At 65.1% G+C, this 111,501-nt stretch carries 110 protein-coding genes (2 of these 110 running past the window's edge); 63 read left to right on the top strand and 47 right to left on the bottom strand.

Annotated features, from left to right (window positions below):
* The 6 genes from ACQY8M_RS14205 to ACQY8M_RS14180 form a co-directional block, all read left to right on the top strand.
* Positions 1–987, top strand: partial view of an LLM class flavin-dependent oxidoreductase gene (locus tag ACQY8M_RS14205; RefSeq protein WP_428673085.1) — the 3' portion only. 123 nt of this gene lie to the left of the window's left edge; 987 of the gene's 1,110 nt are visible here — the last part of the coding sequence; the start codon falls outside the window, past its left edge; the stop codon is at positions 985–987.
* Positions 988–990: 3 nt separating this feature from the next.
* Entirely contained in the window at positions 991–1,761 is a 771-nt protein-coding gene (locus tag ACQY8M_RS14200; RefSeq protein WP_428673083.1) for an acetoacetate decarboxylase family protein, read from the top strand.
* Positions 1,762–1,866: 105 nt separating this feature from the next.
* Positions 1,867–2,736: an LLM class F420-dependent oxidoreductase gene (locus ACQY8M_RS14195; RefSeq protein WP_428673080.1), complete on the top strand. Its 870-nt coding sequence runs from the start codon at positions 1,867–1,869 to the stop codon at positions 2,734–2,736.
* A 68-nt stretch (positions 2,737–2,804) separates the two neighbouring features.
* Entirely contained in the window at positions 2,805–3,905 is a 1,101-nt protein-coding gene (locus tag ACQY8M_RS14190) for a TIGR03617 family F420-dependent LLM class oxidoreductase (RefSeq protein WP_428673077.1), read from the top strand.
* A gap of 3 nt (positions 3,906–3,908) precedes the next feature.
* Positions 3,909–5,237, top strand: coding sequence for an NAD(P)/FAD-dependent oxidoreductase (locus tag ACQY8M_RS14185; RefSeq protein ID WP_428673075.1), 1,329 nt, complete (start codon positions 3,909–3,911; stop codon positions 5,235–5,237).
* Positions 5,238–5,305: 68 nt separating this feature from the next.
* On the top strand, positions 5,306–6,151 hold the full coding sequence (locus ACQY8M_RS14180; RefSeq protein ID WP_428673072.1) for an adenylate/guanylate cyclase domain-containing protein: 846 nt from the start codon (positions 5,306–5,308) through the stop codon (positions 6,149–6,151).
* A gap of 10 nt (positions 6,152–6,161) precedes the next feature.
* Here the strand turns inward: ACQY8M_RS14180 and ACQY8M_RS14175 are convergent, their stop codons facing one another.
* The gene (locus ACQY8M_RS14175; RefSeq protein ID WP_428673069.1) at positions 6,162–7,250 is read right to left on the bottom strand and encodes an LLM class flavin-dependent oxidoreductase; all 1,089 of its coding nucleotides are present in this window, start codon (positions 7,248–7,250) and stop codon (positions 6,162–6,164) included.
* Positions 7,251–7,393: 143 nt separating this feature from the next.
* Between ACQY8M_RS14175 and ACQY8M_RS14170 the strand changes: the two genes are divergently transcribed.
* Genes ACQY8M_RS14170 through ACQY8M_RS14160 form a run of 3 tightly spaced genes read left to right on the top strand, consistent with a single transcriptional unit; the run spans position 7,394 to position 11,210 of the window.
* Positions 7,394–8,278, top strand: coding sequence for a transglutaminase family protein (locus ACQY8M_RS14170; RefSeq protein WP_428673067.1), 885 nt, complete (start codon positions 7,394–7,396; stop codon positions 8,276–8,278).
* Positions 8,279–8,294: 16 nt separating this feature from the next.
* Positions 8,295–9,101 carry a transglutaminase-like domain-containing protein gene (locus ACQY8M_RS14165; protein ID WP_428675361.1) on the top strand — a complete coding sequence of 269 codons (807 nt, stop codon included), beginning with the start codon at positions 8,295–8,297 and terminating at the stop codon, positions 9,099–9,101.
* Between the two features lie 21 nt (positions 9,102–9,122).
* Entirely contained in the window at positions 9,123–11,210 is a 2,088-nt protein-coding gene (locus ACQY8M_RS14160; protein ID WP_428673064.1) for a hypothetical protein, read from the top strand.
* 406 nt (positions 11,211–11,616) lie between these two features.
* Here the strand turns inward: ACQY8M_RS14160 and ACQY8M_RS14155 are convergent, their stop codons facing one another.
* Together ACQY8M_RS14155 and ACQY8M_RS14150 are read right to left on the bottom strand one after the other, a co-directional pair.
* Positions 11,617–12,900: a hypothetical protein gene (locus tag ACQY8M_RS14155; protein WP_428673062.1), complete on the bottom strand. Its 1,284-nt coding sequence runs from the start codon at positions 12,898–12,900 to the stop codon at positions 11,617–11,619.
* A 974-nt stretch (positions 12,901–13,874) separates the two neighbouring features.
* On the bottom strand, positions 13,875–14,813 hold the full coding sequence (locus ACQY8M_RS14150; RefSeq protein ID WP_428673059.1) for a hypothetical protein: 939 nt from the start codon (positions 14,811–14,813) through the stop codon (positions 13,875–13,877).
* Between the two features lie 71 nt (positions 14,814–14,884).
* Between ACQY8M_RS14150 and ACQY8M_RS14145 the strand changes: the two genes are divergently transcribed.
* The 4 genes from ACQY8M_RS14145 (at position 14,885) to ACQY8M_RS14130 (ending at position 18,680) form a co-directional block, all read left to right on the top strand.
* Positions 14,885–16,063 (top strand): LLM class flavin-dependent oxidoreductase, encoded by a 1,179-nt coding sequence (locus ACQY8M_RS14145; protein ID WP_428673057.1) that lies wholly within the window; start codon positions 14,885–14,887, stop codon positions 16,061–16,063.
* 133 nt (positions 16,064–16,196) lie between these two features.
* Positions 16,197–16,817 (top strand): NIPSNAP family protein, encoded by a 621-nt coding sequence (locus ACQY8M_RS14140; protein ID WP_428673054.1) that lies wholly within the window; start codon positions 16,197–16,199, stop codon positions 16,815–16,817.
* Positions 16,818–16,840: 23 nt separating this feature from the next.
* Positions 16,841–17,725, top strand: coding sequence for a TauD/TfdA dioxygenase family protein (locus ACQY8M_RS14135; protein WP_428673051.1), 885 nt, complete (start codon positions 16,841–16,843; stop codon positions 17,723–17,725).
* 4 nt (positions 17,726–17,729) lie between these two features.
* Complete coding sequence (locus ACQY8M_RS14130) at positions 17,730–18,680, top strand: LLM class F420-dependent oxidoreductase (RefSeq protein WP_428673048.1); 951 nt, start codon at positions 17,730–17,732, stop codon at positions 18,678–18,680.
* Between the two features lie 39 nt (positions 18,681–18,719).
* Here ACQY8M_RS14130 and ACQY8M_RS14125 read toward each other — a convergent pair whose 3' ends face one another.
* From ACQY8M_RS14125 to ACQY8M_RS14100, 6 genes are all read right to left on the bottom strand, one after another.
* Positions 18,720–19,178, bottom strand: coding sequence for a nitroreductase family deazaflavin-dependent oxidoreductase (locus ACQY8M_RS14125; protein WP_428673045.1), 459 nt, complete (start codon positions 19,176–19,178; stop codon positions 18,720–18,722).
* A 22-nt stretch (positions 19,179–19,200) separates the two neighbouring features.
* Entirely contained in the window at positions 19,201–19,572 is a 372-nt protein-coding gene (locus tag ACQY8M_RS14120; protein WP_428673043.1) for a nuclear transport factor 2 family protein, read from the bottom strand.
* A gap of 11 nt (positions 19,573–19,583) precedes the next feature.
* On the bottom strand, positions 19,584–21,446 hold the full coding sequence (locus ACQY8M_RS14115; protein ID WP_428673040.1) for an AMP-binding protein: 1,863 nt from the start codon (positions 21,444–21,446) through the stop codon (positions 19,584–19,586).
* Between the two features lie 102 nt (positions 21,447–21,548).
* Positions 21,549–21,932, bottom strand: a complete 384-nt coding sequence (locus ACQY8M_RS14110) for a HEPN domain-containing protein (protein ID WP_428673037.1) — start codon at positions 21,930–21,932, stop codon at positions 21,549–21,551.
* Positions 21,929–22,240 (bottom strand): nucleotidyltransferase domain-containing protein, encoded by a 312-nt coding sequence (locus ACQY8M_RS14105; protein WP_428673035.1) that lies wholly within the window; start codon positions 22,238–22,240, stop codon positions 21,929–21,931. Before ACQY8M_RS14105 ends, ACQY8M_RS14110 begins: the two co-directional genes overlap by 4 nt.
* Before the next feature lie 38 nt (positions 22,241–22,278).
* On the bottom strand, positions 22,279–23,373 hold the full coding sequence (locus ACQY8M_RS14100) for a mandelate racemase/muconate lactonizing enzyme family protein (protein WP_428673032.1): 1,095 nt from the start codon (positions 23,371–23,373) through the stop codon (positions 22,279–22,281).
* A 116-nt stretch (positions 23,374–23,489) separates the two neighbouring features.
* Between ACQY8M_RS14100 and ACQY8M_RS14095 the strand changes: the two genes are divergently transcribed.
* Positions 23,490–24,713: an acyl-CoA dehydrogenase family protein gene (locus ACQY8M_RS14095; RefSeq protein WP_428673029.1), complete on the top strand. Its 1,224-nt coding sequence runs from the start codon at positions 23,490–23,492 to the stop codon at positions 24,711–24,713.
* A gap of 46 nt (positions 24,714–24,759) precedes the next feature.
* A complete protein-coding gene (locus ACQY8M_RS14090; protein WP_428673027.1) occupies positions 24,760–25,671 on the top strand; it encodes a DMT family transporter in 912 nt (303 codons plus the stop codon).
* A 43-nt stretch (positions 25,672–25,714) separates the two neighbouring features.
* Here the strand turns inward: ACQY8M_RS14090 and ACQY8M_RS14085 are convergent, their stop codons facing one another.
* Positions 25,715–26,680 carry a Bug family tripartite tricarboxylate transporter substrate binding protein gene (locus tag ACQY8M_RS14085; RefSeq protein ID WP_428673025.1) on the bottom strand — a complete coding sequence of 322 codons (966 nt, stop codon included), beginning with the start codon at positions 26,678–26,680 and terminating at the stop codon, positions 25,715–25,717.
* Between the two features lie 128 nt (positions 26,681–26,808).
* On the opposite strand from ACQY8M_RS14085, the gene ACQY8M_RS14080 reads away from it, so the two are divergent.
* The 8 genes from ACQY8M_RS14080 to ACQY8M_RS14045 all read left to right on the top strand — a co-directional run bounded on the left by ACQY8M_RS14080 (position 26,809) and on the right by ACQY8M_RS14045 (position 34,405).
* Complete coding sequence (locus tag ACQY8M_RS14080; RefSeq protein WP_428673023.1) at positions 26,809–27,429, top strand: TetR family transcriptional regulator; 621 nt, start codon at positions 26,809–26,811, stop codon at positions 27,427–27,429.
* Positions 27,426–28,412 (top strand): HlyD family secretion protein, encoded by a 987-nt coding sequence (locus tag ACQY8M_RS14075; RefSeq protein WP_428673020.1) that lies wholly within the window; start codon positions 27,426–27,428, stop codon positions 28,410–28,412. The genes ACQY8M_RS14080 and ACQY8M_RS14075 overlap by 4 nt, the downstream gene beginning before the upstream one ends.
* A gap of 13 nt (positions 28,413–28,425) precedes the next feature.
* A complete protein-coding gene (locus ACQY8M_RS14070) occupies positions 28,426–29,349 on the top strand; it encodes an ABC transporter ATP-binding protein (RefSeq protein WP_428673018.1) in 924 nt (307 codons plus the stop codon).
* Entirely contained in the window at positions 29,346–30,485 is a 1,140-nt protein-coding gene (locus tag ACQY8M_RS14065) for an ABC transporter permease (RefSeq protein ID WP_428673016.1), read from the top strand. Before ACQY8M_RS14070 ends, ACQY8M_RS14065 begins: the two co-directional genes overlap by 4 nt.
* 139 nt (positions 30,486–30,624) lie before the next feature.
* Positions 30,625–31,539 carry a DMT family transporter gene (locus ACQY8M_RS14060; RefSeq protein WP_428673013.1) on the top strand — a complete coding sequence of 305 codons (915 nt, stop codon included), beginning with the start codon at positions 30,625–30,627 and terminating at the stop codon, positions 31,537–31,539.
* Complete coding sequence (locus tag ACQY8M_RS14055) at positions 31,536–32,306, top strand: glucose 1-dehydrogenase (RefSeq protein WP_428673011.1); 771 nt, start codon at positions 31,536–31,538, stop codon at positions 32,304–32,306. The genes ACQY8M_RS14060 and ACQY8M_RS14055 overlap by 4 nt, the downstream gene beginning before the upstream one ends.
* A gap of 121 nt (positions 32,307–32,427) precedes the next feature.
* Positions 32,428–33,222 carry an alpha/beta fold hydrolase gene (locus ACQY8M_RS14050; protein ID WP_428673008.1) on the top strand — a complete coding sequence of 265 codons (795 nt, stop codon included), beginning with the start codon at positions 32,428–32,430 and terminating at the stop codon, positions 33,220–33,222.
* A gap of 16 nt (positions 33,223–33,238) precedes the next feature.
* Positions 33,239–34,405 carry an acyl-CoA dehydrogenase family protein gene (locus ACQY8M_RS14045; protein ID WP_428673005.1) on the top strand — a complete coding sequence of 389 codons (1,167 nt, stop codon included), beginning with the start codon at positions 33,239–33,241 and terminating at the stop codon, positions 34,403–34,405.
* Here ACQY8M_RS14045 and ACQY8M_RS14040 read toward each other — a convergent pair.
* The gene (locus ACQY8M_RS14040; RefSeq protein ID WP_428673002.1) at positions 34,399–34,809 is read right to left on the bottom strand and encodes a hypothetical protein; all 411 of its coding nucleotides are present in this window, start codon (positions 34,807–34,809) and stop codon (positions 34,399–34,401) included. The genes ACQY8M_RS14045 and ACQY8M_RS14040 overlap by 7 nt on opposite strands.
* Positions 34,810–35,928 carry an FUSC family protein gene (locus ACQY8M_RS14035; protein WP_428672999.1) on the bottom strand — a complete coding sequence of 373 codons (1,119 nt, stop codon included), beginning with the start codon at positions 35,926–35,928 and terminating at the stop codon, positions 34,810–34,812.
* A gap of 120 nt (positions 35,929–36,048) precedes the next feature.
* On the opposite strand from ACQY8M_RS14035, the gene ACQY8M_RS14030 reads away from it, so the two are divergent.
* On the top strand, positions 36,049–36,429 hold the full coding sequence (locus ACQY8M_RS14030; protein ID WP_428672996.1) for a hypothetical protein: 381 nt from the start codon (positions 36,049–36,051) through the stop codon (positions 36,427–36,429).
* A gap of 10 nt (positions 36,430–36,439) precedes the next feature.
* Here ACQY8M_RS14030 and ACQY8M_RS14025 read toward each other — a convergent pair whose 3' ends face one another.
* On the bottom strand, positions 36,440–36,967 hold the full coding sequence (locus ACQY8M_RS14025; protein WP_428672994.1) for an SRPBCC family protein: 528 nt from the start codon (positions 36,965–36,967) through the stop codon (positions 36,440–36,442).
* A complete protein-coding gene (locus tag ACQY8M_RS14020) occupies positions 36,964–37,311 on the bottom strand; it encodes an ArsR/SmtB family transcription factor (RefSeq protein ID WP_428675360.1) in 348 nt (115 codons plus the stop codon). The genes ACQY8M_RS14025 and ACQY8M_RS14020 overlap by 4 nt, the downstream gene beginning before the upstream one ends.
* 154 nt (positions 37,312–37,465) lie before the next feature.
* Here ACQY8M_RS14020 and ACQY8M_RS14015 point away from each other — a divergent pair, with 154 nt between their 5' ends.
* Positions 37,466–37,813, top strand: coding sequence for a hypothetical protein (locus ACQY8M_RS14015; RefSeq protein WP_428672991.1), 348 nt, complete (start codon positions 37,466–37,468; stop codon positions 37,811–37,813).
* Between the two features lie 85 nt (positions 37,814–37,898).
* Positions 37,899–39,023, top strand: a complete 1,125-nt coding sequence (locus tag ACQY8M_RS14010) for an alpha/beta fold hydrolase (protein ID WP_428672988.1) — start codon at positions 37,899–37,901, stop codon at positions 39,021–39,023.
* On the opposite strand, the gene ACQY8M_RS14005 is transcribed toward ACQY8M_RS14010, so the two are convergent.
* Genes ACQY8M_RS14005 through ACQY8M_RS13995 form a run of 3 tightly spaced genes read right to left on the bottom strand, consistent with a single transcriptional unit; the run spans position 39,018 to position 41,842 of the window.
* The gene (locus ACQY8M_RS14005) at positions 39,018–39,653 is read right to left on the bottom strand and encodes a DUF7002 family protein (protein ID WP_428672986.1); all 636 of its coding nucleotides are present in this window, start codon (positions 39,651–39,653) and stop codon (positions 39,018–39,020) included. The genes ACQY8M_RS14010 and ACQY8M_RS14005 overlap by 6 nt on opposite strands.
* Before the next feature lie 18 nt (positions 39,654–39,671).
* Positions 39,672–40,958, bottom strand: coding sequence for a M28 family peptidase (locus ACQY8M_RS14000; protein ID WP_428672984.1), 1,287 nt, complete (start codon positions 40,956–40,958; stop codon positions 39,672–39,674).
* Entirely contained in the window at positions 40,955–41,842 is an 888-nt protein-coding gene (locus ACQY8M_RS13995) for a LysR family transcriptional regulator (RefSeq protein ID WP_428672982.1), read from the bottom strand. The genes ACQY8M_RS14000 and ACQY8M_RS13995 overlap by 4 nt, the downstream gene beginning before the upstream one ends.
* 116 nt (positions 41,843–41,958) lie before the next feature.
* On the opposite strand from ACQY8M_RS13995, the gene ACQY8M_RS13990 reads away from it, so the two are divergent.
* From ACQY8M_RS13990 to ACQY8M_RS13965, 6 genes are all read left to right on the top strand, one after another.
* On the top strand, positions 41,959–42,717 hold the full coding sequence (locus tag ACQY8M_RS13990) for an amino acid ABC transporter ATP-binding protein (protein ID WP_428672980.1): 759 nt from the start codon (positions 41,959–41,961) through the stop codon (positions 42,715–42,717).
* Positions 42,718–42,869: 152 nt separating this feature from the next.
* On the top strand, positions 42,870–43,670 hold the full coding sequence (locus tag ACQY8M_RS13985) for an ABC transporter substrate-binding protein (protein ID WP_428672977.1): 801 nt from the start codon (positions 42,870–42,872) through the stop codon (positions 43,668–43,670).
* 69 nt (positions 43,671–43,739) lie between these two features.
* Positions 43,740–44,405, top strand: a complete 666-nt coding sequence (locus tag ACQY8M_RS13980; RefSeq protein ID WP_428672974.1) for an amino acid ABC transporter permease — start codon at positions 43,740–43,742, stop codon at positions 44,403–44,405.
* A gap of 2 nt (positions 44,406–44,407) precedes the next feature.
* Positions 44,408–45,658, top strand: coding sequence for a M20/M25/M40 family metallo-hydrolase (locus ACQY8M_RS13975; protein WP_428672971.1), 1,251 nt, complete (start codon positions 44,408–44,410; stop codon positions 45,656–45,658).
* Between the two features lie 3 nt (positions 45,659–45,661).
* Positions 45,662–46,600, top strand: a complete 939-nt coding sequence (locus ACQY8M_RS13970; RefSeq protein ID WP_428672969.1) for an arginase family protein — start codon at positions 45,662–45,664, stop codon at positions 46,598–46,600.
* Positions 46,601–46,640: 40 nt separating this feature from the next.
* Complete coding sequence (locus ACQY8M_RS13965) at positions 46,641–47,597, top strand: tripartite tricarboxylate transporter substrate binding protein (RefSeq protein ID WP_428672966.1); 957 nt, start codon at positions 46,641–46,643, stop codon at positions 47,595–47,597.
* Positions 47,598–47,685: 88 nt separating this feature from the next.
* Here the strand turns inward: ACQY8M_RS13965 and ACQY8M_RS13960 are convergent, their stop codons facing one another.
* Both ACQY8M_RS13960 and ACQY8M_RS13955 read right to left on the bottom strand, forming a co-directional pair.
* Positions 47,686–48,621 (bottom strand): NAD(P)-dependent oxidoreductase, encoded by a 936-nt coding sequence (locus tag ACQY8M_RS13960; RefSeq protein ID WP_428672963.1) that lies wholly within the window; start codon positions 48,619–48,621, stop codon positions 47,686–47,688.
* Positions 48,622–48,632: 11 nt separating this feature from the next.
* Positions 48,633–49,418: a dienelactone hydrolase family protein gene (locus ACQY8M_RS13955; RefSeq protein ID WP_428672960.1), complete on the bottom strand. Its 786-nt coding sequence runs from the start codon at positions 49,416–49,418 to the stop codon at positions 48,633–48,635.
* A 36-nt stretch (positions 49,419–49,454) separates the two neighbouring features.
* On the opposite strand from ACQY8M_RS13955, the gene ACQY8M_RS13950 reads away from it, so the two are divergent.
* Entirely contained in the window at positions 49,455–51,140 is a 1,686-nt protein-coding gene (locus ACQY8M_RS13950; RefSeq protein WP_428672957.1) for an N-acyl-D-amino-acid deacylase family protein, read from the top strand.
* 85 nt (positions 51,141–51,225) lie between these two features.
* Here ACQY8M_RS13950 and ACQY8M_RS13945 read toward each other — a convergent pair whose 3' ends face one another.
* The 5 genes from ACQY8M_RS13945 to ACQY8M_RS13925 form a co-directional block, all read right to left on the bottom strand.
* Positions 51,226–51,744 carry a cytochrome b gene (locus tag ACQY8M_RS13945; protein ID WP_428672954.1) on the bottom strand — a complete coding sequence of 173 codons (519 nt, stop codon included), beginning with the start codon at positions 51,742–51,744 and terminating at the stop codon, positions 51,226–51,228.
* Between the two features lie 3 nt (positions 51,745–51,747).
* On the bottom strand, positions 51,748–52,854 hold the full coding sequence (locus tag ACQY8M_RS13940) for a catalase family peroxidase (RefSeq protein ID WP_428672951.1): 1,107 nt from the start codon (positions 52,852–52,854) through the stop codon (positions 51,748–51,750).
* A 232-nt stretch (positions 52,855–53,086) separates the two neighbouring features.
* Positions 53,087–54,139, bottom strand: coding sequence for an amino acid ABC transporter permease (locus tag ACQY8M_RS13935; RefSeq protein ID WP_428672949.1), 1,053 nt, complete (start codon positions 54,137–54,139; stop codon positions 53,087–53,089).
* The gene (locus ACQY8M_RS13930) at positions 54,136–55,290 is read right to left on the bottom strand and encodes an amino acid ABC transporter permease (RefSeq protein ID WP_428672946.1); all 1,155 of its coding nucleotides are present in this window, start codon (positions 55,288–55,290) and stop codon (positions 54,136–54,138) included. The genes ACQY8M_RS13935 and ACQY8M_RS13930 overlap by 4 nt, the downstream gene beginning before the upstream one ends.
* Before the next feature lie 85 nt (positions 55,291–55,375).
* Positions 55,376–56,404: an amino acid ABC transporter substrate-binding protein gene (locus tag ACQY8M_RS13925; protein ID WP_428672943.1), complete on the bottom strand. Its 1,029-nt coding sequence runs from the start codon at positions 56,402–56,404 to the stop codon at positions 55,376–55,378.
* 49 nt (positions 56,405–56,453) lie between these two features.
* Between ACQY8M_RS13925 and ACQY8M_RS13920 the strand changes: the two genes are divergently transcribed.
* On the top strand, positions 56,454–57,647 hold the full coding sequence (locus tag ACQY8M_RS13920) for a formimidoylglutamate deiminase (protein ID WP_428672940.1): 1,194 nt from the start codon (positions 56,454–56,456) through the stop codon (positions 57,645–57,647).
* Positions 57,648–57,877: 230 nt separating this feature from the next.
* Here the strand turns inward: ACQY8M_RS13920 and ACQY8M_RS13915 are convergent, their stop codons facing one another.
* From ACQY8M_RS13915 to ACQY8M_RS13900, 4 genes are all read right to left on the bottom strand, one after another.
* Positions 57,878–58,723: an alpha/beta hydrolase gene (locus ACQY8M_RS13915; protein WP_428672938.1), complete on the bottom strand. Its 846-nt coding sequence runs from the start codon at positions 58,721–58,723 to the stop codon at positions 57,878–57,880.
* Positions 58,724–58,740: 17 nt separating this feature from the next.
* Positions 58,741–59,112, bottom strand: coding sequence for a hypothetical protein (locus ACQY8M_RS13910; protein WP_428672935.1), 372 nt, complete (start codon positions 59,110–59,112; stop codon positions 58,741–58,743).
* Between the two features lie 65 nt (positions 59,113–59,177).
* Positions 59,178–59,555: a c-type cytochrome gene (locus ACQY8M_RS13905; protein ID WP_428672932.1), complete on the bottom strand. Its 378-nt coding sequence runs from the start codon at positions 59,553–59,555 to the stop codon at positions 59,178–59,180.
* Positions 59,556–59,852: 297 nt separating this feature from the next.
* Positions 59,853–61,076, bottom strand: a complete 1,224-nt coding sequence (locus ACQY8M_RS13900; RefSeq protein WP_428672930.1) for a serine hydrolase domain-containing protein — start codon at positions 61,074–61,076, stop codon at positions 59,853–59,855.
* Positions 61,077–61,162: 86 nt separating this feature from the next.
* Here ACQY8M_RS13900 and ACQY8M_RS13895 point away from each other — a divergent pair, with 86 nt between their 5' ends.
* Entirely contained in the window at positions 61,163–62,452 is a 1,290-nt protein-coding gene (locus ACQY8M_RS13895) for a hydantoinase/carbamoylase family amidase (RefSeq protein ID WP_428672927.1), read from the top strand.
* Here ACQY8M_RS13895 and ACQY8M_RS13890 read toward each other — a convergent pair.
* Positions 62,431–63,372, bottom strand: a complete 942-nt coding sequence (locus ACQY8M_RS13890) for an amidohydrolase family protein (protein WP_428672924.1) — start codon at positions 63,370–63,372, stop codon at positions 62,431–62,433. The two genes, ACQY8M_RS13895 and ACQY8M_RS13890, sit on opposite strands and share 22 nt — an antisense overlap.
* A 60-nt stretch (positions 63,373–63,432) precedes the next feature.
* Between ACQY8M_RS13890 and ACQY8M_RS13885 the strand changes: the two genes are divergently transcribed.
* Genes ACQY8M_RS13885 through ACQY8M_RS13875 form a run of 3 tightly spaced genes read left to right on the top strand, consistent with a single transcriptional unit; the run spans position 63,433 to position 65,937 of the window.
* Positions 63,433–64,179 carry an SDR family NAD(P)-dependent oxidoreductase gene (locus ACQY8M_RS13885; RefSeq protein ID WP_428672922.1) on the top strand — a complete coding sequence of 249 codons (747 nt, stop codon included), beginning with the start codon at positions 63,433–63,435 and terminating at the stop codon, positions 64,177–64,179.
* A 28-nt stretch (positions 64,180–64,207) separates the two neighbouring features.
* Entirely contained in the window at positions 64,208–64,573 is a 366-nt protein-coding gene (locus ACQY8M_RS13880) for a thioesterase family protein (RefSeq protein WP_428672920.1), read from the top strand.
* Positions 64,570–65,937, top strand: a complete 1,368-nt coding sequence (locus tag ACQY8M_RS13875) for a tetratricopeptide repeat protein (protein ID WP_428672917.1) — start codon at positions 64,570–64,572, stop codon at positions 65,935–65,937. Before ACQY8M_RS13880 ends, ACQY8M_RS13875 begins: the two co-directional genes overlap by 4 nt.
* A 347-nt stretch (positions 65,938–66,284) precedes the next feature.
* Here ACQY8M_RS13875 and ACQY8M_RS13870 read toward each other — a convergent pair whose 3' ends face one another.
* Positions 66,285–67,712: a DUF2252 domain-containing protein gene (locus ACQY8M_RS13870; RefSeq protein WP_428672914.1), complete on the bottom strand. Its 1,428-nt coding sequence runs from the start codon at positions 67,710–67,712 to the stop codon at positions 66,285–66,287.
* A 219-nt stretch (positions 67,713–67,931) separates the two neighbouring features.
* Between ACQY8M_RS13870 and ACQY8M_RS13865 the strand changes: the two genes are divergently transcribed.
* From ACQY8M_RS13865 to ACQY8M_RS13840, 6 genes are all read left to right on the top strand, one after another.
* Positions 67,932–68,711, top strand: a complete 780-nt coding sequence (locus ACQY8M_RS13865; protein WP_428672911.1) for a hypothetical protein — start codon at positions 67,932–67,934, stop codon at positions 68,709–68,711.
* A gap of 30 nt (positions 68,712–68,741) precedes the next feature.
* Positions 68,742–69,419: a hypothetical protein gene (locus ACQY8M_RS13860; RefSeq protein ID WP_428672908.1), complete on the top strand. Its 678-nt coding sequence runs from the start codon at positions 68,742–68,744 to the stop codon at positions 69,417–69,419.
* Positions 69,420–69,623: 204 nt separating this feature from the next.
* Positions 69,624–70,718, top strand: coding sequence for a patatin-like phospholipase family protein (locus ACQY8M_RS13855; RefSeq protein ID WP_428672906.1), 1,095 nt, complete (start codon positions 69,624–69,626; stop codon positions 70,716–70,718).
* Between the two features lie 12 nt (positions 70,719–70,730).
* Entirely contained in the window at positions 70,731–71,093 is a 363-nt protein-coding gene (locus ACQY8M_RS13850) for a rhodanese-like domain-containing protein (RefSeq protein ID WP_428672904.1), read from the top strand.
* Positions 71,094–71,240: 147 nt separating this feature from the next.
* On the top strand, positions 71,241–72,734 hold the full coding sequence (locus ACQY8M_RS13845; RefSeq protein WP_428672900.1) for a CoA-acylating methylmalonate-semialdehyde dehydrogenase: 1,494 nt from the start codon (positions 71,241–71,243) through the stop codon (positions 72,732–72,734).
* Positions 72,735–72,738: 4 nt separating this feature from the next.
* Positions 72,739–74,037 carry an NAD(P)/FAD-dependent oxidoreductase gene (locus ACQY8M_RS13840; RefSeq protein ID WP_428672898.1) on the top strand — a complete coding sequence of 433 codons (1,299 nt, stop codon included), beginning with the start codon at positions 72,739–72,741 and terminating at the stop codon, positions 74,035–74,037.
* Positions 74,038–74,213: 176 nt separating this feature from the next.
* On the opposite strand, the gene ACQY8M_RS13835 is transcribed toward ACQY8M_RS13840, so the two are convergent.
* The 4 genes from ACQY8M_RS13835 to ACQY8M_RS13820 all read right to left on the bottom strand — a co-directional run bounded on the left by ACQY8M_RS13835 (position 74,214) and on the right by ACQY8M_RS13820 (position 79,513).
* Complete coding sequence (locus ACQY8M_RS13835) at positions 74,214–75,782, bottom strand: ABC transporter substrate-binding protein (RefSeq protein WP_428672896.1); 1,569 nt, start codon at positions 75,780–75,782, stop codon at positions 74,214–74,216.
* Positions 75,783–75,837: 55 nt separating this feature from the next.
* Complete coding sequence (locus ACQY8M_RS13830; protein ID WP_428672894.1) at positions 75,838–77,403, bottom strand: ABC transporter substrate-binding protein; 1,566 nt, start codon at positions 77,401–77,403, stop codon at positions 75,838–75,840.
* Entirely contained in the window at positions 77,400–79,058 is a 1,659-nt protein-coding gene (locus ACQY8M_RS13825; protein ID WP_428672892.1) for a GMC family oxidoreductase, read from the bottom strand. Before ACQY8M_RS13825 ends, ACQY8M_RS13830 begins: the two co-directional genes overlap by 4 nt.
* Before the next feature lie 152 nt (positions 79,059–79,210).
* Positions 79,211–79,513: a nucleotidyltransferase family protein gene (locus ACQY8M_RS13820; RefSeq protein WP_428672890.1), complete on the bottom strand. Its 303-nt coding sequence runs from the start codon at positions 79,511–79,513 to the stop codon at positions 79,211–79,213.
* A gap of 180 nt (positions 79,514–79,693) precedes the next feature.
* On the opposite strand from ACQY8M_RS13820, the gene ACQY8M_RS13815 reads away from it, so the two are divergent.
* The 3 genes from ACQY8M_RS13815 (at position 79,694) to ACQY8M_RS13805 (ending at position 82,589) form a co-directional block, all read left to right on the top strand.
* Complete coding sequence (locus ACQY8M_RS13815) at positions 79,694–80,827, top strand: glycosyltransferase family 61 protein (protein WP_428672888.1); 1,134 nt, start codon at positions 79,694–79,696, stop codon at positions 80,825–80,827.
* Positions 80,828–80,945: 118 nt separating this feature from the next.
* Positions 80,946–82,088: an amidohydrolase family protein gene (locus ACQY8M_RS13810; RefSeq protein WP_428672886.1), complete on the top strand. Its 1,143-nt coding sequence runs from the start codon at positions 80,946–80,948 to the stop codon at positions 82,086–82,088.
* Positions 82,089–82,100: 12 nt separating this feature from the next.
* The gene (locus ACQY8M_RS13805) at positions 82,101–82,589 is read left to right on the top strand and encodes a cupin domain-containing protein (protein WP_428672884.1); all 489 of its coding nucleotides are present in this window, start codon (positions 82,101–82,103) and stop codon (positions 82,587–82,589) included.
* Here ACQY8M_RS13805 and ACQY8M_RS13800 read toward each other — a convergent pair.
* The 6 genes from ACQY8M_RS13800 to ACQY8M_RS13775 all read right to left on the bottom strand — a co-directional run bounded on the left by ACQY8M_RS13800 (position 82,583) and on the right by ACQY8M_RS13775 (position 86,008).
* Entirely contained in the window at positions 82,583–83,200 is a 618-nt protein-coding gene (locus ACQY8M_RS13800; protein WP_428672882.1) for a hypothetical protein, read from the bottom strand. The two genes, ACQY8M_RS13805 and ACQY8M_RS13800, sit on opposite strands and share 7 nt — an antisense overlap.
* 2 nt (positions 83,201–83,202) lie before the next feature.
* Positions 83,203–83,427, bottom strand: coding sequence for a type II toxin-antitoxin system HicA family toxin (locus ACQY8M_RS13795; protein WP_428672880.1), 225 nt, complete (start codon positions 83,425–83,427; stop codon positions 83,203–83,205).
* Positions 83,428–83,434: 7 nt separating this feature from the next.
* Positions 83,435–83,668 carry a type II toxin-antitoxin system HicB family antitoxin gene (locus tag ACQY8M_RS13790; protein WP_428672878.1) on the bottom strand — a complete coding sequence of 78 codons (234 nt, stop codon included), beginning with the start codon at positions 83,666–83,668 and terminating at the stop codon, positions 83,435–83,437.
* A gap of 37 nt (positions 83,669–83,705) precedes the next feature.
* Complete coding sequence (locus tag ACQY8M_RS13785) at positions 83,706–83,945, bottom strand: Lrp/AsnC family transcriptional regulator (RefSeq protein ID WP_428672876.1); 240 nt, start codon at positions 83,943–83,945, stop codon at positions 83,706–83,708.
* A gap of 20 nt (positions 83,946–83,965) precedes the next feature.
* Entirely contained in the window at positions 83,966–85,534 is a 1,569-nt protein-coding gene (locus ACQY8M_RS13780) for a DEAD/DEAH box helicase (RefSeq protein ID WP_428672874.1), read from the bottom strand.
* A gap of 171 nt (positions 85,535–85,705) precedes the next feature.
* Entirely contained in the window at positions 85,706–86,008 is a 303-nt protein-coding gene (locus ACQY8M_RS13775) for a cupin domain-containing protein (protein ID WP_428672872.1), read from the bottom strand.
* Between the two features lie 96 nt (positions 86,009–86,104).
* On the opposite strand from ACQY8M_RS13775, the gene ACQY8M_RS13770 reads away from it, so the two are divergent.
* Both ACQY8M_RS13770 and ACQY8M_RS13765 read left to right on the top strand, forming a co-directional pair.
* Positions 86,105–87,544: an MATE family efflux transporter gene (locus ACQY8M_RS13770; RefSeq protein WP_428672870.1), complete on the top strand. Its 1,440-nt coding sequence runs from the start codon at positions 86,105–86,107 to the stop codon at positions 87,542–87,544.
* Complete coding sequence (locus ACQY8M_RS13765; protein ID WP_428672868.1) at positions 87,486–88,181, top strand: class I SAM-dependent methyltransferase; 696 nt, start codon at positions 87,486–87,488, stop codon at positions 88,179–88,181. Before ACQY8M_RS13770 ends, ACQY8M_RS13765 begins: the two co-directional genes overlap by 59 nt.
* 8 nt (positions 88,182–88,189) lie before the next feature.
* Here ACQY8M_RS13765 and ACQY8M_RS13760 read toward each other — a convergent pair whose 3' ends face one another.
* A complete protein-coding gene (locus ACQY8M_RS13760) occupies positions 88,190–88,618 on the bottom strand; it encodes a cupin domain-containing protein (protein WP_428672866.1) in 429 nt (142 codons plus the stop codon).
* Positions 88,619–88,855: 237 nt separating this feature from the next.
* On the opposite strand from ACQY8M_RS13760, the gene ACQY8M_RS13755 reads away from it, so the two are divergent.
* The 7 genes from ACQY8M_RS13755 to ACQY8M_RS13725 all read left to right on the top strand — a co-directional run bounded on the left by ACQY8M_RS13755 (position 88,856) and on the right by ACQY8M_RS13725 (position 96,351).
* Positions 88,856–89,158 carry a hypothetical protein gene (locus ACQY8M_RS13755; protein ID WP_428672864.1) on the top strand — a complete coding sequence of 101 codons (303 nt, stop codon included), beginning with the start codon at positions 88,856–88,858 and terminating at the stop codon, positions 89,156–89,158.
* Between the two features lie 5 nt (positions 89,159–89,163).
* Positions 89,164–89,631, top strand: coding sequence for a hypothetical protein (locus ACQY8M_RS13750; protein WP_428672862.1), 468 nt, complete (start codon positions 89,164–89,166; stop codon positions 89,629–89,631).
* Between the two features lie 8 nt (positions 89,632–89,639).
* Positions 89,640–90,326 carry a hypothetical protein gene (locus ACQY8M_RS13745; RefSeq protein WP_428672860.1) on the top strand — a complete coding sequence of 229 codons (687 nt, stop codon included), beginning with the start codon at positions 89,640–89,642 and terminating at the stop codon, positions 90,324–90,326.
* A gap of 144 nt (positions 90,327–90,470) precedes the next feature.
* Positions 90,471–91,892, top strand: a complete 1,422-nt coding sequence (locus ACQY8M_RS13740) for a DUF2252 domain-containing protein (RefSeq protein ID WP_428672858.1) — start codon at positions 90,471–90,473, stop codon at positions 91,890–91,892.
* Positions 91,893–91,899: 7 nt separating this feature from the next.
* Positions 91,900–93,009: a hypothetical protein gene (locus ACQY8M_RS13735; protein WP_428672856.1), complete on the top strand. Its 1,110-nt coding sequence runs from the start codon at positions 91,900–91,902 to the stop codon at positions 93,007–93,009.
* A gap of 350 nt (positions 93,010–93,359) precedes the next feature.
* Positions 93,360–95,684 (top strand): Tex family protein, encoded by a 2,325-nt coding sequence (locus tag ACQY8M_RS13730; RefSeq protein WP_428675359.1) that lies wholly within the window; start codon positions 93,360–93,362, stop codon positions 95,682–95,684.
* A gap of 43 nt (positions 95,685–95,727) precedes the next feature.
* Entirely contained in the window at positions 95,728–96,351 is a 624-nt protein-coding gene (locus ACQY8M_RS13725) for a glutathione S-transferase family protein (protein WP_428672854.1), read from the top strand.
* Here ACQY8M_RS13725 and ACQY8M_RS13720 read toward each other — a convergent pair.
* From ACQY8M_RS13720 to ACQY8M_RS13710, 3 genes are all read right to left on the bottom strand, one after another.
* On the bottom strand, positions 96,348–97,379 hold the full coding sequence (locus ACQY8M_RS13720) for a CobW family GTP-binding protein (protein ID WP_428672852.1): 1,032 nt from the start codon (positions 97,377–97,379) through the stop codon (positions 96,348–96,350). The genes ACQY8M_RS13725 and ACQY8M_RS13720 overlap by 4 nt on opposite strands.
* On the bottom strand, positions 97,376–98,998 hold the full coding sequence (locus tag ACQY8M_RS13715; protein WP_428672850.1) for an amidohydrolase family protein: 1,623 nt from the start codon (positions 98,996–98,998) through the stop codon (positions 97,376–97,378). The genes ACQY8M_RS13720 and ACQY8M_RS13715 overlap by 4 nt, the downstream gene beginning before the upstream one ends.
* 259 nt (positions 98,999–99,257) lie before the next feature.
* Positions 99,258–99,668 (bottom strand): carboxymuconolactone decarboxylase family protein, encoded by a 411-nt coding sequence (locus tag ACQY8M_RS13710; protein ID WP_428672848.1) that lies wholly within the window; start codon positions 99,666–99,668, stop codon positions 99,258–99,260.
* Positions 99,669–100,075: 407 nt separating this feature from the next.
* Here ACQY8M_RS13710 and ACQY8M_RS13705 point away from each other — a divergent pair, with 407 nt between their 5' ends.
* The 5 genes from ACQY8M_RS13705 (at position 100,076) to ACQY8M_RS13685 (ending at position 104,626) form a co-directional block, all read left to right on the top strand.
* Entirely contained in the window at positions 100,076–101,011 is a 936-nt protein-coding gene (locus tag ACQY8M_RS13705) for an LLM class F420-dependent oxidoreductase (protein WP_428672846.1), read from the top strand.
* A gap of 488 nt (positions 101,012–101,499) precedes the next feature.
* Positions 101,500–102,255 carry an MlaE family ABC transporter permease gene (locus tag ACQY8M_RS13700; protein ID WP_428672844.1) on the top strand — a complete coding sequence of 252 codons (756 nt, stop codon included), beginning with the start codon at positions 101,500–101,502 and terminating at the stop codon, positions 102,253–102,255.
* 2 nt (positions 102,256–102,257) lie between these two features.
* Positions 102,258–103,061 (top strand): ABC transporter ATP-binding protein, encoded by an 804-nt coding sequence (locus ACQY8M_RS13695; protein ID WP_428672842.1) that lies wholly within the window; start codon positions 102,258–102,260, stop codon positions 103,059–103,061.
* A 6-nt stretch (positions 103,062–103,067) separates the two neighbouring features.
* The gene (locus ACQY8M_RS13690; protein WP_428672840.1) at positions 103,068–104,036 is read left to right on the top strand and encodes an MlaD family protein; all 969 of its coding nucleotides are present in this window, start codon (positions 103,068–103,070) and stop codon (positions 104,034–104,036) included.
* Complete coding sequence (locus ACQY8M_RS13685) at positions 104,033–104,626, top strand: PqiC family protein (protein WP_428672838.1); 594 nt, start codon at positions 104,033–104,035, stop codon at positions 104,624–104,626. The genes ACQY8M_RS13690 and ACQY8M_RS13685 overlap by 4 nt, the downstream gene beginning before the upstream one ends.
* A 39-nt stretch (positions 104,627–104,665) precedes the next feature.
* Here ACQY8M_RS13685 and ACQY8M_RS13680 read toward each other — a convergent pair whose 3' ends face one another.
* Together ACQY8M_RS13680 and ACQY8M_RS13675 are read right to left on the bottom strand one after the other, a co-directional pair.
* A complete protein-coding gene (locus ACQY8M_RS13680; protein WP_428672836.1) occupies positions 104,666–105,061 on the bottom strand; it encodes a hypothetical protein in 396 nt (131 codons plus the stop codon).
* Positions 105,062–105,170: 109 nt separating this feature from the next.
* Positions 105,171–106,682 (bottom strand): PLP-dependent aminotransferase family protein, encoded by a 1,512-nt coding sequence (locus ACQY8M_RS13675; RefSeq protein WP_428672834.1) that lies wholly within the window; start codon positions 106,680–106,682, stop codon positions 105,171–105,173.
* 102 nt (positions 106,683–106,784) lie between these two features.
* On the opposite strand from ACQY8M_RS13675, the gene ACQY8M_RS13670 reads away from it, so the two are divergent.
* A complete protein-coding gene (locus ACQY8M_RS13670; RefSeq protein ID WP_428672832.1) occupies positions 106,785–107,702 on the top strand; it encodes a DMT family transporter in 918 nt (305 codons plus the stop codon).
* A gap of 10 nt (positions 107,703–107,712) precedes the next feature.
* On the opposite strand, the gene ACQY8M_RS13665 is transcribed toward ACQY8M_RS13670, so the two are convergent.
* A complete protein-coding gene (locus tag ACQY8M_RS13665) occupies positions 107,713–111,201 on the bottom strand; it encodes an FAD-dependent oxidoreductase (RefSeq protein WP_428672830.1) in 3,489 nt (1,162 codons plus the stop codon).
* Between the two features lie 144 nt (positions 111,202–111,345).
* Between ACQY8M_RS13665 and ACQY8M_RS13660 the strand changes: the two genes are divergently transcribed.
* Positions 111,346–111,501: the start of a COX15/CtaA family protein gene (locus ACQY8M_RS13660; RefSeq protein WP_428672828.1), read on the top strand. It continues 864 nt past the right edge of the window; only the first 156 of its 1,020 coding nucleotides appear in the window; it begins with the start codon at positions 111,346–111,348; its stop codon lies off the right edge, out of view.

Here is a 111,501-nt window from a genome sequence, read left to right as displayed (position 1 = left end):
GTCTGGGCGGTCGAGCATCACTTCCTGGAGGAATATTCCCACTGCTCCGCGCCGGAGCTGTTCCTCACCGCCTGCGCCGTGCTGACGAAGAACATCAAGGTCGGGCACGGCATCGTCGTCTGCGTTCCCGAGTTCAACCATCCGATCAAGATCGCCGAGAAGACCGCGACGCTCGATATTCTGTCGGGCGGGCGCCTGCATGTCGGCACCGGCCGCTCGGCGACCTGGACCGAGCTCGGCGGCTTCCGCGCCAATCCCGACACCACCAAGAAAAGCTGGGACGAATTCGTGCGCTGCCTGCCGAAGATGTGGATGCAGGAGACCTTCGCGTACCAGGGCGAATTCTGGTCGATGCCGGAACGCACCATCCTGCCCAAGCCCTACCAGAAGCCGCACCCGCCGATGTGGGTGGCGGTCACCAGCCCGGGCACCGAGATCGACGCCGCCGATCGCGGGCTGGGCAGCCTTGGCCTCTCGTTTGCGGGCTTCGACGAGCAGGAGAAGAAGATCAAGGAGTACCGCCGGCGCATCCAGCATTGCGAGCCGGTCGGCGCCTTCGTGAACGAGCAGGTCGCCACCACCAACTTCCTGTTCTGCCACGAGGACGAGAAGACCGGCGTCGAGATGGGCAAGAAACTCGGCAACACCTTCAACTACCTGGCGACGCAGCTGATCTCGACGCGCGAGGTCTTCTCCTCGCCGTCCTACCAATCGCTCGGGCTGTTGCCCGCGCTCCGTCGAGCGGCGACCGGGCCGGACGCCAATGAGCAGCAGACCGAGGGCATGGCCTACGGCGATCCGGCGCGCATCATCCGCGCGATCAAGAAATGGGAGTCGCTCGGCGTCGATTGCGTCAACTTCATCCTCAACGCCAACGAGGTCGTGCCGCAGGATCAGGTGATGGCGAGCCTGCGCCTGTTCGCCAAGGAAGTGATGCCGCATTTCGCCCAGAGGCCCCAGACCGCAGCTGCAGCGGCGGCGGAGTAAGCCATGCCTCTCTACGGAACGCTCGACATCACGCAGTCGCCCGCGCGCCTGCCGACCCTGCCCAACCTGGACACCGAGGCCTGGGCGCTGCCCAAGGCCGAGATGATGCAGCTTCTGATGGAAGTACCGCGCAGCTCGACCGAAGGGCTGCTGCCCAAGGCGATGCATCCGGCGCTGCCGTCCTACGTGATCCTGGCCGTGACACGATACAGCGACAGCCCGGTTGGTCCGTTCAATCTGGCGGTGCTGCGGCTCGGCAGCCGCGCCGGCGCTCATCCGCGCGGCTTCCTGCTGGGAGCGGTGGCCAGCACCGACGCCGCGGCACTGGAGCTGCGCGCCCGCTGGGGCATTCCGGTCGAGGCCGGCGAGGTGAGGTACGTCCGCCGGCATGACCGCGTGATGGGCACGGTGAAGAAGGACGGCAGGACCATCCTCGACTGCGCCCTGGTCGATCCGCAGCCGGTCGCTGGCAGCGACGTGCAGTACATCAACTGGGTGACGGCGGCGAATGCGCCGCTCGACGGCACGACCCAGCCGCTTCTGATCCAGGTCGATCCGAAATACACCTTCTACAAGGCCGAGCGCGGCAAGCCCGTGGTCAACACGTTCGATCCGGCCGCGTGGAACGCGCCGACGCTCGAACTGTCCAATGCCATCGTCGGCACCTGCTGCACCGTCGACACCGACCTGCCGCGCATCCGCTTCGTGATGGATCCACTCAAACCCGTCTTCCAGGGCACCCGCCGCATCCGCGAGTCGCGGGCCGATGAATAGTGATCCGCTGGGAGCGCGGCTCTCCAGAGCCGCTCTTCTTCGCCTTGCCATTTCCCATGAGCGGCTCTGGAGAGCCGCGCTCCCAGCAGAAGAAAGAGTCTTGAGATGAAAATCGGAGTCTTTTCCACCTTCATGTCGCCCAACGCGACGCCGTCGATGATCAAGGACTTCGGCAAGCGTGCCGAGGGGCTGGGTCTGGAATCGATCTGGATGGGCGAGCACGTCGCCCTGTTCGACAAGAACACCTTCGGCTATCCGGGCTCGAAGGACGGCCGCATCCCGGTGCCGCCGGGCGGTGGCATGCTCGACGTGACGGCGACCTTCGGCTTCCTCGCCGCAGCGACGAGCAAGGTGCGCTTCGGCACCGGCGTCGCGCTCGTGCCGCAGCGCAACCCGATCTACACCGCCAAGGAAGTCTGCACGCTCGACTGGCTCAGCGAAGGGCGTTTCGATTTCGGCATCGGCGTCGGCTGGAACAAGGAAGAAGTCGAAGGCTGCGGCTATAAATGGGAGGACCGCGGCGCCCGCTGCGACGAGTTCCTCGAGGTGATGCGCCGGCTGTGGACCGAGCCGGTCGTCGACTTCAAGGGCAAGTGGGTATCGTTCGAGACGATGAAGATGGATCCCAAGCCGATCCAGAAGCCGCATGTGCCCATCATCGTCGGCGGCTATGCCGACCAGGCCTTCCGGCGCGCGGTGAAATTCGGCGCCGGCTGGTACGGCTTCAACCTCGATCCCGAACGAACCAAGGGCATGCTGGCCAAGCTCGACGCCGCCTTCGCCAAGGCGGGCAAGAGCCGCGGGCCGGACTACCGCATCGTCATCACGCCGCCGATGTCGATGGCCCCCGACGCGATGCAGGCCTACGCCGAGCTCGGCGTGCACGAGCTCGTGGTCAACCTCGGCGGCCAGAAGCCCGAGCAGGTCGACAAGCGCCTGCCTCAGATCGGCAGCCTGGTGAAGATGGCGGCGTGATATCGGCCCTCCTCCCCTTCGCGGAGTCCGCGAAGGGGAGGAGGGCTCCTGAATGGAGTGCCTGACTCATGCTCCTCGAAACGCTGCTGCCGCTCGGCAAGGTCGATCCCGGCCTTCGAGCGCCGGAAGTGCCACTCGATCTCGCTTCGATCGGCCGTGAAGCACGGCTCCTGGAGGAAATCGGCTACGAAGGGCTCGTCGTCGAGGAGACCAAGGACGATCCGTTCATCCTGATGGCCCTCGCCGCGCAGGCAACTCAACGGCTCAGGATCGGCACTTCGGTCGCCATCGCTTTCCCGCGCAGCCCGACCGTGACGGCGATGAGCGCCTGGACCTTGGCCAAGCTCAGCCACGGCCGCTTCACGCTCGGCCTCGGCAGCCAAGTGCGGGCGCATATCGAACGGCGTTACGGCCTGCCCTGGTCGCCGGCCGGCCCGTGGATGCGCGACTACGTCAATGCCGTGCGCGCGGTGTGGAACCACTGGCAGACCGGCGCCCCGCTCGACGTGAAGAGCGACCATTACACGATCAATCTCATGGTGCCGCTGTTCAACCCCGGCCCGATCGAGCATCCGGACATCCCGATCCATGTCGCGGCGGTGAACTCGGTGATGTGCCGGATGGCGGGCGAAGTGGCCGACGGCATCCGCGTCCATCCGGTCTGCACGCCGTCCTACATCGCCGAGGTGATGCTGCCGGCAGTGCGCGCCGGCGCGGCCAGGGCGGGCCGCTCGCTGGAGCAATTCCAGGTCTGCATGAAGCCGCTGGTCGCCTCGGCCGCGACCGAGGAAGAGCTGGTGCGCAAGGTGCGCGACGTGCGGGCACGTATCTCATTCTACGCCTCGACACCGCAATATCGCGCCGCCTTTGCCCATCACGGCCTCGGTGACCTTGCCGACAAGCTCAAGCTGCTCTCGCGCGCACAACGTTGGGAGGAGATGCCGCAACACATCGATGACGACGTGCTGCATAGCTTCGTGACGATCGGCACCTACGACCAGATCGCGCAGAAGCTCATCGAGCGGTTTGGCGAGGTGGTCACCCACTGCGAGTTCTCGATCGCGGTGAAGACCGACGCCGACAAGGAGCTGCTGCGCGATCTCGCCCGGACCATCCAGTCGCGGAGCCTCGACCCGGTGCGAAAGACCATCCTGGGTGCTACAGCCTAGGGGATGTCCCCGCCCGTCCAACCCGTCGCCAGCGACGAGAAGCTTCCCTCATCCGTCGACGTCGTCGTGATCGGCGCCGGTATCGCCGGCACCACCGCGGCCTACGAGCTCGCCAAGCGCGACTTCTCCGTCGCCCTGCTCGACAAGGGCCGGGTTGGCGGCGAGCAGAGTAGCCGCAACTGGGGCTGGGTGCGCCAACAACACCGCGACCTGCGCGAGCTGCCTCTGGCCATGAGGAGCCTCGAGATCTGGCGCGGACTCAACCAGGAGATCGGCGCGGAGACCGGATTCCGGCCGACCGGCCTGCTCTATGTCACGACACGGCCGGCCGACTTCGCGCAATGGGAGGCCTGGACACTCAAGGCGCGCGAGTACCAGATGCACAGCCGCATCCTGAGCGCCGCCGAGGCCAAGGGGATGACGCCCGGCAGTGTCCCGGCATGGATCGGCGGCGTGCACTCGCCGACCGACGGACGGGGTGAGCCCTCGCTCGCCAGCCCGGCCATTGCGGAGGCGGCACGCCGGGCTGGTGCGACGATCCATCAGGATTGCGCCGCGCGCGGGCTCGAAACCTCTGCCGGCAAGGTCTCCGGCGTCATCACCGAGAAGGGCGTGATCCGCACGCAGGCGGTGCTGCTGGCCGGTGGCGCGTGGAGCGGGCTGTTCTGCCGCCGGCATGGGCTGCGGCTCGCGCAGGCCAGCGTGAAATCGACGTCCTTCTCGACGACGGAAGCGCCCGAAGTGACCAAAGGCGGCCTGTCGATGCCCGACGTCACCATCCGGCGCCGGCTCGACGGCGGCTACACGGTCGGACTAGGCGGCCGCGGCCTGCTCGAGATCTCGCCGCAGGGCCTGATGCACGCCCGCCAGTTCTGGCCGACCTTCAAGCAACGGCGCTGGGGGCTTTCCTTCACCATCGGCCGGTCCTTCTTCGACGGGCCGGAGGCGCTGGCGCGCTGGTCGTTCGACGGCATCTCGCCGTTCGAGCGCCATCGCACGCTCGATCCCGGCGCGGACCCGAAACTGGTGCAGCTCGGCCTGACGCGGCTCGGCGAGCACTATCCCGCATTGGCCAAACTCAAGGTCGCGCATTCGTGGGGCGGTTTCATCGATTCGACGCCCGACGGCATCCCGGTGATCTCGGCGGTCGACAGCATGCCCGGGCTCTTCCTCTCGACCGGCTACAGCGGCCACGGCTTCGGCATCGGCCCGGGCGCCGGCCGGCTGGCCGCCGACCTCGTCGCCGGCGACCCGCCGATCGTCGATCCGCACCCCTTCCGCTACAGCCGCATGATCGACGGCACCGACCTCGGCGAGCCGGGAATGATGTAAGGAAACACCGTGGCCAAACCGGGCTCCGGCGCTACAGTCGACGCCATGCCTCCGGCGAGCAGCGAGCGATGACCGACAAGGTGAAGCGCCGATTGACCACAGTCCTGTGCGCCGATGTGCACGGATATTCCCGTCTCATGGAAGCGGACGAAGCGGGAACGTTGGCGGAGCTGCAGCGCCATCGCACCGCGATGACGCGGTTGGTGGAGCGCCATGACGGGCGGATCGTCAATACCTGGGGCGATGCCGTGATCGCCGAGTTCGCCAGCGTGGTCGAGGCGGTGCAGTGTGCGATCGAGACCCAGCAGGAGGTTTCCAGCGAGGAGCGGGCCCCCTCCCCGGCCCGCCGGATGCGGTTTCGCATCGGCATCAATCTGGGAGACGTGATGGTCGACGGCGCCGACATCTATGGCGACGGGGTCAACATCGCGGCGCGGCTGCAGGAACTCGCCGAGCCCGGCGGCATCGTGATTTCCAGTACGGTGTATGACCAGGTGCGCAACAAGCTGTCCGTCGGCTTCGACTGCCTCGGCCAGCAGCCGATGAAGAACGTCGCTCCCGTGACCAGCTATCGCGTGGCCATGATTGACGGGGACAACGCTCGCGTCGGCGCGCCGGTTGGCGAAAGCCCGACTCCCCGCCGCGCCGCGTCTCCGGCCGAGCCGGCGGCGCCTGGGCTTCGCGGCGAACACCAGCCGTCCGGGTGGATCCATGTCCTCCGGCAGGGCGTCGCGAACCTGCCTCGCCCCGTTGCCGCAGCCCTCACCGTTGCGGGCTTTCTGGTTCTGATCAACCTATTCACCAGTCCGCACAGGATCTGGTTCCATTGGCCCGTCGCAGCGCTGCTGTTCTTCGCCATCATGCGGACCGTGCTCCGGCGTGGACGCGGGTCGGACAGAAACGAAGATCGCTGAGCCGGCATCGTCAGGCAGCCCTCGCCCGATCGAGCTCCGCCGCTCCCGCTCGCAACCGGGGGATCAGCTCGCGGCCGAAGTCAATCGTGTCCTCGAACGGGTCGAAGCCCCGGATCAGGAACGAGCGCACGCCGATCTTGTAGTATTCGAGCAGCGCGCGAGCGACCTGCTCGGGCGTGCCGACCAGGCATGACGTATTGCCCATCGCGCCGGTCGCCTCGGCGATCGGCATCCACAGCCGCTCGTCATGGGTTTCGCCTTGCGCGGCAAAGTCGAGCAGGCGGCGCGCGGAGTGGTCGAGCGGCTTCTTGGCGTTGCCGAAGCCGGTCGGATCGCCGGGCTTCTGAATCGTCGCGAGGATCCTGCGGGCGCGATCCCATGCCGCGCCTTCGGTATCGGCGAGGATCGGGCGAAAAGACATGTTGAAGGTCGGTGTCCTGCCATACGCTGCAGCACGCGCCTTGAACTCGGCGACCCGCTGCGCGGTGGCGGCGAGCGGTTCGCCGAACATCGCGAAGACGTCGCAATGCTTCGCCCCCATGGCCAACGCGCCTTCCGACGAGCCGCCGAAGAACAATGGCGGATGCGGCTTCTGTAAAGGATGGATGTCGGATTTTGCGCCGCGTACCTTGTAGAACTCGCCTTCGAAGTCGAAGCGCCGCTCGCTCGACCAGGCGAGCTTCATCACCTCGAGATATTCGGCGGCGCGGCGGTAGCGTTCTTCCTTGGGAGCAAAGTCACCGTCGCCGTGCTGCTCGGCATCGCTTGCCCCAGCGATCACGTGCAGGGCGATGCGCCCTTCGGTGAGATGATCGAAGGTCGCGATCTTGCGCGCCGCCAAGGTCGGCGCGACGAAACCCGGCCGGTGCGCGATCAGGAAGCCCAGATGTTCGGTGTGGTGGGCCGCGTACTGCGCAACGAGAAAGCCCTCGGCCGAGGACGCGGTGTAGCCGACCAGCGCGAGGTCGAAGCCCGCCTTGTCATGCGCCTGGGCGTAGGCCCTCAGGTACGGCGGCGAGATCCCGCCCTTGATGATATGGACCGTGGCCTCGCCGCTCGGCGGCGCCACGCCGATCATGCCGATCACGCGTACAGGCATGGTGTCCTCCAGTCTACCGGCTGTTCAGGGTGCCGGCTTCTCCCAACTATACCCTTTCCCCGCCTGCGCGCAGCAGCGCGCTCTTTGGCTATCCCTATGGCGCGAAACGTGCTTGGTGCCCTCTTGGGAGTGGGAAAGATGTCATGCCAGCGTTGACCATTCGGCACGTCACGACTTATCGATACCGTCGGCCGGTCGCCTTTGGCGAACATCGGATGATGCTGCGTCCGCGCGATTCGCACGACCAGAAGGTCATCGGTGCGACACTCGGGATCACGCCAGAGCCCTGCAGCCTGCGCTTTGACCGCGATGCCTTCGGGAACCATGTCGCGATCGCGGAATTCGCCGCCAGTGCGACCGAGCTCAGCTTCGACAGCGTGGTCTGCCTCGAGCACTCGCCGGCCAATCCCGGGGTCCTCACTCTCGACGCGGGCGGCCCGGCCTTTCCGGTCGACTATGGGAGCGACATCGAGCCCGAGGTCGACGACTGCCTGCGGCGGCGTCATGCTGACCCGAACGACGAAATCGGCAGCTGGGCACGGCAATTCATCGACGAAACAACGCCCGACGGCGCACTCGCCCTGCTCACCCGCCTGTCTCGGGGTATCCAGCAGCAGTTTACCTATCGCCGCCGTGAAGCCAAAGGCATCCAATCGCCGGCAGAAACGTTGAGGCTGGGTCACGGAAGTTGTCGAGACTTCGCCTGGCTGATGATCGAAGCGGCCCGAGCCCTGGGCCTCGCTGCGCGGTTCGCCTCGGGTTACCTGGCAGTTGCCTTTGCTGAGGCGCCGGGTGCCGAGGACGGCCCGCATGGCGCCACACATGCGTGGGCGCAGGTCTATCTGCCGGGCATCGGATGGATGGATTTCGATCCGACCAGCGGTAGCGTCGGCAGGAGTGCGCTCGTAACGGTCGCCGTCGTCGGCGATCCGGAATGCGCGCTCCCGCTTCACGGGACATTCATCGGGTCCGCGTCGGACCCATTGGGCATGGAGGTGCGCGTCAGCGTCACCTCGGAGTGCACCTGAATCGAGGAACAGCTTGATCAAAATCCGCGTCGGCTACGAACTGATCTACGACCTTCCGCAGCCAACGCCCATGATCATGGTCCTTGGCACCCATTTCTCCCGGGCTTCCGACGTCGTCGTTCCCGACCATCTCACCACGACCCCCTCCCTCCCGATCGAGGCCTATCGCGACCTGTTCGGCAACTGGTGCAGCCGGATCCTCGCTCCCGCGGGCCGCCTGCAGCTGACCGGCGACGGCATCGTCCGCGATTCGGGATTGCGCGATGCCATTGTTCCGGACGCGCCACAGCATCCGGTCGAAGACCTTCCCGCCGACACGCTGGGGTTTCTTCTCGGCAGCCGGTACTGCGAAACCGATCGCCTTTCGGATCAGGCTTGGCAGCTTTTCGGTGGCACGCCCCCGGGATGGGCGCGGGTCCAGGCAATCTGCGATTTCGTCCACCACCACATCACGTTCGGCTACCAGCACGCCCGGCCGACGAAGACGGCATGGGAGGCCTTCAACGAACGAACGGGCGTGTGTCGCGACTTCGCTCATCTGGGCGTTGCGTTCTGCCGCGCGATGAACATTCCCGCGCGCTATTGCACCGGCTATCTGGGCGACATCGGCATCCCGCCGGTACCGGACCCGATGGACTTCGCCGGCTGGTTCGAGGCTTACCTTGGCGGCCGCTGGTACACCTTCGACCCGCGCAACAATGTGCCGCGCATCGGCCGGATCCTGATTGCCCGAGGGCGTGATGCGGCCGACGTGCCGATCACCTACACCTTCGGCCCCAACACGCTGGTGAGCTTCAAGGTCTGGACGGACCTGGTCGATTAGCGTCTGTATTAGAGCTAATGATTGATTTTGACTGGCATCGCCGACCTACATTTAGGCAAATTATGGGTGGCCTTCGCGATGTGTTGGTCTCGCCCGGTCAAGCCGGTCCGCAGCACGCAACTAGCGGCTTGCGGAAGAGATACAGCCCACGGTAGTCTCGTCTGGACAGCCGCTACCACCTTCGCTGTTAACAATATTGCTATTCTGAGAGCTGCAATGATTGGCGCATCACCTGACCACATATTCGAGGTCTTGCACGCCGCAGGACCAGTCGCGCTAAGATTTCAATCAGTACTTGCGGGACTAGGAACCGCTTTTCAGGAAGTGCACTTCTATACTCGCAGCAGGATAAAGGCTTACGGCAGCATCACAAAGAAAATTGAGGACCACCAGCGCACGGATCCCGAATATTCTTTTTCATCTGTAGATGATGTAATTGGCGTGCGAGTCGTGACGCTTGATGATGAGGATCTCTGGCCTGCGTTGCATCAAATATTGCGTGCAATCGAGGTGGGACGGTCACTAGATCAACCTTTGTTTTCAGGTGCTACTGTTTGGGACGCGGTGCAGCGGGCAAAATTTTACAAGCGAGTGGCTGAAGAGGGCAGGCCTTATGGACAACAAAACTGCTTCGAACCTTCGCAGGATGCTGACGTCTACGCTCGGTGTGCCGACCAAGTTAAAACTCGCATTGCCGCGGATGTGTCGGACCCAACAGCCGCCAGGGCCCTACAAGACAAATTTCGAGTCATTGAACCGACGCCACAATTATATTCTTCCGCACACATTTACCTTAATACTTTTAGCTATACGCTCAGACCGTCAAAAGTCGTACAAATACCGATGGAAATACAGATACGGACCGCGGTCGAAGATATTTGGTCCGAAGTAAACCATAAGCTTGTCTACAAAGGGGCCAATGGCGCCTGGAGTTTGGACATACAGACCGCTCGCAATAACCTTGAGCGAAATTCCGCGACACTAAAGCGAACCTTCAACAGTTTGCCGTACTACGTGCGCGATTTTCGTGCTCTGCATCGACAATTTTCCAAGCTCGTCACCGAGTTTCAACGGCCCCCATCGACCTATCGGTCTCTAGTGATGAGCCTAGTTTCTACTGCTGCGGGCCGACTTATAGGCTTCATTGGCGGGAAACTCGCGGAGTACGATAATCATCTATTGAAGCTTTCGCAATTTGACAATGAGAATGATCATGAGGCAGCAGGCCGAGAGCTGGAGCGGTGCTTTAAGACACTTAGAACTATCGCAGACGGGTTAGCGAGCGAAAAACGTCTGCACGATAGTCATAGCCCTGAGTACATTGCTTGCGACGAATGTCAGAAGCTACTTTCTTTTGAGAGTGTCAGGTTAAAGGTTGTGGGTGTGACGCAATTTGAATGCCGATATTCGAATAGGACTTTGAAGCGCGTTGGTAATGATCGACAGAAGTTCTTGGATCGGCTATTTGATGACTTAAGCGCATATGAAAATCACATCGTAAATCTTCGTCCAGAGGCTGTACTCGCATTCTGGAAGTATGAGATAACTCAATCCTACAATCGTTCAGATGCGTTGCGATTTCTTGATAGATCGTATCGGCAGCTTGCTTCAGATACCAGCTTGCCCGTATGGAGCATCTACAGGATAGTTGTGCCGAGGCGAAAGAGCATGGAGTTGCATGAGAACATAAACACCGCACTTGCTCGCCCGCATCTTATTCCAGATAATTCGTCAAACGGATTTCAGGCTCGATACAAATATATAATTGAAGACTTCAGAGAGGCAATGGAACTTGCCAAGGAGGCCTATCAGCTGAGCTTTAACGAGGACACGAGACGAGGCGATATTTTGTTTGGATTTCAACAGGATGAAAGAATTGTTGATGGAAATAACATGATTGCCTTATATTTGAGAGGCTATCGAATATTCAGATATAATATTTTTGCCGGCGGCATCGTTGACGACAACGAGATTGCTGAAGTCTGTGCGGTAATTAGATTGCGAATGTTTTCGGTTCGCCTAAGCGAGCGTGAGCGGCAACAGCTGCACATGAACATCACAGAAGTTGAGAGTATTCTGGAGAGTAAGGCAAACAATCAAGAGAGGTGACTCCGCGATCCTAGAGTTAGATTGAGGGGTGGCTCAAAATATGATTGAATGGATCCACGCGGTCGGAAAGACTGGTACTCTTACATAATTTTCTATAATGGGGGGCCTGCTCTCCCGCCTGTTTAGCTCTGGAGCAAGGCCGGGAACCAAAATACACTCGAGATTTGGCACTTAGGGCGCCTGGACCGCTTTAGACGCCAGACACACTTAAAATCCCAGAACGGCGAAGGTTTCGCTCCGGATCAAACAAAGGGGCTTCACTGCAACATTGAGCCAACCTACCGATGCCAAACCCGAAAAACACCGCACCGCGCTCTGAATTCCAAAATTTCCGGAACCGCGTTACAGCGATATGCGACAATAGTGGCATAGATAAAAACAGACTTATCGGCCGATGAATCCCATTCTAGTCAATATTAAGAGTTTGTAGTATTTGCTGCACTCTAGCATCATTCGACAAATTGTAAGGCTCTAAGAGCCGATCCTCAACAATAAGTGGCGCGATGTCGGCAATTGCATGAGCGGCAACTTTTAACTGGGTGGCGTCGTAGCGCAACCGATCCCGGAACTCGTCAATACGCGTCACGCTGGAATATGGTCCGTCTATTGCCTTGTCTGCTGTTTCCCTATCTGCCAGTTCTGGATTGGAAGACGCGTTAAAGTCATGTCCGACAAGTGGTCGCACAAACGTATCTTGAACCCATCCGATCTGTCTCTGAAAGTACTGCGAAAACGCTTGAGGATCGTGGTCGTTTTTTCTCTCAATGTGATTTGTTATGTCCAAAAATCGCGCACGCGCGTCACGAAGAAAATCCTGAATTTCGGTAACCTTCTCCGAATTTTCTGGTGTTTGGAATGCCGCAAACAACTGGTACAAAGGCACCAGAGGGTTCCGCGAATGAACACTTTGATCATCGAAAGAACCAAAATAGCTACGAATTTGAGGGCGGCAAACGTATAGAAATTCCTGCTCTCTTGAAAAGGAATTTATTAATCTGAAGGCAATATTCCAAGAGTCAACCTTATAGTGGAACATCTTGTCCGCATCGGGGCGTGTGTCCGTTCGGCCGCGCTTGCGCTTCATCCGATCATATATGTCGAGGTATTCTTTGCTTATTTCGTGATTAATCGGACTGAAAGGATCGCGAGTCTGCGGACGTATGTTCGTATGCTCATGCGCAAGCGACAACACGCCGTTATTGAACAGGGAGACCACCTTTCGGAGGTTTGTATTGTGGCTTCCGAGTTGCAGGTTGCCAATATATCTTTTTAAGCGTTCACCCTCGCTGGACTCTTGAGCTAGATCGCGAGGTTGAGCACGCGAAGCTTGAAATGCCGAGATAATCTCTGCGGCATAGTCACGCGAGTCGCTAATTCTTATGAAGTGCGCGAAGCGATGCTCAACCGTATCGAGAAACTCAAGAATACTTGGAACAGTAAAGCAAATCTTGAAATTAACCGACTTATGACAATGCATGAGAAGAGAAAATATATTTCGGCCTGCGCGATCGTATTGAGGCGACGTTGAATGAGCACCGGGCCACAACCAAGGATAAATTAGGTCGTAGTCAGAATTGTAGAAAAGTTTTGTAGAATTTGAACTCTCCACGTCCGCAAGAGACTGCACAACAATGGCGTAGAGACCTTTAATTTCCTGATAGGCTTCAAACAGCTTTGAGTTTATCTGCATTGAACTTCTCGTGCTGGTTCTCACGGCTCGATCCTTTGGTCCAAAGGCGGGCTCACTCCATTCGCTGACCGAAGCGAGGGAAGTTGAGTTGAGCTTGCACCAAGCACTACACTGCCGCAAGTCTTTTGCAACTGAAAGGTGGGGTCTGTGGCTGGGCGAACTGTTAGTAGAATGGATTGGGAGCTCCAGTCTTTGACGCATCCTTCAACTTGTTTCCCCGTGATGGCGACCTTTGGGTCCGATGAAGTCGAACTTTGCCTTCCCGAAAGTAACCTGTTGCGGAGTCTCACGAAGCTTTCGGAAGATGTGAACCGATACTTTTCCAGCTCAAGCTCGTTTGCCTTTGTGTCAGTTCGCTCGTTGGTTCTTGCTCATCTGCGGTTCGAGAGCGTGCAGAGTGCGAACCAACTGATGCGTGCAGCCTACGAAGGGCGAATTGCAAAACGGAAGCCCATTGCTGTGAGGGCAATGGGGAACCTCTTCTGGGTTGAGGATGGCAATTCAACAGCGGCCAATGCGATCCTCTCACGATGGCAAGCGATCCCAATCACGGTAGTTCGGTGATAAAGCGGTCCCTGGGGACGGCGGTGGCTTTTGCAAGGTCGAGAGTTAAGTGTATTCAGCTCAAGGCTTCTTGATCTCGGTCGCCGACAGTTCAGAGAGAGACATTTATCCCAGGTCTCGAGACGGATCCGGGGTCAATGAGCGCTGACCGGCAGGCGCGCGCACCACTGCCACATGGCCGGCGCCTGATCCCTCACTTCATCAAAGCTGCAGCGAAGCCCGTCGGCGACAAAACCTATGGCAGCACGCCACTGAGACAATGGGTGAAGGATCGCAGCGACACGGCCTGTTGATCTGAAAGATTGCTTGCACTCGGACTTGCTGGGAACGACGGGAGGTAGAAAGTTCCAGCGGAACTGCCGGCAAATTTCAAATCATGATATGAGCTTGGGACGGAAGACTTTTCTCATTCAGTCGGCGGCCAGCGGCCGTCCCGTCGCTTCCTCGTAGCGCTTCTGGCGCATCTCGCGGCGGATGTCGCCTAGGTCGGCATCCTCGAGTTCCGGCACCCAGCCGTCGCGGCCCTGGACGTAGTTGCGGTTGGTCTGGCGCGGATTGCGGTTCACCAGCGGTCGCGCATAGAGCGGATGGGTGATGCTGCGGATCTCGTGCTCGATCTCGAACAGCTTCTTGCCGCTCGCCGGATCGACGATGTCGTTGAAGCGGTACTGGTACTGGTTGCTCTCCTCGGTGAGGATCTTGCGCTCGACCAGCTCGCGGTGCGGCTTCGAAAAGTTCGCGACATAGACCTGGATGTGATGGCCGTCATAGGCGGCCTGCGGCGTGTCGGTCTCGCGGAACACCAGCTCCTGGCCATACCCTACCAGGACGTGCGCCGCGCCATCCTTCACCGACGTCATGGTACCCAGCACCTCGCTATAGAAGCCCGCGATACCCTTGGCCGTGCCGGCCGGCACGTCGAACTCGACATAGGGCATGCCAAGCTTCATGCCGGCGAAGCGCTCGGACGGGTCGTAGACGATGTACTGGTTTCCCCACGGGCATGTCGCCTCGACCCGGTCGGCGTGCTCGGTGAACGCGAACTTCGTGCCGCCCAATGCCTTCGTTACGTTCTCCAGCCGCTTCACCAGCAGCTCATGATCGGGGATCACCAGCGCGGTGCGGCCGCGCAGCTTCTGGGCCTTGCCGGTCGGCAAGTGAAACTGGCTGCGACCGACATTGATCCACATATTGTCGACGCTGGTCATCAGATAGGGATCGCGCGTCAGCCCGAGCCCGCTGACATAAAACAAGGTCGCCAACCCCTGATCCGGGACGAGCAGGTTGACATGCTCGAGCCCGACGATATTGCCGAGGTCCTCCGCACTGCGGTCGAATTGCTTGGGCATCGCTTGCCTCCGTTCGGTCAGGCGGACATTGTAGCGCGTTTTCGGCCGCCAAAGTCGAAGGGATCGCAACCATGATCACAAAGTTCGACAGTTCGTACGTCGGCACGGTCGACATGGAGAAACTCGGGTATCTCGGGACGCCGATCAACGACCGACTCTATTCCAACGACGAGCTCGCGAGTGCACTGCACAAAGCCGTTGCATACGCGAAGAGAATGGACGGGCTGGGCTACGACACCTTCTGGATGGCCGAGCACCATTTCCAGCCCGAGGGCACCGAGTGCATCCCCAACCTGCTGATGATGGCGATGCACCTGGTCAACCAGACCAGGAACCTCAAGATCGGCTGCGGCTTCAATGTCGTGCCGATGTGGCATCCGCTGCGGCTCGCCGAAGACTACGCCATGGCCGACATCCTGAGCGGCGGGCGGGTGATCTTCGGCGTGGCGCGCGGCTATCACACCCGCGAGGTCGAGAGCTTCGGCGCACCGCTGACCGACCAGGCGGCCAACCGCGAGATGTTCGAGGAAGGCGTCGACATCATCTTCAAGGCCTTCAACGAGGAGCGTTTCAGCCACAAGGGCCGCTTCTACACGATCCCGCCCGAGGTGCCGTATCGTGGCTACACGCTGAAGGAAATTTCGCTGGTGCCGCGGCCGCAACGGCTGCCGGTCGAATGCTGGCAGCCGATCCAGAGCGGCTCGGCGCGCGCCTTCGACTTCATGGCCAAGCACGGCATCTCGGGCGTGATCGGCGGCGGCTCGGCCGAAGGCGGCGCGGTCGATCGGCACATGGACGAGTTCCGCGCGGCCTACGCCCGGCGCGGCATCGAGCTGGAACTGGGCGAGAAGCTCTCGCTCGGCTACCAATTCCATATCGCCGAGAGCCGAGAGGCGGCGATGCGTGCCGCCGCCACGGCCTACGAAGAGAACATGAAGATGTTCGGCGAGCTGCGCCTGGTGCGCGCGCTGACCGACGAGCAGATCGCCGCGATGCGCGATCCGCGACTGGTGCCCAACGTCAAGCTCCCGCGCATCGAGGATGCGGTGAAGGCGGGCGGCTTCCTCGCCGGCACGCCGGCCGACATCATCGAGCAGCTCAAGGCGGTCGAGAAGCGCTATCCGGGCCTCGAGCGCATCAGCTGCTCCATGCCGCTCGGCACGCCCCTCGCGGTGACGCTCGAACAGCTCGACCGCTTTGCCAACGAGGTCATGCCGGCCTTCAAGCCCATGAAGGCGGCCGCTGATTGACCGCCATGTCATCCACAGCGCCCAGTGTCATCCCGAGCGCAGCGAGGGATCCATGCTGGGGCCCAATAGATCCCTCGCTGCGCTCGGGATGACACGGAGCTTTGCAGTTGGGACATCAGGAGAGAGCAGAGACATGATCTTCGAAATTCGCACCTATCAATTGAAGCCCGGCACCGTGCCGAACGCTGTGCAAGCCTTCGCCGACAAGATCGAGAACAGGGTGAAGCTCTCGCCGCTGGCGGGCTTCTGGCATACCGAGGTCGGCGAGCTCAACAAGATCATCCATATCTGGCCGTACAAGGACATCAACGAGCGCAACGAGATCCGGGCCAAGGCTGTCGAGACCAAGGTCTGGCCGCCGGCGATCTCCGATTTCGTCACCGACATGGAAAGCAAGATCGTCTATCCGGCGGCTTTCTCGCCGAACTTCCAGCCGGGCGAGCACGGCACCTGCTACGAGTTCCGCACGTACACCTATGGCGCCGGCGCAATCCCGAAGATCATGGAGAGCTGGAGCAAGCATATCGGCGAGAGGGTGAAGGTCTCGCCGCTGATCTTCGCCGGCTACACCGAGATCGGCCCGCTCAACCAGTGGATCCATGTCTGGGCCTACAAGAACATGGGCGAGCGCGAGCGGCTGCGCGGGCTGGCGATGAAGCCCGGCAGCTGGCCACCGCCGCGCCCCGAGGGCGTCGTCATGCATCGCATGGTCAACACCTTCGCGGTGCCGGCGGCGTTCTCGCCCCTCAAATAGGAGACAACCAACAGGAGGAAACGATGACAGTCACCATTCGACAGGTCGGGCCCTGCCTCGCAGGCGAAGTGGAGGGCATCGACATGCGCAAGCCAATGACGGCCGACGAGGTGGCCGCCATCCATGCCGGCATGGACAAGTATGCCGTGCTGGTCTTCCGCAACCAGAACATCACCGACGCCCAGCAGCTCGCCTTCACGCAAAGCCTGGGCGACATCGAGCACGCGATCGGCACCAGCCTGCGCGCCGCCAACGAGACACGCCTGCCGACGACATTCGCCGACGTCTCCAACCTCGACAAGAACGACAAGCCCTACGCGCGCGACGATCGCCGGCGGCTTTTCGCCATCGGCAACCGGCTGTGGCATTCGGACAGCTCGTTCAAGGTGACGCCGGCCAAGTACTCGCTGCTGCACGCGGTCAGCCTCCCGTCCAAGGGCGGCGATACGCAGTTCGCCGACATGCGCGCAGCCTACGATGCGCTCGACGAGGAGACAAAGGCCGAGGTGCAGGACATGGTGTGCGAGCACAGCCAGATGTTCTCGCGCCAGATCATCGGCTTCTACGACTTCACCGACGAGGAGCGCGAGCGCTTCAAGCCGGTGCGGCAGTGCATGGTGCGCACCCATCCGGTGACCGGCCGCAAGTCGCTCTATCTTTCGAGCCATGCCGGCGGCATCGTCGGCTGGCCAATGCCCGAGGCGCGCGGCTACCTGCGCGACCTGATCGAGCATGCCACGCAGCGCGAGTTCGTTTACACGCACAAGTGGCGGCTGGGCGACCTGGTGATGTGGGACAACCGCCAGACGATGCATCGCGCGCGTCCCTTCCCGGCGCACGAGCCGCGCGACATGCGCCGCACGACGCTGGCCGGCGACGGGCCGACGGCGCTGCAGATCGCGGCCTGAACGGATGCAGATCGGCTTCAACCTGCCGAACTCCGGACCGCTGTCGAAGGTCCCCGACATGACGCGGCTCGCCGTCGAGGGCGAGGCCCTGGGCTTCGACTACCTGACGGTGACCGATCACGTCGTGCTGCCCGACACGAAGGTGCCGGGTTATCCCTACTCCGAGGACGGCGCCTTCTACGAGGAAGCGCCGCTCGAGCGGCACGAGCAGCTCGTCGGCATGGCCTACATCGCCGCCAAGACCTCGCGCATCCGGCTGGTCGCCGCGGTGCTGGTCGTGCCGCACCGGCCGGCGGTCCTCGCCGCCAAGATGCTGGCGACGATCGACGTGCTGAGCGGCGGGCGCCTGGTCGTAGGCATCGGCGCGGGCTGGCTAAAAGCCGAGTTCGATGCCGTCGTCACCACGCCATTTCCGGAACGCGGGAGGGTGACCGACGAATATATCGACGCATTTCGCGTGCTTTGGACCGAATCGAGCCCGCAATTTGCGGGAAAATACGTGAATTTCCGGGGTATCGTGCTGGAGCCCAAGCCGATCCAGCGCCCGCTGCCGATCTGGGTCGGCGGCGAGGGCATGCTCGCGATCCGTCGCGCCGCTCGGGTCGGCGATGCCTGGTATCCGATCGGCAGCAATAACCAGCACCTGCTCGATACGCTGCCGCGCCTCGAGGCCGGCATCGCCCGCCTGCGTCAGGCAACCGCCGAGGCTGGCCGGGATCCGGCGTCCATGGGCGTCAGCTTCAGGGTGAAACGCTACGGCGCCGTCGTGCCGGCCAGGGCGTCGGACGGAGAACGACGCCTGTTCTCCGGCAGCGAGGCCGACCTGATCGAGGATTTCCGCGCGTTGAAGAAGCTCGGCGTCGGCGCGATCGATATCGATTTCGGCCGACCGACGGTCGACGCCGTGCTGGCGGAGATGAAACGCTTTCGTGCCGCCGTGATCGACAAGATCTGATCGCAGGAGCGCGCAACTGGAGTTGCGCGCTCCGTTGAATCAGACGGGATCGAGGACGACGACCGGAATCTCGCGCGGTGTCTTCTTCTGGTAGTCAGCGTAGGGCGGCCAGAAGTTCAGCGAGTCGTCCCACAGCTTCTGGCGCTCTGCGCCCGATGCGGTGCGGGCCTTGGCCTTCATCGTCTTGGTACCGACCTGCAGCTCGACCTCGGGATTGGCGAGGATGTTCTTGTACCAGCCGGGATGATCCGGCGCGCCGCCCTTCGAGGCCACGATGTAATAGCTGTTGCCGGTTTCGCCGTAGAACAGCGGGAAGAGATACTTCTCGCCGCTCTTGCGCCCCTTGGTGACCAACAGCAACGACGGCACGGTGATCGGCTTCATGTTCGGGAAGTTGGCCTCGTACATGTGGCCATCGGTGCCGCCGCTTTTGAGGTAGCGGTCGACGTGCTCCGACATCCACTTCGGCAGGCCCTCGGGCACCTTCGCTTGAATCATGGTCAATTCCTTTCGATTTCGTTCAGGGCAGCTTCGTCGACTGCCAGGTCACCATCTGCCACCGCCCGTCACGCTTGGCATAAACGTCCGTGAAGCGCACGCCGAAGGCAAGCGGATTGCCATTCGCCGTGACCTTGATCTGGGCGACTCCGGTCAGCACGACGGTGTCTCCGAGATCCTGCGCCTTCACGTCGGAAGGCTCCACCGCCGAGTAGACGGTCGAACCCGACGTCATGTTGTCGATCAGGCTGCGCTTGGTGTCGAGCCGCGCCGAGGAATGGGTGTAGATAAGGTCATCGGCGATCAGCGATTCAAGGGTCGCCACGTCCTTCGATGCCATCGCCTGCATGCGCTTCCGGTCGAGGTCGATGACCGTCTGTCCGTTGCCCGCCATCAATTCCTCCATCAGTCGATTTCGATCACGCCGGGGCCGCCGGCATAGAGCCTGTCGACCAGCGCCTTGCGCCGGTCGAGTGTAGCACGCTGGTTGATGTAGCCCTTGTCGGTGATCTCGTGGCCATCGACCGAGGGCGGCTCCTCCATCAGCAGAACGCGCTTGACCCGCATCGACGAACCCTTGCCCTCGGCATTCATCTTCGCAAGACCTTCCCTCACCGTCTGGATCACTGCGGGATGCGACAGCACCTCCGCGGTCGAGAGCTGAACGTTCTCGTCGCCGGCGACCCGGCGGCAGGCGGCGACATTGGGAAAGCCCAGCAGTCCGACATGGTCGCGGTCCTGACCGCACACCACCGCGTCCTGCAGCACGGGCGAGACTGCCGCCACGGCCGTCGTCCGCAACGTGCCGACCAGCACGAAGGTCCCGCTGGTGAGCTTGAAGTCCTCGACGACGCGACCATCGAACACGAGACCCTCGTTCGGATCGCCGGGATCGACGAAGCGGCCGGCGTCGCCGATCTGGTAAAAGCCCTCCTCATCGAACATCTGCGCCGTGAGATCGGGCCGCTTGTGATAGCCCGGCGTCACGATCACGCTCTTGAGCCGCAGCTCGTAGCGTCCCTCCTGGCCGGTCGGCACCATCTTGAGCTGCACGCCCGGATACGGCAGCCCGACGAGACCGACCCGCTCCGACGCCCAATGAACCGACGTGGCCGTGGGCGCGGTCTCGGTCGAGCCCCAGCCGCTGATAAAGGGCACGCGATAGCCGGTGTGCTTCACCGCCAGCCGCTCCATGCGCTCGTAGAGATCGCTCGACAGCGTCGCGCCGCCGTAGGCGAGCGAATTGAGGTTCCTGAAGAACTTCTTCGCCAGCGCCTCGTCCTTCTCGAGCGCCGTGGCGAGCATCGCGTAACCCGCCGGCACGTTGGCGAAGGCCGTCGGCGAGACCTCGCGCAGGTTCCGCAGCGTCTCCTCGAACAGGCCGGGCAGCGGCTTGCCGTCGTCGATCCAGGTCGTGCCGCCTTCGGCGAGATTGCCCTGGAAGGTCGCGTTGCCGCCCATCGTGTGATTCCACGGCAGCCAGTCGAGCTGTACCGGCGCCGGATCGGTCGGCCTCCGCACCTTCGCCATCTGGCCCATCGCCACGTTGGCGCACATCATCTCCTGCGTGTTGATCACCGCCTTGGGCATGCCGGTGCTGCCCGAGGTGAAGAGAAACTTGCCGATCGTTTTCGGCTCGATCTGCTCGATCGACCTCCGGACGTCGCCGGTCGCCTTGGTGGCGATCAGCTCGCTCCACGGCAGCGACTGCCTCTGGCGCGGCGGCTTGTCGACATGGACCAGCAGCACGCCGTCCAGGTCCAGGTCGTCGAGCGCATCGCCGTAGACCTCGCCGTTCTGCACGAACACGAGACCGGGCCGGATCAGGTCGAAGACGTGCTTCAGCTTGGCGTGATCCCGGCTCATCACCGAATAGGCCGGCGACACCGGCGCGAGCGGCGCTCGCGCCTGCATCGCCGCCATGGACAGCAGCGCGAACTCGATCGAGTTCGACGAAAGGATCATCACCGCCTTGTCCGGCCCGAAGCCGCGGTCGAGCAGCGCCTGCGTCACCAAATCGACCTGCCGCTTGGCCTCCCCGTAAGTCACCTTCAGCCACTCCCGCGACGGACCGCGCCGCTGCGCCAGCCAGACGCGATCCGGCGCCTCGGCCCCCCATTTCGCAAGGAAGGCAGGAACGTGCTTCTCGTACGGCTTCAGCCGGTGGTTCGATTGCAGCACGATCGTGCCGTCGGCACGGCGCTCGACACTCACGTCACGGCTCAGGAAGTCGACCGGCTTGAACGGCACCTGCAACAAATTATCCACAGATTAGTTCCTTATTTGTTCTATCTCGCCCATCTACGCCCGACGGAGGCCGGTCGGCAAGGAGCGCGATGTGGAACGACCATGTCATCGAGGCTCTCGGCGCTACTCCGAACCCATGAGCTTCTCGCAAAACGCCACGAACAGCATGGCTTCGTCGCGAGCAATTCGGGCGTCGTCAGTGCCGAGGGTATCGACCGCGTCGTAGTCTGCGATCAGACGGCGCTCAAGCGCACGTCCCAGGCGCCGCACCTGGTCGCGCCCGTCGGGCGCAGTATCTCGAAAATGCTCGCTGAAGCGTGCGCTCAGACCCGAATGCGTCTTGGGCTTTGGCAAATCCCGCTTCGCAAACAGAGCGATAGCGGCATGGTACATCGCGTAGTACGCCGTGTGCACGACGATCTCCGGCAACTCCTGCTCCCAGCGCTTCTCCACCATTTCGAGAAGACGCCGCGCGCGAACCCGATGCTGCCTCGCTTCCTCGATCACAAAGTGATTCCATCGGTGCGTATGGCACGCATCAGGTAGCTCTCTTCGGCCTGCCGTCGCAGCGGCAAGGTCACGGGCTGGATCACCTGCCCCGTCTCGAAGAGCACATCGGTACCCAGGTCGACGAGCCGATGACGGTCTTCCATAGACGGCTCGTCCGTGAGGAAGACAGCGATGTCCCAGTCGGACTCCTCGTGCATGTCGCCGCGCGCACGCGATCCGAACAGGACCATCTTCGCGAGGCGCGTGCCGAAGGCTCCTTCGACACGGCGCTTGTATTCCCGCGGCAGGGACAGATCCGAGGACATGCAGACAGGATAACACATCGGCCCGCGAAACGCCGCGGCTACGCCCGGAAGCTCTTGATCGCCTTCTCGTCGAAGGTCAGGCCCAGCCCCGGCTTGGTCGGCAGCACGAGCTGGCCGTTCTCGATCGTCGGCGTCTCCTGGTAGAGCGCGACCATCCACGGCATGTACTCGACGGTCAGGCCGTTGGGGCACGCCGCCACCATGTGCAGCAGCATCTCCGGCATGACGTGGCTCACGACCGGGAGGTTGAAGGCCTCGGCCATGCCGGCGACCTTCATCCACTGCGTGACGCCGCCGACCCGCGCGAGATCGATCATCACGATGTCGACCGAATGCGCCTGGATCATCTGCCGGAAGGGCGCGATGCCCCAGACGTATTCGCCGCCGGCGATCGGCGTCTTGAGCGCCGCGGTGACCCGCGCGAGGCCCTGGTAGTCGTCGGCCGTCGTCACGTCCTCGAGCCAGAACAGGCCGACGCCCGCCTCCTCGACATGATGGCCGATGTCGATCGCCTGCTCGGGCCGCCAGCGCTGGTTGATGTCGCACATGAGCTTGATGTCCGGACCGATCACGTCGCGGATCACCTTGACCCGGCGCACCTCCTCGGCCGGCGTCGGTTCGCCGGGCAGCGCCATCTGGGTCTTCATCTCGCGGAAGCCCTTCTTCAGCAGCGTCTCGGCCGCCTGCTGCGCCTGCTTGTCGGTGAGGCCGCGGCGCAACGAGCCCGAGGCATAGGTCGGCACCTTGTCGCGATGGCCGCCCAGCAGCTTCCACAGCGGCTGGTCGAGCGCCTTGCCCTTGATGTCCCAAAGCGCGGTGTCGATCGCCGACAAAGCGAGGGTGAAGATGCCGCCCGGGCCGGCATCGCCGCTATTGGCGCGCAGCTTGGCGACGATCGCCTCGATGCGCATCGGGTCCTCGCCGACTGTCAACGCCGCCAGCTCCTCGACGGCGGCATGCAGCGTGCGCGTCATCTTGCCGTAAAGCGTGACGCCGATGCCCTCGATACCGCTGTCGGTGCGCAGGCGGAGCGCCACCGCGGGACGCGTGCGGCCGGCTTCCTCCGGCATGTTGGCCAGCGGGTCGTCTTCCGGCACCTTGAGGGCGATCGCCTCGAAGCTCGCGATTTTCATGGATTCTTCTTCCTCCCTGCCATCCGCAATTCGAAACCAGCGGCGCGGCTGAATGGCCGTTCACATTGCCATGGTTTTCGGCCAGAGTCCGCCGCAGCACACAGGGAGAGAGAGCGATGGATTTCGAATACTCGGATCGCACGAAGGAACTGCAGGAAAAGCTGCTCAAGTTCATGGACGACGTCATCTATCCGGCCGAGTCCGTCTACGAGGAGCAGATGGAGAAGGCCAAGGATCGCTGGCAGCTCCCGCCTGTCCTCGAGGAATGCAAGGCCGAAGCGAAGAAGCGCGGGCTGTGGAACATGTTCCTGCCGGCCGATCGTGAAACCGGCGACACGCACGGCACGATGGGCCTTTCCAATCTCGAATACGCCCCGCTCTGCGAGATCCTGGGCCGTTCCTCGATCGCGTCGGAAGCGGTCAACTGCTCGGCGCCCGATACCGGCAACATGGAAGTGTTCGCCCGCTATGCCAGCAAGGAACTCAAGGACAAGTGGCTGACGCCGCTGCTCAACGGCGAGATCCGTTCCTGCTTCGCGATGACCGAGCCCGCGGTCGCCTCGTCCGACGCGCGCAACGTCGAGTGCCGCATCGAGAGCGACGGCAACGACTACGTCATCAACGGCCGCAAGTGGTGGTCGTCGGGCATGGGCGATCCGCGCTGCAAGGTCATCATCCTGATGGGCAAGAGCGATCCCAATGCGCCGGCCTACCGCCAGCAGTCGATGATCGTCGTGCCGCGCGACACGCCCGGCATCAAGATCGTCAAGATGCTGCACGTGTTCGGCTATGACGACGCGCCGCACGGCCATGCCGAGGTGGTCTACGACAACGTCCGCGTGCCAAAGGCCAACATCCTCCTCGGCGAGGGTCGCGGCTTCGAGATCGCTCAGGGCCGCCTCGGACCGGGCCGCATCCATCACTGCATGCGCGCGATCGGCGTCGCGGAGCGGGCGCTCGAGATGGCGATCAAGCGCGCCAAGAGCCGCGTCGCCTTCGGCCAGCGCATCTCGGAGATGGGGGTCACCAAGGCCCATGTCGCCGATATGCGCATGGAAATCGACATGGCCCGCCTGCTGGTCCTCAAGGCCGCCTGGGCGATGGACAAGTACGGCAACAAGGAAGCCCGCCAGCAGATCGCGATGATCAAGGTGGCGGTGCCGAACATCACCTCGAAGGTGGTCGACCGCTGCCTGCAGTTGCATGGCGCGGGCGGCGTCAGCCAGGTGTTCAAGCTGGCCAGCATGTACGCCCACCAGCGCACCTTGCGCCTGGCCGACGGTCCGGACGAGGTCCATCGCGACCAGGTCGGCCGGCTCGAGATCGCGAAGTACAATTGATCGTGACCGGGAGCGCGCGACTCCGAGGAGCGGCGCGCTCCCATCCATGAGCTTTTCCCAACAGGCCGCGCGCCGCACCGAGGCGCTCGGCCCGGCGATCCGCGGCATGCTATGGATGACGCTGTGCGGACTCTGCTTCGCCGGCCTCAACGCGACCACGCGCGTCATCACCGCCGAACTGCATTCCTGGCAGACGGTTTGCCTGCGCTACGCCTTCGGCGCCCTGGTCATGCTGCCGCTCGTGCTGCGCTCCGGCATGGGCGTGCTGCGCACCAACAACCTCAGGCTCCAGGTCGCGCGCTGCGCCGTGCATAGCATCGGCACCGGCATGTGGTTTCTCGCCCTGCCGCTGGTGCCGCTGGCCGAGATCACCGCCATCAGCTTCACCAGCCCGGTCTTCCTCGCCATAGGCGCCATCCTGTTCTTCGGCGAGAAGGCGCGGAGGGAGCGCTGGATCGCGATCGGCATCGGCTTCCTGGGGGTGATGATCGTGCTTTATCCCAAGCTCGGGCACGGCATCGCCGCCAACTGGGCAAGCCTGCTGCTGGTCGCGGCCGCGCCGGTATCGGCCGGTTCCTACCTGCTGGCCAAACGGCTGATGCGCTACGACAAGACCGAGACCATCGTGCTGTGGCAGGCCATGCTCGTGTCGCTCTTCACACTGCCCATCGCGCTGGTCTTCTGGAGGCCGATGACGGTGACGCTGCTCGCGATGTTCATCGTCGTCGGCATCCTGGGCTCTGCCGGCCACTACGCGCTCAACCGCTCGCTCAAGGCGACCGACATCGGCGCGACCCAGCCGGCGCGTTTCCTCGAGTTGGTCTGGGCCTCCGTGCTCGGCTTCCTGATCTGGAGCGACGTACCGCCGGTCTGGACCTTCGCCGGCGCCATGGTGATCTTCAGCGCCACGACCTGGATCGCCCGCCGCGAAGCCCTCTCGGCGCGTGCCGCTACCTGAACGACACGGGCGGCCGATCGATCCTGGCGCCATGACCACGGATCTATTCCACTTTCACACCGGTGTACTCGATCATCTGCTTCCAGTAGGCGAGGTCGTCCTTCTGGCGCCTGGCAAACTCGGCCGGCGTCGAACCGATCGGGTCGAAGCCCAGCGTCTTCCACTTCTCGAGCGAGTCGGGATCCTTCAGCGCCTTGTTGATGTCGGCCGACAGCTTGTCGACGATCGGCTTCGGCGTGCGGGCCGGCGCGAACATGCCGTACCAGCCATCGACCACGAAGTCGGCGAAGCCCGCCTCGACCATCGTCGGCAGGTCGGGCGCCGAGGGCGAACGTGTCGCGCAGGTCTGTGCCAGCGCCTTGACCCGGCCGGCGCGCGCCTGCGGCAGGGCCGACGGCAGATTGTCGAACATGAAGGTAATGCGGCCGGCCACCAGGTCGGGCTGCGCCTGCGCGCTGCCGCGATAGGGCACGAGCGTCGCCTTGAGGCCGGCCCGCTTGGCCAGCAGCTCCGCCGCGATGTGCTGGCTCGAGCCGGTGGCCGCCGCATAGGAGGCTCCGTCCTGCTTCCCGATCCAGTCGACCAGTTCCTGTGCCGTGCCGGCCGGAATGCTGGTCGGGATCACCAGCGCCATGCAGGCGGTCCCCAGAAGCGTCAGCGCCTCGAAGTCGGTGATCGGGTCGTACGGCAGATTGGGATAGAAAATCTTGTTGGAGCCGTTGGTGCTCTGCGTGCCGAGCTGGATGGTGTATCCGTCGGGCGCCGCCTTCGCGGCGAGATCGGTGCCGATGGCGCCGGCCGCACCACCCTTGTTCTCGATCACGATGCCCGCCTTCCAGACATCGCCCAGCTTGGCGGCCAGGATGCGCGATAGCGTGTCGGTCGGTCCGCCGGGCGGGAATGGCACGATCCAGCGGATCGGGCGCGTGGGATAGGCTTCCTGAGCCGCGACGGGCGCAAAGGGCGCGAAGAGAAGCCCCAGAACCGCCAGTCCTCTGATCAATCGCACCTCACGCCCTCCCGTCCAACGCTGGGACCATCAAGCAACTTGCTGCCCATATCCTGATTATTGCCGGGATGGACAAAAATTCCCGGACACGATCTTGCATAATAATAACTGACCAGTAAGTTATTTATATGAAGCCAAAGAAGCAGAGGCGGGCGCCAGCCAAGCGGCCCGGCGAGATCATCGAGGCGGCGCTGGCGCTCTTCGTCGAAAAGGGCTTCGCCGGAACCCGTCTGGACGACGTCGCGGCGCGGGCCGGGCTCAGCAAGGCAGCGATCTATCTTTACTTCGAGGACAAGACCGCCCTCTTCCAGGGCGTGGTGAGACAGGCCATCGGCAGCAACCTCCTCACCGTCGAAGGACTCGCCAAGGCGCACCAAGGGCCGGTCGCCATGCTGATCCCGGCGATCCTCGATTTCATGGCGAGCCGTGTCGAGGACACGCCGATGGCCTCGATCGCCAAGGTCGTCATCGCCGAGTCGCGGGCCTTTCCCGAGATCGGCCGCTTCTACCTGAAGGAAGTCATCGGCCGGGGCATCCCGATCTTCGAGGGCCTGATCGCGCGCGGCGTCGAAAGCGGCGAGTTCCGCAAGGTCGATCCCATGCTGACCGTGCGCTCCCTGATCGGGCCGATGCTGCTCAGCATCATCTGGAAAACCGTGTTCGAACCGATCGGCGCGGAGAAGCTCGATGCCCGCGCCCTCGCCCGTCATCACGCCGATCTGATGCTTCATGCGCTGAGACCATCATGAAACGCATTGTCCCGATCCTCGTCATTGCCGCGCTTGCCGCCGCCGGTTTCTACTGGCGCGCGCCCCTCCTGTCCGCGCTCGGCTTCGGCGACGAGGATGGCCGTTATCTCGGCTATGTCGAAGGCGAGACCAGCCTCATCGCACCGCCGATCGCCGGCCGGCTGGTCGAGCGGCCGGTCGATCGCGGCGGCCAGGTAAAGAAGGGCGACAGGCTATTCGTTATCGATCCGGTGATGGCCCGAGCCGAGGTCGCCCGCGCCGAAGCCGCGCTGGCCGAGGCCGAGGCGCGCTACGAGAACCTGCTCAAGGGCAAGCGCCAGGAGGAGCAGGATGTCGTGCGCGCCCAGCGGCGGGAAAACGACGCGGCGCTTGCCCAGGCGGAGATCGAATTCAAGCGGCAGACCGAGCTCCTGGCCAAGGGCGTCGGCACGCGCAAGGACTACGAGCAAGCCGAATCGATGACGCGTCAGCTTCGGTCGCGCGCCGCCTCCCTCGCAGCGCAGGAAAAAGTCGGCGAGCTGGCGGCGCGGCCCGACGAGATCGCTGCCGCAAAGGCACAGGTCGATCAGGACCGGGCCAACCTCGCCCAGGCGAAGAAGCGGCTAGACGACCTGATGCCCGTCGCGCCCGAGGACGGGTTGATCGAGAACACCTTCTTCAACGTCGGCGAATGGGTGCCGGCGGGCACACCGGTGGTCTCGCTGTTGCCGCCGTTCCGGGTGAAGCTGCGCTTCTACGTGCCGCAAGAGGAGGTGGCGCAGTCGAAGATCGGAGCACCGGTCAGCTTCACCTGCGACGGCTGCCCGGCCGATCTCAAGGCCAGCATCATCTACGTCTCGCCGCGCGCGGAGTTCACGCCGCCGGTGATCTACTCGCAGACCGCCCGGTCGAAACTCGTCTTCTTGATCGAGGCACGGCCCGACGCGGCGCAGGCGATATTGTCTCCGGGCCTGCCGGTCACCGTCGCGCCTTTCGCGAAGTGAGAAGGAGCCGGTCATGCCGCTCGCCATCGACGTCCACGACCTGGTCAAGCGCTACGGCAAGCGCACGGTCGTCGACCGTGTGAGCCTCGCGATCGAGCAGGGCCGCATCTGCGGCTTCCTCGGTCCCAACGGCTCGGGGAAGACGACGACGCTGCGGATGATCTGCGGCCTGCTGACGCCCGATGGCGGCGGCGGTACCTGCCTCGGCCACGACCTCGTTCGCGAGCGCGACGCGATCAAGCGCCAGGCCGGCTACATGACGCAGCGCTTCGGCCTCTACGAGGATCTCACCATCCGGGAGAATCTAGAGTTCGTCGGGCGCGTCTATGGTCTCGACCGGCTGAAAGACCGGGTCGATGGCTCGCTCGAACGCCTCGGGCTCACGACCCGTCAGAAGCAGCTCGCGGGCACCCTGTCGGGCGGCTGGAAGCAACGGCTGGCGCTTGCCGCCTGCGTGCTGCACGAGCCCAGGCTCCTGCTGCTCGACGAACCGACCGCGGGCGTCGACCCCAAGGCGCGCCGCGCCTTCTGGGACGAGATCCATACCTATGCCGCCGAAGGAATCACGGTGCTGGTGTCGACCCACTACATGGACGAGGCCGAGCGCTGTCACGAGATCGCCTACATCGCCTACGGCGAGCTGATGGCTCGCGGCACGGCCGACGAGGTGATCAAGGAGTCCGGCCTGGTTTCCTTCATCGCCACCGGCGCCGGCGCCGACCGGTTGGCGCCAAGACTGCGCGATGCGCCGGGCATCACGGCCGCCGCCGCTTTCGGCGCGACCTTGCATGTTTCGGGCCCGGACCGCGAACCTTTGCTCGCCGCGATCGAGCCCTTGCGCACCGAGGGCATCGACTGGAAGGAGGCGGCGCCCACGCTCGAGGACGTATTCATCCATCTCATGGGGAAGGCGCACGACAACGCGCCGGGCGCATGATGTGGGTCGGCGGGTTCTGGCGCCGGCTGCGCGCCATCGTCGTCAAGGAGGTCCAGCAGCTTCGCCGCGACCGGCTGACCTTCGCCATGATGTTCGGCGTGCCGATCATGCAGCTCCTGCTGTTCGGCTACGCCATCGACACCGACCCGCACCATCTGCCGGCCGCGGTGATCTCGGCCGACGACACGACAGTCACCCGTACGATCGTCTCCGCCCTTGCCAGCACCGGCTATATGAACTTTACACATCGGCCGGCTTCGGAAGCCGAGGCCAACGCCCTCCTGCAGCGCGGCGAGGTCCAGTTCGTCGTGACCATACCCTCGGACTTCACGCGCCGGCTGGTGCGCGGCGAGCGCGCCCAGATCCTGATCGACGCCGACGCCACCGATCCGATGGCAGCCGCCAATCCTCTGGCGTCGGCGCAGCCCGCCATCGAGCAGGCGCTGCGCCGCGACCTCGTCGGCCCGCTCGCCGGGCTCAATCCCACACGGGGCGGCGTCGAGATCGTGCTGCAGCGCCGCTACAACCCGGAGGGCAAGGCGCGGCTCAACATCGTGCCCGGCCTGCTGGCGGTGATCCTCACCATGACCATGGTGATGATGACCGCGCTCGCCGTGACGCGCGAGCGCGAGCGCGGCACGATGGAGAACCTGCTCGCCATGCCGGTCCGGCCGATCGAAGTGATGATCGGCAAGATCGTGCCCTATATCGCCATCGGCTCGGTTCAGGTCGCGGTGATCCTGCTGGTGTCGCGGATCCTGTTCGACGTCGCGACCGAGGGCAGCATCGCCCTGCTCTGCCTCGGCACGGCGCTGTTCATCACGGTCAATCTCGCGATCGGTTTCACCATCTCGACCGTGACGCAGAACCAGCTCCAGGCGATGCAGGCCTCGGTCTTCATCCTCCTGCCGTCGATCCTGCTGTCCGGCTTCATGTTCCCGTTCCGCGGCATGCCGATCTGGGCGCAGTGGCTGGGTGAGGCGCTGCCAGCCACCCACTTCATGCGCCTGGTGCGCGGGCTGATGCTGAAGGGCGCGGAGCTGAGCGACGTCACGGGTAACCTGCTGGCGCTGACCGCCATTCTGCTGGCCGTCTCGGCGCTCGCCATCAGCCGCTACAAGGTCACGCTCGACTGAGACTAGGTGGGGCCCGCTGGGAGCGCGGCTCTGGAGAGCCGCGCTCCCAGCTACTCGATTCGCCGAGTGCTTTTATAGCTCTGACCTGCGAAAGGCGCGGCTTGACCGCCACCGTCCGTGCAGGCAAGCCCGTCGCCTGATGTCCGCCCCTGCGATCGACGCGCCGGACGCGCTTTCCCGCCTGATCCCCTCGCGGGTCGTGCGCGGCTTTGCGATCGCCGTCGTCTCGGGCCTGTTCTTCACGGGGCTCAACGCCTCGGTTAAGGAACTCGCGGGCGAGATGCCGCCGCTCTTCGTCTCCTGGGGCCGTTGGATCGCGGGCCTCGTCGTGATCGTGCCGATCCTGCTGTGGCGATCGGGCATCCGCGGCCTCGCGACCCGCGATCTCAAGCTCCATTGCTTCCGCGGGCTCTTCCATACCGGCGGCTATGGGCTGTGGTACGAGGCCGTCGTCTGGCTGCCGCTCGCCACCATGGCGGCACTCGGTTTCACCGGGCCGATTTTCGTGACCTTGGGCGCCGCCCTGTTCCTGGGCGAGCGCGTGCAGGCGCGTCGCTGGCTCGCGGTCGCGGTCGGATTCGCCGGCATGCTGGTGATCGTGCGACCGGGCATGACCGACATGAACCCCGGCATCTGGATGATGCTCGCCGCGATTCCGCTGATCGCCGGCTCCAACCTGGTCGCCAAGGCGGTGTCGGGCCGCGACCTGCCCGCCCTCGTCGTGTTCTGGCAGACCGTGATCGCCGCACTCTGCTTCACGCCCTTCGGCCTGTGGTTCTGGCAGACGCCCACCCTCGCCCAGCTCGGATTGTTCGCGGCAGCAGGCGTCTTCGGAACCTTGGGCTATTTCTTCATCACCTGGTCCTATCGGCTGCTCGACATTTCCGCCCTGCAGCCCGTCAGCTACATCGGCATCGTCTGGGCTGCCTTGATGGACGTGGCGCTCTGGGGCAAGACCTCTGATCTCTGGACGTTCGTCGGCGCAGCCATCATCGTGGCGGCCACGAGCATGATCGCCCATCGCGAAGCCGTTGCGGGAGGAAAGAAGGAATGACCGATCGCCTGAAGGGCAAGGTCGCGCTGATCACCGGCGGCGCCTCGGGTCTCGGCGCCAACGCCGCCGAGCTGATGGCGCAGGAAGGCGCCAGCGTCGTGGTCGCCGACATCGCCGCCGACCGCGGCAAGGCGGTCGCCGACCATCTCGGCCCGGCCGGCCATTTCGTGAAGCTCGACGTCACCAGCGAGGACAACTGGAAGGCTGCGATCCAGGAGACCGTCGACAAGTTCGGCGCGCTGCACGTGCTGCTCAATTCTGCCGGCATCGGCCTCAGCAAGACGGTCGAGGACATCACGCTCGACGAATGGCGCAAGGTGCACGCGATCGACCTCGATGGCGTGTTCCTCGGCTGCAAGCACGGCGTCGCCGAGATCAAGAAGCACACGGCGCGCCTCGGCGGCTCGGTGATCAACATCTCGTCGATCTCGGGCATCATCGCCGGCGCCAACATGGCGGCCTACAACTCGGCCAAGGCGGGCGTGCGGCTGCTCAGCAAGTCGGTGGCGCTGCATTGCGCCAAGTCGGGCTACAACATCCGCTGCAACTCGGTGCATCCGACCTTCATCGATACGCCGATCCTCGACAAATACCGCGACCGCTTCGGCCAGGAGCAGATGCAGCAGAAGCTCGGCCGCCAGGTCCCGATCGGTCGCCTCGGCCGGCCGGAAGAAGTCGGCTGGGCGCTGGTCTTCCTCGCGTCCGATGAATCGAGCTTCATGACGGGCTCGGAAGTCGTCATCGACGGCGGCATTTCGGCGATGTAGGGCTGTCGCCACGCGCCCGCGTGTCATCCCGAGCGAAGCGAGGGATCCTTGCGCGGCGCCAATTAAAATCCCTCGCTGCGCTCGGGATGACATGGCGCGGCGAAAAGATGAGGAGACCACAATGCTTCTTTCTCTCGACGGACGTCGCGTCTACTTCGATCTGGCCGGCCCGCAGAACGCGCCGGTCGTCTGCTTCACCCATTCTCTCAATTCCGACGGCGGCATGTGGGTCGAGCAGATGGTGCCGCTGCTGGGCGCCGGCTACCGTGTGCTGCGGCTCGACATGCGCGGCCATGGCGGCAGCGCGCCGGTCGACGGTGACTACACGATGGACCAGCTCGCGGCCGACGTGAAAGGCGCGCTGGACGTCCTGAACATCAAGAAGGTGCATTACATCGGCCTGTCGATCGGCGGCATGATCGGCCAGGGCTTCGCGCTGGCTTACCCGGATTATCTCGCGTCGCTCTGCCTGTGCGACACCCAGCCGTCGACGCCACCGGGGTCGGCCGGCACCTGGGAGGAACGCAAGGCCACGGTGCGCAGCAAGGGCCTGGCGGCGCTGGCCGACGGCACCATGCAGCGCTGGTTCACCGACGAGTTCAAGAAGGTCAATCCGCAGCGCTGGACCGAGATCCGCGACACGATCAGCGGCACCACTCCGCAGGGCTCGGCCGGCTGCATGTCGGCGATCCAGAACTTCGACTATCTCGACCGGCTGCCGACCATCAAGGCGCCGACCCTGGTGATCTGCGGCGACCAGGACGAAGGCACGCCGCCGGAGCGCAACAAGCTGATCGCCTCGAAGATTCCGGGCGGCCGCTACGAGGGCATTGCCAACGCCCGCCACCTGCCCAACGTCGAGCGGCCCGAGCAGTTCAACCGCATCATGATGAGCTGGCTCGCCGCCAACCGCTAACGACAAGGACCCTCCTATGGATTTCGCCTTCACCGAAGAGCAGCTCTCTATCAAGGACAGCGTCGGCAAGCTGTGCGCCGAGTTCGACGGCAGCTACTGGCTGAAGAAGGACAAGGAAGGCGGCTTCCCGGAGGACTTCTACCGGGCGATGGCCGATGCCGGCTGGCTCGGCATCGCCATGCCGGAAGAGTATGGCGGCGCAGGCCTCGGCATCACCGAGGCCTCGATCATGATGCAGGCGGTCGCCGAATCGGGTGCGGCATTGCAGGGCGCGTCGGCGGTCCATCTCAACGTGTTCGGGCCCAACCCGATCGTGGTGTTCGGCACCGAGGAGCAGAAGCAGCGCATCCTGCCCGACATCATCAAGGGCAAGGTGAAGGGCTGCTTCGCCGTCACCGAGCCCGATGCCGGCCTCAACACCACGATGCTCGACACCAAGGCCGAGCGCGACGGCAACGGCTACGTCGTGCACGGCAAGAAGACCTGGACCACGACGGCGCAGGTCGCCGACAAGATGCTGCTGATCGCGCGCACGACCCCCAAGGAGAAGTGCAAGCGGCCGACCGACGGGCTGTCGCTGTTCTACACCGATTTCGACCGCAGCAAGATCGAGGTGCGCGAGATCGAGAAGATGGGCCGTAAGGCGATCGACACCAACCAGGTGTTCATCGACGGGCTGAAGGTCCCGCTCGAGGACCGCATCGGTGAGGAGGGCAAGGGCTTCCACTACCTGCTGCACGGGCTCAACCCCGAGCGCATCCTGATCGCGGCGGAGGCGATCGGCATCGGCAAGGCGGCGCTGGCCAAGGCGACGCAATATGCCAAGGAACGCATCGTGTTCGGCCGGCCGATCGGCAAGAACCAGGCGATACAGCATCCGCTGGCCGAGAGCTGGATGCAGCTCGAAGCGGCCAACCTGCTGACCTTCAAGGGCGCCTGGCTCTACGACAACGGCAAGGAGTGCGGCGCCGAGGCGAACTCGGCCAAGTATCTCGGCGCTCGCGCCGCCTACGACGCCTGCGAGCGCGCGATCCTGACCCACGGCGGTTACGGCTACGCCAAGGAGTTCCACGTCGAGCGCTTCCTGCGCGAGGTCATGATCGCGCGCATCGCGCCGGTCAGCGAGCAGCTGATCCTGTGCTACGTCGCCGAAAGGGTGCTCGGCCTGCCGAAGAGCTACTGATCCGAGAGCGGCGCGAACGCCGAAGGGTTTGCCAGCAGAACAGCCTCGAACCGGGCATATGGGGTGTTCCCCTCGGCTGCCAGCGCCCAGTAACGCTCGTCGAGCGCGACCGCGTGCTTATCTAATTCTTCTTCGTCGCCATTCAGAAATATCTCCATCGCCTCGGCCAGCAGCGAGACGATTTGCGGCAGACCGAAATATAGAAAACCTGCGACGGCAGCCGTCATTTCACCCGCAGACTCGGAGTATATCTCGACGGCATTCAGCACGCCGTCATGCATGATCAGGCTGTCGGCCAGAGCCATTCCGGCGAGCGCACGATCCCCTTCCCTCAAGCTCGATACGTCCTCGAGGAGGGCTCGATTCCAAATTTGGGCAGCAACCGTCAGCTCATGCTCGTCCATTCACCCGGTCCTCGCGTCATCCACCGACACACTCCACTCCGCGACCACGCGCGCGAGGTCGCGGAGGTTCTGGTGCATCTGCTCGAGCGAGAAGCCGATCGCGAAGAAGCGCTCGGCGGCATCGCCGGGCAGGGTACGCGTCAGGCCTTCGGCTCGCACCGCGTCGACCTCCGTATCGTACGCTTCGAGCGCCCGCTCGAACGCCTCGATCGGCGGCGGGCCCTGGTGGGCGAGCAGCGAGGCGCTGCACGCTCGCAGATAGGTCGAGGCCGTCAAGGCGATCTCGTCGAGCCGCGGCGCGAGGCGCGTCTGCATCGCCGCGGGCAGCGGCGTATGGGCGGCTCGGCCGACGATCACCAGATCGTGGCGCAGTCGCAGCAGGGTGCGGCGCAACGGGCCGGTGTCGGCTTCGGACGACAGCCGGGCGCGGCGCTCGCGCTCGGCTTCCGCGCCGATCATGTTGAGGTCGGCGAGGCCCTGGCCGATGCCGTCCTGGAGCCGATGCAGCTCTTCGTCATCGAGCCCGCGGCGCAGGCCGGCCATCAGCGCCACCAGCGCACGCGCCATCAGGTCGAGGATGCGGGCCGCCCCCTGGCGCATCTGGCGGTGGGCACTCGACGGCAGCACGACGAATGACACCAGCAGGCCGACCACGGCGCCGAGCCCGACCTCGAGCACGCGATAGATCGCCGATTCGAGCGGAGTGGTGTGGGTCATGCCCGGCAGCAGCAGCACGATGATCGCGGTGATCGGCACGACGTTCATGTTGGGGCGCACCGCCGCCAGCAGCGCGAGGGGGGCGAGCGCTATGACGAGCACGGCCAGGAGCGCCAGTTCGCTCTCGTGCGGAATGAGAATCGCGACGGCCCCACCGTAGACCGAGCCACCCACGGTCCCCACCAGATAGTCGCCGGTGGCCTTGAGAGAGCGGCCGACGCTCATCTGGGTGACGATTACCGCGGTCAGGACCACCCAGAGCGGGAGGGGCAGCCCGAAGAACTGGGCAGCGACCAGGGAGAGGATGGCGGCGATGGTTACGCGCAGGCTGAGCGCCAGGTGGACCCGCCGGAAGGTCGCCCGGGTCCGAATCCATCGCCAGAAAAGCTCGAGATTCTTCACGCTACACGCAGGCTCCCGAATTTTTCCCTATGGCGCAAGGGTTAGGCCTCTTCTCACCCTTTTGGCAACCGAGTGCGTCCACGCGGCGTTTGTTGGGCAGGAAGCTGAGTGGAGATAAGCATGAGCCGGACCCAATTTGTCACTGCAGTCGTGCTCGGCAGCTTGACCGCTGCAGCGACCGCCTTTGCCGCGCAGCCGATGTCCGCGTCGGCCCAGGCCCAGGCCGAGCAGGCGTGTCGAAGCCACAACGTTCAGCCGCGTTCCTCCGCATGGGAACTTTGCCTGTCGCATGTGACCCGGGCCTATGAGTGGGGCGAGCTGACGCTCGCCAACCAGCTTGCGCGTGCAGCAGGCGATGCCCGCCAGTCCTGTCTCGAGGAGGGCCAGCGACCGGAGTCGCAAGGCTTCCGGGCCTGTGTCAACAAGGAGATCGAAGCCCGCAGCGAACTGCTCATCTTGGGCGACGACCAAAGTGGTGTGAACGTCGCCGAGGCGAAGTAGTCCTCGTCGCCTAGCGCGGAATGCCGTGGGCGTATTCCGCGCTCACTTTCCGGAAGATGTCCCAGAAGGCCGGCGGTGGCCGGCCTTCGAGCTTATCGACCAGAACGGCGAGATGACAATGCCAGCCGGCCGCGTTGCCGTTGCGCTCGGCTTCGGTCGGCAGCTTGCGATGGGTCAAGGTCAGCAGCACCTTGCCGTCCTGCGGCGCAAGTTCGAAGACAACCTCCGAATCTCCACCCCAGGTGAAGGCAAGTCGGCGCGGCGGATCGAACCCGGTGACCGTCTCCTCGGCATGATGACCTTCTGCATCCATCTTCGTGTATTTCTCAGGCGGTGCCGCATGGTTTGGTGACAGCTCGGCATGTTTGAAGCGCAGCGCGATCTTGCCGCCGACCTTCGGTTCCATCGGGCCGCTCGCCAGCCACTCGCCACGCTTCCTGGCGTCGGTGAGATAGGCCCAGACATTTTCGATCGGTCCGGGAAGCAGCCGCTCGAAGCGGATTTCCGTCGGGGAGAGCACGCTCGGATAGTCCTTCATTTCCTCCTCCTCTTTGCCGCGTTGCGCGTCAATGCGCGCTCCAGGTCGTCCAATCGAAGCGACCAGAAGCGCTCGTAGTAGGCGAGCCATCGATCGGCCGCCGCCAGGGGTCCAGCCTCGATACGGCAGCGGTGCGAGCGACCTTCGATCGTGCGGCTGAGCAGGCCCGCCAGCTCGAGCACTTTCACGTGCTTGGCTGCCGCGGCAAACGACATGGCGAACGGCTCGGCGAGTTCTCCGACCGTGCGCGTGCCGCCGGCCAGCCGGCGCAGCATGGCACGGCGCGTCGGATCGGACAGCGCGCCGAACACGCGATCGAGCTCGGGGGAGGATTGTTCAACCATATGGTTGAATTTAAGCCGAGCCGGCACGACATTCAACCATAAAGTTGAATATGAGTGATTCGGGACGCCATGCAAACGCCTCATCCCGGCACGCAACTGACCGCAATGACGGAGCGTTCCTCGATGAGAGGACGCAGAGACCAAGGAGTAATCCATGTCCCGTCTGAACATGATGGTGATCGCAGTGGCTGGCTTCGCCGTCGCCTCGGTCGTGCCGCTCGCGGTGCGCGCCCAAACTGGCGATGCGCTGGCTCATGCGGAGAACATCTGCCTCGACCATGGCGTCGGCCCGTACTCTGTGCCGTTCGAAACCTGCGTCAGCCGCGCGGCGCGGGCCTACGATCGCGGCGAGTTGGACCTTGCCGCCGCGGAGGCGCGCAAAGTCAGCGACGCCAGCAAGGCATGTCTCGCCTATGACATCGAGCCCATGACGATGGGCTTTCGCCAGTGCATGGCCAACGGGACCAGCAGGATCACGGTCAGCCGCTACGAGGCGCAGTAGCACTATCGTCACCGCGATTTCGGAGCGTGAGCGCAGGGCCGGCCGGGCAGTTGCCCGGCCGGCTTTTTCATGGACTGAATCCGGGATGGATCCCCTGCCCGACTCAGTCCTTCCCGCCGGCGTGCGCGCCCGCATCCTCCCCGGCATCAACGGCCTCGACATCCATGTGCTGGAAGCAGGCTACGAAACCTTGGGTCGGCCTGCCGTCCTGCTGCTGCATGGCTTTCCCGAGCTGGCCTACAGCTGGCGTAAGGTGATGCCGGCGCTAGCGGCAGCGGGCTACCACGCCATTGCGCCCGACCAGCGCGGCTACGGCCGCACGACGGGATGGAGCGCAGACTACGACGGCGACCTCGCCGGCTTCCGATTCATGATCCTGCTGCGCGATGCGATCGGCGTGCTGTTCGCCTGCGGCCATCGCACGGCAGAGGCTGTCGTCGGCCACGACTTCGGCGCGTCGGTGGCAGCCTATGCTGCGCTGGTGCGGCCCGACATCTTCAAGCGCATGGTCCTGATGAGCGCACCGTTCTCAGGTCCGCCGTCCGTGCCGTTTGGACCGCCTACCGCAAAGGCACCGGACATCCATGCCGCTCTCGCCGCCCTCGCCCGGCCGCGCAAGCATTACCAATGGTACTACTCGACGCGGCCCGCCAACGAGAACATGTGGCACGCCAAGCAGGGCGTGCACGATTTCCTGCGTGCCTACTACCATCACAAGAGCGCCGACTGGAAAGCCAACAAGCCGTTCGAGCTCACGGGTTGGACCGCCGGCGAGCTCGCCAGGATGCCGACCTACTACATCATGGATCTTGCCGAGGGCATGGCCGAGACGGTGGCCAAGGAGATGCCGTCGGCCGCCGAGATCGCCGCCAACACGTGGCTGCCGGACAGCGAGCTCAGGGTCTATAGTGAGGAATATGCGCGCAACGGCTTCCAGGGCGGCCTCAACTGGTACCGCGTACGCACCGAAGGCAAGGTGAGTGGCGAGCTCGAGGTCTTCACCGGCCGCACCGTCGACGTGCCCTCGACCTTCATATCCGGCCGCAGCGACTGGGGCATTTACCAGACGCCCGGTGCGATTGAGCGCATGCAGAAGGTCGCCTGCACGAAGATGAAGGAGATCCACCTGATCGAAGGCGCCGGCCACTGGGTGCAGCAGGAACAGCCGGACGAGGTCAACCGCCTGCTGCTGCAGTTCCTCGCCTCATAGATCGCGCCGCCAGAGAACATCGAGCACGCGCTCGCGATGGCGGCGTTCGACCGCAAGCACATGCCTGGCAATGTCTGGCACGCCGCCCACCACCGACAGTTCGGCGATACCCGGATGGCCGTAGGCGGCTATCGTCAGGAACGTGTCGCGGCCACGCCGCGCCGGCACGCGCAGGGCGTAGCCGCTGTTGATCCGGCTCAGCTCGATCTTCGCGCGATGCGCGCCGACGAGCGACGCCGTCTCGACCGTCAGCACGACATGTGGACGGTCGCCGTAGGTGGCGAGCATGCCCTGGAGGCGCGCTTCCGAGAGCCAGAAGAAGCTGCGGCCGTTCAACAGCCGGTACCAGTCGGCCGGTGCCAGCCCGTCATCGAGGCAGCGAGCCAGCGCCCGCGGCGGCATCGGCTTCTGGTCGCGTAAGGTGGCGGGCTGCAGGCCACGCCGCTCGATCGTCTCGGATTGGCGGCGCTGTTCGCTCTCCAGGGCGACGCGCCGACTGCCCGTGACGCCATAGAGGTCGAGCAACGCTCGGGTGGAGAGCAGGCCGTGCCGCCGAATCCTCTGCCAGCTTCCGTCCTCGGCGATATGCCAAAGCCGGGGATGCTTCTCGATGAGACGCCGTTCGTCCATGCGTGGTTGCCGGAGTCTCTACCGGACACGCCATTGCGCCGCTTCCGCAGCATCGGCATTGCAGGCGGCTGCGATCAGCGCGGCGGTGAGAAGTGTCGCCTGGCGCAGCTCGGCTTGCGCCACCTTGTCCCGTGTATCGGCGGGCGTCAGCACCACGCGCAGATGCGCGTTCGGGTCGTCGAAGCCCGCAACCAGTCGGATCGCGGGAATGCCGCCGGCGGCGAAGTTGGCGTGGTCGGAATTGGTCATCAGCGGCCGCACCGTACGCAGCGACTGCCCGTTGGCGACGGCGACCCGCAGCAGGAACGGCTCGACACCCGGATAGCCGCTGCTCAGCGCGGCCAGGCTCGGACTGCCGGCGACAGAGTCGAGATTGACGTTGAGCGCGATCTTGTTGCGCTCGGGACCGCTCAGGCTCTGCACATATTGCGCCGAGCCGGTCAGTGCCCATTCCTCGACGCTGAAGAACATGACGCGCAGGCCGCGCCGCCAATTCGCGACCTCGGGCGACAGAGCGCGCGTGACCGCCAGCACCGAGGCGAGGCCCGTACCGTTGTCCATCGCCGACTCGGCGAGGTCATGTCCATCGACATGTGCCGACAGCACCACCCATTCGTCCGTCTTGCCGGGATACTCGTAGACAAGCGTCTCGGTCTCACCCGGAGCCTCGTCCGTCTCGATCGTCAGGGTGACTGTGAGCCAGCCGTCGGGACGGCGCGCCAGCCGTGCCGCCGTCTCGGGCGAGATGCCGAGCGCGGGGATGCCCTCGCCACTGTCGCGGCCCGACGAGCCAGCCACCACGTGACCGGCGAGCGGCCCACCGATCAGGAAGCCGACCGCACCGTTGGCCCGCGCCATGTCGTACTTGCGGCGGCGATGGATCGTGCCGGCGGCGAACATCAGCTCGTGGCGCACCAGCACGATGCGTCCCTCGATCTCGCTGGCGTGTTCGGCGAACTCCTCAGGCGTGCCGCGGCCGAGGTCGATCACCTCGGCGGTGAGCCCGTCCGTCGGCGTGGCGATCGTGCGCACCAGCGGATGACACGCGGCCATCGTGCCGTTGGGCAACCGCAAGGTCGCGTGCTTCGCCTGCCAGCCGTTGTAGGGAACCGGTATCGACCGTCCCGAGTTGGCGGGCGACGCGGCTCGCACGCGCTCGCGCAGCAGGGCGAACGCCGTTTTCTCGCTCGCGGTACCAGCCAGCCGTCCGCCGCAATCGCAGATGTCGTTGAAGTCGCGCCACAGGTCCGGATCGGCGGCGAGGCCCGCGGCGATCGCGGGCACCAGTCGAAGGGCATCGCTCATCGCGGGCTCCCGAGTTTCGAATCGAGCAACTCGAGGAAGGCCGCCGCGAGCACCGACGGCTCGCGGTCGCGGCGATGGAATACGCCGATTTCGTAGACCACGGCCGGTTCGAACGGCCGAGTCACCAGGCCCATGGATGCGAAGCTGCGCGCCGACAGAGGATCGACCAGCGACCAGCCGGTGCCGGCCGCGACCAGTGCACAGCAGCTCGCGAAGAATTCGGCTTCGACCACTGCGTTGATCTGCGCATTGGCCGCGGCAAAGGTGCCGTAGACGCGGTTCAGCATCTGCGGGGATCGCGCCGGCGCCACCATCGGCTGGCCGGACAGCAGCGCCGGCGTCAGCAGCTTGCGCCCCGCGAGCGCGTGCCGCGGCGGCAGGATGGCCACACAGCGCATCTGGTAGCGGACCAGCCGGACATCGGTCTCGTCGACCGGCAGCTCGGCGATGCCGAGGTCGTAACCCTCGGTCGGCAGCAGCGCGCTCACGACATCGGAATGGCGCGAGATCATCCGCACCGACACGCCGGGCCGCTGGGCGACGAAATCGGCGACGAGGGCCGGCAGGAGCGAAATAGCCGCCGCCGGATGGCTCGCGATCACCAGCCGGCCCGACTGACCTTCGCGAATCTGCGCCGTCGTCGCGGTGAGGCGATCGACCTCGCCCAGGACGCGCGTCGCCTCGGCATAGAACAGCATGCCTTCGGGCGTCGGCTTCAGCCGGCCGCCGGCCGCGCGCTCGAACAGCGGGAAGCCGACGCTTTCCTCGAGCTTGGCGATCTGCCCCGACACGGCCGGCTGAGTGACGCCCATCGCCTGCGCCGCGGCGGTGACCGAGCGGTTGTCGACCACCGCCCGGAAAGCTTCGAGAAGCTTGACGTCCATGGGCTATAAGAACTCCTTATTGCCTCCTTCTAGCGTAAACACGCGATTGAAAGCAAAGAAGCCGACAAGTTTTCTGGCGCGTGACGAGCGGCATAGGAATTGCTTATGTTCTGCCCATGGCAGGCACACCCATCATTGTGGCGGAGAGCGTCAGCAAGAAATTCGGCGACCACCAAGTACTGACGCGCGTCTCGCTGCCGGTGATGGAACGCGACGTGGTTTGCATCGTGGGCCCGAGCGGATCGGGCAAGACGACCTTGCTGCGCTGCCTCGCCCTGCTCGAAACGCCGAGCGAGGGCCGCATCGTGATGCAGGGCGCGGCGATCTCGACGCCCGCGCAGGAGAAGCCGGTGAAGGCCGCCGCCCGTGCGGTAAGATCCGACATTGGCATGGTGTTCCAGCACTTCAATCTCTGGCCGCACATGACGGTGCTGGAGAACCTGATCGAGGCACCGGTCCGGGTGAAGAAGCTTCCGAAGGCCGAGGCCGTCGCCATCGCAGAGAGGCTGCTGGTCAAGGTCGATCTGTCGGACAAGCGCGACGCCTATCCGGCGCGGCTGTCGGGCGGCCAGCAACAGCGGGTCGCCATCGCGCGCGCCCTCGCCATGTCGCCGAAGGTACTGCTGTTCGACGAGGCGACCAGCGCGCTCGATCCCGAGCTGCGCCGCGAAGTGCTATTGGTCATGCGCCAGCTCGCGCAGGAGGGCATGACCATGCTGGTCGTCACGCACGAGATGAATTTCGCGCGCCATGTCGGCACGCGCACCGTGTTCATGGATCGCGGCGAGATCGTCGAGGAGGCACCGGGTGCCGCCTTCTTCGATGCGCCGAAGACGGAGCGCGCGCAGCGCTTCCTGCAGCAGTTCGAGGAATGACGGGATGGACCCATCCCGTCATCCCGACTCGCGCGGAGTAACCTCCGCGCTTTTGCGAAGCGAAGTGGAGGGATCTCCTCTCCGCTCGCAATGGTGTGCGTGTTGAGAGCGGGCCCCTCGGCTTCGCTCGGGGCGACGGAAGGAGACAGGTCATGGGGCTGAAGGCAATCCTGGGAGCGCTCGCAATGGCGAGCCTGATGGCGGCGGCGATACCGGCCGAAGCGCAGCAGACGCAATCGCGCCTGTTCGAGGTGACCAAGAGCAAGAAGCTGCGCGTCTGCCAGTTCCCACTCTACTACTCGATCTCCTTCCGCAATCCCAAGACCGGGAAGATCGAGGGCATCGATGCGGATCTGGCCGAAGAGCTGGCCAAGGAGCTCGGCGCCACGCTCGAGATCGTCGAGGCGAGCTTCGGCAGCTTCATCGCCGACCTGCAGTCGAACAAATGCGAGATCGGCATGTTCGGCGTCGGCGCGACCCTGAAGCGGGCGCAGGCGGTCGAGTTCAGCCATCCCTATCTGGTCACCAACCTCTATGCCGTCACGCGCAAGGACAGCAAGATCAAGAAATGGTCCGACGTCGACCAGAAGGGCGTCAAGGCGGCGGTCTCGCTCGGCAGCTACATGGAGCCCTTCATGAAGGGCTACCTGAAGAACGCCGAGCTGGTGTCGGTCGCGCCGCCCAACACCCGCGAAGCCGAACTGGTGGCGCAGCGGGTCGACGTGATCATCACCGACTTCCCGACCGCGATCAAAGTGACCGACGAGTTCGACTGGGCCGTCTATCTCCTGCCCGACGAGAAGCTCGCGATCACGCCCTATGCCTATGTCGTGCCGCAGGGCGACCAGATCTGGCTGAACTACATCAACCTGTTCGTCGACACCATCAAGCTCGACGGCCGGCTGATGAAGTACGCCAAGAAGCACAAGCTCGACCCGATCGTCGCGCCATAATCATTGGACCGCACGCTTCCAGCGCGCTCATGAGGCGCGCTGGAAGCGTGCGGTCCATATGAGGAAGATATGTTCAAGTATCAGTTCCGCTGGGACACGGTCTTCGGCAGTTTCGACTTCCTGATGTCGGGACTGCAGATGACGCTGATCATCTCGGCCATGACGCTGGTGCTGGCGATGGTCCTCGGCCTGATCATCGCCCTGATGGACATGTCGCGCTTCGCGCCGCTGCGCTGGATCGGAATCTCGATCGGCGAGGTGATCCGCAACACACCGATCCTGGTGCAGCTGCTGTGGGTTTATTACGTGCTGCCCATCGTTTTCGGCGTGCGCATCGAATCGCTGACGGCCCTGGTCATCGGCCTGTCACTCTACCAGGCCGCCTTCATCTCCGAGGTTTACCGCTCGGGCATCCAGGGCGTCCCCAAGGGCCACCGCGAGGCCGCGCAGGTCCTCGGGTTGACGCCGGTCCAGTCGTTCTTCCGAATCGTCCTGCCGCAGGCGGTGCGCATGACCCTGCCGCCGCTGGCCTCCAACTTCGTTCAGCTCATCAAGTTCTCCTCGCTCGGCGCGGTCATCTCCGTGAGCGAGATCACGCGGCGCGGCATGGAGCTCAGCGCCACCAACTTCCGCCCGCTCGAGACCTTTACCTTCATCGCCGTCGTCTACTTCATCATCTGCTGGCCGCTCGCGATGGGCATCCGCTGGTGGGAACGCCGCCTGCAGGCGCGATAGCGATGACAACGTTGCGCAATGAGCTTGCCCGGCGGGTCGATGGTTCGCTCGACCGGCTGATCGCCGTCACGCAGCGGCTGGTCGCCGTCGCCTCGCCCAACCCGCCGAGCGACACCGAGGAGATCGCCAAGGTCGCCGAAGCATTGCTGCGGGAGATCCCCGGCATCGAGGTCGAAGTCATCGAACCGGCGCCGCGTGTCAAAAGCCTGATCGGCCGAATCAAGAGCAACCGGCCCGGCCGGCGGCTGATCTTCAACGGCCATCTCGACACTTTCCCCATCCTGGAGAACCTGCCCTGGACCGTGCCGCCGCTGGGCGGCGTCCTGAAGGATGGCAAGCTCTATGGCCGCGGCGTGTGCGACATGAAGGGTGGCATGGCCTGCTCTCTGCTCGCCGCCCAGCTGCTCGCCGAGCATCGCGATGCCTGGTCGGGCGAGATCGTGCTGACGCTCGCGGGCGACGAGGAGAACATGGGCTCGCTCGGCACCGGATGGATGTTGGAACACGTGCCGCACGCCAAGGGCGACGCCAACATCTGCGGCGACGTCGGCTCGCCCAGGGTTGTGCGCTTCGGCGAAAAGGGCCTGATGTGGGTCGAGGTGGAGGCGACCGGCTCCCCGGCGCACGGCGCGCACGTCCATCGCGGCACCAATGCGATCGATCGCCTGCGTACCGCGCTCGATCGCTTGAAAGATCTGGAGGGCATCCCCTTCCAGGCGCCACCGGTGGTCATGCAGGCGATCGCCAAAGCGAAACCGATCTCCGAGCCTTTGTCCGGCGCCGGCGAGTCGGAGACTCTGCAGCGCGTGACGATCAACATCGGCACGATCGAGGGCGGCACCTCGCCCAACCTCGTGCCGACAAACGCCATCGCCCGCGCCGACATCCGCCTGCCGGTCGGCATCACGACCGAGGTGCTGGCCGCCAAGTTGGACGAATGGCTGGCGCCGTTGGAAGGCGTGACCTGGCGCGCGATCCGCCGCTTCGAGCCATCCTTCACGCCGCCCGACGACGAGATCGTCCTGCGCACTGCCAAGGTCGCCGCCGAAGTGCTCGGCACCGCGCCGGCCGTGAACATGCGGGTCGGCGGCTCGGATTCGCGCTGGTATCGCCCGGCCGGCGTGCCGACAGTCGTGCTCGGCCTCACGCCCTTCAACATGGGCGGCGCGGACGAGCATGTTCTGGTCGACGAGCTTCTCGCCGTCGCCAAGATCCATACTTTGACGGCCTTCGATTTCCTCACAGGCGGCTGACCCATGTATTCCGACGACGAGCTCTTCACCTCGCCCCTGACCTTCATGGGCGCGCCCTATGGCCGGCCCGGCCCGGACAACAAGGCCGCCATCCTCGGCATCCCGTTCGACTGTGGCACCAACATGCGGATCGGTGCGCGCGGCGGCCCCGATTCGGTGCGCCAGCAATCGGCGCTGATGCGCCGCTTCAACCCGACCAATGCCGACTTCGATCCGGTGGCGGCGCTCGGCCTGGTCGATTGCGGCAACGTCAGGCTGACGCCTTCGAAGATCGTCGACGCGTTCGAGCGCACCGAGCAGGCGGTCGACCGCATCGTGCAGGCGGGCGCCGTGCCGATCACCATCGGCGGCGACGGCTCGGTGACGGTCCCCGTGGCCCGCGCGGTCGGCAAGAAGTATCCGAAAATGGCGGCGCTCCACATCGACTCGCACACCGACTCGTATCCGTATGGCGAGGAGGAGAAGTACAACTCCGCCACGCAGTTCACGCACGTCGCCGAGGAAGGCCTGGTCGATCCGGAATTCTCCTGGCACGTCGGCATCCGCAGCACGACCTACGCGCAGGGAGTCGTGCCGCGCGCGATGAGCCTCGGCTACAAGGTCGTGTCGATCGACGAGCTGATCCGTGGCGGCTTCGCCCAGCGCATGGCCGAGTTTCGCGACAAAGTCGGCAAGCGGCCGGTCTATCTCTGCTTCGACATGGATGTCTTCGATCCCTCGGCCGCGCCCGGTGTCTGCACGCCGTCATGGGGCGGGCTCAGCGCGCGCGAGGGCATCGACCTTCTGCGCTGCCTCACGGACCTCAACATCGTGGCCGTCGACGTGAATACCGTGAGCCCGCCGCAGGACGTCAACGGCATGGCCGCCCATCTCTGCGCCCACGTGATCTACGAGACGATGGTCCTGCTCTGCCGCCAGATGGGTCTCGCAACCGCGAACTGACCCTATTGCCGCCGGGACGGCCCGGCCTCAGGCTCGCGGCATGCGCATCCTCAGCCTTGCCGCCGCCCTCCTGCTCTCTCTCGCCACCGTGGCGCGGGCGGAGTACCCGGAGCGGCCGATCCGCCTGATCGTGCCGTTCCCGCCGGGCGGCGTCACCGACGTGGTGGCGCGCCTCGCCGCAGAGCGACTGTCGGCCGATCTCGGCCAGCAGGTGATCGTCGAGAACAAGGCCGGCGCCGGCAGCGTGATCGGCACCGAGGCCGTGGCCAAGTCGGCGCCCGACGGCTACACGCTCCTGTTCACCACGCCCGGACACACGATCAACGCGGCGCTGCGGGCGGCACTGCCCTACGACACCGAGAAGGACCTCGCCCCTGTCTCGCTCATCGGCCAGGTGCCGATGCTGCTGGTCAGCCATCCCAGCCTGCCGGTCGGCGACTTCAAGGGCTTCGTCGACTATGCGCGCAGGAACCCGGGCAAGATCAACGTCTCCCATGCCGGCAACGGCACGCTGCCGCACGTCATGATGGAGCTGCTGATGGTCAAGGAGCGCCTGCAGGTCACCCAGGTGGCCTACCGCGGCGCGGCGCCCGCGCTCGCCGACCTCGTCGCGGGCCAGGTGCAGGCCAAGCTCGATACCTACACGACCGCCGGGCAGTTCGTTGCCGACAGGAAGCTGAACGCGCTCGCCGTCACCGCGTCGAAGCGCCTGAAGCAGCTTCCCGACGTGCCGACCGTCGTGGAAAGCGGCGTGCCGGACTACGAGGGTTATCTCTGGATGGGCATCGTGGCGCCGGCCGGCACGCCGCAATCCATCCTCGACAAGCTCGCCGCCGCGAGCAAACGCATGGTCGAGCGGCCCGACATCCAGGCCCGCTTCGACAAGGATGCGGTCGAGCCGGTCGGCAACACGCCGGCCGAATTCAAGGCGCTGGTCGCCCGCGAGATCGCCCAATGGCGCGCGCTCGCGAAGCAGACCGAGATCAAGATCGAGTAGGCCGGGAGCGCGGCCCTCCAGAGCCGCTCATGTGGTGCGGCAACCCGAAGAAGAGCGGCTCTGGAGAGCCGCGCTCCCAGCGAGTTCGTCAGTTGTTGCTATCCGCTCGCAGGATGGCGCGGAGGTCTTCAGGGTCGACGGCGATCTTCACGCCGGCGCGCTCCTGCTGGAGGATCATCGATGAGCGCGAATCGCGGGCCTGCCAACCGCGGCCCAGCGCCTCGGTCATCTCCTCGAGCGTGAGATTGGCGAGACGCATCGGCACGCCGACCTCCTTGCCGAGCTGGGTGGCGAGCGACACGTCCTTGTGGGCGAGCTTCAGCGCAAACCGCGCCGGATCGTAGTGGTTGGGCAGGAAGTGCTCGGCCAGCGTGTCGAAGGTGCGCCGGCGGCCATTGGCGCCCTGGCGCACCGCCTTCCACAGCAGCAGCGGATCGACACCTGCCTTCACCCCCATCGTGAAGCATTCGGCGAGTGCCGTGTTCACCATGTAGCCCGCGAGATTGTGCACCAGCTTGGCGACCGACGCCGCGCCGACATCGCCCATGTAGAAGATCTGGTCGCCCATCGCGTCGATCACGGGGCGATATTTGTTGTAGCTCGGCTCGTCGCCGCTGATCCATAGCGCCATCTTGCCCGAAGCCGCACCGGCCGGACCGCCGCTCACGGGGCTGTCGAGCAGGTGCGCGCCCTTTTCCGCGAAGATCTTGTGCAGGCGGCGGATCACGGTCGGGGAGTTGGTCGACAGATCGAACAGCGCCTGGCCGCGTTGCATGCCCTCGAGCAGGCCGTTCTTGCCGGCCGCCACCGCCTCGAACTCCGGCGGGCCGGGCAGCGAGGTGAAAACGACCTCGCACGATCCTGCCAGGTCGCGCGGCGAATTGGCCCATTCGGCGCCGTTGGCGATCAGCTTCTCCGCCGCCTCACGCCGCAGGTCGTGCAGCACGAGCTGGTGCCCGGCCTTCTGAAGATTGTTGGTCATGCCCGAGCCCATGAGCCCGAGCCCGATGAATCCCACTCGCATCGTTTCCTCCGTTACTGCTTCAGTAGTTTGTCGAAAAAAATCCTGGTGCGCGCCTCGGCATCGAGCGCAGCGACCGGATCATAGGCGAGATGATGCGTCTTGCCGTATGCGCCCGGCACGTTGCGATCGATCGCGCGCGAATCGAACGAGTGGTAGGCGTTCGGATAGTAGACAATCTCGACGAGCTCGGGCCGGTCCGGCTTGAGGCGACGGCATGCATCGGCCGACGTCCAGTCATCCTTGTCGCCGATCAGAACCAGCACCGGCAGGTCGATCCCGGCATTGAACGCCGGCGCGCAGCCCGGATAGTAGGCGACGCCGCCGCGCAGCCCGTGCGCCTTCAGGTCGAACGACTTCTGCATCGAGCGCAAGGTCGTCGAGCCGCCGTGGCTGTGACCGATCAGCCCGATCCGGCCCGCGATCACCTCGGGTCGCGTGGCCAGGAAATCGAGCGCCCCGGCGACATCGGACACGCGCATATTTGGAGTCACGACGTTGGGCGTAGTGCACACGGCATTCGTGCCGCGCGAATTGAAGCTGTCGGGAGCGAGCACGAGGTAGCCCCATTTCACGAAGCGGGCGCCCCAGGCATCGGTGTGCGGAGTCACGCCGGCGCAGCTATGCGCCAGGACGATCGCGGGAAACGGGCCGGGCCCGGGCGGCTTGATCAGCCAGCCAGAGAGTTGCGGTCCCGCCGGCATGGTGCCGACCGCGACGGAGGCGAAATGCACCGTTTCGGCATGCGCAGCGCCGGCAGCCCAGGGCAGCAGGAATGCAATCGCAAGCAAACGCCACATGAGCCGTAGTATAAGGGGGCAACGGAGGAAACGGCCATGTTCGATCTCGTCATCAAGGACGCGGAGATTTTCGACGGTTCCGGCGCCAAGCCGGTGCGCGGCGACCTGGGCGTGACCGGCGGCAGGATTGCCGAAATCGGCCCGAAGCTCGGCGCCTCGAAGGAGACGGTGAAGGCCGACGGGCTGGCGCTCATGCCCGGCATCATCGACGGCCACACCCATTACGACGCGCAAATCACCTGGGATCCGTTCGTCGATCCCTCGCCCGCGCTCGGCGTCACCACGGCCATCCTGGGAAATTGCGGTTTCACCATCGCACCGTGCAAGCCGCAGGACCGCGACCTCACCATGCGGCACCTGACGCATGTCGAGGGCATGTCGCTCGACGCGCTGCGCGCCGGCATCAAGTGGGGTTTCGAGAGCTTTCCGCAATATCTCGACATGCTGGGCAAGCAGGGCGTCGGCCCCAACGTCGCGTGCTTCGCCGGCCATTCGGCGATCCGCACCTTCGTGATGGGCGAGGAAGCGACGGAGCGCGCCGCGACGGCCGACGAGGTCGCCCGGATGGCCGATCTCGTGCGCGAGTCGATGGCGGCCGGCGCGGTCGGCTTCGCCTCCTCGACGGCGGAAGCGCACAACGGCGAGGGCGGCACGCCGATGCCGTCGCGGCTGGCCGACGACAAGGAGCTGCGCGCGCTGGTCAACGCGATGGGCGAAGGCGGCAAAGGTGTCTACATGCTGACCAAGGGCAGCAAGACCTCGATCCCCTACCTCGAGGAGATCGCGGCCGAGGCCAGGCGCCCGGTGGTGATCGCCGCCCTCTTCCACTCCAACACCAATCCGACGGCGGCCTTCACCACGCTCGACCAGGTCAACGCCGCGCGCTCGCGCGGGCACCAGCTCGTGGCGCAGACCTCGTGCTGCCCGCTCAGCATGGATTTCAGCTTCAAGAGCCCGTACCTGTTCGAGAGCATGCAGGCCTGGAAGCCGGCGATGGCCGCGCACGATCCGGCCGAGCTCAAGAAGATCTACAGCGACCCGTCATGGCGCGCGTCGGTGCGCAACGAGCTTGCGGAGCGGCGTGGGCGGCTGCTGTTCAACAGCGAATGGAACAAGCTGTTCGTCGTCGAGACGGCCAAGGAGGAGAACCGCAAGCTGGAGGGGTCGACCCTCGCCGAGATGGCGAAGCAGGCCGGCAAGGACCCGCTCGACTGCATCCTCGACTTCGCCCTGTCGGAAAACCTCGACACGCTGTTCGTGGCCCAGCTGCTGCACAACGACGACAAGGAAGTCGGCAAGATCCTGGCCGACCCCAACACGCACATCTCGCTCTCCGATGCGGGGGCCCACCTCACCTTCTTCTGCGACGCAGCCTTCGGCCTGCATCTGCTGGGGCACTGGAGCCGCGATCTGGGCGTGCTCGACCTGCCGCAAGCCGTGCATCGCCTGAGCGGCCAGCCGGCGAAGCTGTTTGGCCTTCAGGGCCGCGGCTTGCTCAAGCAGGGCTATGCGGCCGACCTGATGCTGTTCGACAAGGCGACTGTCGCGCGTGGCCCCAAGCGCCGCGCGCACGACCTGCCCGCGGGTGCCGCTCGGCTCACCACAAGCGCGGTAGGGCTGCATGGCGTCTGGATCAACGGCGCGCAGGTGTCCGACGCGAAGGGCTTCTGCGCCGATCCCAAGAGCCGGCCGGGCGAAGTGCTGCGCTCCTTCGCGGCCTGACCGGAAGCCTTCAACCGGTAGGCACATCAACCTTGCAAATCGGGAATGCCGTTCCCGATCTGCAAGGATAAATGCCGTTTCCTCTTCACTTCACCATGCTTCGAAAGACCCCGTCCTTGAAGACAAGGGCATGAGTCAGAGCCGCACCGAGATGGGCGAGGAAGGTGGCGAACAGCAGGAAGGCGAGCACCGTATGCGCCGGCCGCAGGATGGCATAGAGCGCGCGGTCGTGGGGCAGGATCGGCGGCAGGTACACGGCGCCCACGAGCTGGATCGGATAGCCCGCCGCGGACAGCATGGCCCAGCCGACCACCGGCACGGCGAACATCAGGGCATAAAGCAGCCAGTGCGAGGCCTCGGCCGCCAACCGCAACACCGCCGGCATGGCGGCCGGCAAGGGCGGCGGAGGCGACAGCAGGCGATTGACCAGGCGCACGGCCACCAGAACCAGCAACAGGATCCCGAGCGGCCGGTGGATCGCCACCAGCCGGTGGTAGTCCGACAGCGACGAGACCATCGCCACGCCGATGAACAACATGGCGAGAATCAGCAGCGCCATCGTCCAGTGCAGCAGGCGCGACAGAAGCGGGAACGGTCGGGCCATGTCTCAGCTCCCCTTGTCGGGACGGACCGCGCTCGGCGGCTTGGCCTCGCCCTCACGCCGCGTGAAGGACTGCGAGTAGGCGGCCGAGCGCGCCGACAGCAGCGGATCGTCCGATGCGGCGATGCCCGTTGGCAGCACCAGCGGGTCGAAATTGACGTCGCGGCAGGCGCCGGTGTCCTCGCCCTGCAGCGCCATCACCGTAAGCGTGCCGGCATCGACATGCTCACGGTCGGCGGGCCAGGGCAGCGTGGCATCGTTGGTCGGATCTCCCGGCCGGCCTACGGTCAGCACGAGACGCCACTGCACCGGCGCGCTCTTCACCCGCGTCGCCAGGGCGTCGAACAGATAGTTGCTGTCGGCCGGCGTATCGGCGGGCTCCGGCGCGAACGCATCGAGAGGCACCATCGACCAGCGTACCGGTCGCTCCGTGCCTGCGCCGTCGACGAAGACAAAGGCATTGAGCGAATTGTAGGTGGCATTGGCGAAGCCCGAGGAGAAGGGCTGGGCCTTGATCAGCGCCAGCGCCCGTGCGCTCTCGGGATGGGCGGCGAAGAAGGCCTGCACCGCCGCGGGGTCCGGCCTGCCGGTCTTCGGATCGGGTGCCGTCGCCCCAAGCTGCTCGTAGAAGGCACGCGGATCTTTCAGGGGGAATACGGGAATATCATTCATGCCAGTGCGCCATTGCTGGCCGCCCGGCAGCCTGAATTCGAGGGCAAGGCTGCGCACGGCACTCGGCCCGTCGGGCATCATCGGCAGGCCACCCGCCAGCGCGAAGCGGCCGATCACCGGAAGGCGGCCAATCGCAAATACGGAGGCTGTCGACAGACGCGCACCCGCACCGTTGCTGTCGAACCAGCCGGTGAGGCATACGCCCTTGGCATGGTTGCGCCGAAAGCCCGGATGCTGGCCGTTCACCGCCTCGAACCGGTCGATCATGCGCGCCGGATCGAGGCGGCCGGGTGAGAACCACCCGGCCGTTCCGGCGAAGGCAGCGGCGATGGCGAACACCACCGTTGCGATGCCGGCAAGGCGCACGAGCGCCGCCGGCTTGGTCAGCGCGGCAAGGCCATAGCGGTCGGAATCGCCTGCGGGCGGTCGTTCAGTCGACATCGAGAGCGCCCCTAATTTGTGATCTGTGTCCTCGCAAACATTGGCTCGATCGTGCCGGGACGACAATCAACTTGATTTGAGTTGGATGTTCCGCCCGGCATCCCAGCCGCGTCGCCGCCGAATTCGGCGCCGCCGGCAGGCCGGCGGGCTCGGCGCATCTGCCGTAGCGAACTCACACATCGCTGGGAGCACGGGTCTGGAGACCCGCGCTCCCAGCGAAGACCATGGGGTCTCAGCGGCCGTGCGCGATCTGCAGGCGCTTCTCGCGCAGCCGGCTCCACTGCGAAAGGCCGAAACAGGCAATCCAGTAGATGGCGCCGGCGAAGACATAGGCTTCCATGTTCATGCCGACCCACGCCGGGTCGGCGAGCGCTGCCTGGGCGATGCCCAGCAGATCGAAGATCGACACGATCAGCACCAGGGTCGTGTTCTTGAACAGGGCGATGAGCTCGTTGGTCATCGCCGGCAGCGCGATGCGCAACGCCTGGGGCAGCACGATCATGCGCTGGATACGCCAGTAGCCCAGCCCCAGCGCCTGCGCCGCCTCGGACTGGCCCTCCGGCAGCGCTTGCAGGCCGCCCCGCACGGCTTCGGCCATGTAGGCTGCGATCACGAACGCCAGGCCGATCACGGCCCGCGCCAGGCGATCGACGTCGAAGCCGGTCGGCACGATCAGCGGCAGCAGCAGCGAGGCCAGGAAGATCACGGTGATGATCGGCACCCCACGCCAGAACTCGATGAACACGACCGAGATGAAGCGAATCAGCGGCAGGCGCGAGCGGCGGCCGAGCGCGAGCAGGATGCCGAGCGGGATGGCGATCAAGCCGGCATAGACAGTGAGGAAGAGCGTCAGCATCAGCCCGCCCCATTCGCGCGTCTCGACCAGCTTCAGGCCGGTCCCCCAGCCGCCATGCAGCAGCACGATGCCGAGCGGCGGAAGGACGATTGCGGTGGCCAATGCCGCGGTGCTGCGATGTGGCAAATTGCGCCACGACAAGGCGAGGGTCGCCAACACCCAGAGCACTCCAGCGAGATCGACCCGCCAGCGTTCGGGCAGTGGGTACTGGCCGTACATGAACTGGCCGAAGCGCATGCGCACGAACACCCAGCAGGCGCCCGCCCCGTTGCAGTCGTCGCGGCTGGTGCCGCTCCAGGTCGCGTCGAGCAGCAGCCAGTGGACCAGCGGCACGGAAACGCGCCAGACGATATAGAGGCAGACCAGCGTGATTGCCGCGTCAAGCGGCGTGGCGAACAGGCGCTGGCGCAATAAGGCAAAAGTCGTCATCGCGTCACCAGCCGGTGGCGCGCGTTGTACCAGTTCATGAACACCGACACGGCGAGGCTCAGGGTCAGGTAGATGCCGAGCGTGATGGCGATAATCTCGATCGACTGGCCGGTCGACACCAGCGCCGAGCCCATGAACACCGCGACGATCTCGGGATAGGCGATGGCGGCGCCGAACGAGGAGTTCTTGATCAGGTTGAGGTACTGGCTGGTGATCGGCGGGATGATCACCGGCATCGCCTGGGGAATCACGACCAGGCGCACGATCCTGCCCTGGGTGAGGCCGAGCGCCCGGGCGGCGTCGATCTGGCCCTGCCGCACCGACAGGATGCCGCCGCGCACGACCTCGGCGATGAAGCCTGCGGTGTAGGTCGAGAGGGCCGCGAACAGCGCCACGAACTCCGGCACCAGCACGAAGCCGCCCCGATAGTTGAAGCCGCGAAGGGTTGGCACTTCCCATGTGGTCAGCGCGCCCGCAGCCACGAAGGCCAGCACCGGCAGCACGACGCAGATTGCGAAGCCCACGAACCATGTCGGGAAATCGCGGCCGGTCCGGGCCTGCCGCAGCCGCGCCCAACGCGCGATGCCCCATTGCACCGCGAACAGGACGAGCGTGGCGAGCAGCGCCAGCCGCAGGCCGGTGACGTCGTTTGGTGTCGGGATCGACAGGCCGCGCCGGTTCAGGAACGCGACATCGAGGACGCTCAAGCTCTCGCGCGGCGTCGGCAAGGCGGCAAGCACGCCGAAGTACCAGAACAGCACAAAGAACAGCAGCGGAATATTGCGCACGAATTCGATGTAGAAGCCCGCCAGGGTCGACAGCAGCCAGTTGCGCGACAGCCGAAGCAGCCCAACCGAGAAGCCGATGATCGTCGCCACCGCGATCGACACGACCGAGACCAGCAGCGTGTTGACGATGCCCGTCCACAGCAGCGCAAGGATCGTGTCGCTCGGCTTGTAGCCGGTGAGGTTGAACGGCACCTCGATGCCGGAGTCGCGCCAGAGGAACTTGAAGCCGGAGGCGATGCCGGCCTTCATCATGTTCTCCGACGCATTGCGCACGAAGAACCAGACGATGGCGACCAGGGCCATGGTCGCCGCCGCCTGCCACAGGATGTCGCGAACCTTCCGGTCGCGGAGCAACCTCATCATGGCTGGGAGCGCGGCTCTCCAGAGCCGCTCATGAGATGTCGCAAGAGGAAGGAAGAGCGGCTCTGGAGAGCCGCGCTCCCAGCGATCACTGGAATGGCGGCGTGAACAGCAGGCCGCCCTTGGTCCACAGCTCGTTGCTGCCGCGCTTCAGCTTCAGCGCCGAGCCCATGCCGACGGTCCGCTCGTAGCTCTCGCCGTAGTTCCCGACCTGCTTGACGATATTGTACGCCCAGTCGTTGCCGAGCCCCATCATCTCGCCGAACTTGCCCTCGGCGCCGAGCAGGCGGCGGACCTCGGCGTTGGTCGACTTGGCCTTCATCTCGTCGACGTTCTTCGATGTGACACCGAGCGCCTCGGCCGCGATCTGCGCGTTCAGCACCCAGCGCACGACGAGCTGCCAACGCTCGTCGCCCCAGCGTGTGGTCGGGCCCTGCGGGTCGTTGGAGATTACCTCGGTCAGGATCTGGTGCTCTGCCGGGTCCTTGAACTTGATGCGCTGGCCGGCCAGCGCGCCGACGCCGGCGGTATAGGCGTCGCAGCGGCCCTGGTCGTAGGCCGAGATCGCGTCGTCGTTCTTCTGGAAGTTGATGATCGAGACCTTGAGGTTCCGCTCGCGGAACCAGTCGGCCGCGGTCTTCTCCTCGGTCGAGCCGGCGGCGACGCAGATCGTGGCGTCGGCGAGGTCGGCGACCTTGGCGACCTTGGCCTTGGTGCGGACCACGAAGGTCTGGCCCTCGTAGAAGTTGATGCCCTGGAAGTTCACGCCGAGCGTGGCATTGCGCGAGAAGGTGATGGTGGTGTTGCGCGACAGCAGGTCGACCTGGCCGGACTGCAGCATCGGCCAGCGCTGCTGCACCGAGGTCGGCGTGTACTTGACCTTGGTCGCATCGCCCAGCACGGCGGCGGCCAGCGACTTGCAGTAGTCGACGTCGAGGCCGGCCCATTCGCCCTTGTCGTTGGCGAAGGAGAAGCCCGGCAGGCCGAGATGCACGCCGCATTCGATGTGGCCACGCGCCTTGACGGCGTCGAGCGTCGGGCTGGGCGCCAGTTGCTGCGCGCCGGCGGAGGTCGCGGCGAGGCATGCCACCGCCGCGGCAAAGCCGTAGAACTTCATGTGAAAACTCCCCTCAACAGTCGTTGCCCGATACCGTACAAGCCCCGGCGTGACCAGTAAATTGCACCTCGAAACGGGGCGCGTGCCCGGCCTACCCAACCTGCACAGCCACGCCTTCCAGCGCGCCATGGCCGGCCTGACCGAGCGGCGCGGCAGCCAGTCCGATTCGTTCTGGACCTGGCGCGAGCAGATGTACCGCTTCGTCGAGCGGCTGACGCCCGACGACCTCGAGGCGATCGCGGCCTGCGCCTACATGGAGATGCTCGAGGCGGGCTTCACCTGGGTGGCCGAGTTCCACTACCTGCACCACCAGCCCGACGGCCGGCCCTACGACAACGTTGCCGAGATGTCGGAGCGCATCGTGGCTGCTGCTGCCGACGTGGGTATCGGCCTCACCCTCCTCCCGGTCCTTTATCGTCAGAGCGGCTTCGGCGGACAGCCGCCGAGCCTGTCGCAACGCCGGTTCCTGAACGACCGCGACTCCTATGCCCGGATCATGGAAACCAGGGTGCCGGGCGGGTGCATCGGCATCGCGCCGCACTCGCTGCGCGCCGTGACGCTCGATGACCTCAGGTGGGCCGCCACGACCTGGCGCGGCCAGCCGGCGCACATCCATGTCAGCGAGCAGACCCGCGAGGTCGACGACTGCCTCGCCGCGCACGGCCGCCGCCCGATCGACCTCTTGATGGACACCGTCGAGATCGACGAACACTGGTGTCTCGTCCACGCCACCCACGCCGATGCCGGCGAACGCGCCCGCATCGCCAAGGCAAAGGCGGTCGTCGGTCTCTGCCCGATCACCGAAGCCAATCTCGGCGACGGCCTGTTCGACGTGCCGGACTTCCTCGCCCAGCAGGGCCGCTTCGGCGTCGGGTCGGACTCCAACGTGCGCGTCTCCGCCGCCGACGAGTTGCGCACGCTCGAATATGGCCAGCGCCTCATCCATCGCCAGCGCAACGTGCTGGGCGACGCAAGCCGATCCACGGGCCGACGACTATTCGAAGCCGCGCTGGCCGGTGGCGCGCAAGCTGTCGGTTCGGAAGCGACCGACGACATCGTTTCTCTGGATGCCGGGAATTGGCGCGATGACGCCGTTCTCGATCATTGGCTGTTCGCCGCCGACAATGCGGCCATCGTTTCGGTCGAACGCGGCGGCACGCGGCTGGTGGAACAGGGACGCCACCGGCATCGCGAACGCCTCGCCGCGCGCTACAAGAAGACGCTCTCCCGCCTGCTCGCCTGAGTCCTCTTCCCGGTCGTCCCGAGCGCAGCGAAGGATCTCACGCCGGCCACGCGGCCCGTGTGAGCTTCTCGCCAAGTCGACGTCATGTAGCTGGGAGCTCGGCTCTCCAGAGCCGCTCTTTCTTCGGTTTGCCACAGCCCATGAGCGGCTCTGGAGAGCCGCGCTCCCAGCGTAACGCCCTCTGAAATCAACAACTCACAAACTCTCACGATGACGAACCCATCGCTTCGTTAGATTTTCATCAACGAGAACAGCACCCGGCTGAGCTGGCTGTCGGGATCGGCGAGCTGGCGCGGCTCCTCGAAGTGGTTGGCCGAGAAGATTTCGCCGCCGCCTGCCAGCCGGCCCATGCCCTGGAGGGCCGCAGTGAGGACCTGCCCCTGCCGCCGGAACTCCGGGCTGTCGCCGACCGACCATGCTACGGCGACGGGACATTGGATGCGGCCGAGATGGCGCATGGCGCTCGCAGCGGCGAGTTCCTCGGGCGTGATCTTCACGTACTTGCTGCGGGCCGAGAGCAGCGGCGCGTGCAGGTCGTACATGCCGCTGATCAGCAGCGCGCCCTTGATCGTGCTGTTGCCGAGCAGCACGCAGCTCGCCAGATGGGCACCCGACGAATGGCCCGCCAGATAGACGCGGCCCGGATCGCCACCGAAGCCTTCGGCGTTGCGCACCGTCCAGTCGACCGCCTCGCGGCACTGCTCGATCATTTGCGGCAGCGGCACCACGCCAACATTGTCGAATTCCGGAACCACCAGCGCCGCCCCGCGGCCGGTCACCGCCGGCGCCGGATAGGCGCAGTCCTGACGCGAGCCGCGCAGCCAGGCGCCGCCATGCAGGTAGACAACCACCGGCACCCGCGACGCTCCTGTCGGCGCGAAGATATCGAGGAACTGCACCTCGCTCTTACCGTAGCGCTCGGTGCGCGGCGGCATGGACTGACGCACCGCCTCGCAGTCCTTGCGGATCTCGGCCTGTATGGCGTCGCGCTGCGGCGCCCAATGGAGCTGGTCGTAGGCTTGGTCGAGCTCGGCCTGCGTGTAGTCGAGGAATACCCTGGCTTTGTCGGTCGGCATGGCCGGACGCAACACGACTATCGGCGGCCGTGCAAGCCCGTTGTATTGTCGAGGTCCAGGTCCTTCCCTCCATGCGACCGTCGCGATGCGTTGCCCTTGAGCGATTGAACCAGCGCCTCGGCGCCGTCGCACAGCGCCCGAAAATGATTCTCATCCAGCTCGCTATTCTTGGCTAGCCCCTGACCAAGCTCCTTGAGAACATCGGCAAGGAGGTAGTAGTGCAGGTGCACAGCGATCTCGCGGCGCCCCTCCCCAGGGCGGACGATTCGCAGCAACACTTCGTCGGGCTCAACCGTGACATCGAACGACGATTCCCTTCCAAAGGCGCCCATATAGGCCTTGTCCGGGAAATCGATCGCAACTTCCGCTCGATCTGTAATGGATTTCATTTCGGTTCGTCCCTTCCACATGTCCTGAGCCGCGGCCGGTTGGAGCTACGTCGTCGTACGGGCCATCACTTGCCGGGTTGCGAGCCGCTCTGCCGCAGGGTGAGAAAATAGGCGATGATGTCTGCCCTTTGCTGACTGCTCAGGCGGAACATCGGCATCCCAGCGTGCGGAGTCGTGAGAGCAATCGTCAACCCGGTAGCGGTCATGCCTGGCGTTGTCGCGATGTCCGAGAATGTGGGTGACCGCGGATTGGGCGACCGGAGTTGCTGCACCTGGATCGCATGACATTCCGAGCAGACTTGTCGCACCAGGGTAAGGCCACGTTGAGGATCGCCGGATTCTTCCGCGCTCGCGGGCAGCGCCGCCAGGGAAGCCAGGAGAACCAGCAGGAAAGGGGCTGCGCATTTCATGTTCCGGACCGATTGAATGTGTGGCGAGCTCATCGGAGGCCGCCGGCGCGGAAGGACAAGCGCATGGACATCCATTTCTATGACACCGAGCTGCAGGTCACGACCAAAAGGCACGCGCGCTGTCGGCTGTCAGTTGCACATCGATAAACTTTCTACGAGACCAAGCCGCCGTTGCATTTGACGCAGATCAAAGGGATGCCGGCCTGGACGAGTTCGGCCTGCGTATAGTCGAGGAATAACCCGGGATTATCGTGGGGTGGCCAGACGCAACACGACCATCAATTAACGTGCAAGCCCGTTGCCGAGTCCCAAAGAAACGATACCGGACTTTTATCGCTCGGCGCTCACGAGCTCATAGGTGCCGCGCTCGAACGCATCGTAGACGGCCAATGCCTTGGCGTCGGCGAACGGCAGATACTGCATCATGATCACGCCGGCGATGCCGCGCTCGGGATCGACCCAGAAGTATGTGTTGTTGATGCCGCCCCAGCTCAGGCTGCCGGGGGAGCGCTTCCCGGGCACCTGATCGGCCGTGGTGAGGAAGCCGAGCCCCCATTTGTCGCGGCCGTCGGCGATGAAGGTGAAGTCGGCACTGCGCGGCAGCGCGGACTTGTGCGCGGGGACCGAGATCGCGCCGATGTGGTTCTGACCCATCAGCGCGACTGTCTCGGCCCTGAGCACACGCACCCCGTCCAGCGCACCGCCGTTCAGCAGCATGCGCACGAACCGCCCGTAATCGCTTGCGGTCGAGGCGAGGCCGCCACCGCCGATCGGCGCCGCGATGGCGAGGCCGGGTTGCGGCGTCTGCAGCTCGATGGCGCCGTCCATGCGCTCGCCGGCCCGCCACTGTTGCGCGACGAGCCGCGGCCCCTTCGCCTCCGGCACGTTGTAGGACGTGTCATCCATCTTGAGCGGGGCAAAGATGTGCTGGCGGAAATAATTCTCGAGCTTCTGCCCCGACACCACTTCCACCAGCCTGCCGACGACATCGGTGCTGGTACTGTAATACCAGCGCTCGCCCGGGTCGAAGAGCAGCGGTCCGCCAAACGGGTAGGTTTCGCCATCGCGTGGCTTGAAATCGCGCCAGGTCGCGCTGGTGAACGGATAAGCCAGCCCGGACGTGTGCGTCAGGAAGTGCCTGACCGTTGCCGGTCGAGCGGCGGGGCGGAGCCGGTAATCTCCGGTCACCGCATCGAACGATTCGAAGACTTTCAGTCCCAGCAGCTCCGGCAGGTATTTCTCGGCCGGCTCGTCGAGACCGAGGCGGCCCTGCTCGACGAGCTGCATCAACGCTACCGACGTGACCGGCTTGGTCATCGACGCGATTCGAAACAGCGCGTCGGTCGTGAGCGGGCGGCCGGTCGCAACATCCGCCACGCCGAAGGCGCTCAGGTAAAGCACGCGCTCGCGGTCGGTGATCAGCGCCACCACACCCGGCACGTCCTTGCGCTCGACGGCGCCGCGCAAGCTTGCGTCGAGGGCCGCTCTCCCCGGCAAATTTTGTGCGTTCGTGGTGTCGGCCAGCGCACCAGCCGCAACGCCCATGGTCAGCATGATTCCGGCAGTCCTTCGGTTCAGCGGAACGATATCACGGGCCGGCATTGACGTGTACGATCAAACTGCTGCCCGCGAGCCTCTCCATGACCGACCCTCTTTCTCATCTCGACTCATGCATTGCCGAAGTCTGGGAATTCCTGGAGCGGATAGGCCATGAGACGACGGATAGCCCCGGCATCACGCGCGCCGCCTGGAGCAGGAACGACGAGATCGCCGCGGACGGTGTCCGCATCTTTGCCCGTCGTCATGGTCTGCAGGTATTGAACGACGCGTTTGGAAACATCCAGTTGCTGCTGCCCGGCGTCGATCCCGCGACCCCCTGTGTCACGACCGGTTCGCATCTCGACTCGGTACCGCACGGCGGCAACTACGACGGCCTTGCCGGCATAGCGGCAGGCCTTGCCGTGCTCGCCGCGGCAAATGCCGATCCGGCCAGCCGGACCAAGCCCTTTCGGGTCGTGGCCATGCGAGGCGAGGAGAGTCCCTGGTTCGGGACGGCCTATCTCGGAAGCCGGCTCCTGCTGGGCCTGTCGACACTGGATGAGATCGGCGATCTCGTCAGATCAGACAGCGGACAATCGTTGCGGCATCACATCTGGCAGCTGGGATACCCACGAACGGTCGAAGCCGTCGCACCCCTGCTCAATTCCGATCTCGTCACGTCCTTTCTCGAGCTCCATATCGAGCAAGGACCGCTCCTCGAGGCGGACGGCATTCCGGTCGGCATTGCCACCGCGGTGCGCGGCAATGTCCGGTTTCCCGACGCGCGCTGCATCGGCGCCTATGGCCATTCGGCTGCACTGCCGCGCCGTTTCAGGCGGGACGCCGTTCTCGCCGTGGCGGAGCTGGCGCTTGGTCTCGATGGATTCTGGAAGGACAGGATCGCTCGAGGAGACGAAGACTTCGTCTTCACCGTCGGCAAGTTCTCGACGGATGCGGTGCTGCACGCCATGACCAAGGTGGCCGGAGAAGTGAAGTTCAGCCTGAATATCGGAGCGGCCGCGAAGACCTCACTGGATGAGGCGCGAGCCCTTCTGTTCGACCTGATCAAGGGTATCGGGAAAGATCGAGGAGTCACCTTCGAATTGGGTCGGGAGGTCGGAACGCCGCCGACGCCGATGGACGGGCAGCTAATCGCGCTGATCGAGGACGCCGCCCGGCCGCTCGGAATAGCGACCTGCCGCATGCCCACAGTCGGACATGACGCGGCCATGTTCGCACGCGCAGGCATTCCGTGTGCCGTCCTCCTCATCCGCAACGCGAACGGCAGCCACAACTCGGAGGAAGCTCTGGACCGCAGGGACTTCGCTGCCGGCGTTCACGTGCTTGCCCGCGCGATGCATCGCCTCCCTCAGCCGACCGGGAGCCGGTAGAAGGACGCGGCATTCTTCCAGAAGAAGCGGTCTCGATCGGCCGGCGAATGGTCCGCGAGCATGCGGTCGAGAGAGCGGACGAGCGTGTCGTAGTCTATCCGCAATCCGGCAACGGGAAAATTGCTCGCGAAGATGCATCGTTCCATGCCGAATATCGCAATCGCCTCCATGACGACCCTTCGGTTCGATTCGTAATCCCAGGCGCTGTCCTTCAAGCCGAACTCAGAAACCTTGACGTGAACGTTCGGCTCGCGCGCCACGGCCTCCATGCCTCGGCGCCATGCCGCAAGTCCCTCCTCGCTGCGATCCCAGGGGAAGCCGGTATGGTTCAGCACGATCAGGGTGCGCGGGAACTGCCGTGCCACTTCGGCGGCTTCGGCGAGGTGCCAATAGGGCACGCGGAGATCCCAGGACAGTGCGTACTTCTCGAGGAGAGAGAAGCCGCGCAGCCATTTGTCGTCCTGCATGGTGCCCGGCGCGCCAGGCGTGCCGGTCCCGGGACGAACGGAAGTCACTGGCTTCGACCGGATCCCGCGCACCAGCGGAAACTGCGACTGGGCGGCAATGATCTCTTCCGCATTCTCGGTATGGAACCAGGCGTGCGCGACAATGGCGCCCGGAAAGCCGTAGCGTGCATTCACGTCGGTCAGCCACCGCGTTTCGGCGACCTGCCGGGAGCGGTCCATCTCGGCTTCGCAATGCACCGTCGTCAGGACGTTGTGGGCGCCCGAATCCCGCAGATAGTCTTCCGGCAGGTAGTTGCGCTTGATCGCATCATACGGGCCCAGGAAGAAGTGCGGCTCGGGCTGATCGGTGAGGAAAGGATAGCGGCTCGCTTTCAGGTCCCAAAGGTGGTGGTGAGCATCGATGAGCGTGACTGCTCCCGGCAATTCATTCCATTCTCTCTTGATGGTCATCATGATCTTTTCTCGTCGGTGAACGACCGCCGCGAGAGTACCGCAAGACGCCAGGAGAACAGCATGAAGCTCGCAGGAAAAATCGCCCTGATCACCGGAGGCTCGCGTGGGATCGGCCGTGCCACGGCACTCGCCTTCGCCGCCGAAGGCGCGGACATCGCCTTTTGCCACCTGAACGACGACAGCAAAGCCGACGAAACCGCCGGCGAGATCCGCGCCCTGGGCCGGCGCGCCCTGCACCGCTCGGTCGATGTGGCCGACATTGCGGCGGGGCGGGCCTTCGCCGGCCAGGTGGCGCGCGAGCTCGGGCCGGTCGACATCCTGTTCAACAATGCCGGCATGAACATCCGCAAGCCGTTCGAGGCCTATACCGAGGAGGAGTTCGACCGGGTGATCTCCGTCCATCTGAAGGGCATGTTCTTCATGGCGCAGGCGGTCTACCCGGCGATGATGGCGCGGGGGCAGGGCTGCATCATCAACGTCGCCTCGCAGCGCGGCCTGAAGGGCGCTGTCAATTCGGCACCCTACTCCGCCGCCAAGGCCGCGATCATGGGCTTCACGCGCGCGCTGGCGTGGGAAGCGACACCGAGAGGCATTCGCGTCAATGCCATTGCGCCGGGCCCGATCGTCACCGATCTGACGGCGACCATGACACCCGAGGATCGCCAGGCCTTCATCGATGCGCTGCCGGTGGGCCGATTCGGCCGGCCGGAGGAAATCGCCGCGACCGCCCTGCTGCTGGCCGGTCCGGACGGCGGATTTTATGTTGGCGCGACCCTGTCGCCCAACGGGGGAGACGTGATGTACTAAGCCGGCGACAAACCTGGGAGAGAGACACATGGCGGATGACCTGAAGCCGGGACTCAAGGCGGAGATCGTCAGGACGGTCGATGACAGTCTGGTGGTCAAGCACATGGGCGGCGACGGCGTGCTGTCCACCCCGAACATGATCGGCCTGATGGAGCGGGCCGGCATCGAGGCCGTACAGGCGCATCTCCCCGAAGGTCACACTACCGTCGGCTTCGAGGTGCACGTCAAGCACTTCGGCGCCACGCCGAAGGGCCAGAAGGTGACGGTGCGCGCCGAGCTGCTCGAGGTCGATGGCCGCAAGCTCCGCTTCAAGGTCGAGGCGCACGACGAGGACAAGAAGGTCGGCGACGGCACCCACCGCCGCGCCATCATCGCGGTTCAACGCAAGGATTGAAGGACGGCTGGCGGCAAAGGACGCGGTCGCTTCTCAACAAGCCCACCGGGGTGATCCATATGTACGCAGATCGATACGGTCTGGCCCTGTCGACGACGTCCGCCGACGCGCGGGACGCCTACGTTCAGGGCTGCGATCTGGCGCTGACCTTCTATCCCGGCGCCCTTGAAGCCTATGAGCGCGCCATCGCTGCCGATCCCGGCTTTGCCCTGGCCCACAGCGGCAAGGCCCAGGTGCTGATCCGGGAAGGAAACGTGCCGGCGGCACGGGCGGCCCTGGCCGCTGCCAGCAATCTCGCGGCCGGTTTGCCGCCGCGCGAATCCAGCCACATCGCGTTCCTTGAGCTGGTGTTCGCGGGGCGGACCGACGCCGCGATCGCCGCCCTGTACACGCATCTGGCGGCATGGCCGCGCGACGCTCTGGTGCTCTCCACAGCGGCCAATCCCAACGGACTGATCGGCGCCTCGGGGCGCCTCGGACAGAAGCACGATATCGCGGCGCTCATGGACAGCCTCGCCCCGCATTGGGGCGACGACTTCTGGTTCCTGTCCCACCATGCCATGGCGCTGTCCGAGGACGGGCAGCTCGCCGCGGCCCGGCCTAAGATCGAGCGCTCCGTCGCGGCGAACCCCAACAACGCCCATGGCGCGCACGGCTTCGCGCATGTTTGCTACGAAAGTGGCGAGCCGGACACGGCCCGCGCCTACCTGTCGTCCTGGCTCGCGACCTATCCGCGCGATGGCTTCTTCCATGGCCATCTGAGCTGGCATCTCTCGCTGTTCGAGCTCCAGGCCGGCCATTGGGACGAGGCGGTACGGCTGTATCGGGACGCCATCGCCCTCGACCGGCACAGCGGCGGGCCGCAGCAGAGAGTGTCGGATGGCGCGGCGTTCCTGTGGCGGTCCGAGCTCGCCGGCCACCCGCGCGACGCCGCCGCCTGGCGCGCGATATACGAGTACGGAAAAAGCGCGCTGCCGCAGCCCGGCAACGGCCTCGCCGACCTGCACGTCATCCTGGCACAGGCGGTGATGGGTGATGATGCCGGGCTCGATGCCCGCGTCAGGCAGATGGAGGCGCTGGCACGCGAGGGCCGGTACCCATCGGGCTCCTATTTGCCTTCGCTGTCGCGCGGATTCGCGGCGTTCGAACGCGGCGATTTTTCCGCCGCGATTGACGCGCTCGCGCCGCTCGCCGGAGAAAACGAACGCATCGGCGGCAGCCGCGCACAACATGACCTGATCGATTTCACCTTGATGAAGGCCTGTCTCGAGGCCGGCCGTCTGGAGGAGGCGCAGCGCCTGCTCGGCACGCGCCGCCCCGGTGCGTCGGGTGTTCCTGTCATAGGGATTGCGGCTGCGCATTGAGCGGCAACACCGAAGCGAGCGGTCATGCCCGACTGCCTTATGTTAAGGCACGACGATCCGGCCGGCCGGCCAGCGACTGACCGAGCTACACCCAATTTTTGGTAAAGACCGGGACGTTCCGCGGCTGAAGCGCCATTGGCTCAGGGGTCTGACGGCGCGAGTCGGGCACCACGTCACCGATCACCGACCGTATCGGCGGCTACATCCGTCTCGAGGCCGAAAGCCTCGCCGCGGTCGAAGCGTTGCTGGCCGGCAATCCGGTGTTCGAGGACGGCGGCACGGTCGAGCTGCGGGACCTGCCGGAGGGAAGTCGACAGTGTGCGACAGCCTCCGGCACAGGGACCAGGCTATCGATCTTTCTCGATTTGAACCTTGATTTTGCCGGCCCTTACGGCGGCCTTGAGCGCCGCGTGGTCCTGCTCAGCCTGGTCGGCATAGGCAACCGCGAAATCCCCCATCGCCTCGTCGAATGTCGCGCTCGTGCCGAGATAGCCGCTAAGCAACCAGGGGTGGCTCGCTCTGCCATGCGCACGAGCGAGCGTCCATCCACAAAGCCCGCCGTAGACCTCCAGCATGCTGCGATCGAAGGTATCGACCAATGGCTTGATCTTCGCGTCACGCAGCTGACGGACATAGACTTGGCGGCCTTCGAGACCGGTCAACCAGCCAAGAAAGATGTCCGAGGATGCCTGCATCAGACGCTGGCCCATCACCACGCGCTGGCCCGAGTGGTCATAGAGGCTATTGCCGGCATAGGGTTCGAGCACCGATGCGACAGCCTGCTTGAACTGCAGAAAGAGCGGCCGGTTCGACGACGACATGAACAGGCCGATCGCGCAATAGCGCCCGACACTGCCGATCCCGACGACCTTGATCGCGACGTCGACCAGACGGTAACGATCGAACAAGGCCCGCCGATCGTCGGGCAACGTATGCCGATATTGGGCAAGAATCTCGTCCACCGCCTCCCTGAACCCCTCTTCCCGCTGCGCATCCATGTGAAAAATGAGCGGCGGCTGATCCTTGATCTGCACCTGGCCGCCGACCATTTCGGCGAGCTTCGGGTAGTCGACCTCCGACGTTCTCTGCTCCTGTGCCTTGTCGATCCGGTGCCGGACGTTCTTTTTCAGATCCGAATCGTCGAGGAGGTGGACGACATCGTCCGCGCTGATACTCGAGTACCACGCCTCCAGCGGGCTCATTTCGGCGACTTCCCGCAGCCGCTCGCGGTAGCTGCGTGCGCATGCCACCGCGGCATCGCGGCCCGCCGCGTCGGACAGGCCATTCGACCGGGCCGCGAGCACGAACGAGGCGACTAGCCGCTTGACGTCCCACTCCCACGGCGCCGGCAGGGTCTCGTCGAAGTCGTTGATGTCGAACACGATGTTGCGCTCGGCAGTGGTGAACCCGCCGAAATTGAGCAGGTGGCAATCGCCGCAGGCCTGGACACGAATGTCCGTTGTGGGCGTAGTGAAGAGGTCGGCGGCCATGACGCTCGCCGATCCGCGATAAAAAGTGAACGGCGATTGCAGCATCCTGCCGTAGCGAATCGGGATGAGCTCGGGTATGCGCCCGGTGTCCGAGGCACGCAGGATCTCGAGAGGATCGGAGCGATCCTTGGTCCGCTTCCACGCCCCCTGGCTCGACCGGGGGATAGTGTCGCGCAGGTGCTTGCCGGCCGCGACGAGATCGTCGGCCGGCACGGAATGGGGAGGGCGCCTGGTCTCCGGCGGTGCATTATCGGCGCGGCTCGATAGTCTCGTCACGTTGCTCATTCAGTCCTCGCTTCACGCAGGGCCTGCGCCGCTCGATCGGGCCATGCTGCCGAAGATGGCCAAGGATGAAATTGAGCCAAGTCAAAGCCGCAGTATATTCCTGGGTGTATTGGTTGATTGTGCCGGCATGAACGTGGGCGCCGAAACAGCCATGGGCTAGTTGGCATTCGCCGCGTCTTGACCGACGTTCTCCGCGCGGAGAGGGAGGTCTTGCCAGTCATGAAGGTCGACCCGAACGAGCACGACCTCCTGGTCATTTTTCTGGTCAGTGTGGTCGTGATCCTGCTCGCCGGCGAGGTTGGGCGGTGGCTGAGCAGAGGCGCTCCGAAGCAAGGTAAGGACAACATATCGACGCTAGAAGGGGCGATCCTCGGCCTGTTGGCCCTGATGATCGGGTTCACCTTTGCCATGGCCTTGTCACGCTTCGAAGCAAGGCGCGATGCCGTGCTGATCGAGGCAAATGCCATCGGCACCACAGCTTTGCGGGCACGCCTGCTACCGGCGCCCCATAATGGGGAGACGCTGAAGCTGCTGCGCGAATATGTCCAGCTTCGGCTCGACATCACCCGGCATATGCCAACCTCGGCGGAGCTCGACACCATGGTCGGGCGGTCGAACGCGATCCAGGAAGCTCTCTGGCAGCAGGCCAAGGCCGTCGCGGCAAGGGACAACGCGATGGTGCCGACAGGACTGTTCATTCAATCGCTGAATGAAATGATCGACGATCAGGAGAAGCGTCTGATGGCCGTGCGAAACCGCCTGCCGATCGTCATTCTGCTCGCGCTATACGGCGTGGCCACCATCGCGGTCGGCTTTGCAGGGTATGCGAGCGGGTCGCAGACGAGACGCTCGCGGCTGCCGGTCTACCTCGTAGGCATACTCGTCGCCGCGATGGTCATTCTCATCCAGGACCTGGATCGCCCCGGTGCCGGATTCATAAGAGTCGGCCAGGAATCCATGTTCAGCGTCGCGGCCAGCATTGCCGCCTTCGCCGACTAGACGTGCCTCGGCGAAACGAAGGGGACAGTAATGACCCAGATCAGGCCGGTTACCGGCAAGCACCTCCGCACGCCCCGGGCCGCTGCGGTCGCCGGACTTCTCTTCGCTGTGCTTCTGATCCTTGCGCTCGCACTTTTTCGATCGTCGATACCAAAAAATCCCCTGGACCCGGGCCAATGGCTCTCGGCGCCCCTCGAGAGGGTTGCCGTCGGAATTAACTTGATCCCGTTTGCAGGACTCGCGTTTCTCTGGTTCATCGGTGTCGTGCGCGACCGATTGGCGGAGGCCGAAGACCGTCTCTTTGCGACGGTGTTTCTCGGCAGCGGCCTGTTGTTCCTGGGCATGCTGTTTGTGGCAGGCGCCGTGTTCGGTGCCATCGTCACCGTTCACATGGCCAAGCCGGAAGCGCTGATCAGCTCGCCGACCTTCGCGCTGGCCCGCGCCTTCGCCTACAACCTCATCAACGTGTACGCCATCAAGATGGCCGGCGTGTTCATGATGATCACCTCGACACTTGCCATCCGTACCGGATTCGTGGGCCGGTGGCTGGCGATACCCGGACTCGTCATGGCGGCGTTTCTTCTGTTCGGCAGCCACTCGTTCGACTGGAGCTTTGCCGTCTTTCCAGCCTGGGTTCTCCTGGTGAGCACCTACATGCTCATCGACAATCTGCAACGTGTGCGGCCAGGTCCGGAGACCGCCCCCTGACGAAGTGCCGCTCGGCTTTTCCAGCGGACTTGACCCAGATCAAGTTCCCTCGCGGCTCCGCAGAGCACATTGATGCCAGAATTGGTGACTTGGGGCGAAATGAAACGTCGAGACACTCTACGAGCTTTCGTCGCTGGCGGAGCGTTGATGGGCTTGTCGGCCTGCGGCGATGTTCCCCGGGGACCTGCGGTTCCGCGGGGAGAGATGGCGCGAGCAACCGTGCTCGGCATTGCCAATGAGCGCTTCCATCCCCTTGTCGACGGCAAGCGCCTTCAGGACGAGTTGGCTCAGGCCGCGGAGCGGCGACGCCTCAAGTACGGGGTGGCGACGCCGTTCGACATCCCGGAATACAACATGCTGGCTGTGTCAGGCGGAGGCGAAGATGGCGCGTTCGGCGCCGGGCTACTCTGCGGGTGGAGCGAACATGGCGACCGTCCCGTATTCGACTGGGTAACGGGCGTCAGCACCGGCGCACTAACTGCGCCATTTGCGTTCCTTGGCTCCGCCTATGACTCGAAGCTGCGCGCAGTCTACACGGGGATCACCGCGAAGGACGTATTGAAGGAGCGTGGCCTGATCGCAGCACTCATTGACGACGCCCTCGCCGACAATGCGCCTCTCTTCGCCACGCTTTCCCGTTATCTCGATCAGCAAATGCTGGCGGATCTTGCGACGGCCTACAATGACGGCCGCCTCTTGTTGATCGGGACGAGCGACTTCGATTCGCAGAATGGAGTCATCTGGAATGTCGGCGCGATCGCCGCGAGCGGGCATCCGCGGGCGCGCGATACGATCGCCCGCATTCTGCTCGCTTCAGCCGCGATACCGGGCGCGTTTCCGCCGACAATGATCGATGTGACCGTGGACGGAAGGCCGTACCAGGAGATGCATGTGGACGGCGGTGCATTCGCACAGGCATTCCTCTATCCCCCCTCATTGACCCAACAACGCCGGCAACGCGCTGCGGCGCGCCAGCGCGTCCTGCCCGTCGAAGCCTATGTCATTCGCAACGGCCGGCTCGATCCGAACTGGTCCTACACGAAGCGACAAACCCTCGGCATTGTCGGTCGGGCGATCGACACCATGATCACGGTCAGCGGGATGAACGACGTCGTACGAATGTACAACACGACGCGGGCAGACGGGATTGGCTTCAACCTTGCCTACATCGGACAGGACTTCTCCTATGTGTCTCCCGCCCCGTTCGACCAAGGCTATATGCGCAAGCTGTTCGAGTATGGCTACGTGCGGGGGCAGCAGGGCTACCCGTGGTCGAAGAAGCCGCCCGTCGCCGCGTGACGTCCTCACTTCGTGAACGATGGGGCACCCCGCGGATGGCCATCTTTCGGAACCGACCCCCTCGATGAAGCGCACGCCAGCACCTCTCCGTCGGTGTGGCATCGCTCGCCTGGCGGAGCTGTGTTCTGCGCGCCCCAGCTCGACGTTCGAGAGCCCGTCGAGCTTGCCGTCGAGAAGAGTCCAGGCGCCATCAATATTCCGCTGGGACAGCTCCGCTCACGTCTCGACGAACTGCCGCGCGACCGGGACATTCACGTCATCTGCCGCTCCAGCCAGCGCGCATACTATGCAACGCGGATACTGACCCGGAACGGGCTGAAGGCGCGCAATCTGTCCGGTGGCATGCTCTCGCACGGTCTTTCCCCCTCTGGCTGATGTCAAAGTCCATTCCGCGCCCATCCAATTGCGGTGCGGCTGGTCGCCGTCGCCCGACGCATGCCAGCGGCAACCGATATGGTGCAGAGCCGGCTCTTCTGAGGTTCTGGCATGCAGTGTTAGAATGGTGATTTATCGGAGGAAATGATGGCAGCCAGCATAGGGCATTACATCGGCAACAAGCCGGTCGCGGGCAACAGCGGGCGCACGGGGGACATCACCAACCCGGCGACAGGCGAAGTGACCGCCAAGGTCGCCTTCGCTTCGGTGCAGGAAGTCGATCAAGCGGTTCAGGTCGCAAAGAAGGCGCAGCTCGCCTGGGCGGCGACGCCGCCGCTCCGGCGCCAGCGTGTCATGTTCAACCTCAAGGGCTTGATCGAGAAGCGCATGGACGATCTCGCGCGCCATCTCTCGCTCGAGCACGGCAAGACCTTCGACGACGCGAAAGGCGAGGTCGGGCGCGGGCTCGAGGTCGTCGAGTTCGCCTGCGGCATCGCCCATCACATGAAGGGCGACTTCACCGAGCAGGTCGCGTCCGACATGGACACCTGGTCGATCCGCCAGCCGCTCGGCGTGGTGGCGGGCATCACGCCGTTCAACTTCCCGATCATGATTCCGTGCTGGATGGGTGCGATGGCCGTGGCGACCGGCAATGCCTTCATCCTGAAGCCGTCGGAGAAGGACCCGAGCGCACCGATGCTGCTCGCGGAACTCTATACCGAAGCGGGCGCGCCTCCGGGCATCTTCCAGGTGATCAACGGCGACAAGGTTGCGGTCGATGCGCTGCTGAAGCATCCCGACGTGCCGGCGATCTCCTTCGTGGGATCGACGGCGATCGGCGAGTATGTCTATCACACCGGCACGCAGATGAATAAGCGCGTGCAGGCGCTGTGCGGCGCCAAGAACCACATGGTGGTGATGCCCGACGCCGACCTCGACCAGACGGCCGACGCGCTGATGGGCGCGGCCTACGGCGCGGCCGGCGAGCGTTGCATGGCGATTTCAGTCGCGGTCGCGGTGGGCGGTGTCGGCGACAGGCTGATCGAAAAGCTTGCCCCGCGCGTCCAGGCGCTCAAGGTCGGGCCGGGCCTCGACCCGCAATCGGAGATGGGACCGCTGGTGACGCGCCAGCACCGCGACAAGGTGATGGGCTATGTCGACCAGGGCGTGAAGGAAGGCGCCAAGCTCGTCGTCGACGGCCGCGGGCTGAAGCTGCAGGGCTACGAGAACGGCAACTTCATGGGCGGCTGCCTGTTCGACGAGGTGAAGCCCGAGATGACGATCTACAAGGACGAGATCTTCGGGCCGGTGCTCTCGGTCGTGCGCAGCAAGACCTTCGACGAGGCGGTCAAGCTGGTGAACGACCATGCCTACGGCAACGGCACGGCGATCTTCACCCGCGACGGTGACGCCGCCCGCGCCTTCGCCAGCAACGTCAAGATCGGCATGGTCGGGATCAACGTGCCGATCCCGGTGCCGGTCGCCTATCACAGCTTCGGCGGCTGGAAGGCCTCGGTGTTCGGCGACCACGGCATCTACGGCATGGAGGGCGTGCGCTTCTACACCAAGCTCAAGACCGTGACCGCGCGCTGGCCGACCGGCATCCGCTCGGGCGCCGAGTTCAACTTCAACGCGCGCTGACCCCATGGCCGAGCCCTTCCCGCTTGAACCGTCGCTGTGGGCAGCGACCGCACCGGCAGCGGTGCCGACGCCGCCCCTGCGCGAGCCGGTCGCGGCCGACGTCTGCATCGTGGGCGCCGGCTATGCCGGCCTCTCGACGGCGCTCCACCTCGCCGAACGCGGCATCAAGGCCGTGGTGCTGGAGGCGAAGGAGCCGGGCTTCGGCGGCTCGGGCCGCAACGGCGGGCAGGTCATCCCCGGCCTGAAGTTCGATCCGGACGAGCTCGAAGCCATGTTCGGCAAGGAGCGCGGTCCACGGCTCGTCGACTTCGTCGGCCGCACCGCTGACGTCGTGTGGGAGCTGATCGACAAGCACGGGATGGACGTGCCCAACACGCGCAACGGCTGGATCCAGAGCGCCGTTTCGACTGCCGCGGTCGGGCCGATCGAATCGCGCGCGGCGCAATGGCAGAAGCGTGGCGCGCCGGTCCAGGTGCTCGACCGGATCGGGACCGCGCAGCATGTCGGCCACGGCCAGTATGTCGCTTCCTGGATCGATCGCCGTGGCGGCGTGGTGCAACCGCTGGCCTACGCGCGCGGTCTGGCCAAGGCCGCCCTCGCGGCGGGCGCGGCGGTCCATGGCAACACGCCTGCGACCGGCCTCGAGCGCGAGGGCGGCAAGTGGAGCGTGCGCACGTCGCAGGGCGCCACCGTGACGGCCGATCGCGTCGTCCTGGCAACCAACGGCTATACCGGCGATCTCTGGCCGCATCTGCGCCAGACCATCATCGCCGCCAACTCCTTCCAGGTCGCGACCAAGCCTCTCTCGGATAATGTCCGCAAATCGATCCTGCCGGGCGGACAGTCGACGTCCGATTCGCGCCGCATCGGGCTTTACTATCGGCTCGACCATACCGGCCGGTTCCTGCTGGGCGGCCGCGGCACGATGCGCGAGCCCAGGCAGGCGGAAGACTGGTCGCACATCGAGACGATGATGGAAAAGATGTTCCCGCAGCTGAAAGGCGCGGGCATCGATTTCCGCTGGGGCGGCCGCGTGGCGCTGACGCGCGATCACCTGCCCCATCTGCACGAGCCCGCGCCCGGCCTGCTGATCGACATCGGCTGCATGGGACGCGGCGTAGCGTTGCAATCTGCGCTGGGACGCGCGATTGCGGCCTATATCGCGTCGGGCGATCCGATGGCGTTACCGCTGCCGCCCGGCAAGGTGAGCCCGCTGCCATTCCACGGGCTGAACAAGCTCTACTTCCAGGCGTTCGTCACCTGGTACCGCTTCCTCGACCGGCGCGACGCCAGCGCCGCGTAGGCGCGGCGCATTCGCATGTGAGCCGTTTCCCGTCGTCCCGAGTCGGCACATTCACATGTGCCTTGAGCGAAGCAGAGCCGAGGACCTGCTCATCCCGGCAGAAGTTGCCTGAGGAGGTCCCTCCACTTCGCTTCGCTCCGGTCGGGACGACGAGGTTTGTACGCCGCCGCAGCTGGCTACTTCTTCTCGACGTTCCAGAAGATCGTGACCGGCGATTCGAGGTTGCCGCTGATGTTCTTGCGCACCGCCGCCGGCACCACCCACTGGCCGGCGAAGATGTGGGTCGGGCTTTCCGCGACGCGCAGCTGAATGGCCTCGACGATGGCCTTGCGCTTGGCGGTATCGGGCTCGTCGGCGAAGGCGGCGCGCATCTTCACCAGCTCCGGATCGGTCGGCCAGCCGAACCAGGCGTTCTCGCCTACCGCATTGATGTAGGTGTTCACCAGCGGGTCGACGATGTCGACCGAGGCCGACGAGGTCAGGAAGGCGTTCCAGCCGCCCTTGTCCGGCGGGTCCTTGCGCGAGCGCCGGGAAACCAGCGTCGACCAGTCCATCGACTGCATGTCGACCTTCATGCCGGCCCGCTCCATCAGCTGCTTTGCCACCGGCGCCAGGTTGGCGAGGATCTGCAGGTCGGAGGAGTGCATCAGCAGGACCGGCGTGCCGTCGTAGCCGCCTTCCTTCAGCAGCTCGCGCGCCTTGGCGAAGTTGCTCTCCAGCTTGTCCTCGAAGCCCCTGGTGCTGGCAAAGGGCGTGTCGCACATGAACATCGCCTTGCACACCTTGTAGTAGCGCTCGTCGCCGATCACGCCGTCGAGAAAGTCCTTCTGGTTGAAGGCGTAGAGCAGCGCCTGGCGCACCTTGGGATTGTCGAACGGCTTGAAGAGATGGTTGAAGCGGAAGATGTACTGATTGCCCCACTTGTTCAGGTTGACCAGCTTCACGCCCGGGTCGGCCTCCATCATCTTGAGCAGGTCGTGCTGCGGCGTCTCGATCATGTCGATCTCGCCCTTCATCAGGGCGCTCGTCGCGGTCTGCTGCTCGGGAATCGCGACCCATTCGACCCGGTCGAGCTTGGCGATCTTGCCGCCAGCCAGGCCCGAGGCCGGCTCCGGCCGCGGCTTGTACTTGGGATTCTTGACGTAGACCGTCTTGTCGCCGGGCTTCCATTCGTTCTTCACGAAGATGAACGGCCCGGAGCCGGTGTAGTCGTCGATCTGCTTGAACGGGTCGGTCTCGGCAACCTTCTTCGGCATGATGAAGGCAGCGCCCGAGGGCTGACCCAGCGCCGACAGCATGATGCCGGTCGGGGCCTTCAGCTGGATCTGGAAGGTCCTGGGGTCGACAGCCTTCACGTCGGCGACCTTCGTCCACAGCAGCTGGCCCATCGGCGTGCGCACCGCCCAGCGCTTGAGCGAGGGGACCACGTCCTCGGACGTGACCGGCGTTCCATCGTGGAACTCGAGCCCGTCGCGCAAGGTGAAGGTCCAGGTCAGCTTGTCGTCGGAGGTCGTCCACTTGTCGACCATCTGCGGCTTGACCTCGAGGTTGCCGTCCAGCGCGAACAACGTGTCGTAGATCATGTAGGCGTGGTTGCGCACGATGTACGCAGTGGTCCAGATCGGATCGAGGATCTTGAGATCCGAGTGATTGACGACCCGGAACGTCGTCTGTGCGCTTGCGGTTCCCGCGCTGGCAACCCCCAGCACGCACGCCACAAGCAATCCCAGCCTACCCTTGCCCATCCCTTGCCTCCCTGATGCTCCGCCTCTTTGACGGCGGATTGGGTGGCATCCTCCGCTATTTCTTCTCGATATTCCAGAACACCGGCACCGGCGACACGACGCTGCCGCTGATATTTTTCCGCACCGCCATGGCGTTGTTGTACTGGCCGAGGAAGGCGTGGGTCGGGTTCTCGGCGGCGCGGAGCTGGATCTTTTCCACGATCTCCTTGCGCTTGCCCTCGTCGGTCTCGTTGGTGAAGGCGTCGCGCAGCTTGGTGATCTCGGCATCGCACGGCCAGCCGAACCAGGCCTTGTCGCAGGTCGCGCCGATGAAGCTGTAGGTCAGGGGATCGAGCGCGTCGGCGCCGCTGGTCGAGGTGATCAGCAGGTTCCAGCCGCCCTGCGCCGGCGGCTCGCGCTTGGCGCGGCGGCTGACCAGCGTCTGCCAGTCCATCGACTGCATGTCGACCTTCATGCCGGCCTTTTCCATCAGCGACTTGGCAACCGGCGCCATGTTGGTCAGCACATAGAGGTCGGTCGAATGCATCAGCACGACCGGCGTGCCGTCATAGCCGCCCTCCTTCAGGAGGGCCTTGGCCTTGTCGAAGTCGCTCTCGTACTTGTCGGCGAATCCTGCGGTCGTCTCGTACGGCCCGCCGCACATGAACATCGCCTTGCAGACCTTGTAGTACTCGGGATCGCCGATCACCGCGTCGAGGAAGTCCTTCTGATTGAGCGCATAGAGCATCGCCTGCCGGACCTTCGGATTGTCGAACGGCTTGTGCAGCTGGTTGAAGCGGAAGATGTACTGGTTGCCCCACTTGTTGGTGGTGATCATCGAGATGTTCCGGTCCTTCTTGAGGATCGGATAGAGGTCGTGCTGCGGCGCCTCGATGATGTCGATCTCGCCCGCTGCCAGCGCATTCACTGCCGTCTGCTGGTCCGGCATGGCGATCCATTCGACCCGGTCGACCTTGGCCACCTTGCCGCCGGCAAGCCCGCCGGCCGGCTCGGCGCGCGGCTGGTACTTCGGGTTCTTGACGTAGACCGTCTTGTCACCCGGCTTCCACTCGTCGCGCTTGAAGATGAACGGGCCGGAGCCGACGAATTCCTTGATCTGCTCGCTGGCCGGCGTCTCGGCGACCCGCTTGGGCATGATGAAGGGATTTCCCGACGGCTTGGACAGCGCCTGCAGCACGATCCCGGTCGGCTCCTTCAGCACGAGCTGGAACGTCTTGGGATCGAGCGCCTTCAGATCGGCGACCTTGGTCCACAGGATCTGGCCCAGCGAATCGCGCACCGCCCAGCGCTTGAGCGAAGGGATCACGTCCTCGGCCGTGACCGGCTGCCCGTCATGGAACTCGAGCCCGTCGCGCAGGGTAAAGGTCCAGGTCAGCTTGTCGTCCGATACCGTCCAGCGATCGACCATCTGCGGCTTTATCTGCAGCTTGTCGTCGAGCGCGAACAGCGTGTCGTAGATCATGTAGCCGTGATTGCGGACGATGAAGGCCGTGGTCCAGATCGGATCGAGGATCTTGAGGTCCGAATGGGCCACCACGCGTAGCGTCGTCTGCGCCGCCGCCGGCACCGCCATCGACACCGCGATCGCCGCCAGGAGCATCCGTACCTTGCTGATCATCATGCCACTCTCCGACTGGACGTTACGCGCCTGGAATCCTCGATCATCATCTGAGCCGCCTTGTCGGCGATCATGATCGTCGGTGTATTGGTGTTGCCGGAGGTGATGCTCGGCATCACCGACGCGTCGACCACGCGCAAGCCCTCGAGTCCCATGACCCGCAACCGCTCGTCGACCACCGCCATCGGGTCGGACGGCAGGCCCATCTTCGCCGTGCCGATCGGGTGGAAGATCGTGGTGCCGATGTCGCCGGCCGCCTTGGCCAGCGAGGCATCGTCGTCGCCGACGGACGGGCCGGGCAGATATTCTTCTGGATGGTAGGGCTGCAGTGCCGGCTGCTTCATCAGCCGGCGGGTGACGCGGATCGCGTCGGCCGCCACGCGCCGGTCCTCCGGCGTCGACAGATAGTTGGGCGCGATCATCGGCTTGGCCGAGGGATCGGCCGAGCGCAGCCGGATCGTGCCGCGTGAGGTCGGGCGCAAATTGCAGGCGCTGACCGTGATGGCCGGGAAGCGATGCAGCGGCTCGCCGAACTTGTCGAGCGACAGCGGCTGGACGTGAAACTCGATATTGGCCCGTTCATGTTCAGACGACGACATGGTGAAGATCCCGAGCTGCGAGGGCGCCATGGTGAGCGGCCCCTTCTGCATCAAGGCATATTCCATGCCCATCAGCGCGCGCCGAACCAGCGAGTGGTAGGTGGTGTTGAGGGTCTTCACGCCCGAGACCTTGAAGATCGCGCGCTGCTGCAGGTGATCCTGCAGATTGCGCCCCACGCCTGGGGTGTCCTTCACCACGCCGATGCCGAGGTCGGCCAGCCAGTCGGCCGGGCCGATGCCCGAAAGCTGCAGGATCTGCGGCGAACCGACCGCGCCCGCCGACAGCACGATCTCGCCGCGCGCACGCGCTCCGACGAGCCGCCCGTCCTGCCGGAACTGCACGCCGACGGCGCGCCGGCCCTCGACCAGGACCTTCTCGACCAGCACGCCGGTTTCCAGACGCAGGTTCGGCCGGTTGAGCACCGGCTTCAGGAAAGCGCGCGCGGTGGACATGCGCAGCCCGCGCTTCTGGTTCACATGGAAATAGCCGACGCCGTTGTTGTCGCCAGTGTTGAAGTCCGCTGTCCGCGGAATGCCCATCTCGTTGGCCGCCGCAATCACCGCGTCGAGCACGTCCCAGCGCACCCTCGGCTGCTCGACCCGCCATTCCCCGCTGCCGCCGTGATGCTCGGTGTCGCCGAGGAAGTGGCCGTCGAGCCGCTTGAAGACCGGCAGCACGTCGTCCCAGCCCCAGCCGGTGAGGCCGAGCTGGCGCCAGTGGTCGTAGTCGGCCGACTGGCCGCGCATCGAGATCATGCCGTTGATGGCCGAGCAGCCGCCGATCACCTTGCCGCGCGGATAGTTGAGCGCCCGGCCGTTCAGCCCCGGCTCCTTCTCGGTCTGGAACATCCAGTCGGCGCGCGGATTGCCCATCGCGTACAGGTATCCGACGGGAATGTGGAACCAGATCCAGTTGTCGCGCCCGCCCGCCTCGAGCAATAGCACGCGCGTTTTCGGATCGGCAGACAGCCGGTTGGCCAGCACGCAGCCCGCCGAGCCCGCGCCCACGATGATGTAGTCGAACTCTCCTTCGAGCCGAGCGGTATTATCCGCAGACATGGCAACAGCTCTCCTCACACGACAGTCAGAGGTCGATTTTCTCCAGCTCTTCGATCAATCTCGGCAACTCGTGCTGGATCACGTGCCAATGCCGGGCGTAATCGCCTTGCACGGCATCGAGCATGTCATAGATCGATGCCTTGTTCCGATCCTCAGGCGGCATATAGAACCGACTTGTCCCGAAGGATTGACGCCCTTCGGTACGGGTTTCGGATTGCTTTCTCTTCAACCAGATCGACCGATTGTCCGAAAAAGCCAGCAAGCTCCGCTCGTAGTTCGACGATATCCAGTGCGTCCCACGGCGCATCGGGAGCAAACGTGACCAGCAGGTCCAGATCGCTGTCCTCACGGTTCGATCCACGCGCAACACAGCCAAAGACGGCAAGCTCCATGATTTGCCATCGCCGGCACAGATCAATCAGCGCTGGTTGCGCCAGTAGGTTGAGTTTGGCCATCCGTCAGTCCGAGAGAGCTTTTACGATAGCACGTGGCCTGGGGTAGGCCCAATCGCGCCAAGTCCCTGGATAGCCCGCCCCAGCCATGTCCACGCCCCCGACCGATGTCCCATAGGTGGCAGGCATCCGAAAACATCGCCATTGTGACATCGCATGCAGCATCGAGAGCCCCTGCCGCCCGTGGTGTCAGAGCCGAAGGGCGACACCTACGAGGAGTACGATGGCTACACACAGGTCCAGGCCCTGGGTGACGTCTTCGGCCCTGGTGACCGGATTTACCGGCGGCTGGGCACGTCCGTGCCGCGTCCGCCCCCGCCCACGGTGCTGGCCGGCAAGGCACGGCTGAAGGTCACGCCAAGAGTTGCCCCGCTGGAGCTGCGCCTGATCAAGATCGAGCGGGCGCTCGTCTATCCCCGTCAGTTGATCGTCAACCTGCGGACCGGCAAGCCGATCTTCGATTCCCTCCGCAAGCCTCCCCCGCTCGGCTCGCTGCGTGACGCGCCGGCGCCCATCGAGGTCGACCGGGAGCACAGGGTTCTTCGCGAACGGATTGATCGGCTGGTCAAGGCGCGGAAGCCCAAGCGCCTCGCGAATGCTTTCCATGCCGCGGGAAAGCACATGGGCTACGGCCACGTCCTGCTCGAATCCATGAGCCGCCTGTGGGGCTTCGAAGAGGTCTCGCCCTTCGTCGAATGCATCATCGCGCCGGAAACGACCACCGGCTTCGCGAGACCCCTGCTGGCGCCCTTTGGCGCCACGATCAGGAATACGGAGATCCTGGGCGACCAGCCCTTCCATTGCGACAACCTGATCGTTCCGTCCCAGGCGTTCCTGCTGAATACGACGATCGCCGCCGAAGTGTGGCCGATCTACGAAAGGATCAGAGGCTTCTACGCGCCGAACCCTCGAACAGGCCGGCGGCTCTATGTCTCCCGCCGATTTGCCGAACAACGCAGGATGCTCGGCGAAGACGAGATCGAGGCCGTCTTCTCGTCGCGCGGCTTCGAGGTCATCCATCCAGAAAGAATGACGGTCGAAGCCCAGGTCGCGCTCTTCGCTTCCGCCGAGTGGGTTGCCGGGCCCGTGGGGAGCGGTCTCTACAACGCCGTATTCTCCAACCCGGGCGTTCGCATGATCGTGCTCGGATCCGGGAACTTCCATTCCCGGATCGAGTCGCTGATCAGCCGGGGCGTGGCGGTCCACTACATATTCGGATCGCCCTCGACCCAGGATCGCCGCGAGGCGATGACGATGGACTGGCGCATGGATCCGCAAATCGTCCGGCGCGCGATCGCCAGCCTGGATTTCGGCTGAGCGTCCCACGGCAGAGCGCGCCATTCCCCCCTGCAGAACTCCTCTTGACAGTCGCAACCTGACGCTTGCCCGAACCGCCCGCAAGCGCGCACAATTCAGCAACCAAGGGAGCGACGCCATGAAATACAATCGCATTTCGGCTGATTGCCATCTCGACATGCCCTGGATGCCGCCCGACCTGTTCACGTCGATGGCGCCGCGCGACATGAAGGACCGCATGCCGTTCGTCATCGACACCGACGAAGGGCCGAAGTGGACCGCCAACAACGGCGCTTCGTTCGGCTTCAAGAATGGCGTCGGCCCGGCCGGCAGCAAGTATCAGAAAGGCAAGCACCATCGCGTCGACGTGATGGCCGAGACCGGCCTGTACGACGATGGTGCCAAGGACATCCGCCGCGTCTCCGATCCGCACCTGCGCATCAAGGATCTCGACCGCGACGGCGTCGACGCCGAAGTGATCTACGGCATCCTGGGCGCCTCGAGCCGGCTCAACGACAAGGAAGCGTCGAACGAGATGCTGCGCATCTACAACGACTGGCTGAAGGACTTCTGCAGCCACTATCCCGACCGGCACATCGGCCTTGCCTGCCTGCCCTACGGCGACATCGACGCCGCGGTGAAGGAGATCTATCGCGTCGCCAAGATGGGCATCCGCGGCCTCGAGCTCTCCTGCTCCTGGGACATGGAGCCGATGTGGCACCCGATGTGGGAGCCGCTGTGGAAGGCGGTCAACGACGTGCAGCTGCCGCTGCACTTCCACACCTTCCCGACCCTGCCGCCCAACACCATCGAGAAGCATGGTGGCCGGGTCGGCCGGTCGGTGTTCTTCACCGTCGTCTCCGGCTTCCAGATGAACCTGGTGAACATCCTCGCCGCCATCATCGCGGCCAACGTGCTCGAGCGCTATCCGCACGTCCGCATCGCCTTCGGCGAATCGGGCTGCGGCTGGATCCCGTATGCGCTCGACCGCATGGACTTCGAATGGGAAGACCGCTTCACCGACCTCGGCCTCAAGATGAAGCCGTCGGACTACTGGCGCCGCCAGTGCAAGGCGACCTTCCAGTACGACCGCATCGGCGCCAAGCTGATCGACGACATGGGCGCGGAGAGCCTGATGTGGGGCTCCGACTACCCGCACGGCGACGGCGTGTGGCCGAACTCCGACAAGTACATCAAGGAGCAGTTCGCCGAGGTCTCGCCCGAGGTGACACGCATGATCACCTGCACCAACGCCGGCAAGTTCTACGGCCTGATCAACTGATCGCCGGCTGACGTGACCGACCGCGGCGACCCTGTCCCGCCGCTGGCCCTTGACGCGACATCGGTCGCGCCGAGGGCACGGTCCTCGGGCTATCCCGAACCCTTCTTCTCGCGCATGAGCAGGCGCGAGAAACGCTCACTGGGCGACGCCTTCGGGCTGAGGAATTTCGGCGTCAATCTCACGCGGCTGGCTCCCGGGGGCGAGTCCTCGCTGCTCCACCGCCACAGCAGGCAGGACGAGTTCATCTACATCGTGCAGGGCGAGCCGACGCTGGTGACCGACGCCGGCGAAGTCGCGCTCGCGCCCGGCATGTGTGCCGGTTTCCCGGCCGGCCAACGCGCGCACCAGCTCGTCAACCGCACCGACCGCGACGTTCTCTATCTGGAAGTCGGCGACCGCACGCCGGGCGACGAGGGCTTCTACCCCGCCGACGACATCAAGGCGTCGCAGGCACCCGATGGCAAATGGGTCTACACGCGCAAGGACGGTACGCCCTACTGAGCGTGCTCGAGATCGGCCTTCGACACCGTGTGGCGAAGCGCGAAAACCTCGCCCTCGGGGGCGTGACGATCGCGCGCCGCGATTGCGGCCGGCACCGACCAAAAGAACGCCACCAAGGCGCGCTCGATCTGACGATCGGTGTTGGCCCGCAAGTCCTTCTCCGTGGTGTGCGCCTGGCCGATGCCCGACTGGCCGGCGAGCAGGTCGACCCGCGCGGTTTCTGGCGCAGCGAGCTTGTCGAAGGGTGCCGTGTTGGCCGCCGCCATGCGCAAGGTCAGCGCGGCGGCGCCGATGCCGTCGCCCCAGCGCTGCTCGACGTTGCAGACCGTGCGCCAGGTGTCGCGGAACTTCGGGAAGATCGCGCGGCTCATCGGCGTCGGGCTGCGCAGCCGCGTGTAGTAGATGTCGCTCTCGAAAGTAGCCGCCGTCTCGGCGTCATAGAGCAGGAGGTAGCGGCCCGGCGTCTCGATTCCCTTGAAGCGGCTGCCACGCAGCCAGCCGGGGCATCCCACGCGTTCCTGCATATGCTCGCGGCTGTGCCAGTACTCGAACAGCGCATCGTCGGACGGATCGATGTCGACCCAGATGGCGAGTACCGCCTGGCTTTTCACGGTCAAAGCTCGAGAAACCGTTCCGGATCAACGCCGGCTTGGCGCAGGATGGCCCGCAGGGTTCCCTCCGGCATGTCGCCGGGATGATTGGGGATTGTGGTGAATTTGCCGGTCAGAGGATTGCCCCAGATTTCATGGCTTCCAGCAGCCTGCTGCCTGAATTCGAAGCCCAGTCGGCGAAGGCGGGCAACGATCTCGCGATAGCGGAATCCGGAGAGCCTGCCCACCGCCGCTCTACTCGGCGGCGACAACCAGGGGGTAGTCCAGCGTGTCGCCCGCTTCCGGGAGCGCCACAGCGTCCGGGTCGTCGCCTTGCGCCTCGATCAGCTTGCGCGCGATGTCACGGGCGATCTCGAGCGTTTCCGTGATCGTGCGGCCCTGGGCAACCAACCCTGGTACGTCGTCGCTAGTGCCGAGATAGACTCCCTCGGGCAGCTTCTCGATATGTAGGCGGACAATACGTTCCATTGGGAGATTATCGTCCTGCAGCCGGCCCGACTCAACGTCAGGAGAACGCCTTGAAGGTGATGATGGTGAAGGTGTCCTTCACGTCGGGCAGTGTCTGGATCTGGCTGGTGACGAAGTGGCCGATATCGATCTTCTCGTCGAGATAGCACTTCATCAGAAGGTCGTATTGGCCGGAGGTCGAGTAGACCTCCGACACGTGCTCGACCGACAGGGCCTCCTCGGCGACGTCGTAGGCCTTGCCGAGCTCGCACTTCACCATGACGAAGATGGTCTGCACGGTCAGCTCGAACGATCGGCCTAGCGGAACGACCGGGCGAGGAAGGCCGGGACGTGATCGCCAAGCCCCATCGGTGCGGCGCCGTCGTCGCGATCGCGGCGGCGGTCATGGGGTCGTTCCTGCTGACGCGGCGGACGCTCGGCCCGCTGTTCGGACCGGGGCTCGCGGCGCGGTTCCCGCGGTTCGCGATGCTGCGGCTCGCGGGGCGGGGCGGCTTCGCGAACACGCTCGCGCTCGGGGCGGCGCTCGCGGTGCGCCCGCTCGGGACGAGGTTCGCGCACGACAGGGGCTGCCTCGGCTTGCTGCTCGACCGGCTTCTCGGCGTGCGGGGCACGCTCGGCCTTGGGTTCGCGCTGCTCGCGGCGCGGACCGCGCGAACGCTCCGGCGCGCCGGCGCTGCGGCCACCGCTGCGTCCGCCACGGCCACGGCCGCGGCGGCGTCCGTCGGACGGCTCGAAGGCGATTGTCTCCATGCCGGGTACCACGATGCGCGGGATCTCCGTGCCGATCAGCTTCTCGATCGCCTCGACCAGGCTGCCTTCGTCGGGCGACGCCAGAGTGAAGGAATGACCGGTCTTGCCGGCGCGGCCGGTGCGGCCGATGCGATGGACGTAATCCTCGGGCGAGAACGGTACGTCGAAGTTGAAGACGTGGCTCATGTCGACGATGTCGAGGCCGCGGGCGGCAACGTCGGACGCGACGAGGATCTGTATCTCGCCCGCCTTGAACTTCTCGAGCGTCTCCATGCGGGCCGGCTGGCTCATGTCGCCGTGCAGGGCGCCGGCATTGAAGCCGTGCTTCTTGAGCGAGGTCTGAAGGATCGCCACGTCGCGCTTGCGATTGCAGAACACGATGGCGTTCTTGATGTCCTGCTCCTTGATCAGCCGGCGCAGCGCCTCGCGCTTCTCCTCCTCCGGCACGACCACGATGCCCTGCACGATGTTGGTGCCGGCCGAGGCCGGCGGCGACACCGTGACTTCCTTGGGGTTCTGCAGGAAGCGGTCGGCCAGCCGCTTGATCTCGGGCGGCATGGTGGCGGAGAAGAACAGCGTCTGGCGCAGCTTCGGCAGGTAGCCGACGATCCGCTCGACGTCCGGGATGAAGCCCATGTCGAGCATGCGGTCGGCTTCGTCGATCACCAGCACCTTGACGTCGTTCAGCAGCACCTTGCCGCGCTCGAAGTGGTCGAGCAGGCGGCCGGGCGTGGCGATCAGAACGTCGACGCCCTTCTCGAGCGCGCGCTCCTGGTCGTCGAAGCTCACGCCGCCGATCAGCAGCGCCATGCTGAGCTTGTTGTACTTGCCGTAGATGTCGAAGTTCTCGGCCACCTGGGCGGCCAGTTCACGCGTCGGCTCCAGGATGAGCGAGCGCGGCATGCGCATCTTGCCCCGACCTTCGGCCAGGATGTCGATCATCGGGAGGACGAACGAGGCGGTCTTGCCGGTGCCCGTCTGGGCGCATCCGAGGACGTCTCTGCCCATCAGGACGATCGGGATGGCTTTTTCCTGGATGGGGGTGGGCGTCGTGTAGCCCTTCTCGCTAACCGCCTGCAGTACGGGGGCACTCAGCCCCAAACTCTCAAAATCCATTTAAGGTCCGTTACTTAGCCCACATCCGATGGGCTCCCGGGGGCGGTCCCAAAGTCCCGTAAAGGAGGGGGCTCGAGCCTGAGCCGGACCGCTGACGAAGCGTCATATGAGCCTTGGGACCCGTCAAGTCAATGCAGGCCGCCTGCGCAGCAGGGTCGCGCCCAACCAGGATCAACTCTGCGCCTTGATCTCGATCTCGACGAATACGAATTCAAACGAATTGGGGTTGATCACATCGTGCTCGACGCCCGTCTGCCGGGCGTAGGAGACGCCGGCACGCAAGGGCGCCGGCACCGTCGCCTTGCCGTCATAGATCTGCAATTCGCCGGTCGTAATCGGTACCACGACGTAGTCGTGGTTGTGCCTGTGCCAGCCAGTGTGGCCGCCCGGCGGGAAGCGCCATTCGGTGACGATGACGCGTTCATTTTCCACCTGGACAGTGGGTTTTGCGAGAGGGCGGTCTTTGTCGGTCATGGCGGGAAGCTAATGCGACGCGCCGGTTTTGTCAGGTGACAGGTGGGCGCGCCCTGATATGACTGTGCATATGCACGCAATCCTGGAGGGCCGCCCGTGACCCATCCCCTGCTCACCGCCCCGATCGGCCGTAGTCTGTGGCGGCTGGCCGGCCCGACCACCGCGGTCATGGTGGTCCAAACCTTCGTGGCGATCGCCGAGACCTTCTTCTTCGGCCGGCTGGGCACTGAGGCATTGGCGGGCTTCGCGCTCGTGTTCCCGTTCATGATGCTGATGCAGATGATGGCCGCCGGCGGCATGGGCGGCGGGGTGGCAGCGGCCATGGCGCGTGCGCTGGGCGGCAAGCGGATCGAGGACGCACGCGCCCTGGTGCTGCACGCGCTGGTGCTGGGTCTGGGATTCGCCCTGCTCTTCACCCTGCTCGCCTGGACGATTGCCCCGACGCTGTTCCAGCTGCTGGGCGGGCATGGGGCCGCCCTAGCCAATGCCGAGACTTACAGCCACGTGCTGTTCACGGGCTCGATCGCGATATGGGCCAACTTCTTCCTGGCCGCACTGCTGCGCGGCGGCGGCGATGCCGCGACACCCGGCCGCTATATGCTGATCTTCTCGCTGCTGCAGATCCCGCTCAGCGGCGTTCTGGCGCTGGGCATCGGCGACTGGCAGGGCCTCGGCATGGCCGGACCCGCCCTCTCCTCCGTGGCGACGATGGCGTGCGCCGCACTCCTCCAGGCGCGCGCCTTGTGGCGCGGCAAGTTGGGCTTCGTACCGGCGCTGACCGGCATTCCCCTGCGCACGAGGCTGTTCTGGGAGATCCTCAAGGTCGGGCTGATCGCCTCCTTCTCGGCGTTGACCGCCAACCTCACCGCCATGCTGGTCACTGGCCTGGTCGCGCGCTTCGGCGTCACCGCGCTGGCGGGCTACGGCATCGGCGTGCGGCTTGAGTTCATGCTGGTGCCGCTCGCCTTCGGCATCGGCTCGGGCCTGACGACGCTGGTCGGCGTGGCTGCCGGCGCCGGCGACTGGAAGCGCGCCGTGCGGGTCGCCTGGATCGGCGGCGGCGTCGCCTTCGGGATGATCGGTGCCTTCGGCTGGATCGTGGCGCTGTTCGCCGAAGGCTGGTCGCGCCTGTTCAGCAGCGATCCGCAGGTGATCGCGGCCACGGTTTCCTACATCACGCATGTCGCGCCGTTCTATTGCCTGTTCGGCCTCGGCATGACGCTGAGCTTCGCCAGCCAGGGCGCGGGGCGGATGAAGGCGCCATTCTTCGCCGGCATCGCCCGCATGATCGTGGCGACGGCGGGCGGCTGGTTCGCCATCGAACGTCTGGGCTTTGGCATCGATGGCGTGTTCGCCGCCATCGCCGCCGGCATCATCCTGTTCGGCGCGATGATCGCGGGCCCGCTGCTGATCAAACCCTGGGGGCCGAAACGCCGGCGCAGCCGTGGTAAGCTTGCCTTCCCGACCGGAGCAAGCGATGGCCCGCCCCCTTTCAAGACCGTCGACGATCGCCACCTGGAACCGCAACCCCGCTGACGAAGAAGCGATGGGCGCCGTCCATGCGCCCATCTGGCGGCGCATGGCGGAGGTTTCGCTACCGCATGACATCAGCACCTCCACGGTGCTCGACTACGGCTGCAATCAGGGCGGCTTCCTGCGTCTGCTCTATGACAGTCATTCGTTCAAGAGCGCCGTCGGCATCGACATCGCCCGCGAATCGGTGGCGCGCGCCGAGCTGCTGAAGGGCCACCGCCCGATCGAGTACAAGGTTGCCGACACCGCCGCCAGCGTCGGGCGCGTCTTCGATTATGCCTTCAGCCACGAGGTGATCTACCTGCTGCCCGACCTCGCCGCCCATGCGCGCGACGTCAAGGCCGCGCTGCAGCCGGGCGCCTCCTATGTCGCGGCGATGGGTTGCCACACGGACTCCAGCGTGTGGCCGCGCTGGCGCAAGCTCATCGCCGAGACCTCGTCGATCCCGCTCTACGATCATTCGCTCGAGGATGTCTCGAAGGCCTTCGCCGGCGCAGGCTTTACCGTCTCGGTCCGGCCACTGGCGCTCGACGCCTTCATGCAGGTGACGATCGGCAGTGCCTACTTTCCCAAGATCGTCGACCAGCTGCGCTATTACACGACCGACAAGGTGCTGTTCCGCTTCGTGCGCCAGCCCTGAGCGGAGGTTCAGTCCGCCGCCGGCGGCGCGGCCTCGACGATCGGATAGCCGTTGGCGTCGGTCTTGCGATCGAAGTAGGTCGACACGCGCGTCGGGTTGGCGTGGATGCCGAGCAGCCGCATGGTCTTGTCGCCGGCCGTGCGGAAGCTGTGCGGGATGTCGGGCGGCAGCGCCACGCAGTCGCCGGCCTTCAGCCGCCTGGGCGCGTCCTCCTCGCCCTGCAGCCAGACGTCGGCCTCGCCCTCGATGATGAACAGCAGCTCGGTGTAGGGATGCCAGTGCATCGGCGCGACATAGCCCGGCGCCGAGGTCTGGATGCCGGTCCGCACCGGCGTGTCGCCGTCCGCCACCAGCGGGTGATAGTAGGCGAGCGGCCCGAACTCGACCCGCGAGGCATCGTCGAGCTTGGCTATCTTGAGCGGATGGGTTGCCGTCATGAAACTCCCCCTGCGCTGCGTCATCGACCAGTTTGCCGGGGCGGCGCTGCCGCGGCAACCGATGGAAATCAGGCTCCGAACTCATGAACAAGCTTGCAAGAGTGCCAAAAGCGGACGTGGCGCCGTCTCATCGCGATTCCCGGACAGCTTCCCCTGCCGGCATCTTGATGTGCATCAATGCCCTAACCCACAGGCCGATAATATTCGCGAGCACGGCGGCCACAGGCGGCAATCGAGATGCTCGACGTCAACGACTATCCTTTGGGAGCGATCTTTCCGGTCAGCATCGCACTCGTCCTCGCCGCAGCCGAGGTGGGCCGCCGGCTCGGCGGGCGTGCCGCGCGAAGGGGTGCCGTCGGAGTGTCGACGCTGGAAGGAGCAATCCTCGGGCTGCTGGCACTGATGATCGGCTTCACCTTTTCGATGGCCGTGCAGCGCTACGAGGCGCGGCGCGATGCCGTAGTGATAAAGCGACAGCGATCGGCACCGCGGCGCTGCGCGCCCGCCTGCTGCCGGTGCCGCACAAGAACGAAATCCTGAAGCTATTGCGCGACTACGTGCAACTGAGGATCGACCTCATGCGGCTCCCGTCTGCCGAGCAGCACCTTGGCGACACCGTCGCCCGATCGAACGCGATCCAGGAGACGCTGTGGCAGCAGACGATAGCCGTGACGGCGAAGGACAACGCGATGGTGCCAACCGGGCTGTTCCTGCAGTCGCTCAACGAGATGATCGACGATCAGGAGAAACGACTTGCGGCCGTGGGCAACCGCCTGCCGACGATCGTCGTGATGGCCCTGTATGGCGTCGCCATCATCGGCATCGGATTCGCGGGCTATGCAAGCGGGATCGAGTCCAGACGTATGCGGCTGCCGGTCTACGTCGCAGCCATCCTCGTCGCCGCCATGGTGCTCCTGATCCAGGATATCGATCGGCCGGGAGCGGGACTCATCAAGGCAAGCCAGCAGTCCATGGTCAACGCTGCGGCAGGCCTTGCCGCCTTTGCCGAATAGCAGGCCTCGTGGACCAGATCATCCCTCTGACCGGAAGCAGGCTCCGCACACCCCGGGCTGCCGCCATCGCCGGCATTCTGTTCTCGGGGCTGTTGATCGCAATCCTGTTGCTATTCCAGTCGTCGGTGCCGAGGGACGCGCTCGACCAGGGCGCGTGGCTGTCGACGAGTCTCGAGCGGGTCGTGCTTGCCATCAACCTGATGCCCTTCGCGGGCGTCGCCTTCCTTTGGTTCGTCGGCGTGGTTCGCGACCGGCTTGCGGATGCAGAGGACCGGCTGTTCGCGACGGTGTTCCTGGGCAGCGCGCTCCTGTTCCTCGCCATGATGTTCGTCGCGGCCGCGGTGTTCGGCGCCATCGTTGCCGTCCATGCCGCGCGGCCGGAGACCGTGATCAATTCGACCGCATTCGCGCTGGCACGTGCCTTCGCCTACACCATCGTCAATGTCTATGCGATCAAGATGGCGGCCGTCTTCATGATGATCACCTCCACTCTCGCGATCCGCACTGCCTTCATCGCGCGATGGATGGCGGCCCCTGGCCTCGCAATGGCGACGTTCCTCCTTTTCTGCAGCCAATGGGTGGGCTGGAGCTTCATCGTATTTCCAGTCTGGGCGCTGCTGATCAGCGCCTACATCCTGTTTGCCAATTTCCATCATGTGGCGGCGCAGCACCCCGCTGCTCCACCGACACGGTAACATCTCCAAGTCCCGGTTATCGCAGGACGGAGATGTCTTTCCGAACCCTTGTTGACTTAGATCAAGGGCGGACCTGGTTGCCGGCCGTAATCTTTCGTTCACAAGAATGGTGATATGCGCGCCTGCGGCACGTCGGAGGATTCCTTGAACGTCATTGCAAAGCTGCCTGCTCGGGCGGATGTGCCTGAAACCAAGCGTCCCGTACACTCGGTGCCGGCAGATGATCTCGTCGCCGCCGGCAAGCGGCTTCGCGATACCGTTCCGCGCGCGAGCCAAGGCGTCTGGAAGCGGCACAAGGATCGCGCCGACCCGCTCGCGTTGCTTCAGTCCTCGGATGCCGGCCGGATGCCCGAGCTGATTCCCATCCGCTACGGCCGGATGCTGCAGACGCCTTTCACGTTTTTCCGGGGAGCGGCAAATATCATGGCGGCCGACCTCGCCATGGGGCCTGCGACGGGAATCCAGGTCCAGGCCTGCGGCGACTGCCACCTGCTCAATTTCGGCGGCTTTGCCACGCCCGAACGCAACATCGTTTTCGACATCAACGACTTCGACGAAACGCTGCCTGCGCCATGGGAGTGGGACGTCAAGCGGCTGGTCGCCTCGTTCGTGCTGGCCGCACGGTCCAACGGCTTGTCGGACTCGGCAGGCCGGGATGCAGCCATAGCCGCTGCCCGCAGCTATCGTGAACGGTTGCGTGACGTCTCGGAGATGAGCCCGCTCGAGGCCTGGTACGCAAAGATCGGCCTGGAGGATTTCATGGGCCTGATCGACGACGATGACGTGAAGAAGCGTGTGCTTCGGCGGGTCGAGAAGGCAAAGGACGACAGGGCCTCCGACGCGGACTACCCGAAACTGGCCGAAATGGTCGGGGGCCAGATTCTCATCAAGGATCAGCCGCCGCTTATATTCCACATGGACGTGCAGCGCGAGGAGGGCTTCAGGGCCTTCGTGGACAAGGCACTTGCCGACTATCGCGAAACCCTGCCCGACGACCGGCGTGCCCTGCTCGACCGATACCGACTGGTCGACGTGGCCATCAAGGTGGTGGGAATCGGCAGCGTCGGGAGGTACTGCGCAATCGGCTTGTTCATGTCGTCGTCGAACCAGCCGCTGTTCCTTCAGTTCAAGCAGGCAGTGCCTTCCGTGCTCGAGCCCCATGCCGGCAAGAGCGTCTACGAACATTCCGGCCAACGGGTCGTGATAGGCCAGCGTCTCATGCAGTCTTCGTCCGATATCTTCCTTGGCTGGGTGACCGCCCGGGAAGGCCGCCAGATGTATGTGCGCCAGCTGCGCGACGCCAAGATCAAGCCGCTGGTCGAGACGTTCGACCGCACCATGCTGGCAATCTACGGCAAGGCCTGCGGCTGGGCGCTGGCCCGGGCGCACGGGAGGACGGGCCATCCGTGGCTGATCAGCGGCTATCTCGGCACCAGCGACGCGTTCGACGAAGCGATGGGCGATTTCGCGATCGCCTATGCAGACCAGGCCGAACGCGACCACGCGGCGCTGAAGGCTGCCGTCAGCGCCGGCAGGATCGAGGTTCATATCGAGGAGGACCGATAGCGAAGGAATGCCGATGATCGCCTTACGGCTGGTGCCACGCTTTGTCGCGGCTGCAATGGCGTCCACGGTTTGCGCCTGCAGCAGCATCGGGCCAGCCACGGTGCCGCGCGACCGGGGCGATTACGGCGCGGCCATCGGCGATTCATGGAAGCAGCAAACGTTGCTCAATATCATCAAGCTGCGCTACGGCGACTTCCCGATCTTCATGGAAATCGCCCAGGTCATTGCTGGCTATCAGATCCAGACGACCGCAACGGCAGGCTTCGCCGCCCAGAATTTCATAACGACATCTGTCGGAGGGCCACCCGCCATCGCCGGCAGCGCAGGCGTTGGCGCAACCTATATCGATCGCCCTACGGTCATCTATGCGCCGCTGACGGGGAACGATTTCATCAAGACGCTGATGAGGCCGATCCCGCCGGTCGCGGTTCTCTTTCTCCTCCAATCCGGCTATCCGGCTACGGTCGTCATGCCGGTCGCTGTCGATTCGATCAACGGCGTAACCAATGAATCAAAACGCGCGGGTATGACCCGACCCGGCGACCCGGAGTTCGGCCGCCTCGCCCAACTCCTGTTCGAACTGCAGCGCGCCAACGCGCTGCAGATCCGGATCGAACGCTCGAAGGACAATGCAGAGGTCTCGATCATCGGGTTTCCGCCGACCAACGTGGCTCCCGAGGTCGCCGCGAAAATCGCGGAAATGAGACGCATCCTGCATCTTGCGGGTAGCGGCCGGAGCCATCAGGTCCGCTACGGCGGCTGGTCCGGCAAGGGCGACGAGATCGCAATGACGACCCGCTCGATGCTGCAGGTCATGGTCGAGCTGGGGGTGCTGGCGCAGGTACCGGAAGCCGACATCGCCGGCGGCAAGGCCTCACCCGGCGCTGGAAGCGTCTCGCCGTCCGGCAGCGAACGGCCACCGCTCTTGAATATCTTGAGCGGGACGACACCGCCGCCCGACGCCTACGCCGCCGTCGCCTATAAGGGTCGCTGGTTCTGGATCGCTGACACCGACATCCGCTCGAAAACCATGTTCTCGGGCGTCATGTTGCTTTTCTCGATCTCGGACGTCGGCGTGCGCTCGCCCGCGCCGGTCGTGACCGTGCCCGCCAATTGATTTCGCCGGCGCGCGATCTCGCAGCTTTGGACAACTACCCTGGAGATGACGGCAGGTCGCTCGAGCTTTGCGAGGATTAGCGGGCGAACGCTTCCAGGCAGGCGGTGTCTTCACCTCGCTCCAGTCGGCTTCAGACGAAGAAGCCGACCCAGAAACAAAATGTGGCCGGAACGGCGCGCAAGGGCAAGCGGTTACCGCAAGGCCAGGGGCGGCCGAAAAAATTGACGCTGTGGATAGGAGCTGTTGCCCGAAGCTCATAAACAGCTTGAAGTCTCACAGGCGCCCCGTCCATATCCGCGGCCCTGATGGGACGACAGTCTCTCTCACATCGAGCGAAGAGGTGATTCTTGGTGGCTTCCGTCCAGGCGCGCATTGCCGAAGAGCTCGGGGTCAAGGAACAGCAGGTCCAGGCCGCGGTCGACCTGCTCGACGGCGGAGCGACCGTCCCCTTCGTCGCTCGCTACCGCAAGGAAGCCACGGGATCGCTGGACGATGCGCAGCTTCGCACTCTCGAGGAGCGGCTCCGGTACCTCCGCGAGCTGGAATCGCGGCGCAAGGTCATCCTCGACTCCGTCCGCGATCAGGGAAAGCTCGATGCGACCCTCGAAGCGGCGATCATGGCTGCCGACAGCAAGGGTCGGCTCGAGGACATCTATCTCCCCTACAAGCCCAAGCGTCGCACGAAAGCCGAGATCGCCAGGGAAGCGGGGCTGCAGCCGCTCGCGGACCTGCTGCTGAGGGAGCCGCACGCCGTGCCCGCCGTCAGCGCGGCGCCTTATGTGTCGGCCGACAGGAATGTCGCCGATGCGGCAGCGGCGCTCGACGGAGCGCGCGCCATCCTGGTCGAGCGCTTCGCCGAGAATGCCGACCTGATCGGCGCACTTCGCGAGGAATTCTGGGCGAACGGGCGCCTCGCTTCCAAGGTGCGCGAGGGCAAGAACGAGGCAGGCGCCAAGTTCAGTGACTATTTCGACTTCTCGGAAGCGCTCGCCAAGATGCCCTCGCACCGGGTGCTGGCGCTGTTCCGCGGCGAGCGGGAGGAGATACTCGACCTCGCGATGGAGCCGGACGATCCCGCGACACGTCCAGTCGTCAGCACTTACGAGCTGCGCATCATGCAGGCATACGGCATCTCCGACCAAGGGCGGCCGGGCGACAAATGGCTCGCCGAAACCGTGCGCTGGGCGTGGCGCACCAAGATCATCATCATGCTGTCGATCGACCTCCGGCTGCGTCTGTGGACGGCGGCCGAGGAAGAGGCGGTGCGGGTGTTCGCCTCGAACCTGCGCGACCTGCTGCTTGCCGCTCCCGCGGGCGCGCGGCCGACGCTTGGGCTCGATCCGGGCTTTCGCACCGGCGTGAAGGTCGCCGTGGTCGACGCCACCGGCAAGGTGGTGGCGACCAGCACGATCTACCCGCACGAACCGCAGCGGCGCTGGGACGAGGCGCTCGCCATCCTGTCAAAGCTCGTGCGCGAGCACAAAGTCGAGCTGATCGCGATCGGCAACGGCACCGCCTCGCGTGAGACCGACAAGCTCGCGATCGAGTTGCTAAGAGGGTTGCCGGACCTGAAGCTGAACAAGATCGTGGTGTCGGAAGCCGGTGCGTCGGTCTATTCGGCGTCGGCCTATGCGTCGGAGGAGCTTCCCGGCCTCGACGTGACCCTGCGCGGCGCGGTGTCGATCGCGCGCCGGCTGCAGGATCCGCTGGCGGAACTGGTGAAGATCGATCCGAAATCGATCGGCGTCGGCCAGTACCAGCACGATCTCAGCGAGTTCAAGCTGTCGCGCTCGCTCGACGCCGTGGTCGAGGACTGCGTCAACGGCGTCGGCGTGGACCTGAACACGGCATCGGCGCCGCTGCTGGCGCGCGTCTCGGGCATCGGCGACTCGCTGGCCAAAGGCATCGTCTCCCACCGCGACACGAACGGTGCTTTCCGCTCCCGCAAGTCGCTGAAGGAGGTGCCGCGGCTCGGTCCCAAGGCGTTCGAGCAGTGCGCCGGTTTCCTGCGCATTCCCGGCGGCGACGATCCGCTCGACGCCTCGGGCGTGCATCCCGAATCCTATCCGGTGGTGCACCGCATCATCGCGGCGACGAAGAGCAGCATCGACACCCTGATCGGCAACGCCTCTGCCTTGCGGGCACTGACGCCGGCGTCGTTCGTCGACGAGAAGTTCGGCCTGCCCACCGTCACGGACATCCTGAAGGAGCTGGAGAAGCCCGGGCGCGATCCACGCCCGGCCTTCAAGACGGCGGAATTCAAGGCCGGCATCGAGACACTCAACGACCTCGAACCGGGCATGGTGCTCGAGGGTGTCGTCACCAACGTCGCCGCCTTCGGGGCGTTCGTCGATATCGGCGTGCACCAGGACGGGCTCGTGCACGTATCGGCGATGTCGAAGAGTTTCGTGAAGGACCCGCGCGCCGTGGTGAAGCCGGGCGATATCGTGCGCGTGAAGGTCCTGGAGGTGGACAAGCCGCGCAAGCGCATCGCCCTGACCTTGCGGCTCGACGACCAGGCCGGCGCCCAACCCGCGCGCGGCGGCCCCCGCCCTGACACCGGCGGCGCCTCCCGGCGCGACAAGGCCGCCGCGATGCAGCCGGCCAAGTCCCCTGCTCCCGGCAACGCCATGGCCGACGCCTTGCGGCGCGCCGGCCTCGGCGCGCGCAAGTAGCACGGAGCGAGCACTCGTCCAGGAAATCGGCGGAGATTGACGAATGATCCTGATCGGCCAGTACGATTCGCCCTACACACGCCGGGTCGCGGTTTCGCTCGGCATCCTGGGCTTCGCCTTCGAGCACGACACCCGGTCGGTGTTCGGAGACTTCGACTCGATGCGGACCGTCAATCCGCTCGGCCGGGTTCCCTCGCTGGTCCTGCCGGACGGCACGACGCTGATCGATTCGGCGGCGATCCTCGATTGGCTCGACCAGACGGTCGGGCCGGAGCGCACGCTGCTGCCGCCCGGCGGGCTCTCACGGCAGCAGGCGTTGCAGCGTATCGCGCTCTCCACCGGGACGATCGACAAGGTCATGGCAAGCGCCTACGAGCGGCTGGTCCGGCCGGCGCCCTATCGCTGGCCCGACTGGATTTCGCGCTGCCGGACGCAGGCGGAGGGCGGCATCGCCGCGCTGGCGGCTCATTCCTGGCCGGTCGATGCACGGCTCGATCAGGCCTGCATCACCACCGCCTGCATGATCCGCTACATCCGCCTGGCCGATCCTGACCTGCTGCCGCCCGGCCGATATCCGTCTCTCGATGCTCTGTCGCAGCGCTGCGAGGCACTGCCGGCGTTTCGGGCGACCTATCCCGCCGACTACGTGGTGCCATCGAATCGCTAAAGCCACTCCACCGCAGCCGATTGAAGCGATCCCGGGCGCGGCACATCCGCGGGTGCTGCCCAGGAAGAAAACGTGAAGAGCCCTACCGGCTGCACTTCGTCGAGTTCGGCATCGTCGAGGTCACGGGCGATGACGACGAGGAAGAGCGGCGTGGCGGACTCGGGGTCGCCAAAGGGGCGGGGTATCGAGAACGTCGTGCCGACACTCTGGACGAGGATGGGCCGCGTGCTTTGCGCGACGCGCACCACGCCCTTCAGCCGCAACAGGCGATCTCCCAGCGCTCCCGCAAGATTGTCGAGCCACGCCGCGAGGTCGTCGTACGCCAGCACGCCGGCCGGCCGGGCAAGACGCATGGCGATGCGAGGGTGGGCCGTGCCGGCCGCGACACCGGGCAGCACAGGCATCGGCAGGGCGCGCGCCACCGGTGCGAAGGCAGTGGCGACGGCCGCCGCGCGATCCGCTGTCGCGACGATCTCCGCCAGCGGATTGAGCGCCTCGATCTCGGCTCTTGCTCGCGCCACCCCCTCCTCCGCAATGGCATCCGCCTTGGTGACGACAATGCGGTGTGCGGCAGCCCATTGCGCGGCCGCCTCCTCGAAAGCGGCAGGCGCGCTCCCGCGCGTCGCATCGAAGGTGGCGACCACCGTGATGCGCATCCGGTAGTCCGCAAGGCTAGCCAGCTGACGCAGGATCGAGCCGGGTTTCGAGAGACCGCTCGTCTCCAGGATGATGCGCCGCAACGGGCCAGAGTCCGTCGGCCGTTCCGCCGTCAGGAGCGCATCGACGGTCAAAGCAAGATCGCTGCCGGCTTGGCAGCAGATGCAGCCGTTCGACAGCATCACCATCGGCGCGTCCGCGCCGCTCTCGCGCAGGATCGCACCGTCGAGGCCGATCTCGCCGACCTCGTTCACGATCACGGCCGTATCCGACGTCTCGGGACGTTCGAGGAAGTCGCGCAGCAGGGTCGTCTTGCCCGTCCCGAGAAAGCCCGTCAGGACGACGAACTCCGGTCCGGCCGCACCTTTCATTGCGCCGCCTCTTGCCGTTGCGCGTACCTGGCGGGAACGTCTTCGGCAAAGCTTGCCTTGACCAGCTCGCGCACGTCGGCGAGCAGCTCGGCCGTGTCGTAGATCACGCCGTCCTTGATCGTGTACTTGAGGCCGCGATGCCATTCGACCTGGTTCGTCGCCTCGTTGAGGCGCATTGCGCCGGTGCCGTAGAGCAGCTTGAAGTCGGTCAGGGGATTGTGGTCGTGCACCAGCAGGTCGGCGTACTTGCCGACCTCCAGCGTGCCGAGCTCGTCCTGCAGGCCGCACAGCGCCGCGCCCTGCGACGTCGCCGAGCGGATGACTTCGAGCGGGTGGAAGCCCGCCTCCTGCAGCAGCTCCAGCTCGCGCACATAGCCGAAGCCAAAGATCTGATAGATGAATCCGGAATCGCTGCCGGTGCAGACCCGCCCGCCGCGGTTCTTGTATTCGTTGATGAACGCCATCCAGAGCCGGTAGTTCTCCTTCCACTCGACCTCGTTCTTCGTCGACCAGCGATACCAATAGGAGCCGTGCCCGCCGCGCTGGGGCGTGAAGTAGTCCCACATCGACTTCCAGGTGTACTCCTTGTGCCAGTCCGCCTGCCGCGCGCGCATCAGGTCGCGATTGGCGTCGTAGATCGTGAAAGTCGGCACGAAGGTGAAGCCGAGCTCAAGGAAGCTTTCGAGCACTTCGTTCCATTTGGCCGAGCCCGGCGCGGCACCCTGCCGGAACATCTGGCCCGACACGGAGAAGCGGAAGTATTCGTCGTTGTAGTCGTAGTCGAGCGGGAAGTCCTGGACGACGCGATCCTCGAACAGGGCTTCGGGCAGTCCGTAGTAATGCTCCGCGCTCGTCAGGCCCCAGCGCGCCGTCGTCAGCGCGTTCATCCGGGTGACGGCCATCTGGGCGTGATGGCAGCCCGACCTGAGCCCGAGCTTGCGGCATTCGTCGAGCGCCGCTTCCATGATGGCGGGCGGCGCTCCGAAGAACTTGACGCCATCCGCCCCACGCTCCTTGAGCTTGCGCAGCCAGGCCCGCCCTTCGTCCGGCGTATGGATGGTCTTGAGCATGTCGTTGACGGCCGGGAAATAGGCATAGGCCAGAAGGCGCGGCGCAACGATGCTGTTCTCTTCCGAGCGCTTCTTCTGGTCGAGCATCCAGCCGAGGCCGTTCATCGAACCCATCTCGCGCACGGTGGTGACGCCATGCGCCAGCCAGAGCTTGTAGACGTAGTCGACCGGCGGCACCCAGCCGTTGGCCGAGTGGTAGGCCACGCCCGCATGGGCATGGCAGTCGATGAAACCGGGCGTCACCCATTTGCCGCGGCAGTCGATCTCGTGATCGCCCGGCGCCGGTCGATTGGCGGCGGTGGCGAGATTGCCGGTGACCTTCTTGAGAAGCGTGATGCGATTGCCTTCGACCACGATGTCGGTCGGCCCGATCGGCGGCGCGCCCGTACCGTCGATCACCGTCGCCCCGCGCAGCACAAGACGCTTGAACGGCCCGATGCCCCTGTCGCGCTGCGTGGCCGGCACGACGACCGGCTGCCCCGCCTTGACGCGCGTCGCCGCCAGCTCGTCGCCCGCGGGAGTTACGCTGGGTTTTGCCCGATCGGTCATGAAAATGCTCTCCGGTGGTGTCGCGTTGAGTCTGGATAGTACTCTTCTTCCGCTCAGGGTGTGCCACTCCAGTGGCGCGTCACCTTCTTTGGACCGAACGCAACGACGCTCCCCTGGAGTTGTTTACTGGTAGCAGCCGCCGACCCTCGAGAACGAAACCGGCCGCCGCCTCCCGATCGTACCGCGCACGCGGTGTCATCCCGACTCATGCTCTTCCCGATCCGAGACTCTTTTTGTTTGCGCGCCCCCAAGCAGACGATCAGCCCTTGGCCTTGTCGATCGCCGCAAACTCCTCCATCGCCGCGCGGACCGCGGCGACGGCGGCCGGGGCGCCGGCATAGACGCCGACATGGAGGAACAGCTCCTTGAGCTGATCGCGCGTGAGGCCGTTGTTGAGGCCCATGCGGATGTGGGACTTCAGCTCCTCGATGCGTCCGGCGGCGGCCAGCACGGAGATCGTGATGATGCTGCGCGTCGACCGCTCGAGGCCTGGGCGCGCCCAGACGGCGGCGAAGCAATGCTCGAACAGGAACTGGCGCAGGTCGCGGGTCATCTCATGCTCAGCCGCCTGGTCGAGCGCGGCCTGCGCCACGGCCGGACCGCGCATCTCGAACCACACGTCGCGTCCGGCCTTGAAGCCTTCGTTCTCGTCGTAGGAATACTTGGTCATGGTGCGCAATCTCCCTGGCGACTCGGATGGGTGCCTGTCACCCGTCTCAGCCGCTGTATAGCCTAACGAGGCTGCGCCTCAGACCGACAAGACATGCAGAATAATATATCCCATTCTGTCATCCTGGGAGCTTGTGAAAAAATCGACTTGGCGATCCAAAGATGATCTCGCTCCCCACTTACCTCACCCTGAGGAGCGCAGCGCAGCGGAGCGTCTCGAAGGGTGGCAACGCACACGACCTTGCCAAACTCCCGTGTTTCCAGCACCGTTGCTACGTCCTTCGAGGCGCCATCCTTCGAGACGCTCCGCTGCGCTACGCTCCTCAGGATGAGGCGGGAGGGTTGCCAGACCGGTCACCTCACCGTTGGCCAATAAATTCACAAACTCTGAGCCTGGGGGAGAGACACATGAAGTTCGGCATCCACAATCCGTCCTGGCTGTTCGGCACCGAGCCGGCCGGCATCTTCGACGCCGTAAAGGCCAAGGCCCAATGGGCGGAGAACCACGGATTCGCCTGGTTCTCCGTGATGGACCACCTCATCCAGATCGCCAATGTCGGCGCGCCGGACGAGCCGTTCGTGGAGGGTTGGACGATCCTGACGGCGCTCGCCGCCGTGACCGAGCGCATCCGCCTCGCGACCCTCGTCTCCTCCGTTCACTTCCGCAATCCGGCGCATCTGGCGAAGATCGCCGCGGGCGTCGACCAGATCAGCCGCGGCCGGCTCACCTTCGGCATCGGCGCGGGCTGGTTCGAGGCGGAATACAAGCAATATGGCTGGGATTTTCCGCCCAAGCCCGCGACGCGCATCGCGCAGATGGAAGAGGCGATCAAGCTGATCCTCGCGCTGTGGAGCGAGCCACGCACCACCTTCCATGGAAAATACTTCCACGCGGAGAATGCGATCCTCGAGCCCAAGCCCGTGCAGAAGCCGCATCCGCCGCTGATGATCGGCGGCGGCGGCGAGCAGCTCACGTTGCGCGCCGTCGCGCGCTACGCCAACGCGTGCAATGTCGGCGGCACGCCCGACCAGGTGCGCCACAAGTTCGAGGTGCTGCGCCGTCACTGCGAGACGCAGAAGCGCAACTACGACGAAGTCGAACGCACCAACGTGATCGGCTTCGTGCTGGCGCGCGACGAGGCGGCACTCGCCGCCAAGCGCCAGCGGCTTGAGGTGCCGACGCAGTTCATGGGCTTCGCCGGCACCGTCGCGCAGGTCACGGACCTCATCGGAAAGTACAAGGATGCGGGCAGCCAGCTCCTGATCAGCAGCGCCTGGCGCAACGACCTCGAAACGATCGAGCTGCTGGCGGCCGACGTGATGCCGGCCTTCGCGGAGGGATGATCGCTCCAGCGGAAGCGCTTGAGACGTCTTTGAATAGTTGATAGCTACGTCGTTGCGGAATCTGCACCTCGAATTCCGGCGTCGACGCCAACCAATAAGACGAGACCGACCAGATGGCCTCAGGAACGCATCCGACCTGGAGGCACATCCCGGCCCCGGATCGCGATGTCTTCGCTCTTGACGGCGACTGGATCGCACAATCCGGAAACATCCCGCAGTTTCCGCCCGATTGCCTGGCCAGGAGCGCAGCGGGGCGAACGATCGCCTTCGACACGGCGGGCCTGGGGCGCTGGGATTCCGGCCTGATCGAATTTCTCTGGGATGCCAAGCGTACGGCCGCAAGCGCCGGCTTTCGGATCGATGGCAGCGGCCTTCCCGATTCCGCCCGCAAGCTGCTCGGCCTTCTGCCCGACAAGCTCGCCGCGCCGGGATCGTCCGTGCGTCATCGTTTCCGGCCTCTCTATGAGCTCGGGGGCAGGACCCTGAGCATGCTCGCGGAGGTCGGCGCCCTCGCTGAGCTGCTGGCCGTCACGACGAAAGGCGGAGTTCGTGCGCTCGCCGCGCAAGCGCGGATGCGCGCGGTGGATTTGCTGGCCAACATCCGGGGGGCCGGCCCGCAGGCATTGGCGATCGTCGGCGTGGTCAATTTCCTGGTCGGCGCGATTCTGGCATTCGTCGGCGCAGTGCAACTGCGCAAATTTGCTGCCGATATTTTCGTGGCCGACCTCGTGGCCATCGCCGTGGTGCGCGAGATGGCTGCCGTCATGACCGCGATCGTCATGTCGGGCCGTACCGGGGCCGCCTACGCCGCACGCATCGCAACCATGCGCGGCAACGAGGAGCTGGACGCGCTTTCAGTGGTCGGCATTCCGGTCACCGACTATATCGTCTTGCCATCGGTCCTGGCGCTCGTCCTGACCATGCCTCTTCTCTATCTCTACGGGTGCTTCGTCGGCATGTTGGGCGGCTTCGTGGTGGCACTCGCCATGCTGGACATCACTGCCGCTGGCTACTTTCATCAGACGGTTGATGCCGTGCCGCTGGACCAGTTTGCCTTCGGCTTCGCGAAGAGCGTGGCGTTCGCCCTGATGATCGGAGTCACCAGTTGCCGGATCGGCCTGCTGGCCGGTCGTAGCGCGGCCGATGTCGGCGTGGCGGCGACAAAGGCCGTGGTGGTCGGCATCGTCGGTGTCATCGCAATGGATGCCGTGTTCGCCGTCATCGCCGATATCGTCGGCATCTGACCATGAGCGACCCCCGTCTCGCCAACCCTGACGATCCGCCGCTGATGGCGCTTCGCGACGTTACGCTCGCGTTCGGTCCGAAGGTCATCCAGCGCGGCCTGTCGCTCGACGTACGGCGCGGCACCATCTTCGCGGTGATGGGGGGCAGCGGTTGCGGCAAGAGCACCGTCCTGAAGGCCATGATCGGCCTGTTGCGCCCGCGCGAGGGCCGCTTCCTCATGGATGGCGAGGACTATTGGGCCAGCAGCGAACAGCGTCGCACCGAGATCGGACGGCAGCGCTTCGGTGTCCTGTTCCAGAACGCGGCCTTGTGGAGCGCGATGACGGTCGGCATGAACGTCGCGTTGCCCATGCAGATGTTCACCACGCTCGACGAACCCTCGATCCGCCGCCTGGTGATGCTCAAGCTCGGCCTCGTCGGGTTGGAGCATGCGGTCGAGCAGTTGCCGTCGGAATTGAGCGGAGGCATGCGCAAGCGGGCGGGCCTGGCGCGCGCCCTGGCTCTCGATCCCGATATCCTGTTTCTCGACGAGCCTTCCGCCGGCTTGGACCCGATCAGCGCCAGCCGCCTCGACGACCTGATCCTCAATCTTCGGGACGGTCTCGGTGCCACCGTTGTGATCGTCAGCCACGAGTTGCCGAGCCTCTTCGCGATCGCCGACGATGGTGTATTCCTAGATGCGAAGACCAAGACGGTGATCGCCCACGGCTCACCATCGGCGCTGCGCGACGGATGCTCCGACCCCCAGGTCCAGGCATTCATGCGGCGCGAGCATTACGACGTCGAAGCCGACGGAAAGGTTTGAAACGAAATGGCGGACAGACAGACCGCTATCGGGGCTTTCGTTCTCGGCGGAATCGTCCTCGGGCTGGGCACTATTGTTCTTTTTGGCAACCTGCGCCTGTGGAGCCCGGCGACGCGCGCCGCCGTCGTCTTCGAGGGCTCGGTGAGCGGCCTGTCGGTCGGCGCCCCGGTGACTTTCCGGGGCGTGCGGGTCGGGGCGGTGAGCGGCATCGTGATCCAGTACGATGCCAGGACGCAGACCGTGCTCATCCCGGTCACCTTGCAGCTCGACTCGGGACGCGTACGTGTCTCGGACGAGACGGCCGGCCAGCCAGTCGTGGACTTGCCCAACCTTATCGCCCGTGGGCTGCGGGCGGAGCTGAACACGCAGAGCTTCGTAACCGGCCAGTCGGTGATCAACCTCGACTTCAACCCTGCCGCTCCCGCCGTCCTGCACCCGGGTGCCAGCGCCCTGGTCGAGATTCCGACCCAGCAGTCGACGATCCAGCGCGTCACGCAACAACTCTCCGACCTGCCACTGCGCGAATTGGCGGAGAGTGCCATCGCCACGCTGGAAAGCGTGCGCAAGCTGTCGGACAGGCTGGACAGCGATCTGCCGCCGGCGATCGCCAGCATCAAGGCCACTTCCGAGGGCGCCACGCACATGACGGATACCGCCACACAGGCCATCGTCGGCGTGCAGGAGAAGCTCGCCACCGCGCTCGACCACATCACGCAGCTTGCCGTGAACGCCGACCGGCGGCTGGGCGAACGCAGTGGGGATTTGCGTGTCCTTCTGGGTTCGGCGAACCAGACGGTCGTGCAAGCCCGCGACGCGCTGAGGGATCTGAAAGGCCTCACCTCCGACCGCGGCGCCGCACGCATCAACCTCGAGGCCACCCTGCGCGACCTTGCCGCCACGGCCGCGTCGTTGCGCGGCTTCGCCAGCGACGTCGAGCGCAACCCGCAACTGCTGTTGACGGGACGTCGGCCGTGAGCTTCTGCCTGTCCATGCGCCGCCTCCTCGTCCTCGCCGCCCTGTCGTCCGTCGCCGCCTTGCTTGGCGCCTGCGCCGGCCCGCCTCTCACGGTCTACACGCTGGAAGCGCCGACTGTTGGCTCGGATACCGCGCCCTCGTCCGGAAAGATCGGAGTGGTCGAGGTCAGGCGGGTGCTCATTCCCGATGCCCTCGACACACAGGACATCGTGGTTCGCAGCGGAAGCACCCTGGCGCGCAGCAGCCGGGGACGTTGGGCGAGTCGCTTCTCGCTCAGCGCCACCTACTTCCTGACGCGGCTGCTCGCCCAGCGTCGCCCCGAGCTCCTCGTCACCGATCAGCCGCAGATCGAGCCTCCCAACTACAGGCTGGTCATCACGATCGACGTGCTGGACGTCACGGCGAACGGCACGGCGACGCTGGAGGCGGATTGGCTGGTCATGCCGCGCGATGCGGCGCGGCCCTCACTGCGTCAACGCGCACGGTTCAGCGCCACCGGACCGGTGGCGACCGATCAGGATGTGGTCTCCCTCAATATGGCGGTGCTCAAGCAGCTCGCCGACGCGATCGCGGCGTCGACCCCCTGGTAGGCGCGCGCCGGATCGCCGTCGTTGGGCCGCCGACCGCCGTCAGCGAACGCCGACCCTCCGCAACGACCGGTCGAGCCATAGCGCGGCGATCTTCTCCTGCACGCCGTTCTGGCGCAGCCGCTGGCGCAGGCAGGCGAAGTCGACCTGGTCGAGCTCCTGGTCCTGGTTGAAGCAGAACACCACCGTCTCCTTGCCGGTCACCGGGTCCTTGTGGAGCTGCAGGCATTGCGCGCAGGTCTGCTTCATCATGCATTGCATGGGGGAGTTGGTCGATCCCAGCGCGAGATGCTCGGGCTTGAGGTACGGCTTCAGCACCGAATGCCGCGCGAGCCGCACCGCGTTCATCATGCCGTCCGAGCCGATCGCGATCACCCGGTCAGCGTCGTTGAACGGGATCGGCTGGTCGCCGAGCGCGCCCGAGGCGTACTTGCGCATCGTCTCGACGATATTGTCGACCGTCGACTTGTCCTGCGGCCGCGACGGCGCGAAGCCCGGCTCCTCGTCGAGAACAGCACCGCGGTGCCGAGGCCGCTGCCCGCGAGCATCACGATCTCACAGGATTCGAGCGATGCGGAGACCGGACGAGCGGCCCATGGGGCGCTCCGACCAGTATCCGGCCGACGATGCGAGCGGCCCGATCGATCTCCAATTCATTCCACGCGGCAAATCCAAGAAACAATCCCTGGTCCTCGGATCGGTGGAACAACATGCTCGACAAAGGACGGGCGACGACGCCGGCTTCGAGAAGTTGCGCTGTCAGATCGCGGTCGTTCGAGGCAGGCGGGCATCGAACCAGAAGCTGCATGCCTCCGGGCGGCGTTTCGATCGGGAACCTGCCCTCTGTCGCGGCCACAAGCGACCGGACCATCCGGTCCCGTCGCCGTTCGTAAACACGTGCCATCCTGCGGATGTGAGCGAGATAAGACCCCGACGTCATGAACTCGGCGAGCGCATCTTGGATCGTGATGGATGCCATGGCACCCGTGTGCCGCTGAGCCAATGCGAAGACCCCGGCAAGATTTTCCGGAACGACGACGTAGCCTACGCGAATGTCGGCAAACATCGATTTGGCAAACGTGCCCAGGTAGAAGACGCGGGGGAACGGCGCGACACCCTGCAGGGACGCGACCGGCCGCCCGTCATATTGGAATTCGCCATCGTAATCGTCCTCGATGATCGAGGCGCCGACCCGTCGCGCGTACCCGAGCAGTTCGATCCGTTCGGCAAACGGCATCAATCGGGCCGTCGGGTATTGGTGGGAGGGCGTCACGAAGATCAGTTTGGGGCTACCCGAGCGGGTGCCGGCCCCCCGGCCGATAGTGCCCTTCGACATCCCGACGATCGTCGCTCCGGCAGCCTGCAGCGCAACCACTGCACCGCCGTAGCCGGGACTCTCGACCCAAGCCAGGTCGCCGGGATCGATCATGATCCTGGCGATCAGGGCGATCCCGGCCTGCGCCGACGGCACGATGATGATCTGCTCGGGCCTGGCCGCAATCCCCCGGTGCTCGGCGAGATGTCGCAGCAGCGCCTCCTGCAGCGCTGCGACGTTGAGGCCGTCGTTGTGCGACCGGTTTCCGCGCAACCGGGCCTGGCGAGCCGCGCGCCGCAGGCAGCGGCCCCATGCCTCGTGCGGAAATTCGCGCGAATCCGCCAATCCAGGCTGGAACGGACGCGGACGACTTTCGTACACCGGCGGCCAGACGGAGTGATTGAGACCGCGAGCCCATTTGGACAGCTTGGGACGGTCTGCTCGGCGGGCATCGGGTTTCGAGCGCGCGGCGATGCCGACCAGGGCCGGCGCAGTCGCAACGACTGGGCGTCGTCCGGGAAACGAGACGAGATAGCCCTCGGCGACGAGTTGCTCGATCGCTGCCGAGACCGTATTCCGCGAAACGTCGAGCGATTCCGCCATTTGCCGGCTCGATGGCAGGCGTTGGCCCGGCATCAGGCGTCCGGTTTCTATGAGCGCTCGCAGCTGCCCCATGAGTTGCTGCAATAGCGTGCGCTCTCCTGCCGCCGACAGGCACAGCGTTCCATCGAGCAGGTCGACCATGGAACTGGTCCTATCGTTTTATTGAAACTGGAACTTCTCGTAGAGCCAGATACGGCGATAAGCAACCCTTGTCAGGATGCTCTCCCGCCTCGGATGGCCGCAATGGATCCCAGCTTGTCACCACGAAGCGCGATAGCGTTACTCGCCGTCATCGCGCTCGCGTGGGGGACCAACTACCCCGTCACGAAGATGATCGTGCACGACATAGCCCCGCTGTGGTCGACCGCGCTGCGCTGTGCGATCGCCGCGGGAGTCCTCGCGCCTCTGCTCTGGTGGCAAGGCGATTTCATCATCCCCAAACGCGGCGACCTGCCGGTCGTGCTTTCCACGTCGCTTCTGCACATGGTGGCGTTTTCCGCGTTGATCGCGGCCGGGCTTCAGTTCGTGCCGGCGAACCGCGCCATCGTTCTCGGCTATTCGACGCCGATCTGGGTGGCGATCGGCGCCCGGATTTTCCTGTCGGAGCGCATCACGAGAGGAAGAGCGCTGGGGATTGGAACGGGTCTCGCCGGTCTGGCGGTGATCTTCAATCCCGCCGTGCTCGATTGGAGCAATCGCAGCGACTTGCTGGGCAGCGGCCTGATCCTGCTTGCTGCGTTCTGCTGGGCGGCCAACATCGTCTACGTCCGGTCGCACCGATGGATTTCGACGCCCTTTCAACTGGTGTTCTGGCAGGTGCTTCTGGCCGCCGGCGTGTTGTCGACACTCGCCTGGCTTTGCGAGGGAACGCTGCACGTTTCCTGGAGCCCAAGCCTCGCCGGGTTGCTGCTCTACAGCGGGATCATCTGTACGGCGCTCGCCCATTGGGCGATGGCGGTGGTCAATCGCAGCCTGCCGGCGGTGACGACGTCGCTCGGCCTGCTGGCCACGCCCGTGCTCGGCATCGTCAGCGCCGCCGTCGTCATCCACGAACCCCTCGTCCCGTCGCTGTTTCTGGCTGTGGCCCTCATCATCGGCGGGATCGCGATTGGCACCGTGGGGGACGCCCGAGGAACACGATCCGCCGCGGCTAAGCCGTAGCAAGCGGGCGTCAGCGCGCCCCGAGCTTCCGCAGCGACCGGTCGAGCCATAGCGCGGCGATCTTCTCCTGCACGCCGTTCTGGCGCAGGCGCTGGCGCAGGCAGGCGAAGTCGACCCGGTCGAGCTCCTGGTCCTGGTTGAAGCAGGAGAACACCACCGTCTCCTTGCCGGTCACCGGGTCCCTGTGGAGCTGCAGGCACTGCGCGCAGATCTCCTTCATCATGCATTGCATGGGGGAGTTGATCGATCCCAGCGCGAGATGCTCGGGCTTGAGGTACGGCTTCAGCACCGAATGCCGCGCGAGCCGCACCGCGTTCATCATGCCGTCCGAGCCGATCGCGATCACCCGGTCGGCGTCGTTGAACGGGATCGGCTGCTCGCCCAGCGCGCCCGAGGCGTACTTGCGCATCGTCTCGACGATATTGTCGACCGTCGACTTGTCCTGCGGCCGGGAGGGCGCGAAGCCCGGCTCCTCGTCGCAGCACCACACCACGACATCGGCCGCAGCCTCGATCTCCTCGACCTTGTAGCGGTCGATCACGCGCTTGTAGCCCGCGAAATACAGCACCTTGCTGCCGGCCTTGCGGAACGCCTGGCCGATCGAGAACAGCACCGCGTTGCCGAGGCCGCCACCGGCCAGCACGACGGTCTCGCCCGGCTCGATCTCGGTCGGCGTGCCGGTCGGCCCCATGACAATGACCGGCTCGCCGGGCTCGAGCATCGCGCAGAGGTCGGACGAGCCGCCCATCTCGAGCGCGATCATCGACAGCAGGCCCTTCTCCTTGTCGACCCACGCGCCGGTGAGCGCGAGGCCTTCCATGGTGAGCAGGGTGCCGTCGATTTTCTTCGAGCGCGCCTCGTAATTCTGCAGGCGATAGAACTGGCCCGGCTCGAAATTCGCTGCCGCGGCCCGCGCCTCGACCACGACCTCGACGATGGTCGGCGTCAGCCGCTCGACCCGCACGACCTTGGCGCGCCAGGCGCCGTTGGCCTCGGCCAGGATCTCCTGCGGCGAGCGCGTCGGCGCGGCGAGCCTTTCCATGCTGCGCGTCAGCACCGGATAGCCCTGCTTGGCGCCACCCATCGCCTTCACCACGTTGCCGGCGAACGACGGATGCAGGTCGCCGAAGAACGACATGAAGCGGCCATCGGCGTGGCGGTACATCAGCACACGCACGTCGCCCGGCTTGCAGACCCGCTCCGGCGTCACCGGCTCGCCCTCTTCGTCGAGCGCGCGGAAATACTTGCCGTCGATGAAGGCGTGCGTCGCATCCTCGCGGGCCAGCACGGTATTGGGCTGCGTGCCCGCGGCCACCAGGACGGTGCGCGCCGGCAGGGTCGCGGAGACCTTCTCGCCGCCCTGCTGGCCCTCGACCTTGAGCGCGCAGGCCGCGCCGTTGGCATCGACCTCGACCGCGACCGGGGACAGGCCCTCGGCGAAGCGGATGTCCTCCTCCAGCGCCTTGAACACTTCCTCGTGGTTCAGCGTGTAGGAAGGCGAATCGATCAGCCGCCGCCGATAGGCGATGGTGACGCCGCCCCAGCCGTTGACCAGCTTCGCGATCGCGGGCTCGCGGCCCTCGCGCGCTGCCGCCTCGCGTTCGGCGCGGATCGCCCGGGCGTGGGCGATGAACTCATCCGCAACCTCGCGTTCCTCCTCGCTCCAGCGTCCGCGCACCGCCGCCTCGCCGCGCTCGGCCACCAGCGTCTCGTATCGGGCAAGAAACTTCTCGACCTGCAGCGGATAATAGGCGAGCGACTCCGTTGCGGTATCGATGGCGGTGAGGCCTCCGCCGATCACGACGACCGGCAGGCGGATCTGCAGGTTGGCGATCGAGTCCTTCTTGGCCGCGCCGGTGAGCTGCAGCGCCATCAGGAAGTCCGACGCCGCGCGCACGCCGCGCGCCAGGCCGTTGGGCATATCGAGCACGGTGGGCTTGCCCGCGCCGGCGCACAGCGCGACGTGATCGAAGCCCATCGCGAAGGCGTCCTCGACCGTGACCGTGCCGCCAAAACGCACGCCGCCGAACATCGAGAACTGCGCGCGCCGCTCGAGCAGCAGCCGCACCATCTTGAGGTAGTTCTTGTCCCAGCGAACGGTGATGCCGTACTCGGCCACACCGCCGAACCCCGCCATCGCCCGATCGCCGAGGTCCTCGCGCAGGGTGGCGACGTCCTTCACCGGCGCGAAGGCCACGCGCGTGCCGTCCGCATCGACGCCGGACTGCACCGCCGGCAGCGGCTCGATCTTCAGCCCGTCGATGCCGACGACCGTGTGCCCGTCATTCATCAGGTGATGGGAAAGATTGAAGCCGGCCGGCCCCAGCCCGACGACCAGCACCGTACGGCCCGTGGCGGGACGCGGAATCGGGCGGCGCAGGTTGAGTGGATTCCAGCGCGTCAGCAGCGAATAGATCTCGAAGCCCCACGGCAGGCCGAGCACGTCCTTCAGAGTGCGTGTCTCGATCTGCGGGATGTCGACCGGTTCCTGCTTTTGGTAGATGCAGGCCTTCATGCAGTCGTTGCAGATGCGGTGCCCGGTCGCCGCCACCAGCGGATTGTCGACTGCCGCCATCGCCAGCGCGCCGATCGAGAAGCCCTCGCTCTTGAGAAGGTTCATCTCCGAGATTTTTTCCTCGAGCGGGCAGCCCGCGAGGGTGACGCCGAACGGCGACTTCTGGAACGCGCCGGTCTTGCGGTCCTTCAGCCCGCGCGAGCAGGAATCCTTGCCCTGGTTGTGGCACCAGATGCAGTAATTGGTGTGATCGAGCGCGCGCACGAGATCGTAGCCCGCGTCAGTCAGCGCAAAACCTTCGCGATGACGCAGCAGCGGTCGCGGCAGCTTCATGCGCGTCACGCCGTCCACGACCTCGGTCTCGATCGGCACGAGATGCTCGAAGTCGAGCTTGTGCGGCACCTTGAACAGCGGCCCGTCACGGTGACGCCGCTTGCCCTCGGGATGATGCAGCGCCCAGGCGGCGTAGCGCGTCAGCGCCTCGATCTCCGGCGTCGGCGCCTCGACCTTGAACTCCGCGCCGACCAGCTCGCGGACCTTCAGCGCGAAGGCGAGCTCCCATGCTTCGAGATCGTCCGAGAGTCGCACCGGCAGGTCGACCGCCGGTGCCTCGATCGCCAGCGCGGCGTCGGGCTTGATGGCGCGTGTCACGTAGCGCTGCACGAAAAGCCGCTTGCAGTCGTACAACGGCGCCAGCGTCACATGCGTCGCGCGCAGCGCGGCCGTCTGGCCGGTCACGCCGAATAGCGCGCCGATGAAATCCTCGAGCGGGCGGGCGATCTCGATCAGCAGGTTGGACTCGTCCTTCGCGACAAGACTGTCCGGTGCCGTCCGCGCCGCCATCAGCCGCGCATGCGCCTCGACATTCGCCTCCTGCAGCCACGCCACGAAGGCGGCATCGAGACGGGCCAGCCCCTCGCGGTCATGAAGATCGTCGAAGCCAAGCCCATGAGCGAGCGAGAGGGCGAGCGCAGGCGCGTTCATTGTCGAAGTATCCAGTTTGCGCGAGGGGTGAGTCGTTCGTGTGCGAACCGATTAGACAAGCCCGCCGGGCAGCGCAAGGCGTCGCATGTTCGCGACATTAATGCTGATGACGGGGCGGTCGGCTTCACGCATGGTCCGGCGCGCATGCAAACCGCCTCCGTCTCCGTGCGCAACTGGCTGGCCGTCGTAGCCGCCATGATTTTTCTCATGATCGTGCTCGGCGCGCTCACGCGGCTGACCGAATCCGGCCTGTCGATGGTCGAGTGGAAGCCCGTGACCGGATGGCTGCCGCCGCTCGGC

The organism is Reyranella sp., from assembly GCF_965279465.1.
In the GTDB taxonomy this organism is placed as follows: Bacteria; Pseudomonadota; Alphaproteobacteria; order Reyranellales; family Reyranellaceae; genus Reyranella.
This window is presented reverse-complemented; position numbering and strand designations above follow the sequence as displayed.

Coding starts and splice junctions, on each gene's coding strand:
- ACQY8M_RS13705 (WP_428672846.1), top strand. CDS start 100,076: ATGAAGTTCGGCATCCACAATCCGTCCTGGCTGTTCGGCACCGAGCCG.
- ACQY8M_RS13860 (WP_428672908.1), top strand. CDS start 68,742: ATGACCCAGATCAGGCCGGTTACCGGCAAGCACCTCCGCACGCCCCGG.
- ACQY8M_RS14150 (WP_428673059.1), bottom strand. CDS start 14,813: ATGCCCAAGCAATTCGACCGCAGTGCGGAGGACCTCGGCAATATCGTC.
- ACQY8M_RS14020 (WP_428675360.1), bottom strand. CDS start 37,311: ATGGTTGAACAATCCTCCCCCGAGCTCGATCGCGTGTTCGGCGCGCTG.
- ACQY8M_RS13830 (WP_428672894.1), bottom strand. CDS start 77,403: ATGATGATCAGCAAGGTACGGATGCTCCTGGCGGCGATCGCGGTGTCG.
- ACQY8M_RS13725 (WP_428672854.1), top strand. CDS start 95,728: ATGATCCTGATCGGCCAGTACGATTCGCCCTACACACGCCGGGTCGCG.
- ACQY8M_RS13890 (WP_428672924.1), bottom strand. CDS start 63,372: ATGATGACCATCAAGAGAGAATGGAATGAATTGCCGGGAGCAGTCACG.
- ACQY8M_RS13915 (WP_428672938.1), bottom strand. CDS start 58,723: ATGCCGACCGACAAAGCCAGGGTATTCCTCGACTACACGCAGGCCGAG.
- ACQY8M_RS14095 (WP_428673029.1), top strand. CDS start 23,490: ATGGATTTCGAATACTCGGATCGCACGAAGGAACTGCAGGAAAAGCTG.
- ACQY8M_RS14080 (WP_428673023.1), top strand. CDS start 26,809: ATGAAGCCAAAGAAGCAGAGGCGGGCGCCAGCCAAGCGGCCCGGCGAG.
- ACQY8M_RS14075 (WP_428673020.1), top strand. CDS start 27,426: ATGAAACGCATTGTCCCGATCCTCGTCATTGCCGCGCTTGCCGCCGCC.
- ACQY8M_RS14045 (WP_428673005.1), top strand. CDS start 33,239: ATGGATTTCGCCTTCACCGAAGAGCAGCTCTCTATCAAGGACAGCGTC.
- ACQY8M_RS13675 (WP_428672834.1), bottom strand. CDS start 106,682: ATGGTCGACCTGCTCGATGGAACGCTGTGCCTGTCGGCGGCAGGAGAG.
- ACQY8M_RS14120 (WP_428673043.1), bottom strand. CDS start 19,572: ATGGCGGGCAACGGACAGACGGTCATCGACCTCGACCGGAAGCGCATG.
- ACQY8M_RS13735 (WP_428672856.1), top strand. CDS start 91,900: ATGCCGATGATCGCCTTACGGCTGGTGCCACGCTTTGTCGCGGCTGCA.
- ACQY8M_RS14065 (WP_428673016.1), top strand. CDS start 29,346: ATGATGTGGGTCGGCGGGTTCTGGCGCCGGCTGCGCGCCATCGTCGTC.
- ACQY8M_RS13845 (WP_428672900.1), top strand. CDS start 71,241: ATGGCAGCCAGCATAGGGCATTACATCGGCAACAAGCCGGTCGCGGGC.
- ACQY8M_RS13665 (WP_428672830.1), bottom strand. CDS start 111,201: ATGAACGCGCCTGCGCTCGCCCTCTCGCTCGCTCATGGGCTTGGCTTC.
- ACQY8M_RS14130 (WP_428673048.1), top strand. CDS start 17,730: ATGCAGATCGGCTTCAACCTGCCGAACTCCGGACCGCTGTCGAAGGTC.
- ACQY8M_RS13710 (WP_428672848.1), bottom strand. CDS start 99,668: ATGACCAAGTATTCCTACGACGAGAACGAAGGCTTCAAGGCCGGACGC.
- ACQY8M_RS13960 (WP_428672963.1), bottom strand. CDS start 48,621: ATGCGAGTGGGATTCATCGGGCTCGGGCTCATGGGCTCGGGCATGACC.
- ACQY8M_RS13940 (WP_428672951.1), bottom strand. CDS start 52,854: ATGTCGACTGAACGACCGCCCGCAGGCGATTCCGACCGCTATGGCCTT.
- ACQY8M_RS14015 (WP_428672991.1), top strand. CDS start 37,466: ATGTCCCGTCTGAACATGATGGTGATCGCAGTGGCTGGCTTCGCCGTC.
- ACQY8M_RS13945 (WP_428672954.1), bottom strand. CDS start 51,744: ATGGCCCGACCGTTCCCGCTTCTGTCGCGCCTGCTGCACTGGACGATG.
- ACQY8M_RS13670 (WP_428672832.1), top strand. CDS start 106,785: ATGGATCCCAGCTTGTCACCACGAAGCGCGATAGCGTTACTCGCCGTC.
- ACQY8M_RS14005 (WP_428672986.1), bottom strand. CDS start 39,653: ATGGACGAACGGCGTCTCATCGAGAAGCATCCCCGGCTTTGGCATATC.
- ACQY8M_RS13885 (WP_428672922.1), top strand. CDS start 63,433: ATGAAGCTCGCAGGAAAAATCGCCCTGATCACCGGAGGCTCGCGTGGG.
- ACQY8M_RS13775 (WP_428672872.1), bottom strand. CDS start 86,008: ATGACCGACAAAGACCGCCCTCTCGCAAAACCCACTGTCCAGGTGGAA.
- ACQY8M_RS14040 (WP_428673002.1), bottom strand. CDS start 34,809: ATGGACGAGCATGAGCTGACGGTTGCTGCCCAAATTTGGAATCGAGCC.
- ACQY8M_RS14125 (WP_428673045.1), bottom strand. CDS start 19,178: ATGATTCAAGCGAAGGTGCCCGAGGGCCTGCCGAAGTGGATGTCGGAG.
- ACQY8M_RS13790 (WP_428672878.1), bottom strand. CDS start 83,668: ATGGAACGTATTGTCCGCCTACATATCGAGAAGCTGCCCGAGGGAGTC.
- ACQY8M_RS13720 (WP_428672852.1), bottom strand. CDS start 97,379: ATGAAAGGTGCGGCCGGACCGGAGTTCGTCGTCCTGACGGGCTTTCTC.
- ACQY8M_RS13925 (WP_428672943.1), bottom strand. CDS start 56,404: ATGAAGTTCTACGGCTTTGCCGCGGCGGTGGCATGCCTCGCCGCGACC.
- ACQY8M_RS13990 (WP_428672980.1), top strand. CDS start 41,959: ATGGCAGGCACACCCATCATTGTGGCGGAGAGCGTCAGCAAGAAATTC.
- ACQY8M_RS14145 (WP_428673057.1), top strand. CDS start 14,885: ATGATCACAAAGTTCGACAGTTCGTACGTCGGCACGGTCGACATGGAG.
- ACQY8M_RS14050 (WP_428673008.1), top strand. CDS start 32,428: ATGCTTCTTTCTCTCGACGGACGTCGCGTCTACTTCGATCTGGCCGGC.
- ACQY8M_RS13995 (WP_428672982.1), bottom strand. CDS start 41,842: ATGGACGTCAAGCTTCTCGAAGCTTTCCGGGCGGTGGTCGACAACCGC.
- ACQY8M_RS14180 (WP_428673072.1), top strand. CDS start 5,306: ATGACCGACAAGGTGAAGCGCCGATTGACCACAGTCCTGTGCGCCGAT.
- ACQY8M_RS13700 (WP_428672844.1), top strand. CDS start 101,500: ATGCTCGCGGAGGTCGGCGCCCTCGCTGAGCTGCTGGCCGTCACGACG.
- ACQY8M_RS13695 (WP_428672842.1), top strand. CDS start 102,258: ATGAGCGACCCCCGTCTCGCCAACCCTGACGATCCGCCGCTGATGGCG.
- ACQY8M_RS14175 (WP_428673069.1), bottom strand. CDS start 7,250: ATGCCTGTACGCGTGATCGGCATGATCGGCGTGGCGCCGCCGAGCGGC.
- ACQY8M_RS13965 (WP_428672966.1), top strand. CDS start 46,641: ATGCGCATCCTCAGCCTTGCCGCCGCCCTCCTGCTCTCTCTCGCCACC.
- ACQY8M_RS13950 (WP_428672957.1), top strand. CDS start 49,455: ATGTTCGATCTCGTCATCAAGGACGCGGAGATTTTCGACGGTTCCGGC.
- ACQY8M_RS13880 (WP_428672920.1), top strand. CDS start 64,208: ATGGCGGATGACCTGAAGCCGGGACTCAAGGCGGAGATCGTCAGGACG.
- ACQY8M_RS13765 (WP_428672868.1), top strand. CDS start 87,486: ATGGCCCGCCCCCTTTCAAGACCGTCGACGATCGCCACCTGGAACCGC.
- ACQY8M_RS13985 (WP_428672977.1), top strand. CDS start 42,870: ATGGGGCTGAAGGCAATCCTGGGAGCGCTCGCAATGGCGAGCCTGATG.
- ACQY8M_RS14010 (WP_428672988.1), top strand. CDS start 37,899: ATGGATCCCCTGCCCGACTCAGTCCTTCCCGCCGGCGTGCGCGCCCGC.
- ACQY8M_RS13855 (WP_428672906.1), top strand. CDS start 69,624: ATGGCGCGAGCAACCGTGCTCGGCATTGCCAATGAGCGCTTCCATCCC.
- ACQY8M_RS14135 (WP_428673051.1), top strand. CDS start 16,841: ATGACAGTCACCATTCGACAGGTCGGGCCCTGCCTCGCAGGCGAAGTG.
- ACQY8M_RS13835 (WP_428672896.1), bottom strand. CDS start 75,782: ATGGGCAAGGGTAGGCTGGGATTGCTTGTGGCGTGCGTGCTGGGGGTT.
- ACQY8M_RS13910 (WP_428672935.1), bottom strand. CDS start 59,112: ATGAAATCCATTACAGATCGAGCGGAAGTTGCGATCGATTTCCCGGAC.
- ACQY8M_RS13870 (WP_428672914.1), bottom strand. CDS start 67,712: ATGAGCAACGTGACGAGACTATCGAGCCGCGCCGATAATGCACCGCCG.
- ACQY8M_RS13755 (WP_428672864.1), top strand. CDS start 88,856: ATGCTCGACGTCAACGACTATCCTTTGGGAGCGATCTTTCCGGTCAGC.
- ACQY8M_RS13715 (WP_428672850.1), bottom strand. CDS start 98,998: ATGACCGATCGGGCAAAACCCAGCGTAACTCCCGCGGGCGACGAGCTG.
- ACQY8M_RS13930 (WP_428672946.1), bottom strand. CDS start 55,290: ATGATGAGGTTGCTCCGCGACCGGAAGGTTCGCGACATCCTGTGGCAG.
- ACQY8M_RS14100 (WP_428673032.1), bottom strand. CDS start 23,373: ATGAAAATCGCGAGCTTCGAGGCGATCGCCCTCAAGGTGCCGGAAGAC.
- ACQY8M_RS14030 (WP_428672996.1), top strand. CDS start 36,049: ATGAGCCGGACCCAATTTGTCACTGCAGTCGTGCTCGGCAGCTTGACC.
- ACQY8M_RS14190 (WP_428673077.1), top strand. CDS start 2,805: ATGCTCCTCGAAACGCTGCTGCCGCTCGGCAAGGTCGATCCCGGCCTT.
- ACQY8M_RS13900 (WP_428672930.1), bottom strand. CDS start 61,076: ATGCTGACCATGGGCGTTGCGGCTGGTGCGCTGGCCGACACCACGAAC.
- ACQY8M_RS14055 (WP_428673011.1), top strand. CDS start 31,536: ATGACCGATCGCCTGAAGGGCAAGGTCGCGCTGATCACCGGCGGCGCC.
- ACQY8M_RS14070 (WP_428673018.1), top strand. CDS start 28,426: ATGCCGCTCGCCATCGACGTCCACGACCTGGTCAAGCGCTACGGCAAG.
- ACQY8M_RS14185 (WP_428673075.1), top strand. CDS start 3,909: ATGTCCCCGCCCGTCCAACCCGTCGCCAGCGACGAGAAGCTTCCCTCA.
- ACQY8M_RS14140 (WP_428673054.1), top strand. CDS start 16,197: ATGATCTTCGAAATTCGCACCTATCAATTGAAGCCCGGCACCGTGCCG.
- ACQY8M_RS13810 (WP_428672886.1), top strand. CDS start 80,946: ATGAAATACAATCGCATTTCGGCTGATTGCCATCTCGACATGCCCTGG.
- ACQY8M_RS14060 (WP_428673013.1), top strand. CDS start 30,625: ATGTCCGCCCCTGCGATCGACGCGCCGGACGCGCTTTCCCGCCTGATC.
- ACQY8M_RS13760 (WP_428672866.1), bottom strand. CDS start 88,618: ATGACGGCAACCCATCCGCTCAAGATAGCCAAGCTCGACGATGCCTCG.
- ACQY8M_RS13690 (WP_428672840.1), top strand. CDS start 103,068: ATGGCGGACAGACAGACCGCTATCGGGGCTTTCGTTCTCGGCGGAATC.
- ACQY8M_RS14155 (WP_428673062.1), bottom strand. CDS start 12,900: ATGCAGATAAACTCAAAGCTGTTTGAAGCCTATCAGGAAATTAAAGGT.
- ACQY8M_RS13970 (WP_428672969.1), top strand. CDS start 45,662: ATGTATTCCGACGACGAGCTCTTCACCTCGCCCCTGACCTTCATGGGC.
- ACQY8M_RS13935 (WP_428672949.1), bottom strand. CDS start 54,139: ATGACGACTTTTGCCTTATTGCGCCAGCGCCTGTTCGCCACGCCGCTT.
- ACQY8M_RS14090 (WP_428673027.1), top strand. CDS start 24,760: ATGAGCTTTTCCCAACAGGCCGCGCGCCGCACCGAGGCGCTCGGCCCG.
- ACQY8M_RS13895 (WP_428672927.1), top strand. CDS start 61,163: ATGACCGACCCTCTTTCTCATCTCGACTCATGCATTGCCGAAGTCTGG.
- ACQY8M_RS13955 (WP_428672960.1), bottom strand. CDS start 49,418: ATGTGGCGTTTGCTTGCGATTGCATTCCTGCTGCCCTGGGCTGCCGGC.
- ACQY8M_RS14200 (WP_428673083.1), top strand. CDS start 991: ATGCCTCTCTACGGAACGCTCGACATCACGCAGTCGCCCGCGCGCCTG.
- ACQY8M_RS14195 (WP_428673080.1), top strand. CDS start 1,867: ATGAAAATCGGAGTCTTTTCCACCTTCATGTCGCCCAACGCGACGCCG.
- ACQY8M_RS13840 (WP_428672898.1), top strand. CDS start 72,739: ATGGCCGAGCCCTTCCCGCTTGAACCGTCGCTGTGGGCAGCGACCGCA.
- ACQY8M_RS13980 (WP_428672974.1), top strand. CDS start 43,740: ATGTTCAAGTATCAGTTCCGCTGGGACACGGTCTTCGGCAGTTTCGAC.
- ACQY8M_RS14025 (WP_428672994.1), bottom strand. CDS start 36,967: ATGAAGGACTATCCGAGCGTGCTCTCCCCGACGGAAATCCGCTTCGAG.
- ACQY8M_RS14105 (WP_428673035.1), bottom strand. CDS start 22,240: ATGTCCTCGGATCTGTCCCTGCCGCGGGAATACAAGCGCCGTGTCGAA.
- ACQY8M_RS13825 (WP_428672892.1), bottom strand. CDS start 79,058: ATGTCTGCGGATAATACCGCTCGGCTCGAAGGAGAGTTCGACTACATC.
- ACQY8M_RS13680 (WP_428672836.1), bottom strand. CDS start 105,061: ATGCGCAAGTACGCCTCGGGCGCGCTCGGCGACCAGCCGATCCCGTTC.
- ACQY8M_RS13865 (WP_428672911.1), top strand. CDS start 67,932: ATGAAGGTCGACCCGAACGAGCACGACCTCCTGGTCATTTTTCTGGTC.
- ACQY8M_RS13820 (WP_428672890.1), bottom strand. CDS start 79,513: ATGGCCAAACTCAACCTACTGGCGCAACCAGCGCTGATTGATCTGTGC.
- ACQY8M_RS13975 (WP_428672971.1), top strand. CDS start 44,408: ATGACAACGTTGCGCAATGAGCTTGCCCGGCGGGTCGATGGTTCGCTC.
- ACQY8M_RS14170 (WP_428673067.1), top strand. CDS start 7,394: ATGCCAGCGTTGACCATTCGGCACGTCACGACTTATCGATACCGTCGG.
- ACQY8M_RS14000 (WP_428672984.1), bottom strand. CDS start 40,958: ATGAGCGATGCCCTTCGACTGGTGCCCGCGATCGCCGCGGGCCTCGCC.
- ACQY8M_RS13905 (WP_428672932.1), bottom strand. CDS start 59,555: ATGAGCTCGCCACACATTCAATCGGTCCGGAACATGAAATGCGCAGCC.
- ACQY8M_RS13780 (WP_428672874.1), bottom strand. CDS start 85,534: ATGGATTTTGAGAGTTTGGGGCTGAGTGCCCCCGTACTGCAGGCGGTT.